Source organism: Flavobacterium glycogeni (assembly GCF_048286775.1).
Lineage (GTDB): Bacteria > Bacteroidota > Bacteroidia > Flavobacteriales > Flavobacteriaceae > Flavobacterium.
Window position 1 is genome coordinate 1 of sequence record NZ_JBLVPV010000002.1, and the last position, 115,343, is coordinate 115,343.

Sequence of the window (115,343 nt, forward strand, 5' to 3'; positions counted from 1 at the left end):
ATTAGATAACAAAAAATATCCTAGTTCAGTTTTTAAAGAATTGTACAGCCAAAGATGGGGAATAGAAACATTTTATGATCGATTAAAAAATAAATTAAAAGTTGAACATTTCTCAGGGTACTCCAATGAAAGTATTCAACAAGATTTCTATGCAGCACTGTTTGTGAGTAATATACAAACCTTAATTGTAAGTGAATTAGAAGATGATTTAGTTAAGGATAATCAACAAAAAAAATATGATTATAAAATCAACACCAATTTATCTTATGGTTTTCTTAAAAACAGAATACTAGATTTATTCCTTACTTCAAAATCAATAGAAAAATCTTTTGAAGACCTTAAGCAGTTGTATAAAGAAAACCTTATTCCAATAAGACCCAATAGATCTTTTGAAATAAATTCAGGAAAATATAGAAACAGAATAAAACCTAATGTAACTAAAAATCAAAAAGATAGCTTTTAAAAATTTCTTAACTTAATGACATTGAGCGCGAGCGTCCCGCTCGTGCCCACTATCAAAAATCAATTCAAATCTATTTCTAAAATCGTTTGGTCATTATCCCCATAATTTCTGGCACTACTATATTTCCAATCTATTGGATTAGTTACAAAACCAGATTCAACGGGATTGTAATGTATATAATTAAGTTTTTGTTCAAAAACCTTTAATGACCAGATTTCTATTGGATGATTATCCTGCTGCCAAAATTGTCTATGCGTTACATTACTATTCTTTTTCCCTGCTCGTTCCATCATCCAAAGTATCCATTCTCGTCGGCTTTCCTGAGTGTTTTCTTCGATTGTTTGAAGCATTTTTTTGGATGTAAATCCTTTGAAATCTCGCATCAACCCTGATGGATCGCCACTTCCTGAACGAAAGATTAAATGGACATGGCTTGGCATAATGCAATACCCATAAATTTCCATTGCCTTATTTTTTCTGCAAAAGTCCAATGATTCTATAATATTTCCAAAATACGCATCCCTTGTAAAAACATCAATCCAATTTACTGTGGCAAAGCTTACAAAATAAGCTCCTGTACTTTCTCCAAATTTATATTTTGTGCTCATAGATTTGCTTGTATTTATGTGCTCAATCCGCTCTAATTGTCAGCCCGAAAAACGAATTAAATTCCTTTTAAATCTTTCTTTAAAAGCAAAAAAAAAAATAACTTTTTTAGATTTAGCTTTTGTTTTTCCTACTCTTGTTTGTGGGCACGAGCGGGACGCTCGCGCTAGCGATGCACGCTAAAGCCAGCGGGGGACGCTCGCGCTAGCGGGGTTATACAAGAATAAATAATTATACCTTTTAACAAGTTTAATTTTTACTATTTTCGTTAATAATTAACAAATCGAATATGTCAGAATTTATTTCAAATATTGTTCAATATAGCCCTATTTTGGTTATTGTTTTTATTTTTTGTTACTATTTTATTGCTTCATGCATTGATAAGATGAAACAAAGCGGATTATATAGAAAGTCCGAATTTCAATTTGATTTAAAAGTAAGAAATGCTTTTAAACTGATTGTTTTTGTCCCTATAACATTTATAAGTTGTGTGCTACTTGAATTTACTGTTAGAATGTTAAGTATATTCCTAGGAGGTAATGTAGATAATCTTTATCCCAAGTATGATTCTGAAGCTATTAGATTTTTTTGTAACGGTACAAGATTAATTGTAATAATTTTTTCTGCTTTAGCTTTTATTTCAACAAAATATAAAGGAATTGGATTTTTATTTGGTTTTGTATATTTCATTGTTTCTCTTTTTTTGCCAAGTGAAATATATTTAGGAGGATTTACAATTATAATATATAAAGGATTTACTTCATTTATTGGAGGAGTATTTGGAATTTTAGTTGCTGGATTTATTATTAAATATGAGAACGAATTCTATAATTATAGATATAAATAGACCTTTGTAAATAAACCTGATTGGAAATCCGCAATCGGGTTTATTTTTCGATTGAATATTTAATAATTGGAAGAGTTGCTATTTTATATTCATGAGGAAATCTTTTTTTTCCATCAGCGTCTGAAAAAAATCTTAAATCATTATCTTCAAAATAAGAATAATATCGATTGCCGAAAATATCATCGTATTGAGCGACAATAATATTTATTTGATCATTCCAATTGAGTTCTCCAGCTGAATCCCGACCTAAACTGTAGCATTTATCTGAGAAATTAAAAGTATTCTTATTACTATCATAGCCATATCTAACAAAAATATTCAACGCGGTTCCAGCACCAACATTTTTTATTGCGAAATTTGAAGAATTATTTGGTTTGAAAAATGATAATATTGGCTTTTGAAGATCTTTAGTATGTTGACCTTCTTTTTCATTATAACGTTGTAATTCACGAGTTAGAATAATAAAGATAACCAAATTACATAACGAAATTGCAGCTGAAATGTAGCTTCCAAATTCTCCCCAATTTGAAGATTTATCAGAAATATTTTGATTTTTAAAATAATATATATAAATAAAAAGTGGGATTCCAAGTGTAGCAATTATTGCAATTAGTATAGAAGGAATTGATTTTTTCATGTATAACGTCTCGTTAGTAAAACTTGTAGCCAATTTGTTTATATGTGTAACAATCGTCACACATTGTTTTTTTCAAATATATAAATAAATTATTACAAATTTTCAAAGCAACTTTATATTGTTAAATACCTCGCGCCGCGTGAAGGATGGCAGTGAAAATCCTTTTATGAAGCGAAGCGCAATAAAAGATTGTAACGTACAGCCTGACCCGCAGTTTTTACGGAGGGACACGCCCAAATTATTTTCCTTTTCCGGCCTGTGATTTTGTCAAATAACTGCCTAAAATTCAATCCCGAAGGTTCGGGACTAAAAACTTGTTTGGGTTGCAAAAATTTTATAATTTTGCAACCCAATTTTATTATGTAAATTAAAGAAGAAGATGGATATCAAAAGAGTAGCAATAGACGCTGTGAATGAAACAATTGTAATGACTGTTGTTCACATGGATTACAAAGGACAAGTTGCAAAAAGAATAAACGAAAAAATGCCTTTGGCAACTGTTAAGGGATTTAGAAAAGGGGCGGTGCCTAAAGATCTTGTTGAAAAACAATACGGTAAAGCGATCAAACAAGAAGAAGTTCAGAAAGTGGTGGATTTGGCTTTGGAGCGTTTCGTGCAATCGGAAAGGTTAAACCTTCTTGGAACGCCACTTGCTAAAGTAAACGAAGATTTTTCTTGGGATGCTGAAGAATTGGTTTTTGAATATGAAATTGGGTTAGTGCCAAACTTCACTTTAGACTTAGATGCTAAAAACGACATTGTAAAATATGTGGTTACTGCTGATGCTAAATTGATCGATGGTCAAGTGGAAAGAATCCAAAAACAATTTGGAACTGCAATTCCTCAAGAAGTTGTTGCTGCAGATTCAGATGTAACAGGAACATTCACTAACGAAGAAAAAGGAATTAATAACGCTACCACTATTGCTTTGGATCTTTTCAAAGACAAAGCGACTTGGGATAAATTCATTGGTAAAAAAGTAGGTGATGTAGTGACTGTAAATACGAAAGGTTTATTTGAAGACGATCATCAATTGATGGACGTGATGAAAGTAAGTCATGATGACGTTCACGGTTTAGATGTTGATGTAAACTTCACAATTGAAGCGATTAACACTGCGGAATTAGCGGAATTGAACCAAGAATTGTTTGATAAATTGTTTGGAGCTGGAACTGTTTCTTCACTAGAAGAATTGAAAGCAAAAATCAAAGAAGATGCTGAAAATCAATTTGCACAACAAGCAGACCAAAAATTATTAGGTGATGTTACGGAGTTTTTAATCGAAAGCACAAAATTCGATTTACCTTCTGAATTCTTGAAAAAATGGTTGCAAACTGTTGGTGAGAAAAAATTGTCTCCTGAAGAAGCTGAAGTTGAATATGCACGTTCTGAAAAAGGATTGCGTTTTCAATTGATCGAAGGTAGAGCAATGGCTCAATCTGATATCAAAATCACTTTTGAAGACTTGAAAACATTCACTACAAAAAATATCCGTCAACAAATGGCGCAGTTCGGGCAAACAAATCCTACTGACGAAGAAGTTCAAGGAATTGTTGCTAGAGTTTTGTCAAACCAAGACGAAGTAAAAAGACTTTCGGACCAAGTTGTTGCGGAAAAATTATTGGAATTGTTCAAAGAGAAAGCAAATCCTACAACTAAAGAAGTAACTTACGACGAATTTATTGCCGCTTCATACGGAGAATAATTTCTAAAAAAATAAGTATATTTGAGCGTCAAAAGAATGATTTTTTTGGCGCTCTTTTATTTGAATTAATATCAGGAGCCAATCCAGCTATACGTTACAAGTTTTTTCTTCCGTTTAAGTTTTTTAAATTCCTGCAAGAGCTTCTTTCAGTCGCTTTGCAAGAATAAAAAACTAAAAAACGGAATTCAAAAAGCTTTTCACTGCAAACGAAGTTCACTGAACTCCGCTGAAAATAGTGAATACGTGAAGTAATCTGGGCTAAAAAATAAGACATATTGACATCATTTATAAAGAGGTATGACCTTTGCATTAAATGGAATCACAAGATATAACGTAAAACTTAGAACAAGAAAATATGAACTACGGTAAAGAATTCAAAAAATTTGCTACAAAGGACCACGGAGTAAACTCCATGTATTACGATAAAATCGTAGGTGCAATGACTCCTAAAAACATGACTCCGTATATCATCGAAGAACGTCAGTTGAATATTTCACAATTAGACGTTTTTTCCAGGCTGATGATGGACAGAATTATATTCTTGGGAACAGGAATTGACGATCAAATCGCAAACATCGTTCAGGCACAATTATTGTTCCTTGAAAGCGCCGATGCTTCAAAGGATATTCAGATTTATTTGAATTCACCAGGAGGAAGCGTTTACGCAGGATTGGGAATTTATGACACGATGCAATACATCAAACCGGATGTAGCAACTATTTGTACCGGAATGGCAGCTTCTATGGGAGCGGTGTTGTTATGTGCAGGAGCACCTGGAAAGCGTTCGGCTTTGCCACATTCAAGAGTAATGATTCACCAACCATCAGGCGGAGCTCAAGGAGTTGCAACAGATATGGAAATCAACTTACGCGAAATGTTGAAACTGAAAGATGAGTTATACAAAATTATCTCTCACCACTCCGGACAAACTTTCGATAAGGTACATACTGATAGTGAGCGTGATTATTGGATGATTGCCGAAGAAGCAAAAGCATACGGAATGATTGATGAAGTTTTAATAAGAGGATAAATTATTAGTCGAAAGTCAAAAGTTCAAAAGTCAAAAGCATTGCTCAGACTTTACGACTTTTGACTTTATGACATTAGACTAAAAGAATGGCAAAAGTAGTATTAGAGTGTTCGTTTTGTGGAAGAAAGAAACCAGAAACCAATTTATTGATTGCTGGTATCAATGCACATATTTGTGATAAATGTATCGAACAGGCACACGGAATTGTTTTAGAAGAATTAAAATCTGGCGGAAGTTCAAAACTGGTTGGAGATTTGATTTTGAAGAAACCAAAAGAAATCAGAGCGTTCTTGGATCAATATGTTATTGGTCAGGACCAAACTAAAAAAGTAATGTCGGTTGCGGTTTACAATCACTACAAACGTTTGATGCAACAGCAATTAGACGATGAGGTTGAGATTGAAAAAAGTAACATCATCATGGTGGGACAAACAGGAACAGGAAAAACATTGGTGGCTAAAACCATTGCAAAAATGTTGGACGTGCCTTTGGCTATTGTTGATGCAACAGTATTAACGGAAGCAGGTTATGTGGGAGAAGATGTCGAAAGTATTTTGACTCGTCTATTGCAAGCTGCTGATTATGATGTTGCCAAAGCAGAACGCGGAATTGTATTCATTGACGAAATAGATAAAATTGCACGTAAAAGTGATAATCCGTCTATTACACGTGACGTTTCCGGTGAAGGTGTACAACAGGCTTTATTGAAATTATTGGAAGGAACGGTTGTGAATGTGCCGCCAAAAGGAGGACGCAAGCACCCAGACCAAAAATTTGTAGAGGTAAATACACAAAACATTTTGTTTATTGCCGGTGGCGCTTTTGATGGAATTGAAAAAATAATTTCAAAACGATTGAACCGTCAAGCCGTTGGTTATTCTACATCAAAAAATGTAGATAACATTGACAAAGACAATTTGTTGCAATACATTATCCCGAAAGACATCAAAGATTTTGGATTGATTCCGGAGATTATTGGTCGTTTGCCAGTTTTGACACACATGGATCCTTTAGATAGAGAAACCTTGCGAGCCATTTTGACACAACCTAAAAATGCGTTAATCAAGCAATACGAAAAATTGTTTTTGATGGATGAAGTAACCTTTACCATCACAGATGAAGCATTGGATTTTATTGTTGATAAAGCGTTAGAATATAAATTAGGAGCTCGTGGATTGCGTTCTTTATGCGAAGCAATCTTAACCGATGCGATGTATGAATTGCCAAGTTCTGATGATAAAATATTAGAAATTGACGTAGATTACGCCAAAGAAACGTTGAATAAAAATTTATTGAAACGCTTGGAGATTGCTTCATAATTTGAATTCTCGAAGAAATTAATTTTTAATCTTTTCTAAAAATAGTAAACCTGTTCATTCAATTGAGCAGGTTTTTTTTATGGATTATTTCCAGCTTTTTTTTAAATTATATTTTTTAGTATTTATATATGGCTGATTTTAAATAATTTGTAAATTTATAGTCAAAAATTTAAAAAAGAAACTTGAAATGATAACGGTACAAAGTACTATAAAGGCTTCAGTTGAAAAAGTCTGGGAATTATGGACTGCTCCGCAACATGTCATGAAGTGGAACAATGCCTCTGAAGATTGGCATACTCCTTTTGCGGAAAATGACTTGAAGGTTGGAGGAAAGTTCAAATACACCATGGCTTCAAAAGACGGTAAAATGAGTTTTGATTTTGAAGGGATTTATACAGATGTAAGGAATCATTCTTTAATAGAATACGAAATGGCAGATGGGAGAAAGGTGAAAATCACTTTTGAAAGTCAAAAAAATGGCATCGTACTTACAGAACAATTTGACCCCGAAACAGAAAATACCGAAGCATTGCAACAACAAGGCTGGCAGGCAATTTTGGATAACTTTAAAAAATATGTTGAAAACTCAACCCTTTAAAAACAAACAAAATGACAAAGCAAATATGGCTTAATTTACCGGTAAAAGAGGTGGCGAGATCAAAAGAGTTTTTCGCTAAAATAGGTTTTTCTTTTAATGAACAATACGCTACTCCGCAATCAACATGTCTGTCAGTTGGAACTACTAATTTTGCGGTCATGCTTTTTGAGGAATCGATATTTGAAGGGTTTGTTCAAAATAAAATTACAGATACGCAATCAAGTTCTGAAGTATTAATTTCAATTGATGCAGAAAGTAGAGAAGAAGTGGATGAATTTGCAAAGAAAGTAGAAGAAGCCGGAGGTTTAGTTTTTGCTAAACCTGCCGAAATTCAAGGGTGGATGTACGGTTGTGGTTTCGCAGACTTAGACGGACATTGTTGGAATATGTTATATATGGATTTTAGTAAAGTACCAAAACAGTAGTTTTTAATTTAATCAAAAAAGCGCAAGATGACAACACTGGAATTTAAAATTGAGATCAATGCTCCAAAAGAAAAAGTTTGGGACGTTTTATGGAATGAAGAAACATACAAACAATGGACGTCCGTTTTTTGCGAAGGAACTTATGCGGTAAGCGATTGGAAAGAAGGCAGTAAAATTCATTTTTTATCTCCAAATGGGGATGGAATGAACAGCATTATTTACAAGAAAACACCAAATGAATATATCGCTTTCAAACACATAAGCGAATTGAAGAATTTTGTAGAAATGCCTATTGATCCTAAAACACAAGAATGGACAGGTGCTATGGAAACCTATCGATTAACCGAAAATAATGGTCTGACTGTTTTAGAGGTTAAAATGGATTCAGTCGAAAAGTATGTCGATTATTTCAGAACTACATTTCCAAAAGGGTTAGATATGCTAAAGAAACTTTCAGAAGAAAAATAAAATATTAATTTAAAATTACAATCATGGCGTCAATTAATCCGTACTTAGTTTTTAATGGAAACTGCGAAGAAGCATTTCTATTTTATCAATCTGTATTTGGTGGAGCATTCTCTTATATTGGCAGATTCAAAGACATACCGCCAAATACCGAAGGATGCGAATCTGGTTCTGAAGAAGATAGTGAAAAAATCATGCACGTTAGTTTACCAATCGGCAAAGGAACAATCTTGATGGGAAGCGACAACAATTCGTCAAGTAAAGAGGTGGTATTTGGTCAAAATATTTCTGTTTCAATCAACACCGAAAGCAAAGAAGAAGCCGATAAATTGTTTAACGGACTTTCGGCTGGAGGAACGGTAACGATGCCAATGAATCAGACTTTTTGGGGTGCTTATTTTGGAATGTTTACTGATAAATTTGGGATCAATTGGATGGTAAATTTTGATGAAAACGAGAAAAAATAATAATCATTAAAACAAATCCTAGTTTGCTCGTGGATTGCGTTTTTCTCAAAAATATAAACCTGTTCATTGATTTGAGCAGGTTTTTTTATGGTTAATTTAAACTATTTGTTATTGTTTAAAAAAAGGAACATTATTTTTTTTTATCAACGCCAGATTGCCGATTTTTGTCCATTCTAAATCAAACAATTATAACATGCAAGTAGAAGATAAAGAGGTTATTTTATTAAAAGTTTCTGGTCAGGATAAACCTGGGGTAACTGCTGGTTTAACATCCATTTTGGCGACTTATGATGCCATTGTTTTAGATATTGGACAAGCAGATATTCATGATACTCTTTCTTTAGGCATTTTATTTGAAATAAAAGCGGGTTCTTCTTCTGGGCCTGTTTTAAAAGATTTATTGTTTAAGGCGTATGAATTGGGGGTTAAAGTTAAGTTTATTCCGATTTCTATAGACGATTACGAAATTTGGGTAAAAGCGCAACGCAAACAGCGCTATATCATAAATGTTTTGGGAGAAACATTAACGGCAGTACAATTAGCGGCTGTGACTAGAATATTATCGAACCAAAATTTAAATATTGACGCTATCAAAAGATTAACGGGTAGGGTTTCTATTATTGAAAAAGAAGAATTTCCTCGTTCTTGCGTACAATTATCTGTAACGGGTAATATTGTCGATAAAACGTTGATGACGGCCAGTTTTATGGAAATTTCCAGAAGCTTAGATGTGGATATTTCTTTTCAAGAAGACAATATGTATCGAAGAAACAGACGTTTGGTATGTTTTGATATGGATTCTACCTTAATTCAAACGGAAGTAATTGATGAATTAGCGGAATTAGCGGGTGTGGGTGAGCAAGTAAGAGCCATTACTGAATCGGCTATGAATGGCGAAATTGATTTTAGCGAAAGCTTCAAACAACGCATGGCTTTGTTGGAAGGTTTGAGTGAAGATGTGCTGCAAACAGTTGCTGAAAATCTGCCCATAACAAAAGGAGCACACCGCTTGATGAAGGCTTTGAAATATTACGGCTATAAAACCGCTATTTTATCAGGAGGATTCACCTACTTTGGTCATTATTTACAAAAGGAATTAGGGATTGATTATGTTCATGCCAATGAATTGGAGATTATAGACGGTAAATTGACAGGCAACTATTTAGGCGAAATTGTTGATGGTCAAAAGAAAGCAGAATATCTAAAAGCTATTGCAGAAAAAGAAGGCATACACATCAACCAAACCATTGCTGTGGGGGATGGTGCCAATGATTTGCCAATGTTGAATTTGGCAGGTTTAGGAATTGCTTTTCATGCTAAACCAACGGTAAAGGAAAATGCAGCTACTTCAATCTCCAGCCTGGGTCTCGACGGTGTTTTATACCTCTTAGGCTACCACGACAGGCATATTGATATGATGGAGGAGGAGTAAATAGTGCAATAAATAATAATAATAATAATAATAATAATAATAATAAAATAGGCTGTCCCTAAATTACTTTTCGGACAACCTATTTTTTATTTTATACTTTAGCGGTAAACACTTTCTCAGGTTTTTCCAGTGTTTGTTTTTCGGGAGATTTACAAATTCCTCTTGCGCCACAACTCATCCGGTGCGGTCCGCAGGAATTTAGAAAAAATAATGCCATCAGGATGTAAAATATATTTTTCATCTTTAGTCTACTGTATTATCTCAAACTGCATGCTTTTCAGTTGTTCCAAATAATCTCTTTGATTAGAAAGTCTTGGGATTTTGTTTTGTCCACCCAATTTGTCTTTGTCTTTTAACCAATCATAAAACAAGTTTTTCCGGGCTACATTTATTACTAACGGGTTTAACGTCATGTTGTTGTAGCGCTTTGCTTCATAATCTGAATTTAAAGATTGTATGGATTCATCCAATGCTTTCTGGAATTGAGATAGATCAGCCGGATTGTCTTTAAATTCGATCATCCATTCATGGGCACCTTTTTCTTTACCATCCATAAATATAGGCGCAACGGTGTAATCGACTACTTCCATTTGGGTCATTTTACAGGCTTTGGCAATAGCCTGATCGGTATTTTCGACCATCAATTCTTCGCCAAAAACATTAATGTGATGCTTGGTTCTTCCCGTAACCCGAATTCGGTACGGATTCAATGACGTAAAACGAACGGTATCGCCAATCAAATAGCGCCACAAACCGGAATTGGTTGTAATCACCAAAGCATAATTTTTGAAAAGTTCTACATCTGCCAATCGAATCGTTTTTTGGTCCGGTGTCCCAAAAGTATCCATTGGAATAAATTCGTAGAAAATTCCGTAATCCAGCATCAACAATAAATCACTGGAATGATTTAAATCCTGAATGGCAAAAAAGCCTTCGGAAGCATTGTATATTTCGTAATATTTAAACTCTTTTTTCGGGAGTATTTTTTTGTACTGTTCTCGGTAGGGTTCGAAATTTACACCTCCGTGAAAGTAGACTTCCAAATTAGGCCAAAGTTCAAATAAATTTCCTTTTCCGGTTTCTTCCAGCATTTTATTCATTAAAACTAACATCCAAGAAGGAACTCCGGCAAAACTGGTTACATTTTCATTTTTTGTTTCGTGTATAATCGCAGCAATTTTGGTTTCCCATTCGCTCATAAGAGAAATTTTGTTGCTTGGCGTACTGCTGAATTCAGCCCAAATAGGCATATTTTCGATTAATATGGCAGATAAATCTCCAAAGAACGTATTGTTGTCTTCATAGATTTGGGAACTTCCGCCAAGACGCAGACTTTTTCCAAGAAAGAGTTCTGAATCTTCGTTGTTATTTAAATACAAACACAACAAATCCTTACTTCCTTTATAATGACAATCTTCCAGTGCTTCATTGCTCACTGGAATAAATTTACTTTTGGCGTTTGTTGTGCCGCTTGATTTGGCAAACCATTTTATAGGTGTTTCCCAAAAAACATTTTGTTCTCCTTTGCGGGTTCTTTCAATCAGTGGCTGTAATTCTTCGTAGGTTGAAATAGGAATTCTTTCGGCAAAAGCCGCATAGGAATGTATCGAAGCATAATCATATTCTTTGCCTAAAGCAGTATTTTTGGATGACTGAATTAAATTCATAAGCAATTCTTCCTGAACCTCATTTGGATATTTTAGGAAAAGTTCGATCTGATGGATTCTTTGTTTTAGAACCCAGGAGGCAAACGAATTGATTATGGTTAAAGGCATGGAGATTTGGGATTTTAGATTTATGTCCCGATAGCTATCGGGAGCTAATTTTAGATTTGAAAATAGGTTTACAAATACTAACTTTGCAATAATACCAAAAATAGTGTTTTTTTATAAAAAACAATTCTATTTGTATCAAATATTCTAACTCAAAAGAGTAGTCTTGCTAGCTGCAATCTACTCCCGATACTTATCGGGACTAAAATCTAAAACCCATGACTTACGAAGGTGTACTTTCTAAAATGCAAACTGAATTTGGAGATCCCATTCAATATTACTTGGTTTTCGAAAATAGTTTTTTGAATGTGAATCAATTGCTAAACAAAAGCCTTGAAATTAATTTCGTAGGGTATCAATGTTTGAATTGTAGAAAGAAGAAAAAAATATTCCGTCAAGGATTTTGTTACGATTGTTTCTATTCGAGTCCAGCTGTTGGGGATTGGATCATGAAACCGGAGTTAAGTACTGCCCATCTTGGAATTCAGGATAGAGATTTGGCTTATGAAGAAAAAGTACAATTGCAACCGCATATTGTGTATTTGGCTTTGTCGAGTGAAGTAAAAGTAGGGGTAACCAGAAAAACACAAGTGCCAACACGATGGATTGATCAAGGCGCAACGCAAGCCATTTCTATTGTGGAAGTTCCTAATCGTTACTTGGCCGGAATTACAGAAGTTGCCCTGAAAAATCATTATGCCGATAAAACCAATTGGCGAAAAATGTTAACCAACAATGTAGAACAAATTGACTTAATTGCAGAAAGATTGAAAGTGGAGGATTTAATTCCTGCCGAAGCTAAGGAGTATTTTTATTCTCAAAAAAATGATTTGTACGAGATGCATTATCCGGTTTTACACTATCCAAATAAAGTAAACAGTTTGAGTTTAGATAAAACACCTCAGTTTCAAGGAAAGCTAATGGGTATAAAAGGACAGTATTTATTGTTTGAGGATGGAACTGTTTTTAATATTCGAGGTTCTGAGGGCTATGTGGTAAGGGTTGAGGTGTAAAAATTTGTGTGCAGAAATGTTTAACTTCTTAGAGTAGACTCTCTCTCAATTATATGTGTGGGGAGTTCAATAGTTTGATGCGTAACCGGAAGGTGTTCTTTAATTTGAGCTATTTCATTTATCAAAATTGAAGCGGCGCGTTGACCAATATCATAACCAGGCTGGTCAATAGTTGTCAGTTTTGGAGAAATCACGGTTGACATAAACCAATTGCTGAAACCAAAAACAGCAATTTGTTCCGGGATTTTGATTTGTATTTCGTTAAGGTATTTTATAATTCCGATAGCAACCAAATCAGTGACAGCAAAAACGGCATCGACATCATTATGGTCGTTAACCAGTTTTTGGGCATTGGCATAACCATCTTCAAAATCGGCGTTGTGATCACATAAATAAACCAGCGAAGGATCATAAGGAATATTGTGGTCTTCCAGTGCTTTTTTATATCCTAAAAAACGATCAATTGAATTTTGAGGCGTATAAGAACCTCTAAAATGGGCAATTTTTTTATATCCTTTTTCTATTAAATAAGTAACGGCATCATAAGCTGCTTTTCGGTCATTAATCACCACTTTGGAGCAATTTACCAGTTTAGCAATTTTATCAAACAATACTACGGGAGTGTTCTTTCTTATTGCTTCATTTATATGGGAGAAATCGTCTGTCTCATTTGATAGCGAAATCAAAATGCCATCAACTCTTTTTTGTAACAGCAATGCAATTTGCTTTTTCTCTAGCTCATATTTTTCATTTGATTGCAAAATGATAACGAGATATCCTCTGTTTTCGGCTTCGTCTAAAATACCGTTCAAAACACTCGAAAAAAAATGATGTACCATAGTAGGAATAATAACCCCAATGGTTTTGGTTTCGTTTGTCCTAAGGTTTACAGCATTTACATTGGGTTTGTAATTCATAGAAGTTACCATTTCGAGAACTTTTGCTCGAGTGGTTGCACTAACATCAGTATATCCTTTTAATGCTTTTGAGACCGTAGTGACAGAAATTCCTAAGGCTGCTGCAATATCAATAAGTCTGGTATCATTCATAATAATAAATGTAATAAAACTAATTGATAATTACTTAAATTTATTCGTCGAAAACGTTTTCGGCAAAATCGAAAACGTTTTCGGCAAAAATTCGCCATTGACCTAATTAAATTGGCTATAGTTTTACCCCCACAATTAACTAACCAAATAACAAATATCATGAAACAGTTAAATTATCACCCAGTTGCATTATTTTTAATGCTGCTGGTATTTATTCTTCCAGCGATGGCTTTTTCACAGGGAAAAAGCACTATTTCTGGAAAAGTATTCGACGAAAACGGACAAACGATTCCAGGTGCAAATGTTGTTATTCTAGAAACTTCAAAAGCGGTGAGTACAGGCTTTGATGGTGGATATGAATTTTTAAATCTTTCTGCGGGAAGTTATACTATTCGTGTGTCAAACATTGGATACAAATCAACTCAAAAGAATGTTTCTGTTAAGGAAGACGAAAGCATAACGCTAGATTTACATATAGAATCTGAGTCACAAAGTTTGAAAGAAGTGGTTGTCACGGGTTCATCAAATCCAAGATCAAAATTAGAATCAAGTATTGCTATTACCACTATGGGAGCAAAAGCGATCGAGGACAGAGCTCCAATTAGTACAGCGGCTATTCTTCAAACTATTCCTGGCTTTGTTGTTGAAACATCGGGTGGAGAAGTGGGGAACAACCTTTTTGCAAGAGGAATTCCATCGGCTGGTGCGTATGAATATGTACAAATTCAGGAAGATGGTTTGGCCGTTTTTGAAGACGGTGCTTTGCAGTTTGCCAATGCTGATAATTGGTATAGACTTGATGAAACCGTTAGTAAAATGGAAGCCGTTCGAGGTGGCTCAGCATCTATTTTCGCATCGAATGCTCCAGGGGGAATTATCAATTTTATTTCAAAAACGGGACAAAATGATTTTCAAGGAAGAGCGAAACTTACCGTTGGGGATTATGGTTTATTCAGAACAGATCTTAATTTAAGCGGAGCATTGGTTCAAGATAAATTGTTCTTTAATGTTGGTGGATTTTACAGAGCAGATGATGGAATCAGAAAAACTGGTTTTACAGCAAACAAAGGCGGACAAGTAAAAATGAATTTGACTTATAAGTTTGATGATGGAGGTTATTTGAGATTAAACTATAAGAAACTAGATGACAGAAATACATTCTATTTGCCAATTCCATTAAAAAGCAACAATGGAAAAGTCGAAGGAATAGATGGATTTGATCCCAATTACGGCACTTTGACTTCTGCAAATTTCTCGCATTTAAGTGTGCCACAATACGGTGGAGGAACCTTTAATGCTGATTTAGAAGATGGTGTTCACCCCGTTGTTGATGCTATTGGAGCGGAACTCAAAAAGAAAATCTCGGAAAAAGTTACCTTGAAAAATGCATTTAGAAACACTAAAATAGATTTGAATTACAATGCTATTTTCAGCACCGGTGGGCCTTGGTCACAAACAGCTTACGCAACAGATGTGCAAGGATTAGCTTCTGCAGATACTGGAAACTTGAGTTATACTTATGTAGACAACAATGCGGCATTAAATGCAAATTCATTGATTATGAGAGCGGATCATTGGTACATTCACAAACAAATGGAGAATTTTGCTAATAATTTGTCTTTTGGTTTCGATTTAAAACCTGTTAATCTTACCGTTGGCTACTATTATTCAAATTGGAAATCAAATCAATACTGGAACTGGAGTAACTATTTGGTAGATGTTACCGACAATCCAAGATTGGTAAATGTAAATAATACGGCAACTGGGATATCCCATACTTGGAATGGTATCGAAAGAATTACTTGGCTCGAAAGAGATGCACAAACCAAAGGGAAATTAAATGATGTTTATGTAGATGCCGAAATTCAGGCAACGGATAAATTGACATTTAATGTGGGTTTAAGATATGATAAAAACCAATATTCAGGATATAGGGACAATGCTCGTTTCTTTGCCGAAAATCTAGGTGTTTTAGATAATAATACTGCCGATGACGCCGTAACTACAATTCAAGGAAATCCTTATACGTATTGGAAATATGATGTAAGTGAGATCTCTTATACCGGAGCAGGAAATTATAAGTTTAATGATAATATGGCGTCTTATTTAAGATACAGCCACGGTTTTAGATCGCCAATTGAGGAATCCTTTTATGACAATGCAAGTGATTTGAGCAAGCTAGAAAATACTTTTGTCAATCAATTGGAATTGGGTTACAAATACGCAAATTCGTTTCTTTCTGTGAATGCCAATTTGTTTCACATGAATTTAAAGAATGTAGCTTTTACAGACATATTAGCTGACGGATCGTCTGAAAATAAATTTGCCGATGTAAATAATTTAGGACTAGAAGTTGAAACGAATGTAAAATATAAAATGGCGAGATTGAACTTTAACTTTACGGTTCAAAATCCAGAATATGATAATTTTACAGGTACAAATGCTGATGGAAGTACTTTTGATTACAACGGAAATGCTGCCCGTAGAATCCCTAAATTCTTCTGTGCCGTAAGACCGGAAGTTGATATTACGAAGAGATTAACCGCCTATGTTCAATATTCTTATTTTGACAAAAAATACACCAACCAAGATAATAAGCAAGTTTTGCCCGCTTTTAAAGAAGTTGGTGCGGGTCTAAATTACAAAGTAAATAATTTACGATTTGCCCTTGATGGTTCTAACTTGTTTAATGAAATTGGTTTAACCGAAGGGAATCCTAGACAGACAACATCATCTGCTAGCGATGTGTTTTTGGCAAGACCTATTTTAGGACGTGCTTTCAGATTCTCTGTAGCAATTAACTTTTAGTTTTTATATTAGTTAGCTCAGTCAAATGCTGTTATAAAAATAGCATTTGGTTTTTGTTACATTCGTCAGTAAATCAAAGATTATCATGAAAAAAATAGGAATAACAACAGCGCTATATCTCAATTACTTTGTATTTGCCATTTTGCTGAACAGCGTTGGAATTGTGATTTTAAAAGCGCAAAAAAATTATGGTGTAAATGAATTACAGGCCAGTATTCTGGAGGCTTTTAAGGATTTGCCCATTGCAATTGTTTCATTTTTAATCGCTTCTTTTTTACCGAGAATTGGTTATAAAAAAGCGATGCTTATTGGGTTGGGATTGGTAACTTTTGCCTGTATTGCCATGTTCTATGGTAACTCCTTTGATTATGCAAAACTGCTTTTTGCAACCGTTGGTGTATCTTTTGCATTGATAAAAGTGTCAGTCTATTCGCTAATTGGCACAATAACCGAAAATCAAAGGGAACACAATGCATTAATGAGCAGTGTCGAAGGAGTTTTTATGATAGGAATTGCATTGGCTTATTTTTTATTCCCGGCTTTCAATGATGATGTTAATCCAGATTCTTGGCTTAATGTATATTGGCTTTTGGCTTTGTTATCATTACTCTCGTTTGCCTTTTTGTTTTTTACAAAAATAGAAAAGCCAACAGAAATTTCAGGTGTGAATTTAGCAGATGATTTTTCACAAATGTTCAAATTAATGGCGAAATTATTGGTGGTTGTCTTTGTAGTCAGTGCCTTTTTATTTGTAATGATTGAGCAAGGAATCATGTCTTGGTTGCCAACATTCAATGATAAAGTGCTCCATTTATCCGAGAATAATAGTATAATGATGGCAAGTATTTTAGCGATTTCATTAGCAATAGGAAGGATTTTAGCTGGCGAAATCACCAAAAGAATAAACTGGATCTGGGTACTGAGTTTTTGTATTATATGTGCGATGTTGATCGTGATTTTCGTACTGCCAAAAACTGTTGGACTTGAAGTGAAAACAATCGATTCACTTTTTGATATACCATTAATTGGGTTTGCATTTCCACTTGTAGGATTGTTTATTGCGCCAATTTATCCGTTGCTCAATTCGGTTATATTGAGTTCTTTGCCAAAAAAACTGCATAGCTCAATGACTGGTTTAATTGTTGTTTTTTCAGCACTTGGAGGGACATTAGGCTCCAGAATCATTGGTTGGCTGTTCCAGAATCAAGGACCGGAAAATGCATTTTATTACACCTTAATTCCAATGTCATTACTATTGATTTCTTTTTTTATTTTAAAAAAAATAACTACTAAAAATGAAATTTAAACTAAACATAAATCAAACGCTTCAACGTTTATTAACTCAGGAAGATACGGATGGTGATAAAAAAATCACGATTGATGATCAAGGTCCAAAAGAGTTTTTATTGGAAGATGAAAACGGAAATTCGTCACAGATAGAAGGAACCTATCATCTTTCAAATTTATTGCAGGAATTGGCTTTGTCTAAAAAAAACAAAACTGAATTTGCCGAAATAGACATTTCTGAAATAATTGAAAGCCCTGTAAACAGAATTTCTAGAAAAATAAAAAAATTATATTGGCAAGGTCTCACCAGAACCATTGACGAGCAAGGAGTCCTGAAGATTATAGAAGACGAAAAAACAGAAAATCCAATTTCGTATTTATATGTTCCTGCAAAGGATATTCAAGCTTTTCAATACTTTAAGAATCTGGAAAAATCTATTGCAAAATTGAAAGTCGTTCAGTTGCCTGAAAATATTTCATCAGAATATGAGCTCACTTTAAACAAAAAACCAGGAATATTAGCTTTGGCGTTGCACCAAGAAGATAATCAAATAAAGGGGGTTCCGTTTGTTGTTCCAGGCGGACGATTCAATGAGATGTATGGTTGGGATAGTTATTTTATTGCAATGGGACTTTTATTAGATGATAAATCGGAACTCGCAATTGCAATTGCCGAAAATTTTAAATACCAGATTGACCATTACGGCAAAATTCTTAATGCGAATCGAAGTTATTATTTGACCCGAACACAACCACCGTTATACACCTCTTTGATTGTTGCTATCGTGAAAAAATCAAAGTCAGAAGTATCTTGGATTGCAAAACATCTTAACACCGCCATCAAAGAATATCAAACCGTTTGGATGGAAGAAGGAAAAAGGCTTACGCAAAATGGACTAAACCGATACAAGGCGGAAGGAATTGGCCTTCCGTTTGAAGTTGAGGTAGGGCATTTTGATGATGTTCTTGAAAAATACGCTTTGCTGTACAATTTGCCTTTACGTGATTTTGAAAAAAAATACCTCGAAAGAGAAATTGTTGACGCCAATCTTGATGCTTATTTTGTTCACGATCGTAGCATGCGAGAAAGCGGACATGACACCACCAATCGTTTGGTCAATGTTTGTGCCGATTTGAATACAATAGATTTGAATAGTTTGCTTTATAAGTACGAAACGGATATTGCCTTCTTGATTGAAAATGAGTTTGACAATCATTTTCAGTATGATAAAAACATAGTTTATTCCGGGGAATATTGGAATAAAAAAGCTGCTTTCAGAAAAGAAAAAATCAATGAATTGTGTTGGGATAAGAATAAAGGAATCTACTTTGATTATAATTTTATAACAGAAGAAGCACATCAATTTGAAGCAGCTACGACTTTTTATACGCTTTGGGCAAAATTATGCAGTGCGGAGCAAGCTGAAATTTTAGTGAAGACAGCATTGCCGAAATTCAAATTAAAAGGTGGAATTGCAGGAAGTACCAAAGAAGCGATTGCCGATATTGATGTCGATTCGCCGCAGCGCCAATGGGATTACCCTTTTGGATGGGCGCCGCATCAAATAATTTTATGGGAAGGATTATTAAATTATAATTATGTAGAGGAAGCTCAAGAAATGGTTTACCGCTGGTTGTGGCTCATTACAAGAAACGCCGTAGATTTTAACGGTACTATTCCTGAAAAATTTAATTTAGAAACGAGTTCTCATAAAATTTTAGCCGAATATGGTAATGTAGGCACAGCATTCGATTATATTACGGAAGAAGGTTTTGGTTGGATGAATGCCTCGTATCAATTTGGATTGAGCATTCTAAGAACAAACCTAAAACAAGAATTAGAAAAACTAACCGATCCAGAGGATTTGTTTTCGTAACGAACAAAAAACATATTTTCCATTAGATGATGGAACGGTTTTTAATATCCTTGGTTCCGAAGGATATGTGGCAGAAATCAACGTATAAAAATTCCATAAAAAAGCAGGAATCTCAATTTTAGAGATTCCTGCTTTTTTTATGATGAAAAACTATTGCTTTATATCAAATTATTGTTGTTGTACTTTAGGCTCTTCTGTTTTTTTCTTTTTATTAAACAATCCATTTAATAAATCTTTAGCCTTAGTTTTTACCTCTTCCTTAGTTGCGGGAGTTGCTGGAGTCGCCGTTTTTGTAGTATCTCCTGGTTTCTTGTTTTTATTAATGAAATCAGTCAAAGCAGAAGTTCCTTGTTTCACCAATCTGTCTTTTTGTTGGTTTACTAGTTGAGTGGTCAATTTAGTTACCGCACTGTTGATGTCAGTTGTTATTTTTGGATTCGTGAAATTCCCAACTAATATCGCATTTATCGGAATGCTTTGCAGTTTTGCAGCGTCAGCAGGAGATAATTTTGCTATTAACGCATTCGCTTCTGAACCCAAATATTTTGCGGGAACATCAAATTTTAGATTGTAATTCATGCTTTGGTCAAAACCATGCATTCCTCCAATGGTCGCTTTGATGTCTTTGTACTTGATATCAAATGGTTTTACATTTACTTTTCCATCTTTGAAAGTAACCGCAGCTTTCAAATCATTCAAATTGATTTTACTCACATCAATGAATTTCAAGTTAGAACCTAAAGCAGTCAGCAAAGTAGAATTACTCGAATTTACTGTCGTTGAAAGCAATTGACCTAATAAATCTCCGGTTAGCGTTTTCAAGTCAGGAGTTAGTTCTGTTGCATCAAGATTTCCGTTCAATTTGATGGTTGAATTTAATTTCCCGTTGATGATTCCGGCAATGGGCGCAATTTTTTTCAACATATCCAGTTGGGTGAAAGACTGTGCAATATCGACTTGATTTAATTTTAAATCCATATTAAAAACTGGCATTTTTCCTTTTGTGGAAACAGCTCCGTTTATACCAATTGTTCCACCGAAAATAGATGTTTTTACATTTTCTAAAGTGACTTTTTCGTCTTTCACGATTAGTTTTCCCGATACATCTTTCAGAGTCAAATTATCATATAAAACCGTAGTCGCTTTTGCGGTAAGCGTACAATTTAAGAAAGCAGGAATCTTCATTGCCTCTGCTTTTTTATCCCGAACCGTCGGGGTCGTTTTAGTCGCGGTTTTAGTGGTTTCGCCGGTTGTCATAAAATCATCAACGGCTAATTGTTTAGAATTCATGTTGAAGTTTCCTTTCAATTCTTGGTTTCTAAATATAAACCCGTAAAAATTCTCTAAAACTCCCGTTACACTTATATCGCTTTTTCCTGTAGTTGCATTCAGTTGTTTCAAATTGACTTGGCTGGGATTAAACTGGACTAAGGCAGTACTAATGTTCATTGTTTTGCCGTTTTCATCAACGTAGTTGAAACCGGACAAACTCATTGTTCCCGCGTTATTTATATTTTGATACTGACTTTTCTCTACAGATTGCATGTCAAATTTTGTAGTTACATCGGCCTTTAAAATCCCTGACAATGGCTTATCCAGTTTTATAGGATACGCTTTGGAAAGATTGGCTAAATTGATAGTTCCTTTTAAAGCGGCATCAACTATCGCATTTTGTGTTATGTTTTTGATGTTGGCTTTGGCATTAAAAGCGTCTTGATCTATTTTGAAAGAGAGCTTGTCCAAGTTGACATAAGTATCATTTAAAATCCCTGTTTCGTTTATAATTTTAGTGTCAATAACGATATTTTGAACCGATTTTGGTAAATTAGGATATTGAAACGAAGCGTTATTTGAAGCAATTTCAATATTGAATTTTGGCACCGTTGTATCAGAATACAAGCCTTTGGCAAAACCCACCACAGTAAAATCTCCAGTTGTTTTCACGTTGTCTAAACTTGCCGCATACGCTGCAGGAATAATTCCCAAGAAATTTTTGAAGGATGAAGTTGGGGTTTTAAATTTCAAATCATATTGTTGACCCGCTTCCACCATTTGAATAAATCCATCAAATTCCAGTGGTAATTGATTAATTAATGCTTTGTTTTCTTTGAAGGTGTATTTGCTTTTATCTAAATCGATTCCTAAAACGGCATCCAGAGTCAAGGCAACATTTTTCATGTAATTGACTTTGTCCATATCAAGTGACACTTTTGCAGTTGACTTGGTAACCAAATCTAATTTTTGAGCTGCAAAATCTCCAGTTCCTTCGTGGTTTAAACTGTCGATTACCATTTTTATTTTTGAACTTTCGTCAAAATAGCGGAACTTGAAATTCTCAATTTTATAATCTTGTATTTTTAATGACATTGGACTGCTTTTTCCATCGTCTTTGGTTTTTTCATCTTTCAAAGCAATGTCATAATTCCCGATTCCGTCTTTATTGAAAATGATATTGATTAATCCATTTTTAGAAGTGATTCCGTCAATAGATATTGCTTCATTTTTACCTTTAAAAAGTTCTTTGATAGACATTTTTAAATTCAATTCGCCTAGTGAAATCAAGGTGTCACCTTCAAAAGGAGCTTTGTTTATAATGACTAATTTTTCCAGCGTTACATTCGCATTTGGAAAATTTTTGAATAAGCTTAAATCCACTTCTGTAAAAGAGACTCTGGCATCTACTTTGGCATTGATAGCTTCAGAAATTTTGGCTTTTATTTGATCTTTAAATAGATAAGGCGCAGCAAATAAAGTTACCACGAGCAGGATAATCAGAATTCCAATGATTTTTAAAACTTTCTTTACCATAATTTAATTTCTTTAGATTCTATACGTGGAGCAAAAACAGCGCCTTGTATTCTTTACAAAAATAGTATTTTTAGGACAGAGTAATTTTTTTGGTGTTTTTTATAAACAATAATTTAACTTTATAGTATAAAAAAATCCGTTTAAGCAATTGATTAAACGGATTTTTCAGTGAGTTATAAAGTTCTTAATGAATATTAATTTCAAAAGGCATTAGGGCTTGAACTCCTTTTTGCGCTTGTAATTTTTTTATTTGTTGCATAATTCTATAGTTTTCTTCTCCTATTTCTTCTTTTATAAAGTCTTCTTTAGATTTTGCAAAAGGAAGATTAGCTAAAAGATCATTGAAGTTTTTATCGTATTCCGGATAATTTTGGGTGCTGTAGCTTTTTATTTTTGCCAAAGAAGCAGCTTTTGCAATAGCGTCATCTAAACCTCCAATTTTATCCACAAGTCCAATTTTCAATGCTTCTGAACCAGTCCAAACTCTTCCTTGTGCAATAGCATCAACTTGTGCAAATGTCATTTTTCGACCTTGTGCTACGTGTGTGACAAAAGTTTTGTAAATATGTTCAACTCCTTCTAACGTAACGGCTTTGAATTTTTCATCGATTGGAACAAAAGGACTATAATTTGCTGAGTTTTGATGCGTTTTAACTTGCTCTGTATAGATTCCTATTTTAGTGGCTAATGGAGTGAAATTAGGTAATATTCCAAAAACGCCAATAGAACCGGTGATTGTATTTTCTTCGGCAAAAATGGTATTGGCATTACAAGCAATATAATACCCGCCTGAAGCCGCATAATTCCCCATAGAAACGACTACTGGTTTTACTTTTTTAGTCAATTCAATCTCTCTCCAAATCAAATCTGATGTCAAAGCGCTTCCGCCAGGACTGTCGATGCGAAGTACAATTGCCTTTACATTTTTGTTTTTTCGAGCCTCTTGTAACGAGCGGCGCATAGAACCTTCTCCGATGACATTGACATCACCTTCGCCACCCCTGATTTCTCCTTGGGCATAAATAATGGCTATTTCATCTTTACTGTCGAAAGTTTGTGAAGTAGTGGCTACTTTTTGAGCATAATCACAAATAGACACTTTATTGTATTCTTCGTCATTGGGTACTTTAAGTGCTTTTCGGATGGCGTTGTGATACACGTCTTCATATGCAATAATGTCAACTAATTTCTGGGATTTTGCCATTTCTGGAGTTCGAGCAAGAAGTCCATTGGCAATTTCATTCAATTTAGCTACAGATATATTTCTGCTTTTAGAGATGTCAGTGGTAATAGAATTCCAAACAGAATTCAATAATGCCGTAATCTGTTCTCTATTGGCATCACTCATTTTATTCTCAAGAAAAGGTTCAACGGCACTTTTGTATTTTCCATGACGGATTACTTCCATTTTTATTCCTGATTTTTCTTGAAAATCTTTAAAGAACATGATTTCAGAAGATAATCCCTTGAAATCCATATCTCCCACAGGATTTAAGTAAATTGGGCTGGCAACAGAATTCAGATAATATTCTTTTTGTGAATACGAATTGGCATAAGCCATGACGAATTTACCTGATTTTTTAAAGCTTTCCAGAGCATCTCTTAATGCCTTACTTTGCGCCATACCTAATGACGAAGTATTGTTTAGGATAGAAATACCTTTAATGTCGGCATCCGTTTTTGCTTCTTCAATGGCATTGATAATGTCTGATAAACCTACTTTTTTGTTTTCTGAAAAAATAGTTACCCAAGGGTCTTTGTATTTTCCGGCATAGTCGTTTCTGATGTCTTCCAAATTCAATTCGATAACAGAATTATTTTTTACCGTAACGCCTTCAGATTCACCACCAAAAATGGCTCCAATGAGGATTATCCCAAAAAAGAACAACATGAAAAAAACAAAAATACCTATAATGGTCGCCAATACATTTCCTAAAAATCTCATAATTATATTTTTTTAATATGTCGTAAAAAACATTGAAATGTTACAAATAATTGTTTGTAATTTCTAAGTTTAATTATCAACACAGGATACAAATATATTGCTAATTCTAAAATTCTTTTAGTTAATTTGCACCTAATTATGAAATCACAGCATCAGGTCATTTTATCTATAGGCAGTAATCAAGGCAATCGTTTGGAAAATATCGAACGTTGCTTAGAATTGATACATCAAGAAATTGGGACTGTAATCAAAGTCTCCAAATTATATGAGACTCCAGCTTGGGGTTTTGAAAGTGATGCTTTTTATAATTGTGCTTTGGTTTTGCACACCTTTAACTCAGCTCACAAAATTCTGACTCAGGTTTTGAAAATCGAAAAGCGATTGGGTCGTTTGCGGAATAAAACACAAGAATATCAATCGCGCACGATTGATATTGATTTGATTGCTTTCGATTCAGAAATTATTGCTACCGAAAAACTTCAAATTCCGCATCCTTTGATGCAAAACAGGAATTTTGTTTTGTTGCCTATCCAAGATTTGAATTTAGATTGGGAACATCCCATTCTTCAAAAAAATATTGCGGAATTATTGGCATTGTCGCCAGATGAAAGTGTTTGTACAGTGGTTCAGAATTTAGTAAATCCTTTGCAGAATATCTCTTTAGAGCAGTTTAATTATGTCGCTTTCGAAGGGAATATCGGAGCGGGAAAAACCACTTTGGCTACGAAAATTTCTGAGGATTTTAATGCGAAAACGGTTCTGGAACGTTTTGCCGATAATCCTTTTTTGCCCAAATTTTATAAAGATCAAAACCGATATGCGTTTCCGCTCGAAATGTCATTTCTTGCTGATAGATACCAGCAATTATCCGATGATTTGGCGCAATTTGATTTATTTAAAGACTTTCTGGTTGCCGATTATCATATTTTTAAATCTTTGATCTTTGCCAAAATAACACTGGCCGAAGATGAATATCGTTTGTATCGCAATCTATTTGATATCATTTACAGAGAAATGCCAAAACCGGATTTGTACATTTATTTGTATCAAAATTCAGAGCGATTATTGCAAAATATTAAGAAACGCGGCAGAAGCTACGAACAAAAAATCCCGGCCGAATATTTGGATAAAATCAATAGCGGTTACTTGGATTATATTAAATCACAAACTGATTTGAATGTTCTGATTATTGATGTTTCTAATAGGGATTTCGTAAAAAATCAAGAAGATTATCTGTATGTTTTGGATGAAATTAAGAAGAAAATAGGATTTTTAGAATGTTAGATTTTTTATTCTGGAAAAATTAGAGAAAGTGGGTAAGAAATGTAGTGTACTGCTTACCTTATTTTTTCGTTTTCTCATAATCTAAGAAGTCTAAAGATCTAACAATCCAAAAATCTAATATTTAAATTGTTTAAATAAATCCCAAACCACAATCCCTGCGCTTACTGAAATATTTAAAGAATGTTTGGTTCCTAATTGTGGAATTTCGATGCAACCATCACACAAGGCAACCGCTTCCTGAGAAACGCCATGTACTTCGTTTCCAAATACCAAAGCATATTTTCTGCCCTTTTCAACTTTAAAATCTTGGAGAAAAACAGCACTTTCTACTTGTTCTATGGCAAGTGTGGTGGTGTTTTCTTTTTTTAATTTTTCAATAACGTCAAGAACATTTTCATTATGTTCCCAAGTAACAGTTTCAGTAGCTCCTAGTGCTGTTTTGTGAATTTCTTTGTTTGGAGGAATGGCAGTGATACCACACAAATATATTTTTTCAATCAAAAATGCGTCGGCTGTTCTAAATACGGAACCAATATTATGCAAACTGCGGATATCATCTAATACTAAAATCAGGGGTGTTTTTTCAGATTGTTTAAATGCTTCGATAGATTTTCGATCCAGTTCGCTGTTTTCTAGCTTTCTCATGTTTGTGTAAATTATTCAAAAAAAAAGCTTCCGAAGTTAATGGAAGCTTTTTTGTGTATTTAGTTAAAATTTAGCTTTTTGAAGGTTCAGCGGCTAAAACATTTCCTTTTATAGTAAGTGTTTTGTTAGGAACAACAGCATTAGTGGTCAATGTTATTGTTTTAGTAAAAGACTGACCTGCTCTTGAAGTGTCATATTTTACTCCAATAACTCCTTTTGCTCCCGGAGCAATTGGTTCTTTAGGATAAGTAGGAACGGTGCAACCACAAGATCCTTGAGCGTTAGTAATGATTAAAGGTTTGTTACCGTTATTTGTGAAAACAAATTCGCGTTTACCATCAGAGTTGTATGCAACAGTACCGTAGTCAATAGTTTCAGTTACAAAAACCATTCCTGCACCATTTACTTTTGCAATAGTAGCTTTAGTATTAGTAACTTTTAATTTTTTTGAAGTTTCTTGTGCATTAGAAGTAACTGCTCCTAAGACAACTAGCATAGCTAGAGTAATTATTTTTTTCATATCTATTTCGATTTAAAAGTATTTACAAATCTAAAGAAAAAATAGAAATTATGACTTAAATCTTTCTTAAAATAGTTTAATTTTTTGAACTCCTTATTTATTTGCTTTAAAATCTATAAATTCGCTGATATTTTTCATTTTTTAATACAAATACAATTGGCATCTAAAGATAAAGTAGTTAAGGAAACTCCGTTAATGAAGCAGTATAATGAGATAAAAAGAAAGTATCCGGATGCTTGCTTGTTGTTTCGCGTAGGGGATTTTTATGAGACATTTGGAGAAGACGCAGTTCGTGCTTCAAAAATATTAGGAATTGTCTTAACTAAGCGTGGAGCGGGCTCTGAGACTGAAACAGCGCTGGCTGGTTTTCCGCATCATTCCTTGAATACCTATTTACCAAAATTAGTCAAAGCGGGACTTCGTGTGGCAATTTGTGACCAGCTCGAGGATCCAAAAATGACCAAAACCATTGTGAAACGAGGTGTTACTGAATTGGTGACTCCTGGAGTTTCTATGAACGATGAGGTTTTGCAATCGAAGACCAATAATTTTTTGGCGTCCATTTTCTTTGCCAATAAATCAATAGGAATTTCCTTTTTGGATGTTTCTACAGGTGAGTTTTTAACGGCGCAAGGCAATGCAGAATATATTGACAAACTGTTGCAGAATTTTAATCCAAGTGAAGTTCTGATTCCCAAAAATAATAAAAATGATTTCCGGGAAATTTTCGGAGAGGATTACCATAGTTTTTACTTGGAAGATTGGATTTACAAAGAAGACTACGCATTCGAAACCTTAACCAAGCATTTTCAAACGGTTTCTTTGAAAGGATTTGGAATCGAAGAATTGAAAGAAGGAATTATTGCTTCGGGAGCCATTTTGTATTATTTATCCGAAACACAGCATAATAAAGTACAACATATAACGGCGATTCAGCGTATAGCCGAAGATGCTTACGTCTGGATGGACCGATTCACCATTCGCAATCTGGAGTTGTATCATAGTTATAATCCAAACGCGGTGACGCTACTGGATGTTATTGACAAAACGCTTTCGCCAATGGGTGGACGATTATTAAAACGTTGGTTGGCATTGCCATTAAAGGATAGTACTAAAATAAAAAGCCGTCATCAGGTGGTTTCGTATTTGAAAGAGGATCAAAATGTTTTGAAAAATATTCAGAATCAAATCAAGCAAATTTCTGATTTGGAACGTTTGATTTCGAAAATTGCAGCCGGAAAAGTTTCGCCTCGCGAAGTGGTTTATCTGAAAGAATCCTTGGATGCTATTATTCCAATAAAAACCTTGGCTTTAGAAAGTCCGCAAGAAGCAGTAAAAGTAATCGGTGACAGTTTGCACAGTTGCGAATTGTTGCGTGAAAAAATAAAAACCGTTTTAAATCAAGATGCGCCTGTGGCTATTGCCAAAGGAAATGCTATTGCCAAAGGAATCAATGCGGAATTAGATGATTTGCGGGCAATATCAACTTCCGGAAAGGAATTCTTGGAAGGAATTGAAAAACGGGAATCACAATTGACGGGGATTTCATCCTTGAAAATATCGTTTAATAATGTTTTTGGATATTACATCGAAGTTAGGAATATGCACAAGGATAAAGTTCCTGTGGAGTGGATTCGAAAACAAACTTTGGTTAATGCGGAGCGCTATATTACGGAGGAATTAAAAGAATACGAAACTAAAATACTCGGTGCCGAAGAGAAAATCCACAAAATAGAAGTAGAATTATTCGAGCAATTAGTGAGTTGGATTGCTACGTATATCAAGCCGGTTCAAATGAATGCTAATTTGGTGGCGCAACTGGATTGTTTGTGTTCTTTTACACAGTTGGCTATCGAAAATAAATACATCTGCCCTGAACTAGACGAAACATTCGAACTGGAAATCAAAAACGGAAGACATCCTGTTATCGAAAAACAATTGCCGGTCGGGATGCCTTATATTGCTAATGATGTTTTTTTGGATAGAGAAACGCAGCAATTGATTATGATTACGGGTCCGAATATGTCCGGAAAGTCAGCTATTTTGCGTCAAACCGCTTTGATTGTACTGTTGTGTCAAATGGGAAGTTTTGTGCCTGCAGACAGCGTGAGAATGGGAATTGTAGATAAAATATTCACCAGAGTAGGAGCGAGTGATAATATTTCGATGGGAGAATCTACTTTTATGGTCGAAATGAATGAAACAGCTTCTATCCTGAATAATATTTCCGATAGGAGTTTAGTGCTTTTAGATGAAATAGGAAGAGGAACAAGTACCTATGACGGGATTTCCATCGCATGGGCAATTGCAGAATTCTTGCACGAACATCCTTCAAAACCGAAGACATTGTTCGCAACCCATTATCATGAATTGAATGAAATGAGCGAATCATTGCCTAGAATTCAGAATTACAATGTGGCTGTCAAAGAATTGAAAGATACGGTGCTTTTTATTCGAAAATTAGTAAAAGGAGGAAGTGCACATAGTTTTGGAATACATGTGGCGAAGATGGCGGGAATGCCTCAAATTGTGATTTTGAAAGCGCAGAAACTTTTAAAGAAATTAGAAAAGAATCATTCCAGCGATGCGCTGAATGGAATTAAAGCTGCAAAAGACGAAATGCAAATGAGTTTCTTTAATCTGGATGATCCTTTATTGGAGGAAATCAAAGAAGAGATTTTGAATCTGGATATAAATACCATTACGCCTATGGAAGCGCTGATGAAACTCAATGAAATTAAAAGAATGTTGACCAGAAAATAATTTATTTTGTTTTAAAGTTTACGGTATCAGAACATTAACTTTAATCTGTGATTTTTTTATAAAAAAGGCTTGTATAATTCAATAAATGTCCTAAATTTGCATCCGCAATACAGAACAAGTATCGCGGTTCTTTCTAAGAATTGAAAATGCGAAAATAGCTCAGTTGGTAGAGCGCGACCTTGCCAAGGTCGAGGTCGCGGGTTCGAGCCCCGTTTTTCGCTCCAACACCACATAATGCTCGGATGGTGAAATTGGTAGACACGCTGGACTTAAAATCCAGTGAACAGCAATGTTCGTGCGGGTTCAAGTCCCGCTCTGAGTACTAAAAAAGCTTCAAACTATGTTTGGAGCTTTTTTTATTTATAGGAGTTTGTAGCTGAGAACAAAGAGATTTTTACAGAAGTGAATTCTAAGCTCCATGTTTAGAATCTGAAATCTAAAATCCGCAATCTAAAATCTGAAATTTCATGGGGGCTTTTGTAATTAGTAAAAGATATAACGACGAGTATAAATTTGTTTTCACTTCCAGAAAGGGGAAAGTTGTTTTTACAAGTTTAAGTTATGAACTCAAGTTTGAGTGCGAAGAAGATATTGAAAAGTTTAAAACAGCAATTGAAACCGCTGATTTTTTAAAGTTTAAGTCTTCCGGTGGGAAGTTCTATTTTAAATTGATGTTAGGAGGGAATCATTTTGCAACAAGTAGAAAATATACCACTTCGTTGCGTTTGCAAAAAGGAATCGATGAAATTGTGCGGTATGGATCAAATTCAGAGGTGTTGGATTTCTCTGGAAATGATTTTATTTTTTCGGATTAAAGGTTTTTGAATTAATTCGTAAATAAAAAAGAGAGTCGTGTAAATTAAATTTACACGACTCTCTTTTTTATTTGTACATCTCCTTCTTAAATGATTGGAAATGTCACAAATTAAAAAAGCCATCTCGCATAGCGGATGGCTTTAAAATTTTTTAGAATTTGAGTTCTAATTATTTTTTTGCAGCTTCAGTAGCAGTTGCAGCAGCTTCAGTAGCAGCAGCAGCAGCAGAGTCAACAACAACAGCAGCAGAATCAACTACAGCAGCAGCAGAATCAACTACAGCAGCAGCAGAATCAATTACAGTAGCAGCGTCCTCAGCAGGAGCGTCAGCTTTTTTACATGATACAACAGTCAATACAGCAACAGCAGCTAAACTTAAAAATACTTTTTTCATCTTAATTTAATATAAAAGGTTAATTATTAATTCGTGGCAAAGATATAAATTTTTTAATATGTAAAATATTTTTTTATTTTTTTTTTAAAAAATAATATTTTTTGTCAACGCCGAAACAAATTACAATTATTATGCCAATTAAGTCAAATAATTAATAAATGCTATATATCGTTGTTGAGTCCTTGGTTTTTACTTTAAGTTTTTCTTTTTTAAAGGTTTGCTTTTCTTTGGGTGAACCAGTTTTAGCTCACTTATCAAGTTTTTTGCACCCGCATATTTATCCATAATAAAAAGGACGTAGCGTATGTCAACCATAATGTTTCTACAAATACTCGGGTCATAATAGATATCACTCATGGTTCCTTCCCAAACCCTGTCAAAATTAAGTCCTATCAGGTTTCCGTTTGCGTCTATCGCCGGGCTTCCTGAATTACCTCCAGTAGTGTGATTTGTGCCAATAAAGTTAACAGGCATTTTGCCGTTTTCTCCATAGGATCCGTAATCTTTGGTTTTATATAGATCTATCAATTTGGATGGAACATCAAATTCATAATCTCCAGGGATGTATTTCTCCATTATCCCATCTAAATAGGTTATTGGTGTGTAAAGTGTAGCATCTTTAGGTTCGTATCCTTTTACTTTTCCATAAGTAATTCTTAATGTGCTATTGGCATCCGGAAAAATTCTGCTGTCTTTATTCAATTCCAATTGCGCTTTCATATACGTGCGTTGAAGTGCAGTAATCTTTAAATTGATTTCGTCATATTTTGGCGAAACTTCTTTCGAATATTTATCAGCCAATTCTTTTACCAGCAGGAAACCTGGGTCATTGTTTAAATTCGTTAAAACGGTTTGCGTATCGCCGGTTAATAATTCTTTCAGACCTGTATAATTTTTAAGTTTGGATTTGCTGTAAATTTCCGAAGCCAAATTTTTGGCATTTACATTCACTAAGCTTTGGGGTAAAAATTGTTTTGGAGATTTGGTAGCATACAATTCAATCAATTGCTCAAAAACTTTTTCATCAACAGTTGCATTAAAATCTTTGTAGAAAGCTTCCTGGCCAGTTAGTAAATTGTTTTTTCGGTCTGTAAAAGATTGCTCTCCTTTGGTTTTGTAAACTTGTTCCAGCTGATACAATTTGTAACCAACGCTTAGTAATTCCGTGTTGAGCTGTACAACTTCCGCAAAATAATCTCTGGCAGAGGCATATGGTGCTATTTCTGCGTAGTTTTTTTCAAAATCAGTCAAAAGTGTTCCGTATTCTTTTTCTTTACCCGCTTTTGTTATTTTCTGCTGAAAGACTTTTTCAGATTCTCTTTTAATAGCAACGGCATTTGATTTTTTTAATCCTTGGGTTTCGCCAATCCATTTTTTCCAATAATTAGCAATCTTGGCGTATTTAGAGGCATACTGAATTTTAATAGCATTGTCTTTTCTCATGAAACCATCAGCCACTTTCAGGGCTTTGTCTCTAATTTCGATTTTTGCAGGATTTAGTTCGTTTACAATTTGTTCAATAGCAACAGAAGGTAAATATTCATTTGTTTTTCCTGGATAACCAAAAACCAATGTAAAATCATCCTCGGCTACACCATCAAGTGAAATCGGCAGAAAGTGTTTAGGAGTGTAAGGAACATTGTCTTTCGAATACGCAGCCGGACGATTGTTTTTGTCAGCATAAATTCTAAACAATGAAAAATCTCCCGTATGACGCGGCCAAACCCAGTTATCAGTATCAGAACCAAATTTCCCTATTGAGGAAGGCGGAGCGCCAACCAAACGGACATCTGTAAAAGTTTCTGTTACAAAAAGCATGTATTGATTGCCTTCATAAAACGTACGGATTTTATTTTCCTGCCAATTTTCCTTTGGTAAAGAATTAGTAAGTGCCGTAATGTTTTCTTGAATTTTCTTTTGTTTTTCGGATTCACTGGTGAGAGAAGCAGTTCCTTCTAAAACCGATGTGGTTACATCTTCGATTTTTACAATAAAAGCGACGGTTAAGTTTTTATTAGGCAATTCGTCCTCCATTTTGTAAGCCCAAAATCCATCAGTCAGATAATCATGGTCTACTGTAGAGTGCGATTGAATTTGTGAAAATCCGCAATGGTGATTTGTTAAAATTAATCCTTTTGGAGAAATAACTTCCGAGGTACAACCACCATTAAAGTGTGGAACGGCATCTTTTAAACTCGATTGATTCACATCGTAAATCTCTTTGACAGACATTTTCATGCCTAAGTTTTTCATTTCTGTTTCATTCATTCCTTTCAAAAGCGAAGGAATCCACATACCGCCCTGCTGTGCTTGCGTCTGAATGACAAATAGTAATAAGAATAGTTTTAAAAATTTCATGGTATTAATTTAAATTGATTTTTTATTTAACAATATATTTCATTAATTTCCGATGGTGGAATATAAAATCGCTGGCAAGATACAATTTTTGAGCGTTTTCATTGTGATTTTCAACTTCTAGGTAGATTACTTTCAGGTTTAATTGCTGTGCTTTGGCTTGAATAAAAGCCACCGCCTTTTTGCCAATTCCTTTACCGCGAGCCGAATCGGAAAGATACAATTCGTCTAAAATGGCAATCCTGCCTCGGTATTCAAAGCTAAAACAGAATGTTAGGATTACATAACCGACCACGGTGTCATTAGTATAGATTAGCCAAGCTAAACCAAACTCAGGATTGTCGGTAAATTGCTGGAATAATGCTTTTGATTTTTCGATATCAATAGGGTAGCCGTCAATAGCGTAAAAATCGGACATCATGGCGGTAATGAGATTAATACTGTTTTTTTCTAGCTGTTTAAAGTGTATCATTTTTCTTTTTTTTATAGCGGTAAAGGTAAGTAATCCTGTTTTTGTTTGTAATAAAAAGCCGTAATAACCGCTCGTCATTTCAAAATTACCGTTCGTCATTTTTTGTAAGAATAAAAGATGGAGTCAGCATATATTTGCCTCATCAAAACAAACAAAAAACAAACTAACAAACAAAAAATAAAAACATGAAAAAAGAAAGTCTTAAAACAGGAAAATTAGTAGCGAATGCATTATTGGGTTTTATGGCAGGTTTTGCAGGGTACTATGGAGTTAAATTTTTAATCAGTTAAAATTGAAATAAAATTTAATCAAACAAATCATCAAACAAATCATCAAACAAATCATCAATCAAAATAAATTAATCAAATCATGAAAAAATTAAATTTTAGGAGAGTAGTTAAAAATGTAATACTAGTATTAGCATGTATCGTCTTTGGAATTTTTATATGTGGGGTAATAGAAGGTATAAAAGAGGTTCTATAATAATTAATAAATTAAGCCAAACAAATCATCAATCAAATCAATCAAATCATCAATTAATAATAATCAAATCATGAAAAGAAAACAAACATCAATACTGGCATTCAGTATTTTATTAACAGCAAATGTTTTTGCTCAGAGCAAGCCGTCAAAAGCACCATCGGTTCCGGTAACGGAAGATTATTTCGGAACCAAAATAGAAGATAAATATCGTAATCTTGAAGATCTCAAAAATGAGCAAACGCTTTCTTGGATGAAAGGGCAAGCGGATTACACGAATGCGGTTCTTAACGCAATTCCGGGGAAACAAAAACTAATCGACAAATTGGTGGAATTTGATGGGAGAGCATCATCTAAAATTGGCGCTGTACAGATATTAGAGGATGATACTTATTTTTATTTAAAACAAACGCCTCAAGACCAAACGGGTAAACTGTATACGAGAAAAGGTCTCACGGGTGTGGAAAAATTGCTTTTCGATCCTCGAAAATATGGCGATGGTTCAGAATTAAAATATTCCATTTCCTCTTTTTCAACCAATAAAAAAGGAAATTTATTAGCGCTGTGCATGGCGCCAAACGGGAAAGAAATGAACGAAATGGTTATCATAAATGTAGCTACTTCAGAAATTTTATCTGATAAAATAGACAAACTACGAGTGGGCGGTGCTTCTTGGTTAAAGGACGACAATTCTTTTGTTTACACCCAATCCTCTACAAATGATGTTCTTGACATGGCGGGACAAATGAATTTGACAACAAAAATTCATGCTATTGGAACAGCGGTTGCGACTGATAAAACACTTTTCACTAAAGAAATGTATCCGAAGCTAAATATTCTAGATGGGGAGATGGCTATTTTGGGATATGATAATGAAAGTGATATGTTGTTTTTGTTTCCTTCTTCTGTAAATGCTAATTTGAAGATGTATGCAGCAAAGGGTTCTGGAATTAATCAAGGTAAGCTTAATTGGGAATTATGGTGTGACAGAAAAGATCAAGTAAAAGGTTTTGGTGTCAATAAAAATGATTTGTATTTCCTCACCTCATTAAATGCGCCTAATTTTAAAGTGCTGAAAACCAATTTTCAGAAACCTAATTTTGCTACTGCAAAAGAAGTGATTTCGGAAAATAAAGAGATGAAGCTAGATGCTTTTACTGTAACAAAAGATGGGTTATTTTATACACGAAGCAAAAACGGAATAGAAAGTAAGTTGTTTTTTACGGACTTTGGCGGGAAAAATCAGAGAGAAATAATAACTCCCAAAAAAGCGGCAACAATTGTCACTACTGGTAAAGGGTATAAGTTTTCGGATCTTTGGGTGGGTATAGCAGGATGGACGATGGCGGGAGAACGTTACAAATATGATGTGAAAACCAACACATTTAAGCGAGAAGAATTGGCCTCAATAGTAGCCTATCCTGAATTTGAGAATTTGGAAGTACAGGAATTAATGGTAAAATCCCATGATGGTGTAGAGGTGCCTCTATCGCTCATTTATAAAAAAGGATTAAAAAAGGATAAAAACACGCCAGTCTTATTTTATGGATATGGTGCCTATGGATCATCTACAACACCCGGATTTAGAGCAAGCTTTTTACTTTGGGTTGAAAAAGGAGGGATATTAGCAGTAGCACACGTACGTGGTGGTGGAGAATTGGGTGAAAAATGGCATTTGGCCGGACAAAAAAATACCAAACCGAATACTTGGAAAGATGTTATTGCTTGTACGGAATACATGATTAATGAAGGTTATACCAACCCTACCAAAACCGCAATTTATAGCCGAAGTGCTGGAGGAATATTCGTAGGCAGAGCCATCACTGAAAGACCCGATTTGTATGCAGTAGCCATTCCTGGAGTGGGCGCCATGAATACTTTAAGGGCAGAAAATATGCCAAGCGGACCTGGAAACACCCCAGAATTTGGAACCGTTAAAATAGAGGAGGAATGCAAGGGGTTAATTGAAATGGATGCTTATTTACACTTGAAAGAAGGAGTTAAATATCCTGCAACATTAGCAACAGCGGGTTTTAATGACCCGAGAGTGATTGTTTGGCAACCTGCAAAATTTGCAGCAAAATTGCAAGATGTAAACACATCTAATAAACCTACGTTATTAAAAATTGATTACGAAGCAGGGCATGGCTCGGGAAATACGAAACAAAAATCTTTTGAAGATATTGCAGATATTTTGAGTTTTGCACTTTGGCAAGTAGGACATCCAGATTTTCAACCCAAAAACTAATTTTAAAAACTTTAACTTTGGCGAAGCATGCGCGCTTCGCCAAAGTTTTTAAATATTTATTCTAATTTTAAATTCGAAAAAATGGTGGATATTGTTGTATTATTGGTTTTTAAAATTGTTAAATGGATAATCTGTTTAACGGTTTAAAACACCTACAATTTAATAATCATAATGCGAATTATGGTATTTCCTTATGGCAATGCTATATTACAGTATAAAATAATCTTTACTTACTTATGAAACTATTTACTAATTATAAATATCATATTTTCAATTTATTAGGATGGATAGTTTACATGATTAGTACTTTAGCTCTGGGTAAGCTTTCTTATGGATTTGATGATAAAGCTATGAGTTCCTCTAAGATAATGAATTATTATTATTATTCATTAATTGAAAGTGTTTTGAGTGGTTCGTTAGGATACTTACTTTCATTTGTAATTCTTTATTTTGTAGAAAAATATTTTGAAATTGGTAATATCAAAAGAAAAGATTGGGTGTTACTCTTTCTTGTTTTTATCATTGTCCAAGGGTTATACTTTTCGCTACTTTGGCCGATGCTGGATTTTCCAGCACGCTATTATTTCGGCAAAGAAATGATTCTTACCTTTTTAATGAAATTGTCTAATTCACCTTTTTTTGCAGTTCCATTTTTGGTTTGGCTTTCCGTAATATTAGCAATAAAAGGGTATGAGTATTTGAATGTTGTTAAACTGAATCGATTAGAGCTAGAATCCACCCTTAAAGAATCGCAACTCAATGCTTTGAAAGGGCAAATTAATCCGCATTTTATGTTTAATAGCTTAAACAATATTCGCGGTTTGATTCTGGAAAATCCAGCTAAATCAAGGGAAATGATCACGCGATTGTCCGAGATGTTGCGGTATTCTTTGACCAAAAGCGAAATTAATACCATTGCTTTGGAGGAGGAAATTGAAATGGTGGAAAATTTTATCGCCATTTCCAAAATTCAGTTGGAAGACCGACTGCAATTTGTTGTTGAAATAGAAGAAGATACGCTACGGCTACAAATTCCGCCCATGATTATTCAAATGTTGGTGGAAAATGCGGTGAAACACGGTATTGCACAACTGAAAGAAGGTGGGGTGATACGCTTGAAAATCAAAAAAGAAAACACCAATTTATACATTGAGGTAAACAATACGGGGCAATTGTCTCAAGAAAAAAGCACGACTCAAGTGGGGCTCAAAAACATTCAGAGAAGGTTGCGTTTGCTTTATGGGGAAACCGCAACTTTTGCATTAAGCGAACTTGAAAACGAAGTGATTGCCAAAATAATAATTCCCATTTCTTAGAAACAGATGAAAAAAATAAAAGCCGTCATAGTAGAAGATTCCCGTTTGGCTCGAAATGAGCTAAAGGAATTAATTAAAAATCACCCGGAAATTGAAATCATTGGTGAAGCCGAAAATGTGGATTTGGGCTTCGAACTCATCAACGCCACCCAGCCCGACTTGCTTTTTCTGGACATCAACATGCCTGAAAAGGATGGTTTCGCCTTGCTTGAAATGCTCGACAATGTGCCTATTACGGTTTTTACGACCGCTTTCGATGAATATGCGATTAAGTCTTTTGAGTATAATGCTTTGGATTATCTGATGAAGCCTATCAATCCCAAAAGATTTGCCCTGGCTATCGATAAAGTGCAAAGTAATTTGGTAGAGAAAACCGAAAAGAATAGTAAAAAGCTAACGATGAGTAGTCAGATTTTCATCAGAGATGGCGAAAAATGCTGGCTGGTAAAAATCTCGGACATTTATCTGTTTGAAGTGGATGGCAATTACACCAAAGTGTTTTTTCAAAACGAAAAAGCAATCATCAACAAATCCTTGAACCAAATTGAGGAAAAGCTTCCCGAAGAATTTTTCTTTAGAGCCAACAGAAATCAAATTATGAATGTTGAATATGTCTCTAAAATCGACCCTTGGTTTAGCGGCAATCTTTTGGCGCATCTCCCCAAAGACCTGAAAGTGGAAATTTCCAGAAGACAGGCCAGTAATTTTAAGGAAAAATTGAGTTTATAGGCTGCAATCATGGCAGGAGACTGAAAAAGTAGACACAGATTCCACAAATTTTCACAAATTAATCTGTGAGAATTTGTGGAATCTGTGTCTTTTTTCTAAGGTTTTAATTCGTGTAAATTCGTGAATCCCGATAGCTATCGGGACGTGTTTGATTTTTTTTGTTTTTCGGTGTTAATTCGTGTTTAGATTCGACTCGTAATCATTTTGGTCGCCCCCTTATTCATTTGCACAAAAGTGCTGCAAATGTGCCCTTTTTCGTGTCGAATGTCCTCGTTCTGAATCAAATTCTCGAAAGCTTCATTCAATTCCTTTTGATTTGAAACGGAGACGCAGCCTTCCATATTGACCAAAGTCGTTGCTTCGGCAAAATGCGAAAAGTTGGAGCCAATAATAATCGGAACGCCAAAAGTGGCGGGTTCCAAAATGTTATGAACGCCCGGGTTGCCAAAACCGCCACCCACATAGGCAATGTCGGCATAACTGTAAATTTTGGTCAGAATGCCAACGGTGTCAATGATGAAAACGTCATAATCGTGTAGAGATGCGATTGATCGCGACTGCACCTCGGAAAATAAAACGGTTTTTTTCGAAATGCTGTTTTTCAGCTGCTGGATTTGTTCGTCTTTGATATTGTGAGGCGCAATGATAAATTTCAACTTGTGATTGGTCGAATTGATAAAATCGACGAGTAAACTCTCGTCTTTTGGCCATGAACTTCCCACGACAATAGTCAAGGTGTCATTTTTGAAATTGGTAATGAAATCCAACGAATTGTCTTTTTCCAAAATGGCAGCCACCCGGTCAAAACGGGTATCGCCCGAAACGACCACATTGCTCTTGCCGATTTGCAACAGCAAATTTTTGGAACTTTCGTTCTGCACGAAAAAATAGGTGAAAGTGTCCAGTGCTTTTCTGTAAAACCCTCCATGCCATTTAAAGAACATTTGACTTTTCCTGAAAATCCCAGAAATCAAATAGGTCGGGGTGTTTTGTTCTTTGAGTTCTCTCAAATAATTCGGCCAAAATTCATATTTGATGAAAAACGCCATTTCGGGATGGACTAGTTTTATGAATTCCTGCGCATTGTTTTTGGTGTCCAAGGGCAAATATACGGTTGCATCGGCAACGGCGTTGTTTTTCCTGACTTCGTAACCAGATGGCGAGAAGAAAGTCAAAACGATTTTATGGGAAGGGAATTTTTCCTTGATTTTTTCAATCACGGGCAAACCTTGTTCATATTCGCCAAGTGAAGCGGCATGAAACCAAATTGTCTTGTCGGAAGGTTTTATTTTTTGTTCCAAGGTTGCGAAAACCGTTTTTCGTCCGTCAACAAAGAGTTTCATTTTTGGGCTGAAAAGAGCTACGATTTTTAATAAAAAACCAGCAATTTGAACAATTAGATTATAGAGAAAAAGCATCATTGAAATTTTGGGGCTAAAATACGTTTTCTTTATGTTTATTTCTTCCGCAGCAATATTTAAATTTTGGTTGTCAGGAACCCATTTTTTATTTCATCGGAATAATATCTTTTTTTAATGTGGGTTTCATTGGTTTAAACTCATAAATAACTATTTTTGTTCTTCGTTTTAAGAAAGTGTCTGCTGTTTCTTGAAACCTTAAAATAACGTCACCCTGAGCTCAGTCGAAGGGCGAACTTTAAACAAAAATTTCAATGAAAAAAATCCAAATGGTTGACTTGAAAAGTCAATATGATAAAATTGCAACCGCAGTAAATACCTCTATTCAGGAAGTTCTGGACACAAATACTTACATTAATGGACCTCAAGTTCATCAATTTCAAAAATCATTGGAAGAGTATCTGGACGTAAAACACGTAATTCCTTGCGCTAATGGAACCGATGCCTTGCAAATTGCGATGATGGGATTGGATTTAAAGCCTGGAGATGAAGTAATCACTGCCGATTTTACTTTTGCAGCGACAGTGGAAGTAATTGCTTTACTGCAATTGACACCGGTTTTGGTAGATGTAGATATGCATAATATGAATATTTCTATCGAAGGAATTAAAGGCGCCATTACGCCAAAAACCAAAGCAATTGTTCCGGTACATTTATTTGGTCGTGCTGCTAATATGGAAGCGATTATGGCTTTGGCCAAGGAGCATAATCTATATGTTATAGAAGACAATGCACAAGCGATTGGAGCTAATTGCAAGTTTTCTGATGGAACAAAAAAGAAAGCAGGGACAATTGGTCATGTGGGATCTACTTCATTTTTTCCTTCTAAAAATTTAGGATGTTATGGAGATGGTGGAGCGATTTTTACCAATGATGATGTTTTGGCGCATAAACTTCGCGGGATTGTAAATCACGGAATGTACGAGCGTTACCACCATGATGTAGTAGGGGTAAATTCACGATTAGATAGTATTCAAGCAGCAGTTTTGAATGCTAAATTAGCGTTGCTGGACCAATATAACAAAGCGCGTAGAGCAGCAGCGGCAAAATATAATGCTGCTTTTTCGGGTCATTCTAATATTACAATTCCAGAGTTTGATTTAAATGGAGACGATCACGTTTTTCATCAATATACTTTGCGAATCATTAATGCCAATAGAGATGGATTGATGCAGCATTTACTTGATAAAGGTATTCCGTGTGCCATTTATTACCCAATTCCATTGCATTCGCAAAAAGCATATTTGGATTCTAGATATAAAGAGGAGGACTTTCCGGTAACCAATCAATTGGTAAAAGAGGTGATTTCATTACCGATGCATACGGAACTTGATGATGAACAAATTAAATTCATAACCGACAGTGTTTTAGAGTTTTTGAAATAATATAGAGACGCGATTTATCGCGTCTTTTTTATGTGGTATAAATATAAAGGAGATGCGACAAATTGCGTCTGCATAAAAAAAAAATAATCATGAAAATATTAGTTACAGGAGGTTTAGGTTTTATTGGTTCGCATACTGTTGTTGAATTACAAAATGAGGGTTTTGAAGTATTAGTTGTGGATAATTTATCGAATACATCATTGAATGTGTTAGATGGAATTCAGAGTATTACCGGAAAAATTCCCGCTTTCGAAAAGTTGGATTTACGCGAAAAGGATAGCGTTCAGGATTTTTTCAAAAGGCATCATGATATTTCAGGTGTGATTCATTTTGCAGCTTCAAAAGCGGTGGGTGAAAGTGTCGAAAATCCTTTGTTGTATTATGAAAATAATATCAATGCATTGGTGTATATTTTGCAGGAATTACAGCAAAAACCGGAAGCAAATTTTATTTTCAGCTCGTCTTGTACCGTTTATGGTCAAGCTGAAACAATGCCAATTACCGAAAACGCACCAGTACAACAGCCAATTTCTCCTTACGGGAATACCAAAAAAATTGGAGAAGAAATCATCATCGATGTGGCTAAGGTAACCAATGTCAATGCGATTTTATTGCGTTATTTTAATCCAATTGGAGCGCATCCTTCTACTGAAATTGGAGAATTGCCTATTGGAGTTCCTCAAAATTTAGTGCCATTTATTACACAAACGGGTTTTGGATTGCGTAAAGAACTAGCCGTTTATGGAGATGATTACCCAACTCCAGACGGAACTGCGGTACGCGATTATATTCACGTAGTCGATTTGGCGAAAGCACATGTAATCGCTTTGCAGCGCTTATTGAATAAAAAAAATACCGCCAAAGTAGAAACATTCAATTTAGGTACAGGAACAGGAAGCTCCGTTTTAGAAGTCATCAATACTTTCGAAAAAGTAAGCGGTAAAAAATTACCATATAAAATTGTTGGTCGCAGAGAAGGCGATATTACTTCGGCTTACGCCAATACGGATAAAGCCAATACTGTTCTGGGATGGAAAGCACAATCGACGCTTGAAGAAGCAATGGCAAGCGCCTGGAAATGGGAACAGAAAATTAGAAAATAAAAAAAGGGCTGTCGTAGACAGCCCTTTTTTTTGAATTATTTTTTTGCCGCTTCTTTCAATTTTTCAGCGGCTTGATTCATTTTATCAGCCCCTTTTTTAAGAACTTCTCCTGCTTTAACCTTGGTAGAATCAGCTGCAGCATCAACTTTTACAGCTGCTGTATCTATAGCTTCTTCCATTTCATTACCAACGGCTTCTGTAGCCTCTTTTACTTCGTCTTTTGTTTCTTTTTTGCAAGAAGTCATTAAAGTTGCAATACATGCTAATCCTAAAAGTGCTTTTTTCATTTTTTTCATTTTAAAAAATTAAAATTGATTTTAACTCGTTTTATAAAGATAAAAAAAATCCTCACAAACAAGAGTTTGTGAGGATACTATTTTAAAGCAGTAATTGAATACTAATTATGCATTTGCAGTAACCGCTTCTTTATCAATTTTGCCAATCAATCCGGCCAATACTTTTCCAGGACCTACTTCAGTAAATAAAGTAGCTCCGTCTTTTATCATTTGTTGTACCGATTGCGTCCATTTTACAGGAGCTGTCAATTGAATGATTAGGTTTTTCTTAATTTCGTCAGCATCAGAAACTGCACTTGCCGTTACATTTTGATATACCGGACAAATAGGAGTAGAGAACGTAGTTGCCTCAATAGCGGCAGCCAGTTCTTCACGAGCCGGCTCCATCATTGGAGAGTGAAAAGCACCACCAACTGGCAATAATAAAGCGCGTTTTGCACCCGCAGCTTTCATTGCTTCACAGGCTTTTTCTACTGCAGTAGTTTCTCCTGAAATCACTAATTGTCCCGGGCAGTTATAATTTGCAGCCACTACGATTCCGTCAATAGAAGCGCAAACTTCTTCTACGATATTGTCTGCCAATCCTAAAACGGCTGCCATAGTAGATGGTTTTATTTCGCAGGCTTTTTGCATTGCCAAAGCTCTTTGTGAAACTAATTTTAATCCGTCTTCAAAAGACAAAGTGCCATTTGCTACTAAAGCAGAGAATTCACCTAAGGAATGTCCCGCAACCATTTCTGGTTTAAAATCCTCACCTAACGTTTTTGCCAAAATCACGGAATGCAAGAAAACGGCCGGTTGTGTAACTTTGGTTTCTTTCAATTCCTCAGCTGTACCTTCAAACATGATGTCTGTGATGCGGAAACCTAAGATCTCATTTGCTTTTTCGAATAATTCTTTTGCAAGAGCAGAATTTTCATATAAGTCTTTACCCATTCCTGTAAATTGTGCGCCTTGACCTGGAAATACGTATGCTTTCATGTGTTTATTTTAAAGATTGAAAAAAATTAAAGATTGAAAAATTAGTTTCAATCGGAATGCAAAAATACTATTTTTTGCGGTATTGTAAATAAGGTTCCTGTTTTCTTTAAAATTGACACTTTTTTTAGTGTAACATTTAGAAGTATTAAAGACTAATATTGAAATATATCAAAGACTGGATACCATGAAAAAAATCTTCTCAATTGTTTTTTTATTTCTTTTGGGTTTTTTACTTTTTTATATCAACCTGCCGGTAATTAATTATGGATTTACGGGTTTTACTATTATTGTGTTGTTATTAGTTATTCTTGGGGTTTTATTTTCTCTTGGGCTCACAGTTTCGCAGCAAACCAAACAAGTCAAGATTGTTTCCAGGCCAAACAAGGTTTTGTATGTTTTGGCAGGAGTACTTTTAGTGTATTGTATTGCGCTTCCTTTTCTGACCAGCCTAAAAATGTTTAGAAGTGATTCGTATCAAAAACTAATAGGCGAGGTTAAAAACGGACAAAAAATAACAAATCATATTGCCCCAATTTCTATTGATAAAATCCGTGTGGTCGATGAGGAGTTAGCGCATCTTCTGGGAGAGAAAATTTTAGGTTCCCAACCCGCCTTGGGAAGTCAAGTAGAATTAGGTGATTTTTGTATCCAAAAAGTGAATAACAACTTGTACTGGGTTGCGCCATTATTGCATTCGGGTTTTTTAAAATGGTTTAACAACCAAGAAGGAACTGCGGGATATGTTATGGTTTCTGCAACCAATGAACGCGATGTAAAACTAGTTCAGAATGTGGCAGGGAAAGACATTAAGATTAAGTACCAGCAAGGTGCTTATTTTCAAAGTGACATTCACAGACACGTTTATTTTAATGGAAATGCTACTGTTGGTCTGGCTGATTTTAGTTTTGAGATTGATGATGCGGGAAATCCGTTTTGGATTGTCACTAAATATGTGAAAAAAATTGGTTTCTCAGGAAAAGAAGCTACGGGCGTTATTGTGGTTGATGCGCAATCTGGAGCTATAAAAGAATATTCAATTGCTGAAACACCAAAATGGGTAGATCGAATTCAGCCTTTGGATTTTATAGAAGATCAATTGAATGATTGGGGTGAATATGTTCACGGGTATTGGAATTTTTCTAATGCGGATAAACTCCAAATCACTGAAGGATTAACATTGGTTTACGGAAAAGACAATAAATCCTATTGGTATACCGGATTGACTTCGGTTGGGAAAGAAGAATCTGCTGTAGGTTTTGTATTGGTGGATACAAGAACCAAAGAAACGACCTTTTATAAACAAGGTGGCGCAACAGAATTTGCTGCTCAAAGCTCCGCACAAGGGAAAGTTCAGGAGAAAGGGTATAAGGCATCTTTGCCTATTCCGTATAATATTAATAACATTCCCACGTATGTGATGACGCTTAAAGATGATGGTGGATTGGTTAAAATGTTTGCGATGGTTGCCATTTCAGATTATACGATTGTTGGCGTGGGTAATACGATGCGAGAAACCTTGACTTCGTTTAAAAACGTCTATAATATGGCGGATAATAAAATAAATCCGAATAGTGTTTCTAATAAAAAATCGCTGAAATCAGTTGTAACCCGAATCCAAAATGATGTAAAAAACGGGAATAGCTTTTATTATTTCAAGGTGAAAGATTATCCTAATATTTTCGTAGGTTCCTCTCAAATATCCAATCAATTACCGGTGACAATGGTGGGTGACAGTATAAAAATTTCTTTTGATGTAGACTTGGAAGAAGTCATTGATATTTCAAGTTTTGAGAATAGTAATCTGAAAACGAGTATGAAATCGAAGTAATTAAAAAGGGCTTAAAGAATTTTCTTTAAGCCCTTTTTTTTATTTTTTTGGCAGTAATTTGAATGAGGTGACTTTGAATTTATTGTCAACTACTTTGCCAACTACTTCCGCTTTTCTTATGGCAGAACAAAAACCATCATTGGCATGCGCATCACCATGAGAGTCGATAGAACTACCGTCAACGAAATATGATTTTCCATCAATGCGAACGGCTAATTCACAACCGTGTCCTTCCATCCCAAATTGGCATTGTCCGCATGAAGCTTCGACAATTTGAGGCTTTGGTTCTTCTTTTTTATCCTGAGCACTTGCAAGTGTGGCAGAGAATAAAATAGCTAAGTATAGTATCTTTTTCATAAAGGATTAAATTTTACTTTAGCTAAGATACTGGTTTTTTTTATATCGAATAATTTTTAAACATATAAATCCACAATAATCTGGAAAAGCGAATGTTGAAAGAAGACATTGCAATAATGACAACAGCAATGATTGGAATGATTCTCAAATCAAAAGTTTCCTTGAAGAAAAATTGGGCGATAAAATAGGTTGCAATGCCTTGTGCCACTGTCAAACCGTAATTGACATACATAGCACCAAAGAAATAGCCAGGTTCCTTCTCGAATTTAAACTGACAATGAGAACAATATTCATTCATTTTAGGAAATCCGATATTGAGAAAAATGTTTTTTTCTTTGAAAACTTTTCCTTCAAGGCAATGAGGACAGTCATTATTCAGGATGTGAGCAATAGCGTGTGACATTTTTATTATTTTTATCAAAGGTATTTCTTATCCACGTTATGGATGTTTTCTATATTCGCTAATTATAGCACAATAAAGACATTGAAGAGCCATGAAAAAGTATCCTATTTATAACATTCAGCGGTTTAACTGTAATTCAGTGAGTAGTGATTTGTACATTAATACCTTTAAAAATCACTTGATCAATCATAGTTTTATTGAAGAACCACACCGACACAATTCGTATGTTTTGGTCTTTTTTACCAAAGGCTCTGGAATACACGAAATCGATTTTGATGTGTTTACGATTCAGCCGGGAAGTATGTTTTTCTTGCAACCCGGACAAATGCACCACTGGGATTTATCCGATGATGTAGAAGGCTTTGTGATTTTCTATTCGCAGGAAATGTATAATCTTTATTTTGGTCAAAAAACTATTGGCGACTATCCGTTTTATTCTTCGGTGGACAATAAGCCTGAAATGGTTTTTGATGTAACCGAATCGAAAGCGATTCTCCCTTATTTTGAGAGTTTAATTTTAGAAACTCAGACAAATCAGCTGTTGAAGCAAGATAAAATCATGAATCTATTGGATATCATACACATTGAAATTGCCAGAAAATATAGTGAAACACATTTCCATGAAACGCATTCGTATAATGTGAAAATTAAAAATTTGGAATTGCTTTTAGAGCAAAATTTTAAGGCAGAAAAAGCACCTTCTTTCTATGCCTCACAACTTAACATTACGCTAAAACATTTGAACAGGATTTGCAATGAAATCCTGCAAAAAACCACGACCGAAGTAATCACAGACAGAATTATCCTCGAAGCCAAACGCATGCTGATGGATAAAAAGTTTACCGTCAATGAAATTGCAACGGAATTAGGCTATGATGATTATTCTTATTTCACACGATTGTTTAAAAAGCATAGTGGAATGACCCCGACGAACTTTCGTATTACTAAAAAGTGAGTTTGGAATGTGTCTGATGAATATTTAAATGGAGTAAAAAGTTAGCCACGAATTTCACTAATTCTCGCTAATTTCATTAAAATTATAATGAATTAATTCGTGGGATATTCGTGGAATTCGAGGCAAAAACATACAATTCATCTTGTTGTAAAAATGTAATTACGAATGCACGGTAATCAACCTTGCTGCATTTTTCGCTTTTTCTACCACTTCTTCAATAGGAGTTTCTAGAATGTCATTGACCAATGCTACACCCATTCTTCGGTACGGTCTTGAACTTGGTTTGCCAAAGATTCTGAAATCAGTTTTCGGTAAAGCCGCAATTTTTTCGATGCCGGAATAGGTTGGATTTGTTGTCCCGATAGCTATCGGGACTGCTGAAGCTAAAATTACGGCACTCGCTCCCGCTTTTTCTAATGTGATTTCGAAAATGGGTAAGCTTAAAATAGCTCTTAAATGCAATTCGAATTCATTAAAATTTTGTGTTCCGGCTAGAGTTACCATTCCAGTATCATGCGGACGAGGCGATAATTCCGAGAAATAAACGCCATCATCAGCTAAGAAAAATTCTACTCCAAAAAGTCCTGCGCCACCCAAAGCTTCGGTTACTTTTTCGGCCATGTCTTGCGCTTCGTATAAATCCTTATCGGAAATTCTGGCGGGTTGCCAGCTTTCCTGATAATCGCCACGTTCTTGGCGGTGGCCAATTGGCGCACAAAAAAGGGTTGGATTATTATTTTGAACAACAGTCAATAAAGTAATCTCTGAATTGAATTTGACAAAGGCTTCTACAATCACTTCCACGACATCGCCACGGGAACCTTCAACGGCATAATTCCACGCTTTTTCGATATCGGCTTCGGTTTTTATCGTCGATTGTCCTTTTCCGGATGAAGACATTAAGGGTTTCACGACACACGGCATTCCAACTGCTTCAACACCTTTTTGCAATTCCTCGGCAGTGGTGGCGTAGCGATAATTCGCAGTTTTTAAACCTAATTCTTTAGTCGCCAAATCCCGAATCGCTTTTCTATTCATGGTGAAGTTTGCCGCTTTCGCAGAAGGAACTACAGTTATTCTTTGCTTTTCGTAGTCATAAAAACGTTCGGTTCTGATGGCTTCGATTTCTGGAACAATGAAATCAGGTTTGTGTTTGGCAACGATGCTGTCTAAAGCGTCACCATCCAGCATATTGATAACTTCAAAATCATGGGCGACTTGCATGGCAGGAGCATTTTCGTAATTGTCAACCGCAATTACGATTTGCCCGATGCGTTGTGCGGCGATTGTAAATTCTTTTCCTAATTCGCCTGAGCCGAGAAGCAGTATTTTCATTTTTTTGAAGTTGAAGGATTTGATGTTTAAGGTTTAAAGTTGCTCACTTTTGTGGACAAGGTTAAAACCAAAAACAAAAATAGTGTTTTTTTTGAAGTAACCCCTTTAGAGTTTAAAACTCTAAAGGGGTTTGTTGTCGATGGAACTACAGTGTGGTTTTATCGCTTGTTTAGAAATGTAACCGATCTAGATTAACATTAACGAAATACTCTAATCTCATTTTTATATGTAAATAGTAGAACGTAATCGCAGATTTATATTCTGTATGCTGTTTTTGAGCAACGGAACCTGAAAAATAAAAAACTGTAACATATTTGAAAAACCTGAGACATATTGAAATAAAATAAAAAGCTGTATTTTAACATTTTAAAATAAAATATTATGAATAGTCGGAGAGATTGGTTAAAACAAACAAGTTTAGCATTTGTAAGTTTAGGAATTGTTCCATTGGAAAGTTTTGCTATTCCAAAAACAGAAAATTCTATTAACGAAGAAACTAATTTAAACCCGATTTATTTACGGTCAAATGAGAATCCATATGGTCCTTCGGCATTAGCAAGAGATGCAATGACGAAAAACATAAATAGCAGCAATCGTTATAATTGGGATTTAACATCGGAATTAATTTCAAAAATTGCTGAAAAGAATAATCTCGTTGCCGAAAATATAATATTGGGTGCTGGCTCAACAGAAATTTTAGATTTAGTTGTCCGATATTGTGCCATAAATAAAGGAAGTTTTATTTTAGCTGATCCAACTTTTAATTATTGGACAGAAACAGCAGAAAAATTAGGGTTTAAAAAAATCACAGTTCCATTAACAGAGGATAAACATCATGATTTATCAGCAATGTTGAAAGCAATTGAACCCGACACAAGAATGATTTATATTTGTAATCCAAACAATCCAACAGGGACAATTTGTGAAAGAGAAGCACTTGTGAATTTTATAAATGAAGCAACTAAAAAAGTAATCGTTTTAGTTGATGAAGCGTATATTGATTTTACGAACCAAAAATCACTTGTAAATTTAGTAAAAGAAAACAAAAACTTAATTATTGCTAAAACTTTTTCAAAAATGTATGGGTTGGCAGGAGCAAGAATTGGATACGGAATTGCAAATTCAGGGACTATTGAAAAAATTAGTCAGCTACAATCCTGGAGTAACGGAAGTGTAAGTGTAGCATCCGTTTCGGGTGCATTAGCGTCAATTAAAGACGATAAATTCGCATCGGAAACCTATTTACTAAACGAAAAAGCAAGAAAATATACAATAGAACAACTTGAACGGTTAAAGATACGATGCATTCCTTCTCATTCAAATTTTGTCTATTTTTCATTGGCTAATTATAATAAAGATTTTTTTGAGCGATTAGAAAAGAACAATATAATAGGTACAAAAATCTACGAAGAAAATGGAAAATGGTCAAGAATTACAATTGGAACTATGAAAGAAATGCAACAATTCATTAAAGCATTGGAGTAAATAAAAAAACGGCTTTTGCGTGAGTGATAGTAGTGGAAAGCCCACAGCAAGACGTAATGAAATGGAGTTTTGCGAGGACTTGCAGCGAATAGCACGACCCGGAGTTTTTACGGAGGGGCACGCCCATAAAAAAATAGTTTAAAGTATAAAGCGGTAAAACTTTAAACTTTAAACTATTTTAAACTTGAAATAAATTCTATATTATGCAGGAACCTCAGTTAATGCCACCGCTTCTTTTATTCTGCGTAATGCTTCTCTCAATAATTCTTCGCTTGTGGCATAAGAAAAACGGATACAATCCGGGTTACCAAAAGCGTCACCGGTTACGGTTGCTACATTGGCTTCTCCCAAAAGGTACATAGAGAAATCATTGGCATCTTTGATGAACGTTCCTTTCAATGTTTTTCCGAAGAAAGAAGAAACGTCTGGGAATACGTAAAAAGCACCTTCTGGTACGTTGATTTTTACTCCTGGAATGTCTTTCAATAATCCAACCACTAAATCTCTACGGCTTTGGAAAGCGTCAACCATGTGTTTCAATACGCTTGGATCAGCATCTACAGCGGTAATAGTCGCGCGTTGTGCAATACTGTTGGCACCGCTTGTTACTTGACCTTGGATTTTGATACAGGCTTTTGCAATGAATTCTGGTGCGCCAATATATCCGATTCTCCATCCTGTCATAGCGAAAGCTTTTGCTACTCCATTTACGGTAATTGTTCTTTCTAACATTCCCGGGATGGATGCGATGCTGCAAAAAGTCCCTGAGAAATTGATGTGCTCGTAAATTTCGTCAGCAACAATATATATGTTTGGATATTTCTCCAAAACTTTGGCTAAAGCCGTTAATTCTTCTCTGTTGTATACAGATCCACTTGGATTACAAGGAGAACTGAACCACATCATTTTTGTTTTTGGTGTGATTGCAGCTTCTAACTGTTCTGGTGTGATTTTGAAATCGGTATCTACAGAAGTTGGAACTTCTACAGGAACTCCACCTGATAATTTTACGATTTCGAAATAAGAAACCCAGTAAGGAGCGGGTAAAATTACTTCGTCACCGTCGTTTAGCATTACTTGAGCAATATTGTATAACGATTGTTTTGCTCCAGTTGAAACCACAATTTGAGACGGTTTGTAGTCTAAATTATTGTCTCTTTTGAATTTTCTACAGATAGCTTCTTTTAATTCTAAATATCCTTCTACTGGAGAATAGGTGCTGTAATTTTCGTCAATCGCTTTTTTAGCCGCTTCTTTGATGAAGTCCGGCGTATTGAAATCAGGTTCACCTAAGCTTAAACTGATGATGTCTTTTCCTTGTGATTTTAATTCTCTGGCCAAAGCTGCCATTGCTAATGTTTGAGATGTAGATAAATTGTTTATTCTATCTGATAATGGATTCATTTTTTAATAGGTTGTAGTTAGTTTATTAATTAGGTAGAGATGCACTGCAGTGCATCTTTACAGCGTGCATCTCTACACGTTGTGTCTTTGTATGATTATGTAAGTTCTGGTTTCATTCCCAAATCTTTCAAATGCTTGAAATGTGCAATAACGGCACTTCGCATCGTTTTATATTCATAATACGGCAAGTTGCATTCCTGCGCAGTTTCTTTTACAATTTTTGCAATTTTGCCATAATGTACGTGACTGATATTTGGGAAAATATGGTGCTCAATTTGGTGATTCAATCCGCCGGTGTACCAGTTTATGATTTTGTTTTTTGGAGCAAAATTTGTTGTGGTAAACAATTGGTGAATAGCCCAAGTATTATCCATTTCCCCTAATTCATTTGGAGATGGATTGGTCGTTTCTTCAACTACGTGTGCCAATTGGAACACAACACTTAGAATTAAACCAGCAGTGTAATGCATAACGAAGAAACCAATTAATACTTTCCACCATGTGATGCCAATAACGATTGGTAATACGATCCAGATAGAAACATAAATTACTTTCGTGATAATTAAAGTCGTCCAAAGTATTTTCGGGCTTTTCGCTTCACCGTAAGATAATTTTCTTTTCAAGTAGCTTCTCATCTGTTTGAAATCAGTTGTAATAGCCCAGTTGAACGTTAGTAATCCATATAGAAAAACGGAATAATATTGTTGAAAACGGTGAAAATTATACCATTTAGCATCTTTTGTAAAACGGATAACACGTCCGGCATCTAGATCTTCATCATGTCCGGGGATGTTTGTATAGGTATGGTGTAGCACATTGTGTTGCACTTGCCAGTTGTATACATTTCCCGCCAGAACATAAATAGTTCCACCCATGAATTTATTGACCCAATTTTTATTGGAATAAGAACCATGATTTCCATCGTGCATCACATTCATTCCTACTCCAGCCATTCCAATTCCCATAACTATTGTTAACAGAAGATGTGCCCAAAATGGCATACCAAGCGTTAGAATTAAAAAATAAGGCGCAAGAAAAACAGAAAACAGAATTATGGTTTTCAAATATAGTTTCCAGTTGCCTGTCTTTTGGATGTTGTTTTCTTTGAAGTAATTGTTAACCCGTGAGTTAAGTGTTCTGAAAAATTTTAGATTATCTTGCTTAGCAAATGTCGGAGCATTATTGTTCATATGTATTTAATAAAGTTCAAAGGTAATTATTATAAATTTTTGGATATACAAAATTGACATAAATATTTTAACTCTAAAGTATTACTTTTGTTAAAAAATTACAAGATGGACGAGATTCTTAAGTATTTTCCTAATTTAACTGATATTCAGAAAGAACAGTTCGAAAAATTGGATTTTTTATACCATGATTGGAATGAAAAAATCAATGTTATTTCGAGAAAAGATATTGATGCTTTGTATACCAAACATATTTTGCATTCGTTGGGAATAGCCAAAATTATAAAATTTGAACCGGGAACTTATGTTCTGGATGTTGGAACTGGCGGAGGATTTCCTGGAATTCCATTAGCAATTCTTTTTCCGGAAACGCGTTTTTATTTGATTGATGTTATTGCCAAGAAAATAAAAGTGGTTCAGGCTGTTGCCGAAGGATTGGAATTGAAAAATGTAAAAGCCGAGCAAATGCGTGCTGAAAATGTAAAAGGAGATTTCGATTTTATCGTGAGTCGCGCCGTGACGAATATGTCTGATTTTGTTTCGTGGATAAAAGACAAAATCAAGAAACAAAACAAACACGAATTAAAAAACGGAATTCTCTATCTAAAAGGAGGCGATTTGACCGAAGAACTAAAGGATTTTCCAAAAGCCACTGAATACAATTTAGCTGATTTTTTCGAAGATGAATTCTTTGAGACTAAGAAAGTGGTACATGTGCCGTTGAAGTTTACGGTTTAAGGCATGTAATATTACGCTTAGAATTGTATTGGCGGCATTAAATTTCGCCTGTATATTTATATTGATTTTTTGGTTCAATTGATAAACAGGAAAATAATTACTTTTAAAAAATAAAGCTTTAATGACAAATAAATTAAGACTGTTTTGCTGGTTACTATTACTATTTGTAGCGGCAAACGGAAACGCACAAAAATCGGATTTAGGGAATTGGTTTATTTATTCCGGTAATCAAAAAATAAATAATAGATGGAATTGGCATAATGAAGTACAATATCGAAACTTTAATTTTGCAGGAGATCTGGAACAATTACTGGTGAGAACCGGTTTAGGGTATAATTTATCCGAAAACAATAATAATGTATTGCTGGGATATGCATACATTCACTCAGAACCTTATATTGTGGGAACGGATGATAAATTGCAAACGAATGAACACAGAATTTTTGAGCAATTTATTACAAAACAACAATTTGGGCGAATTAATATTCAGCATAGGTATCGTTTTGAACAACGATTTGTTCAAGATGATTTTAAAATGCGTTTGCGTTATTCGCTCTCATTAAATATTCCAATCAATAAAAAAATGATGGAGCAAAATGCTGTTTACGCTTCCATGTACAATGAAATTTTTGTCAATACTGAACAGAATCATTACGATCGTGATCGTATTTATGGAGGTATTGGATATTGTGTGAATAAATATGTTAGAGTTGAGGCAGGTGTCATGTCACAGCTTTTGCCGACTAATAATAGAACGCAATTTCAAATTATGATTTTTAATAATCTGCCTTTTTGATTTTCTAAATAAACGGAAATAGAATTTTTGTATGGCGAATTTAAATCGGATTATATTTTTAATTTATAGTGTTTTTATAAAACAAAACCCCACAAGACTTCAAAGCAATTTGAGATCTTGTGTTTTTTTTATTTATGATCTCTCAAATAATTCAACCAAGTTTCTTTGTAACTACTTCCGATTGGGATTTCTACCGAGTTAATTTCCACTTCGTTTTTGGAGTAAGCGGTTAGTTTCTTTGTTTGAATAATAAAGGAACGATGAATTCGTACAAAATTAGAATTTAATAGTTTTTCGAAAGCGGAAATGTTCTGCTTAAGATGGTGTGATTTTCCGTTTTCGAGATGAATGGTAATGTAATCTTTGAGACTTTCGATATAAAAAATTTCTTCAAAAATAATTTTGATATTCCTATTTCCGCTTGACACAAAAATATGATTCTCGTTATCCGTTTTTTCAAGAGTTTTCGGAGTTTGCAATTGCTTGAATTTTTCTATTGAGACAAAAAACCGATCAAAAGTGATGGGTTTCAAGAGGTAATCAATCACATTAAGTTCATAACCTTCTAGCGCATATTCTCGGTACGCAGTTGTGAAAATTACTTTTGGCGGATTCTTTAGTTTTTTTAAGAAATCATTTCCTTTGAGTAATGGCATTTCGATATCCAAAAACAGCAGATCTATCGTATTGGATTCTAAGAAAGTGTATGCTTTCAAGGCATTTTCAAAAGAAGCAACCAATTCAAAATTATCGAAATGGGATAAATGTGACGCAATTAATTCTCTTGCCAAGGGTTCGTCGTCAACGATGATGCATTTGTATTTCATGTTAAATTTTAAACCGTTAGCGTTAGTTTTACTAAAAACTTTTTTTGATTTTCCACAATTTCCAAATGATGGTTTTTGGGATATAATAAATCCAGTTGTTTTCGGACGTTTTCGAGTCCGATTTGTGATTTGTCTGATCTTCTTGCAGTTTCGTTTTGAGGTTTTGTATTTTCGATACTAAAAATAATTTGCTGTTTTTTGGTTTGCAAATTCATGCGAATTACTGCTTTTTCGGTTTCATTGATTACCCCGTGTTTAAAAGCGTTTTCTACAAAAGTTAACAGAATCAGTGGTGAAATTTTACTATTTTCCTGAATGTCTTTGGTGAATAAAATGTTCAATCTGTTTTCACCATACCGTAGTTTTTCCAATGAAATATAATTTTCTAGTAGACCAATTTCTTTTTCTATTGATACAAAATCATCATTGCAACGATACAAGACGAAGTCTAATATTTCTGATAATTTGGCAATTACTTCTGGTGCTTTATCGTCTTTTTTGAGTGTCAAAGCGTATAGATTATTCAAAGTGTTAAACAAAAAATGCGGATTCAATTGGTTTTTCAACACTTTGAGCTCCATTGATTTTTTCTCTTCTTCGATCTTAGCAAGACGCTGTTGGTTTTTGTAAAAACGAATTAATCCCATAATTGCTGCTGGAAAAAACAACCAGTTTACTTTAGTAAATAGATACCTAAAATTGGTTAGCCTTTGAGGTATTGTGTCTTTACATTCATCCCAACCGGCATAATATTTAGGATATTTAAGTTCAAGGTGTAAAGATCTGAGGGCAACATCCATTGCATAAACGATATACAACCAAGTTACAAAAATGACAAAAAAAAGGAAGTGTTTCTTTTGGATTAGAAATTTAGGAATCAGAACGTAAATCAAAACATAGGCTCCAATGGCTTGAATAATAGTTTCCGAAAGAAAGATATAAACGAGATCCCCGTAATCTTTATATTCAAAACTTTTTGTGACAAGGTACATCATCAAAAAGCTCGTCCAAAATAAGCAATGGCTTAAAATTCTTTTTGTATCTATTTGTTGGAATGTATTCATGTTGTGTTTTAAGAATGGCAAGTTACTAAATTATCAAAGCTTACTTCATTCTATGAGACAAACAACGGTTTTTAGCTTCTGAAAATGGTATTCCAGCCCACGAATGTATTACTATTCCAAAATGTATTCTTCGTACGCTAAAACTGACTTTTTAATTGCAGGCTAAAATAGTGACGATGGGACTGTGCTATTTTAGCCAAAGAAAAACTAAACTATCTACACATGAAAGTAATTTCCTTTTTTATTGCCCTACAAACTTTTGACACTCCAAAAGATGAATGGATTGACTATATGCACATTGTAAAAACTAACGGAGAATGGAAAATCATTAATATTCTTTGGCAGAATAATAATTTCTCGGCACATCAAAACGGTTAAAATTCTCCATCTATACAAGTTTAAAAATAATAAATAACATTTAAGTAAAAACCTCATTTAAAAACAAAGAACATGAACAAACACATTATCAACTTGACATTACGACTTTTATTAGGACTGAATCTTTTATTCGTTGCTATTGCACATTTAAATTTGTGGAAATTCTATACCGAAGATCCGGCAAAAATAACCTCTTGGATAACCAAAGCTACGGTTTTGGGTAATGCAATTGCAATAGGCTTTTTAGTAGTTTCTATATTTTTAGTAGTGGGTTATAAGACAATCTGGGCAACAATAGGAGCGTTAATTTTGTTGCTAATAAATCATTTGTCGTTATTATTCATTAAACCTTTTGCCAACCCATTTTACAATACCTTCCATCATACGGTACCATTTATGGCTTTTGGAATAGTACTTTTATATGTATTATTGAGTGAAAGCAAATTCTCATTAGATGCAGTCGCAAGGAATAAAGAAGCTTCCTTGAGTGCAGGAACTAAAGATGAGATTGTGTTTTTTGTGGCACGAATTTTCGTTGGCGGAATCTTTCTTTCCCAAGGGATTTTCAATGTTTTCGGGAAACTATCCTTATTAGAATTTGCAGACCTGGTTTATGTACAACCGCTCAAAGCGTCATTCATTCCTAATTTTTTATTGTTATTTATGGGTGTTTTAAATCCTTTGATACAATTGATAACAGGCGCATTACTTGTTTCAGGACTTAAGATTAAATGGGCTATTTATCTGATGACTTTCTTTATGATAAGCATCGCCTTCGGCCGCTTACTTTCGGATCCCTTTACGACTTCGGGCGATGATAGTATGTATATTTTAAATAATTTGGCATTTGCTATTCTTTTGCTTTGGTTAGAAAACGGGAAAGAAAAGTATTGTCTTGACACACTTTTAAGGAAATAAAAACTGTGACCAATAGTTTTTTTTCATCCTGCTCTTCGCAAACAAGAAAATGGAAGAATGACAATCACAAAGAATAAACATGCCTTACAAGAACATTTTTAGTCACGAATTATCATTAATCTCTTTTATTAATTGCGAATCAAATTACATTAATTATGCAATTCGCTCAATCATAATTATTTGTCAGTTTGCTTCGCTCGTGTCAGGGTTAAAAACCGAAATAACGCATTTACTTTGGGCGATTACATAAGCCCCTTAAAAATCAATAAGCATCTATATATGAAACTAAAATACATTATTGCCCTATTAATACTTTCCAATACAACACTTTTTGCCCAGTTTAAAATTACAGGGAAAGCAACTACTAAAGAGAATAATCCTGTCGCTTTTGCTGAAGTTCTTCTAATTTCCCAAGACGCTAAAACAAGTAAAAGCGAACTTACAAACGATAAGGGAAACTTTGTTTTAGAAGCGAAACAAGGAGAATATACATTGGAAATTAGACAAGTAAGCGAACTCTTGTTTACAAAAAATATAACGTTAACGGCCGCTTTAGATTTGGGTGTCATAACAATTGATAGCGCAATTCAGTTAGAATCGGTTGTAGTTGGAGGGAAAAAGAAACTGATCGAAAGAAAAATAGATCGTTTGGTTTTTAATGTCGAAAATTCGATTAATGCCACAGGAGGTGATGCTTTGGAAGCACTTAGAATTACACCAGGAGTAAAAGTGCAGAATGACAATATAACTATTATCGGTAAAAGCAATCTATCTGTTATGATCGATGATAAAATTATCCAACTTTCGGAAGAGGACTTGGCTAATTATTTGAAATCAATTCCATCCGATAATATTAAAAGTATTGAGGTAATTACAACGCCACCCGCCAAATATGAAGCTGATGGCAAAAGTGGTTTGGTGAATATCAAATTAAAAAAAGCAAAAAAAGATTCTTGGAACGCCTTGGTAGGATCTACTTATCTTCAAAGATTTTACAGTCAGGGTGCTGTAATGGGCAATTTTAATTACAATAAAAACAAATTAGGGATTACTTCGTCTTTCAATTATTTGACAGGCAAAAGATATAATATTCAAGATGATTATACTTATTTTCCGTCGGAAACATGGCACACCAATTCCTCGTATAAAGGGAAGAATACCAGAATATATGGCAAACTTGGTGTTGATTATCAAATAACTTCAAAATGGACTCTGGGAGGTCAAATTTTATTTAATAGTTCTAAACCTTTATACACAGATAGCCCTTTTACATCCATTTATGATAATGCCACTGGTAAAACCACTAGCTATTTAAAGTCGAATGGAGGAGTAGCGGCGCTAAAATCTGCTATTAGTTCGTTAAACTTTTACAATGAATTCAAAATAGATTCTCTGGGAAAAAAAATTACTTTAAATCTGGATTATTTTAATTATGACACAAAACAGAGTAGGACTTATAATGGCATTTCGGTTGTTGAAAACCCTTATTCACAACAATATTTTGCGGGAATGAATAACAATAAGCAAGGCATAACCAATTTATCGGGGAAATTGGATATTGATTACCCTATAAAATGGGTAACCTTGAGTTTTGGAGGTAAAGTTTCAAATTCAAATTCAAATAATAACATTTCGGCCTTCAATAGCGGCCTAGTCGATACACCAGTTTTAGAATTGCCTTTAGCGCAAAGCGAATTTGAATATACCGAAAACATACAAGCGGTTTATTTTTCGGGGAATAAAAAAATAAATGACCACTGGGATTCCCAATTTGGATTAAGAATGGAAACTACCCAAACCAAGATTTTTGCCGGAAGCTTAAACCAACCAATTAATAAGGATTATATTAAATTTTTTCCAACCGCTTATTTGACTTACAATGCAAATGATAATTCGACTTTTAGCTTTAGTTATAGCAAAAGAATTGAAAGGCCACAATTTAGTGATTTGAATCCTAATGTTCATTTTTGGAACCCTTTTCAATCTTTTACAGGCAATCCGTTTCTACAACCTGCATTTATAGACAATACAGAGTTAACCTATACTTATAAAAAATTGGAAAGTAAGCTCTATTTTAGCTATGAGGACAATTTAATTTCGGGGGTTTCAATAGCTGATCCTGATTCAAATAACATTCTGCGTACAAGCAAGAATCATATAGATACACAGCGTTACGGAATTTCGGAGAATTATGTTTTTGATAGATTCAAATGGTGGACGAGCAATAATGCGGTCGATTTCAATTATGCCATTTCTAAATCAAGTTTAACTTTTACACAAAGAGAGCAAAAAGGATTCAATTCTAGGCTATCCACCAATAATGATTTTAATCTTAATACCAATAAAACAGTGCTTTTTAATGTAAGTTATTGGTATAGTTTCCCAGGCATAGACGGTATTTTTCACAATAGAGAAATGAGTTCCTTTTCTCTGGCATTTCAATATCTTTTATGGAATAAAGATTTAAAAATTTCTTTAAGAGGGACTGATATATTTAAAACTGAAAAAATAAATAGTAGTTCTACCGTTAATGGGGTTTATCAAGAAGGGGAATATTACTATGACAATCAATCTTTTCAGCTTTCTGTTTCTTATAAATTTGGCAATAAAAAGAGTGACACCAAACAAAGAGTAACGGGGAATGAAGAAGAAAGAAGCAGGACGGGGAATTAATAGTTTATACGGAACCATTAATTCAAATTTAATTTATATTTGTTAAAAAAAAACAATAACATGAAAAATAGTATCTTTTTTTTTATTTGCTTAATGGGGTTTACAGTAAGCAGCGCGCAACATCAGTTAGTTATAAAATGGGAAACAGAACCCAATTTAAAAGTGCCTGAATCAGTATTATTGGATGATAAAAATAAGATCCTATATGTCTCCAATATCGATGGAGCTCCATGGGCTAAAGATGGTAAAGGCTCAATAGGTAAAATAGGACTTGATGGGAAAATCATAGTGACAGACTGGATTACGGGTTTAAATGCTCCCAAAGGAATGGGCTTGTATAAAAACAAATTATATGTGGCAGATGTTGACAAAGTGATTGTGATAGACCTGTCAAAAGCGGTAATCATCCAAAATATTCCCATAATTGGTGCCATAGCTTTGAACGATATCACCATTGATAAAAAAGGGGTGGTTTATGTTTCGGATTCTAAAACAAAAAAAATACACCAACTTATAGACGGAAAAGTTTCTTTACTGCTTGAAAATCTGAAATGGCCAAACGGTTTATTGATGCATAAAAAAGATTTTTATGTGTTGGATAATGGAAGCCTGTACCAAATGGATAAATCCAAAAAACTAACGCTGATTGCCGATGGCATGGAAGGCGGAACAGATGGTGTTGTAAATGTAGAAGTTGCGGATTTTATTGTTTCTTGTTGGGATGGAGTTATTTGGTATGTGAAAGGTGATGGTTCTAAAGAGTTGTTATTAGACACTAAGGAACAAAAAATCAACACAGCGGATATTGCTTACGATGCAAAAAACAAAATAGTATATGTGCCTACTTTTTGGAAAAATTCTGTAATCGCTTATCAATTGAGTTTCAAAACCCCTGGTAATCCTGCAAAATTGTAGCTTTAAATTGGGGCCAATTGTTTAGTGGGTTTGACCAATGAAACAAAATAATTGGCAACTGGACAATCCTTGTGAAACCATTATTTACAAAGGCAAATTGCTTGTGGTAAACTATGATACTTTTAAAGGCCCGAAGAATACAGAAATAGATAATTTTCATACGATTTCTAGTTTCAAGTTGTAAATTTGAAATTAAAGCTAAAATCTAAGAAAAAGACTAACTTTGATTTTTACAAAATTAACAGACCGTGTGCATTTAAGGTCTTGAATCCGCAGACCTGAACAAGAATACATTTAAAAAGGACATCACAATGAAAACATTTTTGAATTTTATAATTATTTTTCTGGCTGTATTAAATTCCTCAGCACAGCAGACAAACACTACCAAATTAGAAGATTTAAAAAGCACTTATGACATACAAGACAGTGTGATGATTAAAACACGAGACGGTACCTTTATATCGGCAATGGTAGTGCAAAAAAAAGGAATCACTGCTCCAAAACCCGTACTGCTTCAATATACAATTTATGTAAGAGACAAAGGAAGAGACGTTAAAACATTAAAAGAAGCAGCAGACAAGGATTATGTAGGCGTTATTGCATATACTAGAGGTAAGCGATTTAGTCCAAACGAAATATTTCCTTATGAGAATGATGCCAACGATGCTTATGATGTCATTGACTGGATTAGCAAGCAAAAATGGTGCAACGGAAGCGTAGGGATGTTTGGCGGTAGTTACAATGGATTTACACAATGGGCGGCCTGTAAAAAAATGCATCCTGCACTTAAAACAATTGTGCCATATGTAGCAGCGGGGCCTGGTATGGGCTGGCCATCAGAAAATAACGTTTTTGTAAATCCCAATTACGAATGGTCGTTTTATGTTGGGAACAACAAATATTTAGACACCATTGCAGGGAACGACAGGCAACGTTTTAGGAAAATGCAAAACAAATGGTGGGAAACAGGTGCGGCCTATAAAAAAATGGACAGTATTGACGGTACGCCTAATAAGTTGTTTCAGCGATGGATAAGCCATCCTTCATTTGACGAATATTGGCAGAAAATGGCACCTTACGGAAAAGAATTTGCACAAATAAACATTCCTGTTTTATCTATTGATGGCTATTATAACGACTCGCAAAACTCAGGTTTATATTATGTGAGAGAGCATTATAAATATAACCCTAAAGCGAATCATTACCTTATTATTGGACCCTATAATCATTTGGGCGCTCAACGGGAAGGCGATGCTGTGTTGAACGGCTATAAAGTGGATTCGAATGCATTAATCAACACCAAAAAAATAACATACCAATGGTTTGATTTTATTTTAAAAAATGGACCGAAACCAGAAATACTGAAAGACAAAATTAACTATCAGGTAATGGGTGCAAATGAGTGGCGAAGTGCTCCTTCGCTTGACAAAATGGCCAATGGCTTCTTGAAGATGTATTTGACCGATAATAAATCAGGAAATTTTTATGCTTTAAATGATAAAAAGCCAATTCAGAAAAATTTTTTGTATCAAGAAGTTAATTTTGCAGACAGAGAAACGCAGAATAATGATTACTACCCAGATCCCATTATTAGAAAAGAAATTGACACCAGCAATGGATTTATTTTCATAAGTGAGCCGTTGAAAGAACCGATAGTAATTAATGGTTCCTTTTTAGGGGAAATAAAAGCGAGTATCAACAAAAAAGATATGGATATTGGTGTTACCTTATATGAAGTAATGCCAAATGGAGAATATTTTCATTTGTCTTATTTTATAGGCCGTGCCAGTTATGCCAAAGACATTACCAAAAGAAATTTATTGAAACCAAATGAAATCGAATCAATCCCTTTTTCAAATACGCATTTGGTCAGTAAGCAATTAAGTAAAGGTAGCCGTTTGCTTGTAGCAATCAATGTCAATAAGAACCCATTTTCTCAATTAAATTACGGAACAGGAAAAGAGGTGAGCAATGAAACCATTCAAGATGCCAAAGAACCATTAAAAGTAAAATGGTATAATGACAGTTTTGTAAAAATTCCAATTTGGAAAAAGTAGACAGATAAAAAATGTCAGTTTTGCAAGTTTATAATTTAAGATAAAATTTAAAGATTTTTTGTATTTTTAAAGTCAGTGATCAATCGAAATTTGGTATACCAGAATTATAACAACAATAATAAAATTAACGAATCAATTATGACAAAGACAAAACTGATGCTTCTTTTATTTCTAATCAGTACTCTAACTTTTGGGCAAACCAAAACTGATGACGATTCAATTAAAGCTGTTATTGAAAACGCTTATATAGGCGGAATACATAATGGCGGATCAATTGAGGAAATAAGAAAAGGTTTTCATCCGACATTTAAAATGCTAAGTTTGGAGAATAATGACATTTCGCCACTTTCATTAGAGGATTGGATACTAAGAATAGAAAACGGACGAAAACAAAATACTGGAAACCCAATAACAAAGGCAGAATGTGAATATTTAAGCATTACTACCTCAGGAAATGCTGCGACAGTGGTTCTGAACTTATTTAAAAACAAAAAGAAAATTTTTACGGACCATATAATACTCTATAAATTTTCCGAAGGTTGGAGAATTGTTTCAAAAGCATATTATAGAATGCCTCGATAACAAAGAATTAATAAATCACTAATCGTCAAATAAATCCTAACTAAAATCTATTTATGAAATCGACATAATTCAATCCTGAAGCTTCGGGACGCAAACAATAATGAAGAATGACGATACTATATTCCTATAAAAAACAAATATTATCTACATATGAAATTAATTTCCATTTTTATTGTATTCCTAGTTGTTGGCACTTTGAAAGTTCAAGGTCAGACAGCCCAGGACACGCTTGATATCAAGAGAGTGGCGCTTGCTTATATTGAGTCTCAACATAATCCAAATCCCAAGCAAATGGAAGATGCTTTACATCCTCGAATAGTAAAGAGGTCGGTCTTCAAAAGCAAAAAGACAAAAAAAGATTATATTTCTGAATTTTCAGCCGAAAACTTGGTTATTCTTGCAGAAACCTATAATGCCAATGGTGATAAGTTTCCGAAAAACCCAAAGAAAGAAATTAAATTACTTGATGTGTCTCCATTGACAGCATCTGTTAAGCTAATTGCTGACGAATGGTTTGACTATATGCACTTAGCGAAGACTAATGGAGAGTGGAAAATTATTAACGTTCTTTGGCAGTATAATAATGTATCAGAACATCAATAGCATTAAAAAACAAACCCCGCAAGGCTTCAAAGTTATTTGAATTCTTGTGGGGTTTTAAATCATAAATCACAAATCGTTTATCTGCAATCTTAAATCTTTATTATCCTAAAAATGGATATCTGTAGTTCTCTGGAGTAACAAATGTTTCTTTGATAGTTCTTGGAGAAACCCAACGCAATAAGTTCAATACAGAACCTGCTTTGTCATTAGTTCCTGAACCTCTTGCTCCACCAAATGGTTGTTGTCCTACAACTGCTCCTGTTGGTTTATCGTTGATGTAGAAATTACCTGCGGCATTTTCTAAAACTTTCATGGCGTATTCAATCGCATAACGGTCTTGGCTCAAGACAGCTCCTGTCAATGCGTACTCAGAAGTTGAATCCACTAATACAAGTGTTTCTTCCCATTTAGCATCTTCGTATACGTAAATAGTCAATACTGGTCCGAATAATTCGGTTTCCATTGTGCTGTATTTTGGATTTGTAGTTACGATAACGGTAGGTTCTATAAAATAACCAACAGACTTGTCGTAATTTCCTCCTGCAATAATTTCAGCATCAGCATCTTTTTTAGCTTGATCAATAAAACCGGCTAATTTGTCAAATGAACCTTCTGAAATTACAGAAGAAACGAAATTATTTGTGTCTTCTGGAGATCCCATTTTCATGGAAGCTAAATCAGCTACTAATAATTTTTTTACTTCTGGCCATATTGATTGTGGTACATACGCTCTTGAAGCAGCTGAACATTTTTGTCCTTGGTATTCGAAAGCTCCTCTGGAAAGTGCCGTAGCAACTTGAGCAGGAATAGCGGATGAATGTGCCACAACAAAATCTTTACCTCCAGTTTCTCCTACGATTCTTGGATATGTTTTGTAGTTGCTGATGTTTTGTCCAATTTTTCCCCAAATGTCATTGAAAACACGAGTTGAACCTGTAAAATGGATTCCTGCGAAATCACGACTTCCTAATAACGTTTCAGAAATCATGGCAGAGTCTCCATAAACTACATTGATTACACCATCCGGTAATCCTGCTTGTTTGAATACTTCTACGATTACATTAGCAGAATAAATTTGTGTAGCGCTTGGTTTCCAAACAACAACATTCCCCATCAATGCTGGAGCGGCTGGTAAATTACCGGCAATGGCTGTAAAGTTAAACGGAGTGATTGCATAAATAAATCCTTCAAGTGGTCTGTGCTCTAATCTGTTCCAAACACCTTCTGATGAAGTTGGTTGTTCGGCATAAATTTGAGTCATGAATTGTACGTTATAACGTAAAAAGTCTATAAATTCACATGCTGCATCAATTTCAGCTTGATGTACTGTTTTTGCCTGAGCAATCATAGTTGCTGCATTTATTTTTGCACGGTAAGGTCCGGCAAGCAATTCAGCAGCTTTTAAAAATATTGACGCTCTGTGTTCCCAAGCTAAATTAGCCCATTTCTTTTTAGCTTCCAAAGCAGTCGAAATGGCTTTTTCTATATGTTCTTTATTTGCTTCGTGATACTGTCCCACAACATGTTTGTGGTCGAAAGGGGGATTTATTGATTTCGTGTTTCCTGTACGGATTTCTTCTCCTCCAATGTACAAAGGAACATCTATTGTTTCACTGTACATTTTCTTGAAAGTGGCTAGAACTTCTTCTCTTTCCGGACTTCCTGGAGCGTATGACTTAACGGTTTCGTTAAACGCTTTTGGGACGTTGTAAATTCCTTTTGGCATATTAATAGATTTTAATTAGAATCAAAAATTGAGCTGTAAAGGTAACAATAATTCATCAATCAGAGAATCTGATTGAAAGTTAAAATTCTAATAAAACAGTTGAAGTTTAATTCAAAGCAAACGGAGCACATAACCTGAAAGTAGGTACAATGACTTTGAAGTTCTTTGTAGAGGTGAAGTTAATCATATTGAAATATCCTTTCATCGCGCCATAAGGGGAAGAAAGCAAACAGCCAGAACTGTACGTGTGAAATTCACCAGGTTTTAAAACTGGTTTTTTTCCAATAACACCTTCTCCGTCAACTGTTTCTATGGTGTTTAAAGAATCAAAAATTTCCCAATGACGAGAAATCAATTGAACAGAATCCTTACTGTGGTTTTCAATTGTGATTACATAACTAAAGGCAAAGTGAATCTTATAGTTTTTGAAGTAAGTTCCTTCAAAACTAGTCAAAACTGAAATTTTTATACCTCTTGTTATTTGAGAAACCATATTAAATGGGATGAATATGTGTTTATTATTGACAAATTTACAAAAAATTGATCTCGTTTTGTCAAATTTTTGAAAAGTTTTTTTAGTTGGTGATATTTAATGAATTTGCTATTCCTTTCCCGACAACTCTGTCGTATCGATCCGTATTCTCTCTGTAATAAACTAGTATTGTGTAATCATTTTCCGTTTGATAAAAATTCCCGTCAATTGCATTTTCATAGTCAACAACTCCTTTGTCGTCAGCAACAATGTATTGATAGTTTGTAAATCCCTGTTTGACTAAAATAGCTTTTTCATAAACTCCTTTTTGGGAATTATAATCCATTTTGTATTCGGGAGTCAGATTGTAATTATTGAATATTCCGCCGACATAAATATTTTTTTTCAGTCTAAATGTGGGAGCAGAAAGGCTGAAATAAACCCATGCATAATCCGCTTCGATTTCTGGATTTGTGGCATTTATGTTATTAACAACAAAATCGCCATTAACATCTTGGGTAAACGAGTAAGGGAAATTTGTTCTTGCAGCATTGGTGTATAAATAAGAACCGTAAATAGCGGTGTTAGAATCTATACGTGATACATTATTACTTGCGGATCGTATGTCTTTGTTTTCAAAAAACAAAAACTCATTTCCTGCCCAAAACTGTGTTTCAGGATCATATTTGTAAATCAGGTCATTCCCAATGGTGTATTGTGGAACCACATTTTTTAGGGCAGTGTTAAATTGTCCGTTTTGAAGCAGAACGACTTTAACGTTTTTCATAGGATTTTGAAATGTAATTACGCTTGATTTTATAGAGAACTCTAAATTGTGTTTCAGTTCTATGTTACTTACTGTTCGTGCTCTTTTCACCTGCGTTGGAACCGTAACAAGATCTTCACATAAAATGAATTTTCTGGAAAACACGACTTCTTTATTTTCATCTAAAACTTTAATGATATAATTTCCGCTGATTCGCAACTGCTGTGTAAACTGATTGGGAATTGATAATTTGTAATGCGAATAGATTTGTAATGTATTGAATGAATTCGTGTAATCTTGAATTCTTTGATTGTCAAAGCCTTGTAAATATTCGTTTTTTGGAATTCCGGTAGGAATCCAGTTGTAATCGCAATGGATTATTTCGTAATAATAATTGGCTTCATTGCCAAAAAGGTCATCAAACTGTAATTGGAATCCTTCTCCTAATTTAAAAATTGGAATCATATTTCGATCACTTTGTAAAAAAGAAATCGTTTTGATGTTGTAGGGCGGAGCAACTTCTCTTTCTACTTGTGCAGCAACAGGATTTACTGAAAATACAAAAAGAAAAAAGGTGACTATTTTGAAAAAAGATTTTATCATTTTGTAGCGCTTAAGATTTTGTAAATATAAGGAATACTCTTCGTTTTTATCCAATAATGTAATTTTAGACAGCAAATATGTTTTGTATGTAATTTCTGTTAATTAAAATACAATATTTTTAAATGTTAAGAGTTATCTTATTATTTTTGCTTCAAATATATCTAACCCTATGAAAAAAATCAACAATTTAGTATTCGGAATCATGCTGTTTCCATTGGCTGCTTTTGCACAGCAAATGGATTATTCAAAAGCAATTCCATTCGATCCAAGTGTAAAAACAGGGAAGCTTGAAAACGGCTTAACCTATTACATCAAGAAAAATGCCAAACCAGAAAAAAAAGTAGACCTTAGGCTGGTGGTGAATGCGGGTTCTATCCTTGAGGAGGATGATCAACAAGGATTGGCTCACTTTATGGAACACATGTGTTTTAATGGAACCAAACGTTTTCCTAAAAATCAATTAGTCGATTATCTGCAAAGTATTGGTGTAAAGTTTGGGCAACATTTGAATGCGTATACCAGTTTTGATGAAACGGTTTACTTTTTACCAATTCCATCTGACAGTCCTGAAAAATTAGAAAAAGGATTTCAAATTATAGAGGATTGGGCTTTTAATACGGTTTTGACACCGGAAGAAATTGATAAAGAAAGAGGCGTAGTTTTAGAAGAATACAGATTGGGTTTAGGTGCTCAAAAAAGAATGTTGGGGCGCTACATTTCTAAAATGATGCATGAATCACATTATGCGAAGCGTTTGCCAATTGGTCAAAAAGAAATTTTAGAAAAATTCAAACACCAATCGTTAATTAATTTCTACAAGGATTGGTATCGTCCAAATTTGATGAGCGTAATTGTTGTTGGTGATATTGACGTAGCAGAAATGGAGAAAAAAATCATTTCTCATTTTTCAAGTTATAAAAATCCAGCGAAAGAAAAACCTAGAAAATTTTATGATGTTCCTAATCACAAGGAAACTTTTGTAGCTGTTGAAAGTGATAAAGAAGCTTCAAATGCTCAAGTTCAGTTGGTTTATAAAGATTATGGAGCTCCAAAACCAATCGTGAATATTGGAGATTTTAAAAATTACATTGTTGAGGGATTATTCTCTACGCTTTTAAATACGAGATTGGATGAACTGACCAATTCAGCCACACCTCCATTTACCTATGGATATTCTTATTATGGCGGCACTTGGGCCAGAAATAAAAAAGCATATCAGTCTGTGGCTATGTCTCAAGAAGATAAGCAATTAAGTGCTTTGAAAGTATTGGTAACTGAAAATGAAAGAGCTAAGAAATTTGGATTTACTCAAGGTGAGTTAGATCGTTCAAAATCAGAATTTCTGGCTTCTATTGAAAAGGCATACAACGACAGAGATAAAACGAATTCAGTGAATTTTGTTGGAGAATACCAAGCTAATTTCTTGGAAAAAGAGCCAGTTCCCGGAATCGAATGGACGTATCAAACGATGAAACAATTGATGCCTTTGATTGATTTGAAAGATGTTAACGGTTTGATTAAAGATTATGTAAAAGAAGACAATCGTGTCATTATTCTTACTGGTCCTGAAAAAGAAGGGTTGAAAAAAGTTACAGAACAAGAAGTTCTGGATGCATTGAAAATCAATACAGATGATATTAAGCCTTATGAAGATGCTGCTGTTGCTACAAGTTTATTAAGAAACGAAGTTAAACCTGGTACTATTGTTAAGCGTGAAAGCAATGCTGAAATTGGAACAAAAACGTTAGTGTTATCTAATGGCGTTAAGGTGACCTATAAGAATACTGATTTCAAAAATGATGAGGTTCTTTTTGAGGCAGTGAGTCTTGGAGGATCTAATTTATATTCTAATGAGGATATGAAAAAAGTTCAATTCGCAAATGGAGCTTTGGCGGAAGCCGGATTCTCAGGACTAAAATTGAATGATATCAATAAATTCATGACGGGTAAAATAGCTAGAGTAAATCCATATATAGGTGGAACTACTGAAGGTTTAAGAGGAAATGCTACTCCTAAGGATTTAGAATATCTTTTCCAAATGACGTATGCTTATTTTACTGATTTGAACTATGATCCTGAAGCTTTTGAAGGCTTTAAACAAAAACAGTCTAGTTTCTTTAAGAATATGGCTTCGCAACCACAAAACTATTTTCAACAAGAGTTTTATACTTATTTAAACAAAGAAAATCCAAGATTCAACGGAGTTATGCCAACGGATAAATCTTGGGCTGAAACAGATTACAAGTTAGCGTACAATAAGTACAAAGAGCGTTTTGCCAATGCAGCTGATTTTGAGTTTTATTTCGTTGGAAATATTGATGATAAAACTATGGAAGCGTATGCTATTAAATATTTAGCGTCTTTGCCTGCTACTGATAAGAAAGAGAAAACAGTAGATTTAGGATATAGATTGCTAAAAGGAGATTTGAAAAAAGTGGTTAATAAAGGAGCTGATCCTAAAAGTAACGTAACTATTATGTATTATGGAGATGCAAAATATTCTGCTAAAGATGCAATGACTATTCAAGCACTTGGAGAAGTTTTGACCATAAAATTAATCGAACAATTACGTGAAAACGAAAGTGGAGTTTACGGTGTATCTGCTAGAGGAAGCATGAATAAAGTTCCAAATGGATCGTACAGTTTTACCATCAGTTTCCCATGCGGACCTGATAATGCCGAAAAATTGACAGCTTCTGCTTTGAAAGAACTTCAAAACATTATTGATAATGGGCCAGATGAAAAAGATGTGGCTAAATTTAAAGAAGGTGAATTAGCTGATTTCAGAAAAGATAGCAAAGAAAATAAATACTGGTTGTCTAATTTCACCAGATCTTATATCAATGGAAATAGTGCTGAAGAAGTCTTGAAATTTGAAGAATCTGTAAACGCAGTAACGGCGAAGGATATTCAGGATATTGCAAAAAAATATCTTACAAAAGATAAAGTAATTGGAATGTTGATGCCGGAAAAAAAATAAACCAACTCATTTATAAACTAAAAACCTGCTAAAATTAACTTTAGCAGGTTTTTTTTATGGTGTAAATTATTTAAAACAAACCGGAATAATTTCCCCTTTGGCCAAACAATATTTTTCTACTAATTCGGGTGCAATTTTATTAGTGTAATCTTCTTCAATTACTTTAAAACCAATACTTCTCAATTTATCAAAATAATCACGACCATAAATACGAACATGATCGTACTGTCCGAAGATTTTGGCGCGTTCTTTTTGATCCGTAATGGTATCATCAGCAAAAGTTGTTGCTCTGGATAAATCCTGTGGAATTTGTAAGATAGCCATTCCGCCCGGTTTTAAAACCCGATATAATTCCTGCATGGCTTTCGTGTCATCCGGAATATGTTCCAGAACGTGATTGCAAAGAATGACATCATATTGATTGTCTTCAAAAGGCAAATTACAAATATCAGCCTTTACATCCGCTAATGGCGAAAATAAATCGGTTGTGGTGTACTCCAGATTTTTCTGATTTCGAAACAATTTATAAAAGGCTTGTTCTGGTGCAAAATGCAATACTTTCTTTTTTGCTGCCGATGTAAAAAAATCAGTTTCTTCATTCAAATACAACCATAATAAACGATGTCTTTCCAGGGAAAGTGTACTTGGTGAAAGCACATTATTTCGTTGTGTTCCATATCCATAAGGCAGAAACATTTTGAAGCTTTTCCCATCAATTGGATCAGTGAATGTAGTTCCTTTTAGTGCTAATGCTAGAACTGGTCGTGCCACATAACTTAAACGGATAAGTATAGGACGCGGAATAGTATTGAGTATAAGTTTAAATAGTTTTTTCATTACAGCACTAAAGGTGTTTGTCTAAACTCATCTTCTTCATTACTCACAATTCCCAGAGCTTTATAAACATAAGCAAAAGTGGATAAAATCTCTGGTTTTCCATCGATAATAGCTACGTCATGCTCAAAATGGGCACTTGGTTTTCCGTCAGCAGTCGTTATTGTCCAACCGTCTTTGTGTTGTTTTATGTTTCGGGTTCCCAAATTAATCATGGGTTCAATAGCCACAACCATTCCCTCTACAAAAAGTTTTCCTCTCCCTTTTTTACCATAATTAGGCATTTCGGGATCTTCGTGCATTTTTTGCCCTAAACCATGTCCTACCAATTCACGAACCACACCATAACCATGTGCTTCAGTATATCGTTGAATTGCATTTCCCACGTCTTCCACGCGATTTCCAACTCTTAATTCGCGGATACCTGCGTACAAAGATTCTTTGGTTACCTGCAATAATTTTTTAGTTTCCGGAGCGACTTCGCCAATTTCAAAAGAATACGCATGATCGCCATGGTATCCGTTTTTGTATGCGCCACAATCTACAGAGATTACATCACCGCTTTTTAAAGGCGTATTATTTGGAATACCATGAACCACTTGAGCGTTTGGACTCATGCAAAGTGAATTTGGGAAACCATATAATCCAAGAAAACTGGGTACGGCTCCATGATCACGAATGAATGCTTCGGCTAATTTGTCCAGATATAAAGTGGTGACTCCTTCTTTGATTTCAGAAGCAATCATTCCTAATGTTTTTGATACGATCAACGCACTTTCGCGCATTAATTCTATTTCTTCACGTGATTTTACAATAATCATAATTCTTGTTTTTCAGTTTGCAAAAGTACAATTTTATAAGAACTTTTAAAATCAAATGAGGTATAATAAAAAAGCCGTCCCAATTGGAACAGCTTTCATTATGAATTATTTGAGTTGTAGTCCTGTCGTAATTTTTATAATAAGGAATGACAAGTCATCACAGCAGGTTTTTCAACTCCCATTAATTCCAAGATAGTTGGAGCGATATCACCAAGAACTCCATCATGAATGGTTCTTAGATCTTTGTCTACTAATATAATTGGAACTGGATTTGTTGTGTGGGCCGTATTAGGGCTTCCATCAGGATTAATCATCGTTTCGCAATTTCCGTGATCTGCAATTACAATCGTAGTATAATTATGGGCTAATGCTGCTGTGATTACTTTTTCGACACATTTGTCAACCGCTTCACAAGCTTTTATCGCAGCACTCATAATTCCGGTATGACCTACCATATCGCCATTGGCAAAATTAAGACATACAAAATCCACTTCTTCTTTCTCCAATTCAGGAACCAGAGCATCTGTCAATTCAAAGGCACTCATTTCCGGTTGTAAATCATAAGTGGCTACTTTTGGAGAGTTTTTCAAGATACGACTTTCACCAGCAAAAGGTAATTCTCTGCCGCCGGAAAAGAAGAAAGTCACGTGAGGATATTTCTCTGTTTCGGCAATACGAATTTGCTTTTTATGTGCTTTTTCTAAAATTTCACCAAGGGTTTCAGTAATGTTATCTTTGTTATAAACGACTTTTACATTTTGGTAGGTTTCGTCATAATTGGTAAGCGTGACATAATACAAATTCAATTTGTGCATGTTTTGCTCATGACAATCCATTTGAGTCAATACTTCCGTTAATTCTCTTCCTCTGTCCGTTCTGAAATTAAAGAAAATAACAACATCATCTTCTTCAATTGTGGCTAATGGTTTGTCATATTCATCGACCATAACCGTTGGATGAATAAATTCATCAGTTACATTAACTTCATAACTTTCTTCGATGGAAGCTACTGCATTTGTTGAATGTGTTCCAATTCCGTTTACCAATAAATCGTAAGCGAGTTTCACTCTTTCCCAGCGTCTGTCACGATCCATTGCATAATAACGTCCCACAACCGAAGCCAGTTTTACGGTAGTATTAGCAATATAATCTTGTAAATCCTGAATGTAATGTTTACCGGATTTTGGATCCACGTCACGACCGTCTGTGAAAGCGTGAACGAAAACTTTTTGTAATCCGTGTTGTTGTGTAGCGTCAATCAAGCCACGTAAATGAGAAGTATGAGAGTGTACACCACCATCTGAAACCAGACCTAAAAAATGTACTTTTTTATTGTTTATTCTGGCATAGGTAAAGGCATTAACTAAAACTTGCTCTTTTGCTAAAGTGTCATGTGCAACGGCAAGGTTAATTTTGGCTAAATCCTGATATACAATTCTACCGGCGCCAAGATTCATGTGTCCTACTTCGCTGTTTCCCATTTGTCCTTCTGGTAAACCTACATTTAAACCATCAGTTCGAAGTTGAGCGCTTGGATAATTTCTATAAAGACTGTTTATAAAGGGAATATTGGCATTATCGATAGCTGATACTTTCGGGTCAGGAGATTTTCCCCAACCGTCCAAAATCATAAGAATTACTTTTTTGTTCATTATACTATATTTTAAACAAAGATAAAGTATTTCTAAAAATGTTCGAATGAATGGAAATCACTATTATACATTCGGAGGCTAACAATAACAAATAATGATTATTTTGTTGTGGAACGTTGTCTTTTTTAAAATTAATGCATTTAGAATTTATTCTTAACTTGATTGTAATCTATAAAGTAACGCACACTTATCGAGAAAACATGACTCAATGCATCGTTATTCAGTAGATTAGTGACATTGTCCGTAAACTCTTTATTGATGTTTCTTTCGAAGGCACCAGCATTATTTCGATATAAAACAGAAACTTGACTTCCGGGCGCAAACCACCAAGAATAAGACAAATCAGCATTCCAAGAGTAAAAACTCGAGTTTTTATTGGCAGTATATCCTGCAAAATCAGCAAGTCTTCCGTTTTGTTGTAATGATAACGTGTTTTTATTTTCGGCATACGACCAATATTGGCGCAACGAAATATTAAACGTCATTTGACTGTTCAGTGAATACTTTCCCGAAAGTGTATTCGAATAGGTAATTACATTTCTATTGGCGAAAATTATAGTGTTTGGCGTAGCCGAATTCATGTCGTCATTAATGCTGTCTACATACCCTTTATTGTTGTTTTGTCTGAAAAAATTGAAGTTGTAATTCATCGATAATTTGTCATTAAAACGATATCTTGGACCAACAGAAAAGCCATAGGAATTTCTTCCTGATTCATCAAAAAAAGCATAAGAAGGATTTATATCAATGGCAAACCTATTGTTGTAATTGGTCGAAATATATAAAAACCCTCCAAGTTTAGTAGGTCTTATTACATATCTGTCGGCCGTTCTTGGTTCATAATAATCATATGTTTCCAATGCATTGGCATCAATCCCGATTCCGAAAAAGTGATTTTTTTTGTTTTTAGAGTTGATCTCAAAATTCACATTACTGGATTGAATTTTACCGGTTTCTTTTTGAAATTGTGAATAGACATTAAGATAAGCATTAAAACTGTTGAAATATTTAGTTGGATTAAGGATTCTATAACTGGTATTGCCATATAAACTGTAATAATTAGTTTCAAAATTGATTCCTAAATCATTATTGTCGAAATCTTTAGTGGCTATGTTAGCACCAAAACCATATCGGTATTTCCCGCTGGTTTCAGAGAAATTTAATTGGGAATTAATCCCTTTTTTATCTTCAATAGCATTGATATAACTGTATTTGAAATCTCCTGAAAGGCTGTAAGTATTTTTCTTGGTGTTCAAATCCCAAACTAATGCCGTAACATTTCCATCCCTAAAACTTCCGTTTCGAGTTACATTCGTATTTACAAACGCAATTGAGGAATTTTTGCGAAAGCGCTGGTCCAGTACTAAAACATTGTAATTTGCTAGTGGTTCAACTATTTCTTTTCGGACTTCTTGTGTGTCGTTATTTCGAATAGTTGCTGAAGTTTTTTCGGTCACTGCATTCAATATTCCTATTCCCAACCCATTCTTGGTTCTTCCGGATATTTTTAAAGCATTGATAAGATTTACACTTGCCGGATTGTCTATGATTTCTTCATTAGCAGCAGCGGTAGGATAATGGATTGGGTTTCCTCCAATTCGTCTCGAATAAACCAAATTTCCTTTGCTGAACAAATCGGTTCCCTCTGTGAAAAAAGGTCTGTTTTCGTTAAATTGTTGTTCGAATGGTCCTAAATTCAGAATTTGATCATCGTATTTTGTTTGTCCAAAATCAGGAATAAGAATCATATCCAGCGTAAAAGCATCGTTTATTCCATACTTTAAATCCAATCCGCCTTTGAGTGTTCCGTATGTTTTTTGTTGCGCATTCGCATTGACATAAAAGGAAGAATAGGGCAAAAGGAAGAGTCGGGTAGGTGGTTTTATGTTTTCAATTCCTTCGAGAACTCCAGTCTGTTGGGTGAAAGTCCCTAGTTTCGAATCAATAAAATTCCAAGTGTATTTATGACGATCCCGTCTGATTTCCCTGAAAAAATTAAGCCCCCAAGTTTGTTTGTTTTCATTGGAAAAACGTAGTGCAGCGTATGGAATTCTCATTTCTACAACCCAGCCTTTATCAGTAATTACGGCTTTGCTTTTCCAAACGGCATCCCAGGAATAATCCTCGCCATTGGTGTCAGTGGTAATGCAATCTGCCTGTCCATCTGCAGCATTGACAAAAAATTGAAAATCCTGTTGTCCATCATTAAAACCATTTATAAAAACGCCAAAAAGATCAGAAGTACCAAAATTATCCCGTTGGGTAATTTCTCTTAAAATTTTATCGGGATTTTCATCATACATAATGGCTCCAATATATATGGCGTCATTATCGTATAAAACTTTTACTTCTGTTTTCTTGTTTTCTGGAATCGTTTTGCCGTTGTCTGGATCAAACATGATAAAATCATTGGCTATTGAAGCGGTCTGCCATGTGTTTTCGTCTAATTTTCCGTCAATTTCAATTTTTTCCGAAATGAATTTCGTTTGTAAGATTTTTTTTTGGCTGTAGCCAAAAGCATATAGTAATAGAAAACAAAGCAATAAATGATTTTTCATGAAACTGTTGATTGATTGATGCAAAAATTAGAAAAACCAAAACAGCTTCAAAAGGAGAAATCACCAATCCACTGAATAGTTTGAATGAATAGACTCCCTTTTCAATCGAATGTTACAGTTTGATTTGAAAAAATTAAAATTTATTTTTCACTGTATTGTAATCAATAAAATAGCGAATGCTTATAGAAAGTACATTGGTAAGATCGCTGTTAAAAATATTTTTAAGATTTTTTGATAGATCTTTTTCAACCACGTCAGCTCTTTCTAAGCCATAATTACGATACAAAATAGAGATTTCGCTTCCTGGAGCAAACCACCAAGAATACGATAAATCAAAGTTCCAAGAATTGAAATTCCTGTCCTTGTTTTGTGCGTAAGTACTGTTTGGAGTTAAATAACCGTTGTTTTGTAAGGTGAAGAATTCATGATTTTTTGAGTATGACCAATAATAACGCGCCGTTAAGTTAATAGTCATTTTATTGTTCAACGAATATTTTCCGGTAAGATCATTTTGAAGTATTTCTCGATTACGTTCGGCAAAAATTATCCCAGTTTCATTAGAATCAACCCAGCCTCGATAATTACTTTGGTTGATGTAATCCATTGCGAATGCGATAGAAAGTCTATCGTTGAATCGGTATTTTGGACCTAAATAAAGACCGTAATTGCCTCTGTCATCCTCATTGTATTTTGTGAATGAAGGTTGAATAATTATCGAAAAAGCATTGTTTTCATTTGATGTGAAATTTATAGCAGTAAAAACTTTTTCAGGAATAAAGACATATCTTCCATATTCACGAGGTTCATAAAAATCGAAAGTTTTAAAAGGTGTGGCTTCTAAGACAAATTCGAAATAATTATTCTTTAATGTTGTTGCTTTTATTTCAGTCCCAATAGCGCCAGTTTGCAGTTTTCCGGTGGTGTTTTCGATTTCCAAATTGACAAATTGGTTCACTTTGAATGTGTTGAAGACCTTTGTTGGGTTAACGATTCTGTAACTACCACTGGCATAGGCGTTATGGTAATTAGTGTAGAAAATTATTCCTAAATCATTTACATCATAATTTTTGGAGATGTATTTTCCAGAAAGCAGGTATCGGTATTTTCCACTGGTTTTTCTGAAATTCAATTCTGCTTTATAGCCATCGTAATCTTCAATGGTATTGATAGTACTGTATTTAAAATCTCCGTATAAGTTATACGTATTTTTTTTTGTGTTTAAATCGAATAGTAATCCAGAAACATTCGCATCTCTAAAACTTCCATTTCTGGTGGTATTTGCATTAACAAATGTAACGGATGAGTTTTGGTTGAAACGCTGATCTAAAACTAACATGTTATAATTGGCTAGTGGTTCAATGACCTCTTTTCTAACTTCGCCAGTGTCATTGTTTAAAATAGTAGCTTTTGTCTTTTCAGTCACGGCATTCAGAAATCCAATACCCAACCCTTTTTCAGTACGACCAGATATTTTCACTGCATTCAGTAAATCTACCGTACTTGGATAATTGGTAATTTCTTCATTTTCAGCAGTTGCAGGCTCAGTGCTTGGAGCGCCGCCAATTCTTCGGGAATAGAATAGATTTCCTTTGCTGAACAAATCAGTTCCTTCGGTAAAAAAGGGTCTATTTTCTTCCAACTGTTGTTCGAAAGGCTCTAAATTCAAAATAGCATTGTCAAATTTTGTTTGCCCAAAATCAGGCACCAAAATAGCATCTAATGTAAAGGAATCGTTTATGCCGTATTTTATATCCAACCCGGCTTTTAAAGTAGTGTCAGAACCAATATCACTTTGTTGATAGTAAGCAGATGAATAGGGAATCAGGAAAAGGCGGGTAGGCGTTTCTATGCTTTCAATTCCTTCAAGAATTCCCGCTTGCGGAATTACAGCGCCAATTTTAGTATCAATCCTATTCCAAGTATATTTTTGTACATCGCGCTTGATTTCACGCATGAAGTTTAAACCCCAAGTTTGTTTATCGGCTTTTGAAAATCGTAAAGCGGCATAAGGAATTTTCATCTCCACAACCCAACCAAATTCAGTGAGTGTTACTTCGCTGTCCCAGATGGTATCCCAAGTAAAATCTTCAGAATCTTCAATTGCTAAACAATCCATTTGGACTCCCGCGGCACTTACAAAAAACCGAAAATCTTGTTGGCCATCATTGAAACCATTGATAGAAACGGAAAAATGATCAGAAACTCCAAAAACATCTCGATTTGTTATTTCTTTCTGAATTTTTTCCGGTTCATTGTCATAAAGCAATGCCGATATGTAAATGGCATTGTTGTTATACAGTACTTTTACTTCTGTTTTTTTATCATTGCTTATAGGTTTTCCATTATCAGGTTCAAACATTATAAAATCGGAAGCAACTGAAGCTGCTTCCCAAACTTTCTCGTTTATCTTCCCATCAATTGTTATGTTTTCTGTGATGGATTTTGCTTGAAGCGTTTTTTTTTGGCTATAAACAGTGTAACTAAAGAATATTAAAAAAAAAATAGCTGTAGAATGTAATTTTGACATAAATTGGGATTGATTCTAAACAAAAATAACAAAATTAACATAGAAATTGTGTTATTTATGATTTTTCACTCAATATTTCATCAAGTTTTTCGTTCTAAAGGAACTAAAATTATGTTAAAAATGTTTTGATCGATATTTTTTGACGTACGTTTGCAATCCCGAATTAATTTATAACTTAAAGATAATCAATGATTTATAGTCTATTCCCTACTATTTTGTTTATGCTGTTTTCTTTCTCTACGAGCAAAACAAGCTTTCCTGAGCCAAATGATGTTAAACCAGTAGTTTATGCCAAAACGGTAGAATCTAGTGTTGACACTAAAATTGAAATAGCATACAGCAATTTACATTCTGATAAATTTGCTTTGCCTAAATTAGAAAGCTTCGCTGAAGCTTTAAAAGGGTATTATTCATTGAAAGAAAAAGGATTAATTAAGAAAGATATTTTAACCTTAATTGATTTTAGCTTGTCTTCGAATACCAAAAGACTTTGGGTAATTGATCTAGTTACCGGAAATGTGTTGTTTCATTCTCTTGTTGCGCATGGAAGAAATACAGGAAATGAATTTGCTTCTAATTTTTCAAATTCAGCTGAATCGTATAAAAGCAGTTTGGGTTTTTATGCCACAGGTGAAATTTATAATGGCAAACATGGAATGTCACTTAAATTAGATGGTTTAGAAAAAGGAGTTAATGACAATGCAAGAGCAAGAGGTGTGGTGATGCATGCAGCTGATTATGTTTCTAATTCATTTATAAAAAACAATCACAGGCTGGGAAGAAGTCAAGGCTGCCCTGCTGTGCCGGTAGAATTGTCTAAAGAAATTATCAGTACAATAAAAAACAAATCATGTTTCTTTATTTACCATCCATCAAGAGTTTCTAAATTTGGAGCAGAATCAATTTCTTAATTTAGTGTATAAATCAGCATCTAGATTGTAAATATCATCTCTAAAAATCAGTTTGTTGTTTTCGCTCCAAGCGGTCCAATATAATAAGTGGAAAGAAACTTCTTTTTTGATTTTTACAAATTTTGTTTTTTCGTTTTGTAGGATTTCTGTAATTTTATCCAGATTCCAATTGACAGTATCGTCCAGTAAATATTCGGTTAATTCTAATGGATCATCTACTCTGACGCAACCCGAACTCAACGAACGATCTATTTTGTCAAAATAGTCCCTGTGATTGGTATCGTGTAAATAAACAGAAAAGCGGTTCGGGAAAATAATTTTAACCATTCCCAACGAATTAAAAGTTCCCGGACTTTGAACATAACGATAGGTTTTGGCCTGTGACAATTGCCATTCGTAAGGACTTACTATTATTCCATTATTGTCATATACTTTAATGTTTGATTCGGTCAAATAGTTTTGATCTTTTAAAATCGCCGGAATCACATCTTCTCTCAATATAGTTGGAGGAACTGTCCAGGTTGGATTAAAAACCACTTGAGTTAATTTGGAACTAAGAATTGGTGTTTTTCTTTTAGCTCTTCCCACAATTACTCTGTGCGTTCTCAGCGTGTCTCTATCTTTGACTAACGTCAATCTGTAGTCCGGAATATTAATGATCACATATTCTTTTCCCATTTCTTTTGGATACCATTTCCAACGCTCAAGATTTACGATAATTTGTTGCATTCGTTGTTTTTTGGAAAAATTGAGTGAAGCTATTGTTCCTGTTCCAATTATTCCATCCACCGCTAAGCCATGACGTTTTTGAAATTTTTCTATGGCAAGTATCGTTTCTTCGTCGTAAATAGATGTTAAGCTATCTTTATATTGTAGCTCTTTCCAGTAAGTCAATCTTTTTTTAATGTCAATTATCGAAGGATTGGTGTCGTTTGGAGAAATTATTTGCGAGATTTTTAATGCTTTAAAATTATCTTTAGGAAAAGTATTAATCAATCTCAGTGCTTTTTTTAATCTTTTGTAAGCAATATGATTGGGTTTCAATTGCTCTATTTTATCTGCTAAGGAGTCACTGTCCAGTAAATGTGTCAAGGTCTCATTTATGTCAATGTGGTTTTCTTTTAAATCCCAGTTTTTGTAGAGTTTTCTGGGATTCAGTGTTCCGTTAGTCAAATGTAAAATGTATTTTTGAAAACTCGAGGTCAGTAAAATGTCATATTTAGCTAAATCAGAATCGTTTAGTGTTGCTGATTTTTTTTCAAAATCACTTAAAGTTTTTACTTTGTAATCTTCTGGATTTAGTCCTTCCTCGTCAGATTTAAGGAGTTCCTCCAGAATTATTTTTCTGTTTTCCTCAGATTGCCAAATTGTTCTGTAATTAGTAGATTTATAAAAAGCGGAAAGTGTTTTGTTGTTAAAAGAAGTTAGTAGGGTAGAGTCAATTCTAATAGATTTATCTTCGGGTAGAACAGGAGGATTTGAAATTTCTTTTTTCAATATCACCTCGCTTTTTAGTTCTGCCTTTTTGCAACTAGTAGTTACACAGAGTAGTAGTATTAGAAATAACGCGTTCATCATTCATTTTTTTTAAACATGACAATGTGTTCTCCGACTCCTTTTATTTCAAAAGGCAATCCTTTGACTTGGTATCCCATTTTTTCATAAAAGCCAACAGCTTCTTTTCGGGCATTGAACCAAATTAAATTTGAATTTTGATTCATGCAATATTTCTCAGAATTGAGAATGAGTTGTTCACCAAAACCTTTTTTTTGATGCTCTTTTAAAACTGCCATTCCTCGAATTTGAAACTGCTTTTCTGCAGCAAATAAGTCGTTTTTTTCTTCGAATAATGAAATGACACCTGCCAGATTTTCGTTTTCATACAATCCAAAATGAAAGGTGGTTTCTAAAATGTCTCCATCAAAATGACAACTTTCAATTGGTTTTTCAGCCCGAAGTACGGGATGTCTTACTGGAAATGTTTCTAAAGCGGTAATTTTTTTGATATTTTGCATCATTATTTTTAAATGTTTTTTAAGTGTAATAAAGGTATAATAATTTCATAATAAATTCTTTATGATTTTTATATGCTTTATAAAAAAAGGTTCTGGGGGTAAGTTTGAGACTTTTTAAGAAAAAAACTTGCATTGAAGCAAACTTATTAATTATATTTGCACCGTTGTTAATGCGAAAGTAGCTCAGTTGGTAGAGCTCCAGCCTTCCAAGCTGGTTGTCGCGAGTTCGAGCCTCGTCTTTCGCTCTAAATTTCAAATTTTAGTTTGAAATTTTATTTTACTGTTATAATGCGAAAGTAGCTCAGTTGGTAGAGCTCCAGCCTTCCAAGCTGGTTGTCGCGAGTTCGAGCCTCGTCTTTCGCTCTTCAAAGTCGAAACGTAATTGTTTCGGCTTTTTTTGTATCATTTATTTTAGGATTACTTTATAAAACTTAAATCACTTCCAGCCTCTAATTCTTCGGGTGCTTGATTTTGTCTAAACAGTCGTGCTGTCAAATCACCTTTCAAAGTAATTGTATCGCCTTTTACGTCCAGCCAGCTGCCTTCTCTTAATCCTAAAACGGGTACAGAATTATAAGCGTGGAACTCTTTTATTCTGGTTTCACGAGTTTCTCCCATGTGTTTGGAATTAGTATCGGGATCTAAGTAATGCGGATTTAAATTGAAAGGAATTAATCCCAGAGTTTTAAAACTTGGAGGATAAACAATCGGCATGTCGTTTGTCGTTTGCATCGTCAATCCGCAAATGTTGCTTCCTGCACTTGTTCCTAAATACGGAGTTCCATTTTTTACAACATCAGAGAGTATTTCTATGCTGTTGTTTTTGTATAATTGTGACACTAAAACAAATGTGCTTCCTCCGCCGGTAAAAATTCCTTCTGCATTTTTTATAGCCAGTGCGGCATCTTCAAGCTCATGTATTCCGATTACTTTTTTATTTATTTTGGCGAAAGCCAAGCTTACCATTGCAGTATATTCTTCATGAGAAATCCCGCCGGGTCTAGCGTAAGGGATAAAAAGAATGGTGTTGCAATTTTGAAAATGCAATTGCAATTCAGGTAATAAATAGTCTAGGTAATTCTGGTTGGCAAGAGTAGAAGTACTTGCGATTAGTATGTTTTTCATTTTTGGTGCATAATTTGTGCTAAAGGTATTAAATCAGTCTTTTTGATTTCATATTTTTAATTAACATTTTTTTACCAACTCATTAGTAATTAATTTGGAGCGCATTAAGATACTTTTACGAGGTGTCAATAACGGATTAAAAAGGGATGATTAGAATTGTGTACTTATATTTAGCTTTTGTAGCAACGAATGTTGTAGCACAAGAAACTTCTCGAATAAAATTGAAAGGAAAAGTGACTTCTGACGTTTCTGTTTTAGAAGGGATTTATGTGATAAATTTAAAAAGTGAGCAAGCATTAGTTACTGATAAAGAGGGGAATTTTTCTATTATGGCTAAAGTTGGGGACACATTACTGTTCACTGAAGGGCAGTTTAAAGAGGTTAGAATTGGCTTGACCCAAAAGGATTTTGAACAAGAAATAATTGAGGTAAAAATGATGCCCATAGTAAATCAATTACGAGAAGTTATTGTAAGAAACGGTATGAATGCGGTTTCAATGGGGATAATTCCAAAGGGACAAAAAATATACACTCCGGCAGAACGAAAGTTATATACTGCCAGTAATCTTAATGCCACTGCTAATGCGGGCACTATGATGGGCGGTTCAATCTCGGCTGATCCATTATTAAATTGGATTTCAGGAAGAACTAAAATGCTTAAAAAAGAAGTTGAAGTCGAAAAGAAAGAATCGTATTTGAGGCAATTAGAGAATATGTTTACCGTCGATTATTTTGTGAGTAAATTAAAAATACCATCTGAATATGTCAAAGGATTTGAATATTATATTGTAGAAAACGAAAGGTTTGTGACCGTTTTAAAATCTAAAAATGTGACAATGAGTACTTTCTTGATTGGAGAATTAGCCACTAAATACAAAGAGATAATCGCCAGTGAAAATTAAAAGTACCCTACAGTTTATTGTCTTTTTGTTCGTGCAAGTTGCCTTTGGTCAAATGGACAACGGAAAGGAACTTCGAGGAAAAATTATCGCTGATTCTGTTGCGGTTGATTGCATTACGATTGAGAATGTAACAACGGATAAAACTGCTTTTTCGGATGTGAATGGTTTCTTTACTATAGCTGTAAAAGAAGGCGATGTTTTGGTATTTACTGCAGTTCATTTAGAAGGTCTCCGCAGGAAAATTAACAAGCAGGATCTGCAGGACGTTATTACAGTAATGATGCTTCCCAAAAGTATTATTTTGAATGAAGTAATAGTGAATGAATCTTCCATTACTGCAGAGAGTTTAGGAATTATACCTTACGGTCAAAAAAAATATACGCCAGCAGAGAGAAAATTATACACCGCAACCTCTGGTGGAGGTATCGATGGATTGCTGAATGCAATTTCAGGTCGTAAAGCTATGCTTAAAAAAGAGATTGTAATTGAGAAAAAAGAACAATTATTAGCTAGAATCGAAGTTCTTTTTGAAGATGAATATTACATCGAAACCTTGAAAATTCCCACAGATTACATTAAAGATTTTCAATATTACTGTATTGATGATACTGGTTTTGCGAATGCATTACGATCTAAAAACAAGACAATGGTCATGTTTCTAATTGTAAAACTTGCCGAAAATTATAATAAAATTATTGCGGGTGAAAATAAATAGAATTCTATCGGTAGTTTTATTTTTAATATACCAAATGTCTTTTGGTCAAACTGTTGGTGAAAAGATACTTCATGGTAAAATTAGAGCCGATTCGGCTTATATAAGTGGAATAAATGTCTTAAATTTAGTAAATGAAAAAACAACCGTTACAAATAGGGATGGAGAATTTTTTATTTTGGCAAAAGCCAATGATGTGCTGGTTTTTACAGCGGTGAATCTGGAGATTCACAGGAAGTTAATCGAGGAAGAGGATTTGATTTTGGAGGTGTTAAACATAAAAATGATTTCGAAAGTAACGGAGTTGAAAGAAGTGGTAGTTAATCAACATCCGGAAATCAATGCACGGGATTTAGGAATAATTCCTAAAAACCAAAAGTCCTACACTGCTGCTGAGAGAGGAAAGTATTCCCAGCCAAAAGGACCTTTGGATGCGCTTAAAATAATGATTACAGGGAAAAATCCAGCACTTGATAAAGCATTGAAGGTGGAAAGAAGTAGAGCATTATTGAATAAATTAGAAACACTTTTTTCCGATGAGTATTATAATGAAACTTTAAAAATTCCTAGTGATTACATCAAAGGATTTCAATACTATTGTATTGAAGACAATAATTTTGTTGCAGCATTGAAATCTAAAAATAAGTGGAGGGTAATGTTTTTAATGTTTAAAATGTCTAATATTTATACAAAAACAATCCAAGATGAAAACTAAAATAAGAATTCTTTGTTTGCTTTTCTTTTGCCAATTTTCTTTTGGTCAAAATGAAAACAGAAAGTCATTGCACGGTCAGTTTATAAATGAATCCGCTTTGGTGGACAACGGATATGTTTTTAATTTGAATTCAAAAACGAGAACCTTTATAAGTGACCAAGGGTTTTTTGATATTTTGGCGAAAGCCAAAGATACATTGCTGGTCTCAAGCGCTTCTTTTAAGTCTAAAAAAATTGTGATTCAGGAGAAAGATTTTTCAAAACCGTTGTTTGTAGTCAATTTAGAAACGCAAACTACGCTGTTGAAGGAAGTTATTGTGAAGCGCAAAGCGGAGATAAAACCAATAACTGGTGGTTCACAGGGTATTGTCGACATGCAATTTTTTGATGATGCGAAATCTTCACCTGTGAATAGAACGATGCCTTCGGACGGAACCATAGAAAATGGAATGGATTTTGTTAGGATATTCAAGATGGTTTCTAAAGTATTCAAGAATGATTCGGCAAAAAGAACCGATTTGAATCCTGATGTGGATTTTTCTGATGTGGTTTCTAAAGGGATTGATGCTTATTTCTTTACAAATACATTAGGGTTGAAAAACGATGAAATTGGGCTTTTTCTGGATTATTGCGAGAATGATCCAAAATCGAAAAGCCTTTTGAAACAAGAAGATGAATTTTTACTAATTGATTTTTTAATCACCAAGAACGAAGAGTTTAAAAGAATTGCTACTTTTGGAAAATGAAAAAAACAGTCTTAATTACTTTTTTTGGGTTATTATTTTTAACGTTGACTTCTTTTAGTGTGCATAAATTTTATGTGGCATTATACCAAGTAAATTACGCTCCCCAAAAGAAAATGCTTCAAATCACCGCCCGTATTTTTGTTGATGATTTGAATAATGCCGTTGGGAAAAAGTATGCTAAAAAAATCAATTTGGGTTCTGAAAAAGAAACAGCCGAAGATTTGGTTTTATTGAAAAAATATTTCAGCGAAAAATTCTCCATAAAAATAAATGGACAATCGAAATCCATGACTCTTTTAAGCAAAGAAATGGATGGGGATGTACTCATCTGTTACTTAAGTATAAAGGAAATTCCTAAAATTAATTCACTCGAAATTTACAACACAGTTATCATAGAAGGAAATTCAGAACAGCAAAATATTATGCATTTTAATGTGGCTGGAATAAAAAATACATTACTATTTACAGAATCCACGTCCAAGGGAATGTTAAAATATGAATAAATTTAAAAACATCTGTTTTAAATTATTATTTTCACGCACTGAATAACCAGATTTTTACCTATGAAAAAATTTACATTATTATTACTTCTTCCGGCAATTTTGTTTGCTCAAGAAAAAACGGCACCTGTTACGCCAAAACAACCAGGAAAGTACGATACCAATAAGTTTAGCCAAATGTATGATTTGTTAGCAACGCCTAACATGTTTCGTACTGCTTCTGGAGCTCCGGGTCCTGCTTATTATCAACAACAGGCTGACTACAAGATAAATGTAGAGCTTGATGACAAAAAATCTAAACTAACGGGGTCGGAAACGGTTACTTATTATAACAATTCTCAAGACACTTTAGAATATTTATGGGTTCAGTTAGATCAAAATCAAGCTGCGAAAACTTCGCAAACGCCATTGGCGGAAAGCCAAAGAATGGAGCAGGTTTTTCCTGCTGGAAACTTCGCAAACAAGTTTTTAAAACCAGAATTAGAGCGTGGATTCAACATTGAGTTCGTGAAAGATGTAAAAGGAAATCCTTTGTCATATTCGATCAATCAAACCATGATGCGTATTAATTTAGTAACTCCAATGAAACCTGGTGAAAAATTTACTTTTTCTATCAATTGGTGGTATAATATTAATAATTACAGACAAGATGGTGGTCGTTCAGGTTATGAATTATTCGAAAAAGAAGGTAATAAATTATATGTAATTGCCCAATTCTATCCTAGAATGGCAGTTTATAATGATGTTGAAGGATGGCAGAATATGCAATTTTGGGGAACGGGAGAATTTACGTTGCCTTTTGGAAATTTTGATGTAAATATCACTGTGCCGGCAGATCACGTTATGGAAGCTACCGGTGAATTGATGAATAGAAGCGAAGTCTTTACTGCAGAGCAAGTAAAAAGATACGAACTGGCTCAAAAATCATTTGATAAACCAGTTGTAATTGTTACTCAAGCGGAAGCGGAAGCAAGTGAAAAAGGTTTTTCAGAAAAGAAAAAAACATGGAAATTCAGTGCTAAAAACGTAAGGGATTTTGGTATTGCTACTTCAAGAAAGTTTATTCTGGATGCAATGGCAGTTAAATTAAATGAGAAAACGGTAATGGCAGTTTCAGTCTATCCTAAAGAAGCAAATCCGCTTTGGGGAGAAACTTCTACAAGAACTGTGGCACATACTTTAAAAAGTTATTCATCTCACACATTTGATTATCCTTATCCAAAAGCAGTTTCTGTATCAGCGGAAGATCAAGGAATGGAATACCCAATGATTTGCTGGAATTATGGTCGTCCTGACGAAAAAGGAGTGACAAGTGAACGTACTAAAAACGGAATGATTGGCGTAATAATACATGAAGTAGGGCACAATTTTTTCCCTATGATTGTAAATTCTGACGAACGTCAATGGTCTTGGATGGACGAAGGTCTTAATACATTTATGGAGTATATGGCCGAACAAGAAATGGGGACAAATTTCCCTTCAAGTCGTGGACCGGCAAGTAAAATTGTTCCGTACATGAGCGGAGATCAAAAATTCTTGGAACCTATTATGTCTAACTCTGAAACGATCGTTCAATTTGGTGCTAATGCTTATGGTAAGCCGGCAACAGGTTTGAATATTCTTAGAGAAACAATTATGGGAAGAGAATTATTTGACCATGCTTTCAAAGTATATGCAAACAGATGGAAATTCAAGCATCCTACACCAGAAGACTTTTTTAGAACTATGGAAGATGCATCAGCAGTTGATTTAGATTGGTTTTTCAGAGGATGGTTTTACTCTACTGATTTTGTTGATATCGGAGTGAAAGAAGTAAAACAATATTATGTGTCTGAGACTGCAACTGCAGCATTAAAAGACGCTGTAGTAAGAAGAGGGCGTTTTGGTCAAGAAAAAGGACCTTTCGTTTATTTAGTTCCTGGAACAAGTGAAGAATTGTCATCAAAAGATAAGAAAGCATTAGCAATTGAAGATGTAAATTTACTATCTGAGTATATAAACCAAAATTTTTCTGCAGATGAAAAATCAAAATTGAAATCTCCTAAGTATTTCTATGAAGTAGAGTTTAACAAACCAGGAGGAATGTTAATGCCAATTATCGTTGAATTGACATACGAAGATGATACGAAAGAAACCTTCAAATATCCAGCTCAAATTTGGAGAAAAAACAATGATACGGCTAAGAAAGTTTACGCAACTGAAAAAGCAATCAAGAAGATTCAGATAGATCCAAAATTAGAAACTGCTGATATTGACGTAACCAATAACGCTTGGCCTAAAGAAGAAGTGAAGTCTAAATTTGATTAAATAAAGACAGGAAATGAAAAAAGACTCTGAAAAGAGTCTTTTTTTTATGAAAAAATTAAAAGTCAAAGATTCAAAATTAGGTATCTTTGCAACAATAAAAAATAAGAAATATGTTTGGCATAGGAGGAGGCGAATTAATTTTTATCATGTTTATAGTGCTCATGCTTTTTGGGTCGGATAAAGTACCGGAAATAGCCCGTACGATGGGTAAAGCAATGGCACAATTAAAACATGCTACGAATGACATAAAAAGTGAGATTCAAAAAGGAGCGGAAGCTAATGGATTAGATACACAAACATTAACCGATTTAAGAGGAAATATTACATCGGAAATCAATAAAGCGAAGGAAAATCTATTGGGAGATACGTCTCAAATTAGCGATATAACCGGAAATATCACCTCAGAAATCAATAAAGCCAAAGACAGTTTACTGGGCGAAACAACCACTCAAATCGATAAAACTAAAGAAATTATAGAAGATGTTACAGGACCTATAAAACGTCAGATGTAATGTTAGAAAAATTATTGTCTTTAGATACGGAATTGTTTGTTTATTTGAATGGGTTAGGGTCTAGTGATTATGATGGACTTTGGTTATTTATTACCAGACAAAGCAACTGGACTCCTCTTTTTTTACTCCTTTTATATGTTATTTATAAAAAATTAGGAGTTAAACAAACCTTGTATTTATTGCTGTTTGTAGCAGCTTTAATCACAATTACAGATCAAACAACAAACTTGTTCAAGAACGGATTTCAAAGATTACGCCCTTGTAATAATTCTGAAATCAATTCCTTTATACGCATAGTTCAAGAACGTAAATCATTCAGTTTTTTCTCAGGACACGCCGCAAATTCTATGGCAGTTGTAACATTTTTGTATTTTAATTTTAAGGACAAAATCAAATTTTTTGGCTTCCTGTTCTTATGGCCGCTCATCTTCGCTTTCAGTAGAATCTATCTGGGATTGCATTATCCATTGGATATTCTTACAGGCTATTTCTTCGGATTTACTTTTGGATTTTTGATGTTCAAAGGCTACAAAATAGCACAACAAAAGTATTTTCCTATGTCATTGCAAGGAGGAACGACGTAGTAAACAGGAGTTTTTTTCCGCTTCCCGATAGCTATCGGGAAGCTGTATCTTTTCCTTGTCCTTCTTCCTTCTCAGTCAGAATTACAAGAAAAAGGATGTCGCTTTTATCAGGGCTAGGGCATTTGTTTTCAATAGAAATATCCTAAACTAAAGAACCCGACTTACCGTTAATCCATCACGAATGGGCAACAAAACCGTTTCTACTCTGGGATCATTCTTTAATAACTGATTGTATTCCAGTAATACTTTTGTGCTCAAATCATTGGGTTGTAACGGTTCCAGAACTTTCCCGCTCCACAACACATTGTCCGATAAAATAATCCCGCCTTTATTCATTTTTGGAACAATCAATTCAAAATAGTTGAGGTAGTTTTCTTTATCGGCATCGATAAAAACCAAATCAAATTTTATATCCAGCGTTGGAATGATGTCAATTGCTTCTCCTAAATGTTGTACAATTTGCTTTCCCCAAGGTGATTTGTCAAAATGTTTGCGTTGAAAATCAATCAACTCTTCTTTGATGTCAATCGTGTGCAATTGTCCGGTTTCCTGCATGCCTTCGCACAAGCACAACGCCGAATAACCCGTATAAGTGCCAATTTCCAGAATATTTACCGGCCGAATCAGTTTAGACAACATACTTAAAACCCGACCTTGAAAATGCCCGCTCAACATTCGCGGCAGCAGAATTTTTTGATACGTTTCTTTATTCAAAGCCGCCAGTAAAGCCGGTTCTTTTTCTGAATGTTGCTCGATATAATCTTCTAATTCTTGGGAAATGAAATGCATTATTTTAATTTAAAATTACTTAAATCTTGGTAGTTGTTCCAAAATCGTAACAAGTAGATGGTTTCGTTTTGAATGGAATAATAGATGGTAATTTGCTTTATAATTACCATTTTGTAAACATTGATATAATCGGATTTTGTAAAAACCACGTTCTCTCTTGCTAATAAATTAAGAGAATAATCGACTTCATAAATGAAATTTAAGGCTTCTTTTTCAGACCAATGTTCTTCCAGATATTCAATATTTTGCCAATGATCATTTTTGGAAGCTAAAGTCCATTCAATTTTCATTCTTGAAATATTTTGGATACCTTTTTTTGGTTTCTTCCATTACTAATTCGTGCGAAATAGTTTGCTTGTTCGCCACTTGAATAAGTGCTTCGTCTATCGCTTTTTTTTCTGGTAATGCCATCGAATTTAGGGTAGTATTATCAGATGTATCTTCATTCAAATAATTATCAAAAACCGAAGAAACGATACGTAATAAACGTTCGTCGGCATTTTCTATTTGCATTTGAATTTTCTGTTTTAATTCTGGAAGTCCCATGTCTGTTCATTTTACAGAAACAAAGTTACAAAATATAATTTTGAGGGTTAGAAAAATTCAATATAATTCAAAATTGTAATTAACTTTGCACAATGATGGAGAAAAAAGACATACGATCCTTATCAAAAGAACTATTGCGAGATTTTTTCGTCGCAAATGGCGATAAAGCCTTTCGTGGGAATCAAGTCTATGAATGGTTGTGGAGCAAAGGCGCGCATAGTTTTGAGGATATGACTAATGTTTCTAAGGGAACACGTACGATGCTGGAAACGCATTTTGTTATCAATCACATCAAAGTGGATACGATGCAGCGCAGTGAAGACGGAACCGTGAAAAATGCTGTTCGTTTGCATGATGGTTTGGTGGTGGAGTCGGTTTTGATACCTACTAATACAAGAACTACAGCTTGTGTTTCGAGTCAAGTGGGTTGTAGTTTAGATTGCAGCTTTTGCGCTACAGCGCGATTAAAAAGAATGCGAAATCTGGAACCGGCTGAAATCTATGATCAGGTAATTGCCATCGATAAAGAAAGCCGTTTGTATTACAATCATCCGTTATCAAATATTGTTTTCATGGGAATGGGAGAGCCGCTTATGAATTACAACAATGTGTTGAAGGCAATTGAAATGATTACGTCTCCGGAAGGTTTAGGAATGTCGCCTAAACGTATTATGGTTTCGACTTCGGGAGTTCCTAAAATGATTAAGAAATTAGCAGATGATGACGTGAAATTCAAATTAGCAGTTTCGCTACACTCGGCAATCGATGAAATTCGTTCTAGAATTATGCCGTTTAGTGCTAATTTTCCTTTGGCAGATTTGCGCGAATCATTGGAATATTGGTACCGAAAAACTAAAAGTAAGATCTCCTACGAATATGTCGTTTGGAAAGATATCAATGATAATAAAGCTTCAATAGATGCTTTGGTGAAGTTCTGTAAATATGTTCCTTGCAAAGTGAATTTGATTGAATACAATCCAATCGATGATGGTGAGTTTCAACAAGCTTCCGAAGAATCAATTAATGCGTATATAAAAGCACTGGAAGCTAGTGGAATTGTGGTAAAAGTACGAAGAAGCCGCGGAAAAGACATTGATGCTGCTTGCGGGCAACTGGCCAATAAAGAAGCATAAAAAAAGGAGTTCAGTTTTGAACTCCTTTTTAATTTTGAACCTCTTTGTTGAGGTTGCTAAAGTCTTTTAATGACCTAGATGAATTTCAGTTGCTGTACCTCCATCTATGGATAGCGTGGCTAGATTGTCGCAAGCTCCCGTTCCATAGTCAATTGTTGCAGAGTGTGTGTTTTTTGTAAGTTTTAACATTCCTGACACCGGAAAAGGTAAAGGAGGTTGTGATAAACTACAAACGGCTTTATGAACCAATGGTGTTGCTGCTTCTATTAAAGAGGTAAAAACAGATCCATTTGGATGTGTTGTCGTAAATGTTCCGTAAGTAGAATACACATCATCCGTTGGGCTTGTACGGGTAGAAAATCCAGCAGTCATTTCTCTTATTCGGTCTCCATTACGGATGTAAACTCCAGCCGTTGTGGTGAGTTTCATTTCAGTCATGGTGAAAGTAGTTTTCGGGTGTAATGTAGAGGGTACTGCAGTTGCACTTCCAAGCATTTCTCTTTTCCATGTGGATGTTCCTTCTAGTTTACGGTCATTTACATAAAATCCATCAAAAGTGACAGTCATGTATTTCGGGAAAGTGGTTCCGGTAGTGCGGGTCAATATAATTTTTCCTTTTAGGGAATGTCCTCTAAATAAACAAGCTGAAGTTGCAGTTCCAAAAGTAATGGTCAATTTTCTAACTTCAGCTGTTGAGCCTAAATCGCTAACAATTGCACATTCAGGTTTTATTGAATAGTAATCTCCAATAGTTTTGCCGGTTGTAGATCCTTCTTTTGCTTCGTATTGATCATCAGCAATAAGGGATACATCGTCTATGACATCATCCATATCCTGATTAGCGCCAACATCGTTACTGGTTACACTTGTTTCTGTTGTAGCAGGTTCTGAGTCTTTTGAACAACTTGTAAATGCAAGAATGCTCAAAATCATTCCAAATAATAAAATCTTTTTTTTCATAATTAATAGGTTTTAGGTTTTTATTTTAATAAAAAAATCATAAAAAGGTATAATTGGGGCTCAATTAAGTTATAAAAATACAAAAAAATCAATTCGAAAAACTGGCAGTCTATAATTTTTGGTCTGTGTCTAAGTAATTTTTAGTTTGATAAAAGTGCAATAATGAAATCAATTTGTAAATTCCGACTGTAGTTGTTATCGGTTTAGCAAATTAAACGGAATTGAATTCCATAATTGATCGCAATAGAAATCGCACAAAATAAATATACTTACAGGAAATAGACTATGTTTTTTATTTAAAATAGTATATTTGAAACCTAAATGAATGTAACTTCACAAATAAAACAGCCTATTTTCAACGAAATGGAACTTTTTGAAAAAAAGTTCTATGAATCGATGACTTCAAAAGTGGCTTTGTTAAATAGAATCACGTATTACATCGTCAACAGAAAGGGAAAGCAAATGCGTCCGATGTTCGTTTTTCTGACTGCCAAAATGGTTTCGGGAGATGTTGTAAATGAAAGAACGTATCGTGGAGCTTGTGTTATCGAACTGATTCATACCGCGACATTAGTTCATGATGATGTAGTGGATGATAGCAATCGTAGAAGAGGTTTTTTCTCCATCAATGCGCTTTGGAAAAATAAAATTGCGGTACTTGTAGGTGATTATTTATTGTCCAAAGGATTGTTGCTTTCTATTGATAATGGAGATTTTGATTTGCTTCGAATTATTTCTGTCGCTGTACGCGAAATGAGTGAAGGCGAATTACTTCAAATTGAAAAAGCACGAAGACTCGACATCACAGAAGATATTTACTATGAAATCATTCGAAAAAAGACAGCGACACTTATTGCTGCCTGTTGTGCTCTTGGTGCAAGATCTGTTATAGAAGATGAAGTTCAGGTAGAAAACATGCGTAAATTTGGAGAACTCATTGGGATGGCTTTCCAAATAAAAGATGATTTATTCGATTATACCGAAGATGCCATTGGTAAACCTACCGGAATTGACATCAAAGAACAAAAAATGACTCTGCCTCTCATTCACGTCTTGAATACGTGTACTTCAAAAGAGAAAACATGGCTTATCAATTCCATTAAAAACCATAATAAAGATAAAAAACGCGTCAAAGAAGTTATTGCTTTTGTGAAAAACAGTAACGGATTGCTTTATGCAGAACAAAAAATGGTAGAATTTCAGCAAGAAGCCCTTTTGCTTTTAGATAATTATCCTGATTCTGAGTTCAAAGATGCGCTGATTTTGATGGTAAATTATGTGATTGAAAGAAAAAAATAATTTTTTTTTAGAATAATTTTCCCACGTTAACTATTGATTTTATTGACTCTTTTTGGTTTTCAATTTGTAAAATCAAAAAAATATTTATGTAAGATGCAACCTTTTTGCAATCCAACTCGTCTATGCTAATAGAAGTCTGATTCAATATCAAAAATCAATTGCAATAGCAATGAAAAATATTGAAATTGAAATTGAATTTTGAAATTGCCATTGCCATTGATTTTTGAAATTGCCATTGAAATTATTTATGAAAGTAATCAACTTACATCAGGAGGAAAATGAATTAATCCAGTTAGCTGTCGAAAACAATCGGCAGGCGCAACAGCAGATTTATACCCAGTTTTCACCAAAAATGTTAAGCGTTTGCCGCCAATATATAAAAGACATTCATCAGGCCGAAGATATTATGATTACTGCTTTTATGAAAGTGTTTACGAATCTGAAGAGTTTTCAGCACAAAGGAAGTTTTGAAGGTTGGATTAGAAGAATCATGGTCAACGAATGTATTTCTTTTATCCGAGTTGAAAAAAAGCTAAAATATAGTGAAGATGAAACCTATTTTGAAGAAAGTTTCAATAACATCGAAAGCCAATTTTCAATAGCCGACATTCAGTTTTTGATAGACAGTTTGCCGGATGGCTATAAAATGGTTTTTAATTTATATGCTATCGAGGGTTATAAGCATCAGGAAATTGCCAGTATGTTAGGGATTAATGAAGGAACATCTAAGTCGCAATTGTCTCATGCCAGAAAAATGCTGCAAGGACAGATTAGTAAATTAAAAAATTACAGTTATGGAACCGAATAAATTAGAAACACAGTTCAAAGAGCAATTGAATTCTCGGGAGATCAAACCATCAGAAATGGCTTGGAGCAAATTGGATGCGATGCTTACGGTTGCTGAAAAACCAAAAGCTAAATTTCCTTGGTTGTTTATAGCTGCCAGTTTTGTCGGATTTCTATTGATAGGAACAGTTTATTTCAGTCAAAAAGGAAATACAATTGAAAATCAGGAAAATGAGGTTGTTATTCAGAATTCAGTTACTCCAAAAACGACTGTAGTTCCTGACATTAGTATAAAACTAAAAACGGAGGATGAAAAAGGCTTGGTTGCTAATGCTGTTCCAAAATCAACTTCGGGAACTAACAAAACTCCAGTTTTAAAAGAAAAACCGATAGTCGTTAATAATAATTCAAATCAAAATCAAGTAGCAGAAGTTTCAATCAGTAATCAAAAAACAGAACAAAAATTAATCAAATCACAAATCAGCGGTGTTACAGTTGACGAACTGTTAGCAGTTGCTGGAAATCCTTCGAAAAAAGAAAATCAATCGAATCAAAAACTAGTTGTACATGTAAATGCCAATAACTTGCTTTCAGAAGTGGATGGAGAATTAGAACTTTCCTTTCGAGAAAAAGTAATCAATAAAGTAAGCAAGAATTACCAAACGGTAAAAGTTGCGTTGACCAATCGTAACTTAGAATAAAAATCATCAATCACCTTTAAAATCAAATCACCATGAGAAATTTTACAATTTACTTAGTAGTACTGTTATGTCTTTTTGCAAGTAAAATGCTTGGACAGGAAACATTTGAACAGCGAGCAAAAACTATTGCTTCAAAAATTGAAACCATTACAAAAGAAGAAAAAGCGGCCCTGAAAATAGAAGTCGAGGCGGTTAATAATCAATTAATCAACGGTACGATCACAAGAGAAGAAGCGGAGCGTAAAAAGAAATTATTGGCCGAAGCCAAAGCAATCAATATTGAATCAAGAGTGGCTTTGGAACAAGAAGCATTGAAAAACTTAGTTCAGGAAAAAGTGGACGGGAAAATTAAGGAGCAAGATGCTTTGAAAAAACGCAAATTTGAATTGAATTGGGATTGGGAAAAAGATTCAAAAAGGAATGATTCTATTCGTTCAACAAAAGGAGAGCAAAGAACAACAAGTCAGGTGGTTTTTGCAGCAGGATTAATTAATGTGGTGACTAATAATAGTATCGAAAAATCAGATTTTATGTATTTGGGTTCTCATTTCTACGAATTAGGCGTTTCTTACAATAGCAGAATTGTAAAAAACAATAATTTACTTCATGCTAAATACGGCTTATCAGTAATATATAATAATCTTCGTCCTACTGATAATCGTAGTTTTGTAGTCAATGGTGACCAAACTAATTTGGTGGTTAATCCTATAGATTTAAAAGATTCTCGATTCAGAAATGTATATTTAGTGGTGCCAGCTCATTTAGAATTTGACTTTTCAGGTAAAAAGATGAAAGCGGATAAGTCATTTTTTAGAACTCATCAAAGTGTCCGTTTTGGAATAGGAGGTTATGCAGGAATCAATTTGAAATCAAAGCAAATTATCAAGTATGATGACAATGATTTAAAAGCTACGGAAAAAACCAAAGGGGATTTTAATACCAGTAATTTTATCTATGGTTTGAGTTCTTATATAGGCTACAAGTCCACGAGTTTATATGTGAAATATGATTTGAATCCTTTGTTTAAAGACAATGCAGTGAAACAAAATAACGTTTCCTTAGGAGTGCGTTTCGATTTTAATTAAAGTTTAGTTGAGTTAGTTTTTGTACTTTTTTAAGAACCCTTTCAGAGTTTCAAACGCTGAAAGGGTTTATATCTTTAAAAACTTTGTAACTTTGACCTTTTGCAACTTTGACCCTATAATAATTTGATTTCAAAAGCCACTATAGATACTGTTTTCGAAACTTCTCGTGTAGAGGAAGTCATTGGTGATTTCGTACAATTAAAACGTGCGGGAAGCAACTTCAAAGGGCTAAGCCCGTTTTCTGAAGAGCGTTCTCCATCATTTATGGTTTCGCCAGCTAAGGGAATTTGGAAAGATTTTAGTTCTGGAAAAGGAGGGAATTCTGTCGCTTTCTTGATGGAACACGAAAAATTCACGTATCCGGAAGCCATTCGCTATTTAGCCAAAAAATACAATATCGAAATTGAAGAAACCGAGCAGACGGATGAAGAGAAATCCAATACTGATGTTCGAGAAAGTATGTATTTGGTTTCGGAATTTGCAAAAACCTATTTCCATAATACACTTTTAAATTCGGAAGAAGGAAAAGCAATTGGCTATTCTTATTTTAAAGAACGCGGTTTTACCAATGAAACCATAAAGAAATTTGGTTTGGGTTATTCCCCGGAAGCTTGGGATGCTTTTACCAAAGAAGCATTAGGGAAAGGATATAAATTAGAATTTCTGGAAAGTACGGGTTTAACAATTGCAAGAGAAGACAGGCCATTTGACCGTTTCAAAAGTCGTGTGATGTTCCCAATACAAAGTATGTCAGGAAGAGTACTCGGTTTTGGAGGAAGGATTCTTACCAATGATAAAAAGGCGGCAAAATACCTGAACTCACCAGAGAGTGAAATTTATCATAAAAGCAAAGTTTTGTATGGTATTTTTCAAGCCAAACAATCCATTGCAAAATTAAATAATTGTTATTTGGTCGAAGGATATACAGATGTAATTCAGTTCAACCAATCCGGAATTGAAAATGTTGTTGCTTCCTCAGGGACAGCTTTGACGCCAGATCAAATCCGATTGGTAAATAGATTGACAAAGAATATTACGGTTCTTTTTGATGGAGATGCTGCCGGTTTACGCGCTTCAATTCGAGGAATCGATTTGATTCTTGAAGAGGGAATGAATGTGAAGGTATGTACATTTCCTGATGGAGAAGATCCAGATAGTTTTGCCAAGAAAACGTCTTATGATGATTTAGTTTTATACCTCGAAAATAATGCGAAAGATTTCATTCAGTTTAAAGCATCGCTTTTGATGAATGAAGCCAAGAATGATCCTATAAAAAAAGCGGATTTAATTCGAGATATGGTAGTCAGTATTTCTAAAATTCCAGATAGGATTCAACGCGAAATTTATATTCAGGAATGTTCCAGAATTATGGATATTTCGGAACAAGTGCTTGTCAGTACCTTAGCGCAATTAGTTCAAAAAGATGTTGTTGAAGTTGGGAAAAAACAAAAAAAAGAGCAATTGCAGAATGCTTTTGACTATGTTAAAAATGAAGATACAGTTGAGGCGGATAAAGTGGATTCTCTGTATCGATTTGAACGTAAAATAATTGAAATCCTATTGCTTTATGGTAATAAAACAGAAAGATTTGAAGAAGTTCTATTAAAGTCAAATAGTGATGGAGAAATTATAGACGTTACTGAAGTTAAAGAATTAAAAGTTTTTCAGAAAATATATTTGAGTTTGCAAGATGATGAAGTAGAATTTGCAAGTCCTATATTTAGAGAGATTTATAAAAATTTAATAGATTATTATTTGCAAAATGAGGATTCTGGGCTTGAAAAATATATAAATCATTTTCAGTCAGGTATTCCAGATGAGGTAACTAATATTATAATGGAGGATGAGAAAAATGTATTGCATAATTGGGTAGGTCAAAATATTTTTCCTAAAACCAAAGATGAAATGTTAAATCAGGATGTTTCAGATACATTGCTTACTTTAAGATGGTTTTTACTGAGTGAAATTATAGAAGAGTTAAAAAATTCAGTCTCTAATGAACCAGATTCGGATAATATGGAGTCGCTATCTTTAGTGATGAATTATATCGAGTTGAGAGGAAAATTTTCAAAAAAATTAGGAAGAGTTGTGGTACGCTATCATTAAAGGAGCATGATTTTTTCACTCCACAATAATTAAAAAAGCTCTGTGTCATCTGAAGCAAATTCAGATAATACAGAGCTTTTGTTTATGGTGATGGATTACAATGTATTAATCCATTCTTTTTTAAGAAAAATAGAGCGTTCTGTTGTGGTATTCTTAAACGATCTCTAAAGTTTTTGCTTTGTTTACCAAGTCTACTAAATTGGTAACATTTAGTTTTGTTAGTAATCGTAATTTGTACGTACTAATTGTTTTTTCATTGAGTTTCAGAATTTCAGCAATCTCATGATTTTTCTTCCCATCACTTAGATAACGTAAAACTTCTACTTCTCGATTGGAAAGCTTACGATATAAGCGCTCGCTCTTACTTTGTTTTGCAATTAATGCTAGATTTTTCTTTACAGTCTCATTCATGATTATCTTGCCTTGGTGGACTTTGATAATCGATTGGCCTAAAGTTTCTAACTTTTCTTTTTTGTGGATAAACCCAGAAACTCCCGCTTTAATAGCATTGGGTGCATAAATTTGTTCTGAAAGACCACTGAAGATAATAATTTTAGTTTTTGGAAAATTTTTCAAGATTGCTTTAACCTCAAAAATACTGGAAAGACCTTCCAGCTCCAAATCTAAAATTAATACATCAATTTCTTTAGTTAAAAGTATATCCCGTACCATCAAGAAATTACCTACATTGGCAACTATTGATATCTCTGCATTATCTTTAAAGTAAGATTTTACTCCAAAATGCACAACAGGATAATTATCGGCTATACATACTTTAATCATGATTTTAAATTTTTAGAATTAATTGTTATTGGAACTGTAAAATTAATAAATAAATTCTGTAATTAATTGTAAATCAATATAAAATGTGACTTCTTTATTTTTTTGGGATAAAACACACAGGAATTGCTGTCATTTTATGTTGATTGATCGTATTTAATCTCTTATAAATTTCGAAAACAACTTTTTCTCTTCCTGAAAAAGCATTCGAAGATTGTCCGGCTTCATCTTGGGTCATTGCCCATTCCAGCTCATCATAACTGGCTCCTAATTGATCTTCATCTGTTCTTTCGTCACCAAATAATCCATCAGTAGGGGATGCATTTAAAATAGAAGCCGGTACTTTTAAGTAACTGCCTAAAAGAAAGACTTCAGACTTCATCAAATCAGCAATAGGACTCAAATCCACTCCGCCATCACCATATTTTGTATAGAAACCCACTCCAAAATCTTCTACTTTGTTTCCAGTTCCTGCCACTAATAAGCAATGAATGCCGGCAAAGTAATAAAGTGTTGTCATTCTTAACCGTGCTCGGGTATTGGCAAGTGATAAATGAACTTTATCGGAATCTGAAATATCGGGTACAGCTTTCTTGAAAGTTTCAAAAACGGAGCTTAAATCAGCTTCAATACTGGATACATTAGGAAATCTTTTTTTTAATTGTTCGATATGTTCCCGTCCACGGGTTACGTGACTTTGTGCCTGATGGATGGGCATTTCAACGCATAAAACTTTTAATCCTGTTTGTGCACATAATGTTGAGGTAACTGCCGAATCTACTCCTCCGGAAACCCCAATTACAAAACCATTCACTTTTGCATTTTCGGCATATTTTTTTAACCAATTTACAATATGGGTATTCACTTTTTCAACCTGTAATGTACTTTTTTTAGTCATAATAGTTTACATTTTAAAAATCAGGAATGTATATTTGCAAAATCAATTTATTGCGCATTCGTTTCCTTAGATTCTTTGGACACAAATTTAATTAATATATATGAAAAAATATCTGTTTCTTGTAGTCTTTTGTCTCTTTATTTTATCCTGTGACAAGAAAAATAAAGTTGAAAGTGCCGTGACAGCAATTCCTTTAGAAGTAAAAGTGGAACGCTTTGACAAAATATTTTTTGAAACTCCACCGCAGGATTTAGAAAAAGTAAAAAAAGAATTTCCGTTTTTTTTTCCTCCGGGAAATGATAATAGTGTTTGGTTGCATAAAATGCAGGATCCGATGTGGAGAGAATTGTACACGGAAGTTCAAAAAAAGTATGCTGATTTTCAACCTGTAAAAATAGAACTGGAGTCACTTTTTAAACACATCAAATATTATTTTCCTAAGACAAAAACACCCAAAGTAATCACTATAATCTCTGAAATGGACTATAAGAATAAAGCCATTTATGCGGATAGTTTGGTTGTTATTTCACTTGAATTGTATTTAGGAAAGGATCATAAGTTTTATCAGTTTCCAAATTATTTGAAACAAAATTTTGAGGAAAGACAAATCGGTCCAGATGTAGTTTCAAGTTTTTCAGAACGTCAAATTCCGCCTGTTTTGGACAAAAACTTACTTAGTCAAATGATTTATTATGGAAAGCAATTGTATTTAAAAGACTTACTTTTGCCGGATTATACCGATGCCGAAAAAATGGGTTATACTCCAGAACAGATAACATGGTGTCAAGAAAATGAAAGTTATATGTGGCGTTATTTTATTGAAAAAGAAATGCTTTACAGTAATGATCAAAAGTTAATTTCCCGGTTTATAAATCCGGCACCATTTTCTAAATTTTATTTAGAAATTGATAATGAATCACCAGGGCAGGTTGGTGCCTGGATAGGATGGCAAATGGTACGCTCTTATATGAAAAATAATGAAGTGCCTTTGGTAGATTTATTAAAAACCAATGCAAAAGAAATATTTGTGAAATCAAAATACAAACCCAAGAAGTAATGTCGAATAAAAATACATCAGAAATTAAGTTTCTAATTGAATTAGATGAAAACCGTGTTCCGGAAAAATTAATGTGGTCTGCCAAAGACGGTGGAGTAGAACAAGAAGAGGCAAAAGCAATTATGTTGTCTATCTGGGACAGCAAGGCAAAAGAAAGTATGCGAATTGATTTATGGACTAAAGATATGCCGGTTGATGAAATGAAAATTTTCTTTCACCAGACTTTAGTGGCGATGTCCGAAACATTCAAACGCGCTACAGATGACGAGAAAATGGCAGATACCATGAAAGATTTCTGCGATTATTTTGCCGAAAAACTGGAGTTGACGAAATGATTATAAAAAAAAGAGCTGTTTGTCTAAATGGCTCTTTTTTTGTTTGTGATGGATTTCTTTTTTAAATCTTTTAATATTTTTTTTAAGGAAACAATCATTAATCTATTTGAACTTTTGTGAAAAGAAATGTTGTCAATTAATTTATCTGACTTTTTAGTTTCCCATACTGATTTTTGTTTTGTTGCACTGGCTGTTCCAATCGCTCTTTGTGAATAGATAATTTCTTGTGAATTTAAATCGTATATTTCTAAACTCACTTCGCTTTGATTAGAGCCTTTTGAATTTTCATCTTCATATAAGCCGATAGTGCCTATTTCGTCTTTATTTTTCTTAGAAGAGATATTGATAAAATAATCAAAACCAGTTCCGATTTTTAGTTCTTTAAGTTTTTGTTTATTTGGGTTTAATGGTATTTGATAAGGTATTAATAAGCCGCTGACGTTTTCTCTGTAAAAATAACGATCATTTAAATTATCTTTAAAGAAAATAGTAGCTTCATTGGTTAGTTTTTCGACATTATAACCAGGGCAGTCTATTTGGTTAAGCAGCCATTTTCCATTTGTGAAATCAACACCTGTTTTATAATCGATATTAGTTAAAAGGTAAGTGCTGGTTTTGCAAGAAGCAAAAAAAACTACAATTATGGCTAAATTAAGAATTGAGACAATATTTTTTTTTGTCATGTTTTTTTTGCTGCTTAAAAATGTTTCTAAAACTGACTGTTGTTTTTGAAAACTTCTTGATTCACTTCGTCAATATAAGAAAGTAATTCTTCTTTTCCGGTAGATTCTGTTGCGGAAGTAACAAAATAATGAGGCATTTCGGCCCAATTGTTAGCAAACATTTTCTTCTTGTATGCCGCAATATGAGAATCGATTTTTACTTTACTGATTTTATCTGCTTTGGTGAAAACTATACAAAAAGGAATCTCACTTTCGCCCATATAGGACATGAATTCAATATCTATGGTTTGCGCTTCATGACGAATGTCAATCAAAACAAAAGCACAAACTAATTGCTCTCTTGTTTCAAAATAATCAGTAATAAATTCTTGAAAAATAGATTTTGTTTTTTTAGAAACTTTAGCATAACCGTAACCTGGTAAATCGACAAGAAACCAATTGTTGTTAATCAAAAAATGATTAATCAATTGTGTTTTTCCCGGTCTTCCTGATGTTTTAGCTAATTTTTTTTGATTCGTTAGCATGTTAATCAAAGAGGATTTCCCAACATTTGATCGGCCAATAAAAGCATATTCCGGCAAAAAGTCTTTGGGACATTTGGCCACATCAGAGTTGCTGATAACAAATTCGGCGGTATTAATTTTCATTTTTTCTAGGTGTAAAATTCTCCTTGTTAGGATTAATGCAATGATAAATGGGTATGGGTTAACCAGTCTTCTAACAAACGATTAAATTCATCAGGATGCTCCATCATGGCAGCATGACCGCATTTATCTATCCAATATAAGGTTGAATTAGGTAATAATTTATTAAATTCTTCTGCAACATCCGGAGGTGTAACTTTGTCGTTTTTTCCCCAAATGATACAAGTTTGAACATGCATTTTTGGCAAATCTTTTGCCATATTATGACGAATGGCACTTTTGGCAATTGTCAGTGTTTTTATCAATTTTATTCTGTCGTTTACAGATTCGTAAACTTCATCAATAAGTTCTTTGGTGGCTACTTTTGGATCATAAAATACATCTTCAGCTTTTTTCTTGATGTATTCATAATCACCTCTTTTAGGATAACTGTCACCCATTGCGCTTTCGTAAAGTCCAGAACTTCCGGTTATTACAAGCCCGGCTACTTTTTCAGGATACATTTTAGTGTGGTACAAAGCAATATGACCACCTAATGAATTTCCTAAAAGAATTACCCTGTCTAACCCTTTGAATGTGATGAAATCTTTAACGTATTTTGCAAAACTTTTTACATTCGTTTTTAAAATGTTTTGAGTGTATATCGGTAAATCTGGGATTATTATTTTATATCCTTTTGTAGAGAAGTAACTTGCAACAGCGTCAAAGTTGCTAAGTCCACCCATAAGTCCGTGTAAAATGACAATTGGAGTTCCTTCGCCAGCTTCATAATAGCTGTATCTACCTTCTTTTTTATAGTGTTTTTCCATTTTTTTTGAATGCGGATTTTCAATTTTGACAAATATAGGATTTAATAAATAAAAATGAATTTTTACAACAATTTTTAATTGTAAAATTATACATGTTGCTATAAAAACAGGCTTCTCTTTTTGATGTATTTGAGCTTCAGATTTTATTTATTTTGAACCTGTTCTTACCATTTTAAATTGAAATTTCATTGTTTTTCACCTCCTTTTTTTTATAATATTACCTTTCTTACAAATAAAATAAAAAGATGCTAACGTTCTGACTGTCCAAAAATTAAGGGTTTTTGTTCGAAAGGGGTTAAACTTATTAACAAAGTGGGATATAGTGGTAAATTGTGGTAATATTTTTTATATTTTTGCTCAACATCATTTAAAACTTTTTGCTTGGATACAATTATAGGAACATATGAATGTAAAGTCGATGCTAAAGGAAGGTTGCTGTTGCCAGCGCCTTTAAAAAAGCAATTGGCTACTTCACTTCAAAACGGTTTTGTTTTGAAGCGTTCCGTTTTTCAACCTTGTTTGGAATTATATCCTATGCAGGAGTGGAATTTGATGATGCAAAAAATCAATAAACTGAATCGATTTGTAAAGAAAAACAATGATTTTATCCGCAGGTTTACTGCTGGGGTTAAAGTTGTTGAAATTGATGCTTTAGGTAGATTATTGGTTCCTAAAGATTTAGTGATGTTTGCGAGTATTGCTAAAGAGGTGGTATTCTCGTCAGCAGTGAATATTGTTGAGATTTGGGATAAAGATTTATACGAAAAATCAATAAATGGTGAAGATGTTGATTTTGCAGATTTGGCAGAAGAAGTAATGGGGAATTTAAATGACGACGACAATGGAATATCATAATCCGGTTTTGCTTCAAGCATCAGTAGATGGTTTAAATATTAAGCCAGATGGCATTTATGTAGATGTGACTTTTGGTGGTGGTGGACATTCAAAAGAAATTTTGAAAAGACTCGGGCCAAACGGAAAGTTGTTTGCTTTCGATCAGGATGAAGATGCTTTGGCGAATGCCCTGCCTGATGAAAGATTTACGCTTATTAATGAGAATTTCCGTTTTATAAAACGGTTTTTGCGTTTTTATGGGGTGAAAAGTATTGATGGAATCTTAGCAGATTTAGGGGTTTCGTCACATCAATTTGATGTTCCGGAAAGAGGTTTTTCTACTCGCTTTGATGCAGGATTAGATATGAGAATGAGTCAGAAAAATGATTTGAATGCCTATCGGGTTGTCAATGAATATGATGATGCGAATTTAAGAAGGGTGTTTTTGGATTATGGTGAATTGAAAAATGCACCTGCTTTGGCAAGAACAATTATAGAAGCCAGAGAGGAGCAGCCAATCAAAACAACCGATGAATTGAAAGAGGTTTTGGCGAGATATTTACCGGAAAGAGTTAGGAATAAAATATTGGCTCAAATCTATCAGGCTATCCGAATTGAAGTGAATCAGGAAATGGATGTTTTGAAAGAGTTTTTGGAACAATCCTTAGAAATATTGAATCCGGGTGGAAGATTAAGTGTGATATCGTATCACTCATTAGAAGATCGATTGGTGAAAAGATTTATGAAAAACGGAATGTTTGAAGGGGAGCCTGAACGTGACTTTTTTGGTAATTTTTCAGTACCATTTAAAACTGTTGGGAAATTAATTGTTCCCGATAATGCTGAAATAAAAGAAAATAATAGAGCAAGAAGTGCCAAATTAAGAATAGCAGAGAAGCTGGAGGTTAAAGGTTAGGAGTGTGTTTAACGTATAACTCATAACCAATAACTCAAACCCATAAAGAAAGACGAAATGAAAAACGGAGTTTACAGCCTATTGAAAGCACGGTTTCTTATAAATGATGATGCGGTAAAAAACTGGCGGTTTATTGTTTTTGTAATTCTCTTGGCGATTGTTATGATTGCTAATACTCAACGATTTGAACAAAAAGTATTTCAGATTGCCGAGTTGACAAACCAAGTTAAAGAGTTGCGTTCGGAATTTGTGGACAGACGCTCAGAATTAATGAAATTAAAAATGGAATCGACTGTTTCTGAAAAAATGATAGAAAAAGAAATTTTCCCGTCAACAGTTCCTCCAATAAAAATAAAGGTTAAAAAAGAAGAAGAAAAAAGCTTTTTCAAAAAAATATGGCAGTAGAAGATAAATACATATCGTACAGAATTTATCTGGTTGCATTCGCTATCTTTTTGATGGCCATTGCGATTGCTGTAAAGTTGACAAATATTCAGTGGGTAGAAGGGGATTATTATAGAAAATTAGCCAAGGAAAGAACCGTTAAGAATTTTGTGATTCCAGCTAATAAAGGAAATATTTATTCTGCCGATGGGAGCCTTTTGGCTACTTCTATTCCTAATTATGAAATACGTTTTGACGCTGTAGCTCCAAAGGCCGAAGCATTTGAAAAAAATGTTAAGTCATTGTCAGATTCGTTGGCATCAGTTTTAGGAAAACCATCTAATTTTTTTGAAAACGAATTAAGAAAAGCCAGAGCTAATAAAAACAGGTATTATTTAGTTGCTCGTAAATTAAGTTATACCCAGTATTCTAAAATAAAAAGTTTTCCGTTGTTCAATTTGGGAGCTTACAAGGGCGGAATTATAATTGAACAAGAAACAGTAAGAGAACATCCAATAGGGAAAATTGCCGAGCGTACTGTTGGTTACGAGAGAACTTCGCATGGCGGAGCACTTGATGGAAAAGGAATTGAATGGGCTTTTAGAAAATACTTGAATGGTAAAGACGGTAAAATTTTAAAACAAAAAATCGCAAAAGGGCAGTGGAAACCCATTCGCGATATCAATGAAGTTGACCCTCAGGACGGCTATGACGTAATATCAACAATAGATGTTTATGTTCAGGATATAGCACATCACGCGTTATTGAAACAGTTGGAATTGTATGAGGCGGATCATGGTTGTGTGGTGGTTATGGAAACGAAAACGGGCCATGTAAAGGCAATTTCTAATTTAGGAAGAGCGAACGACGGAACCTATTATGAAACCACAAACTATGCAGTTGCTGAATCACACGAGCCGGGTTCTACTTATAAATTAGCGGATTTAATGGCACTTCTTGAAGATAAAAAAGCGGATACCAGTACTGTTTATGACAGTAAAGGTGGAGTTGTGGTTTATTCAGGAAAAAAAGTAAACGATTCACATACAGGAGGCTACGGAAAAATTTCTCTGGCAAGAGGTTTTGAACTTTCGTCTAATACGGTTTTGGTTCAGGCAGTTTATAATGCGTATAAAAATGAGCCTTCAAAATTTGTAAATCATCTTAATAATTTCGGATTAAATAAAACTTTAGGACTTTCGATTAAAGGGGAAGGAGTGCCCTATATTCCGCAGCCAAGTGATAAAAATTGGTCAAATATTTCACTGCCCTGGATGGCCTTTGGATATGGGGTTCATATTACGCCATTGCAAACATTAGCTTTTTATAACGCGGTTGCCAATGATGGTGAAATGGTAAAGCCTCAGTTTGTTTCTGAAATTAAAGAATGGAACAGAACCATCAAAAAATATGAGAAAGAAGTTTTGAATCCAAGAATTTGCTCTCCAGAAACGATTTTGAAATTACAAGCAGTTCTGGCAAATGTTGTAAAAAAGGGAACGGGTTCAAAACTCTATTCGAAAGATTTTTCTATGGCAGGGAAAACAGGTACAGCTCAAGTTAATTATGGAAAAAGTGGTAGAGCCGGGATGTATTATGCTTCTTCATTTGTAGGATATTTTCCAGTGGATAAACCTATGTATTCTTGCATAGTTGTGGTTCATAGACCTAATACAGCGCTTAATAATTTTTATGGTGCAGACGTGGCAGGTCCCGTTTTTAAAAGGATTGCGCAAAAGATTTTTACAGATGCACCTTCAACAAATGAAATTAAAAATCTAGATAGAAAAATACAAAAACAGGAGAGTAATTATGATTCTTATTTTGTTAAATCAGAAAAGAAGTTGCAATTAATTCCTAATGTGAAAGGAATGTCTGGAATGGATGCGGTTGCTTTATTAGAGAATTTAGGCGTAAAAGTTAGGGCTATTGGAGTTGGTAAGGTGAAAAAACAATCGCTTGCTGCGGGTCAGAATATTGTAAAAAATACAACTATACTATTGGAATTATCATGAGTATATTAAAAGATATATTATACAAAGTAGCTATCGAAGCCGTAAAAGGCTCGACGGATATTACTATTAATAAAATGGATTTCGATTCTAGAAAAATCGAGTCCAATGATGTTTTTATTGCTATTCGTGGCTCCATTTCGGATGGTCACGATTTTATAGAAAAAGCAATTGAGCAAGGCGCCGTAGCAGTTATATGCGATACGTTTCCAGAAAATATTGCCAAAGGAATTACTTATGTTCAGGTAAAAGATACGAATTCAGCCCTCGCATTTATGGCTGCAAATTATTTTGGAGATCCGTCTCAAAACTTGAAATTGGTTGGAATCACGGGAACAAATGGTAAAACTACCATTGCTTCTTTGTTGTACCAATTGTTTAAAAAAGCAGGTTTTAAAGTTGGATTACTTTCTACAGTAAAAATTTTAGTTGACGATGTTGAATACAAAGCGACTCACACGACTCCAGATTCGATTACGATAAATCAGTATTTGAATGAAATGGTCGAAAACGGGGTTGAATACTGTTTTATGGAAGTGAGTTCTCATGGAATTCATCAAAAAAGAACTGAAGCGTTGCATTTTGTTGGCGGTATTTTTACCAATTTGTCTCACGATCATTTGGATTATCATCCAACTTTTGCAGAATACAGGGATGTAAAAAAATCGTTCTTCGATAATTTGCCAAAAACAGCCTTTGCATTGTCCAATATTGATGATAAAAATGGGCAGGTGATGTTGCAGAATACTGCGGCAAAAAAATTGACCTATGCCTTAAAATCGTATGCCGATTATAAAGCGCAAATCTTGGAAAATCAATTGTCGGGTTTGTTGTTAAAAATAAACGGGAATGAAGTTTGGGTGAAGCTGATAGGAACATTTAATGCCTATAATTTATTGGCTATTTATGGAACTGCGATTGAACTTGGAATGGAAAGTTTGGAAGTACTTCGGTTATTGTCAGATTTAGAAAGTGTTTCGGGACGTTTTCAATTTATTGTTTCCGCTTCAAATATTACGGCGATTGTGGATTATGCCCATACGCCGGATGCATTAGAAAATGTACTGAAAACAATCAATGACATTCGCACAAAAAACGAACAATTAATTACCGTTGTAGGTTGCGGAGGAAATAGAGATACAACCAAGCGACCAATTATGGCTGGCATTGCATCTGATTTGAGCGACAAAGCAATTTTCACTTCGGATAATCCAAGAAACGAAGATCCGGAAGTTATTATTGCTGAAATGGAGCTAGGCGTTGCCCCTCAGAATTATAAAAAGACATTGACCATAACCGATAGAAAACAAGCTATAAAAACGGCATGTCAATTGGCTCAGCCCAATGATATTATTTTAATTGCTGGGAAAGGGCATGAAACGTATCAGGAAATAAATGGCATCCGTAATGATTTTGACGACATGAAAATAGTTAAAGAAATATTAGACCAACTCCATAAATAGAAAAATATGCTGTATTACTTATTTGAATATTTAGACAAAATATTAGATGTTCCTGGAACTGGTGTTTTTCAGTACATCACTTTTAGATCAGCTTTAGCATTGATGCTTTCTTTGCTGTTGTCTACAATTTATGGGAAAAGAATAATCCGTTTTCTGCAAAGACAGCAAGTGGGAGAAACCGTTCGTGAACTTGGTTTAGCGGGTCAAAACGAAAAAGCGGGTACGCCAACAATGGGAGGGTTAATTATCATATTTGCCACTCTGGTTCCAGTTGTACTTTTTGCAAAATTGCATAATATTTACATCGTTTTATTGATTGTCACCACACTTTGGATGGGGACAATTGGTTTTATAGATGATTATATTAAAATTTTCAAGAAAGATAAAGAAGGTTTAAAAGGAATATTCAAAGTTGTAGGACAAGTAGGGCTTGGTTTAATAGTAGGAACTGTTCTTTATTTTAGTCCTGGTGTAACGGTTCGTACAGATACGTCAACATCAGATATTTTTAAAGTACCAACAGAAACGGTGATTTTGCCTGCGCCAGTTGAAGAAAAATCTACTGCTACGACAATTCCTTTCTTTAAAAATAATGAATTTGATTATGCTGAATTATTAGCATGGACTGGCGAAGGATATGAAAAATGGGCTTGGTTAATTTTTATTCCAGTTGTTATATTCATTATAACGGCAGTTTCTAACGGTGCTAATTTAACAGATGGTATTGATGGACTTGCCGCAGGGACTTCTGCTGTTTCAGTTTTGGCATTAGGAATATTTACGTTCGTTTCAGGGAATATAATTTTCTCCAATTATTTGAATATTATGTATATCCCTAATTCGGGGGAAATGACTGTTTTTATAGCCGCATTTGTGGGATCATTGATCGGATTTCTTTGGTACAACTCGTATCCGGCATCTGTTTTTATGGGCGATACAGGAAGTTTGACTATTGGTGGAATTATTGCTGTTTTGGCAATTGCCGTTCGAAAAGAAATGCTGATTCCTTTATTATGCGGAATTTTTCTTGTCGAAAATTTATCTGTGGTTTTACAAGTAAGTTATTTCAAGTATACCAAGAAGCGCTTTGGCGAAGGCCGACGAATCTTTCTAATGTCCCCTTTGCATCATCATTATCAGAAAAAAGGCTATCACGAAAGTAAAATTGTAACACGATTCTGGATTGTTGCCATAATGCTGGCCATATTGTCAATTGTCACTTTAAAATTAAGATAATATGAGGCTAGTGATCTTAGGCGGTGGAGAAAGTGGTATCGGTACTGCTATTCTGGGTAAGAAAAAAGGATATGAAGTTTTTGTATCTGATTTCGGAAAGATAAAAGGGAATTACAAAGAGGTTCTTATTATTAATGGAATAGTTTGGGAAGAGGAAAAGCATACCGAAGATTTGATTTTGAATGCTGATGTGGTCATGAAAAGCCCAGGAATTCCAGATAAATCTCCAATAGTAAAAAAGCTTATTGAAAAAGGGATTCCAGTATTATCCGAAATTGAGTTTGCTGCCCCTTTTACAGATGCAACCATAATAGGGATTACCGGTAGTAATGGAAAGACAACTACGACAATGCTTACGCATCATTTGCTAAAATCAGCAGGATTAAATGTAGGATTGGGAGGGAATATTGGAAAGAGTTTTGCTTGGCAAATAGCGGATAATAAATACGATTCTTATGTGCTGGAGTTGAGTAGCTTTCAATTGGACGGAATCATAAATTTTAAGCCACATATTGCCATTATTACGAATATTAGTCCGGATCATTTAGACCGATACGATTACAAATATGAAAATTACATTGATTCGAAGTTTAGGATAACGATGAATCAAACCGAGGAAGATTACCTCATTTATGATGCCGATGATGAAGCCATAGCAGAATGGTTTAAAACACATACAACAAAAGCCAAATTAATTCCTTTTTCATTGACAAAAACTTTCAGCGAAGGAGCTTATATAAAAAACAACAAAATGGAAATTTTAATCAATCAGGAAGAGTTTACAATGGACACAGAACATATTGCCTTAGAAGGAAAACATAACATGAAAAACGCAATGGCAGCAACTTCTGTGGCAAAATTGATGCAGATTAGAAAATCTACAATACGTGAAAGTTTATCTAATTTTCAGGGAGTGGAACACCGTCTTGAAAAAGTATTGAAAATTCAAAACGTACAGTACATAAATGATTCAAAAGCAACCAATGTAAACGCTACTTTTTTTGCATTAGACAGCATGAATACGCCTACAGTTTGGATTGTGGGAGGTGTTGATAAAGGAAATGATTACAATGAATTGATGTCATTAGTTCGTGAAAAAGTAAAAGCTATTATTTGTCTTGGTGTAGATAATAAAAAAATTATTGATGTTTTTGGAAATGTAGTTGATATGATGATTGAAGTGGATAACATGAATGATGCTGTGAGAATGGCGCAACGATTATCGGAAAAAGGAGATACAGTTTTATTGTCACCAGCTTGTGCCAGTTTTGATTTATTCGAAAGTTACGAAGACAGAGGGAATCAGTTCAAACAAGCAGTTAAAAATTTATAAATTCAGATTATCAGATAGTTAGATTGTTAGACTTCTTAGATTATTAAATTGTTAGAAAATTATAAATAATCTCTAATAATTTAATAATCCAAGATCAAGTCAAAGTCTAAAAATCTAAGAAGTCTAAAAATCAAAAAATGAAACAACTAGTCAACAATTTAAAGGGAGATAAAGGGATTTGGTCATTCGTGGCCTTATTGGCCTTGTTTTCATTTATGCCTGTTTTTAGCGCTAGTAGTAATTTGGCCTATATCGGTCAAGGAAACGGAAATACATTAGGCTATTTAGTTAAGCATATCGTGCATATTTGTATTGGTTTCACCATTATTTTTATGGTGCATAAAGTGCCTTATCACTATTTCAAGGCTGTTTCTAAAGGAGCGCTGTATATTGTTTGGGTATTATTGGCATACACATTAATCAAAGGAACCGTTATTGCTGGCGCCAATGCCAGTCGATGGATTCAAGTGCCATTTATTGGGATTACGTTTCAAACGTCAACATTGGCAGCAATGGTTTTGTTTATTTTTGTAGCCCGCTATCTGTCTAAAACCAGAGAAGTTCCTATTTCTTTTAAGTCCTCTATTTGGGAGCTTTGGGTGCCGGTATTCATTACGTTAATGTTTATTCTTCCAGCCAATTTTTCTACGACGGCATTAATTTTCTCTATGGTGCTGATGTTGGTTTTCATTGGGAAATATCCGTTGCGTTATATCGGAATTGTTGTAGGTTCTGGGATTGTGTTTCTGGCATTTTTTATTTTGATTGCCAAAGCGTTTCCAGATGCTTTTCCTAACCGTGTCGATACTTGGATCAGTCGTATTGATAATTTTACCAGTGATAAACCGGATGAGGATGATTATCAAATAGAAAAAGCTAAAATAGCCATTGCTTCCGGAAAAATATACGGATTAGGCCCAGGAAAAAGTGTTCAAAAGAACTTTTTGCCTCAATCCTCCTCCGATTTTATTTTTGCCATAATCGTTGAAGAATATGGGCTTTTAGGCGGTTTAGGAGTATTGACGTTGTATTTATTATTGTTGTTTCGTTTTGTAATAGCGTCGCACAAAGCCAATACATTATTCGGAAAATTAGTAGTTGTGGGGTTAGGTTTCCCCATGATATTTCAGGCAATGGTTAATATGGCTGTCGCGGTTGAGTTATTACCCGTTACGGGACAAACATTACCCTTAATCAGTAGTGGAGGAAGTTCAATCTGGATGACTTGTTTTGCACTTGGAATCATCATTAGTGTTACGAAAAAAGAAGAAGAAATTGCGCAGGAATTGAAAGATGCTGCCAAAAGAGAAGAAGCACTTCAAAAATTAATTGACAGGGAATTAGTAGAGGAAGAGGTCTTAGCAGAAAATTATTCGATAGAAGATAAAGCTAAAAATCCTATGCATGCGGTTCTGAATAAATAAGTCGTTTTAGAAAATTAGAAATTAATAAAAATGAAACAGTATAAATTCATATTAAGTGGCGGCGGAACGGGAGGACATATCTATCCGGCAATTGCTATTGCAAATGAATTAAAATCTCGTTTTCCTGATGCTGAATTTCTTTTTGTAGGAGCCAAAGACAAAATGGAAATGCAAAAAGTACCTCAAGCAGGTTACAATATTAAAGGACTTTGGATCTCAGGTTTGCAACGTAGACTGACATTTGATAATGCTCTTTTTCCAGTGAAGTTGCTTTCAAGTTTATTAAAATCAAGAACAATAATCAAACAGTTCAAACCAGATGTGGTTATTGGGACAGGTGGTTTTGCTAGTGGCCCGTTATTACAAGTAGCCGCTATTGCAGGAATTCCAACAGTGATTCAAGAACAAAATTCCTTTCCGGGAATTACCAATAAGTTGTTGAGTAAAAAAGCAAACAAAATTTGTGTTGCTTATGAAAATCTGGAACGCTTTTTTCCAAAAGAGAAAATGATTTTGACTGGAAATCCTGTGCGTCAGGATTTAATTGATATCGAAAGTAAAAGAGAAGAAGCCATTCAATATTTTAATTTAGATCCAAATAAAAAAACATTGTTGGTTCTTGGAGGAAGTCTTGGAGCAAGAAGAGTAAACCAATTAATCGAAAAAGAGTTAGCCAATATGCTTTCTCAAAATGTTCAGGTGATTTGGCAATGCGGAAAGTTGTATTTAGTAGATTATAAAAAATACAATTCAGCAAATGTTCAGGTAGTCGCTTTTATTGAAAGAATGGATTTAGTTTATGCGGCAGCAGATATTGTCATTTCTCGCGCTGGTGCGTCATCTGTTTCAGAATTATGTATTGTGGGGAAACCAGTGATTTTTATTCCGTCACCTAATGTAG

The 115,343-nt window shown here is 34.4% G+C and carries 103 protein-coding genes and 4 tRNA genes (1 of these 107 running past the window's edge); 65 read left to right on the forward strand and 42 right to left on the reverse strand.

Annotated features, from left to right (window positions below; translation table 11 throughout):
* Positions 1-463 (forward strand): transposase (locus ACNQGX_RS01485; protein ID WP_417973388.1); only part of this gene is annotated, 463 nt, incomplete at its 5' end.
* Positions 464-522: 59 nt separating this feature from the next.
* Here the strand turns inward: ACNQGX_RS01485 and ACNQGX_RS01490 are convergent.
* Positions 523-1,071 carry an REP-associated tyrosine transposase gene (locus ACNQGX_RS01490; RefSeq protein WP_417973390.1) on the reverse strand — a complete coding sequence of 183 codons (549 nt, stop codon included), beginning with the start codon at positions 1,069-1,071 and terminating at the stop codon, positions 523-525.
* A gap of 287 nt (positions 1,072-1,358) precedes the next feature.
* Between ACNQGX_RS01490 and ACNQGX_RS01495 the strand changes: the two genes are divergently transcribed.
* The gene (locus ACNQGX_RS01495; protein ID WP_417973392.1) at positions 1,359-1,916 is read left to right on the forward strand and encodes a hypothetical protein; all 558 of its coding nucleotides are present in this window, start codon (positions 1,359-1,361) and stop codon (positions 1,914-1,916) included.
* 40 nt (positions 1,917-1,956) lie between these two features.
* On the opposite strand, the gene ACNQGX_RS01500 is transcribed toward ACNQGX_RS01495, so the two are convergent.
* Positions 1,957-2,553 carry a hypothetical protein gene (locus tag ACNQGX_RS01500; protein ID WP_417973394.1) on the reverse strand — a complete coding sequence of 199 codons (597 nt, stop codon included), beginning with the start codon at positions 2,551-2,553 and terminating at the stop codon, positions 1,957-1,959.
* Positions 2,554-2,932: 379 nt separating this feature from the next.
* Between ACNQGX_RS01500 and ACNQGX_RS01505 the strand changes: the two genes are divergently transcribed.
* The 8 genes from ACNQGX_RS01505 (at position 2,933) to serB (ending at position 9,994) form a co-directional block, all read left to right on the forward strand.
* Positions 2,933-4,258 (forward strand): trigger factor, encoded by a 1,326-nt coding sequence (locus tag ACNQGX_RS01505; RefSeq protein WP_417973396.1) that lies wholly within the window; start codon positions 2,933-2,935, stop codon positions 4,256-4,258.
* Positions 4,259-4,613: 355 nt separating this feature from the next.
* The gene (gene clpP, locus ACNQGX_RS01510; protein WP_417973398.1) at positions 4,614-5,288 is read left to right on the forward strand and encodes an ATP-dependent Clp endopeptidase proteolytic subunit ClpP; all 675 of its coding nucleotides are present in this window, start codon (positions 4,614-4,616) and stop codon (positions 5,286-5,288) included.
* A gap of 86 nt (positions 5,289-5,374) precedes the next feature.
* Positions 5,375-6,607, forward strand: a complete 1,233-nt coding sequence (clpX, locus tag ACNQGX_RS01515) for an ATP-dependent Clp protease ATP-binding subunit ClpX (RefSeq protein ID WP_417973400.1) — start codon at positions 5,375-5,377, stop codon at positions 6,605-6,607.
* Between the two features lie 187 nt (positions 6,608-6,794).
* The gene (locus ACNQGX_RS01520) at positions 6,795-7,205 is read left to right on the forward strand and encodes an SRPBCC family protein (RefSeq protein ID WP_417973402.1); all 411 of its coding nucleotides are present in this window, start codon (positions 6,795-6,797) and stop codon (positions 7,203-7,205) included.
* An 11-nt stretch (positions 7,206-7,216) separates the two neighbouring features.
* On the forward strand, positions 7,217-7,630 hold the full coding sequence (locus tag ACNQGX_RS01525; RefSeq protein WP_417973404.1) for a VOC family protein: 414 nt from the start codon (positions 7,217-7,219) through the stop codon (positions 7,628-7,630).
* Positions 7,631-7,657: 27 nt separating this feature from the next.
* The gene (locus ACNQGX_RS01530) at positions 7,658-8,098 is read left to right on the forward strand and encodes an SRPBCC family protein (protein ID WP_417973406.1); all 441 of its coding nucleotides are present in this window, start codon (positions 7,658-7,660) and stop codon (positions 8,096-8,098) included.
* 23 nt (positions 8,099-8,121) lie between these two features.
* Positions 8,122-8,562 (forward strand): VOC family protein, encoded by a 441-nt coding sequence (locus ACNQGX_RS01535; RefSeq protein ID WP_417973408.1) that lies wholly within the window; start codon positions 8,122-8,124, stop codon positions 8,560-8,562.
* 193 nt (positions 8,563-8,755) lie between these two features.
* Positions 8,756-9,994, forward strand: coding sequence for a phosphoserine phosphatase SerB (serB, locus tag ACNQGX_RS01540; protein ID WP_417973410.1), 1,239 nt, complete (start codon positions 8,756-8,758; stop codon positions 9,992-9,994).
* Between the two features lie 91 nt (positions 9,995-10,085).
* On the opposite strand, the gene ACNQGX_RS01545 is transcribed toward serB, so the two are convergent.
* Together ACNQGX_RS01545 and ACNQGX_RS01550 are read right to left on the reverse strand one after the other, a co-directional pair.
* Complete coding sequence (locus ACNQGX_RS01545) at positions 10,086-10,235, reverse strand: hypothetical protein (RefSeq protein WP_165929393.1); 150 nt, start codon at positions 10,233-10,235, stop codon at positions 10,086-10,088.
* Positions 10,236-10,242: 7 nt separating this feature from the next.
* Positions 10,243-11,769 carry a GH3 auxin-responsive promoter family protein gene (locus tag ACNQGX_RS01550; protein ID WP_417973412.1) on the reverse strand — a complete coding sequence of 509 codons (1,527 nt, stop codon included), beginning with the start codon at positions 11,767-11,769 and terminating at the stop codon, positions 10,243-10,245.
* A 215-nt stretch (positions 11,770-11,984) separates the two neighbouring features.
* Between ACNQGX_RS01550 and ACNQGX_RS01555 the strand changes: the two genes are divergently transcribed.
* Entirely contained in the window at positions 11,985-12,779 is a 795-nt protein-coding gene (locus ACNQGX_RS01555) for a DUF2797 domain-containing protein (RefSeq protein ID WP_417973414.1), read from the forward strand.
* 20 nt (positions 12,780-12,799) lie between these two features.
* On the opposite strand, the gene ACNQGX_RS01560 is transcribed toward ACNQGX_RS01555, so the two are convergent.
* Positions 12,800-13,828 (reverse strand): LacI family DNA-binding transcriptional regulator, encoded by a 1,029-nt coding sequence (locus ACNQGX_RS01560; protein ID WP_417973416.1) that lies wholly within the window; start codon positions 13,826-13,828, stop codon positions 12,800-12,802.
* Between the two features lie 159 nt (positions 13,829-13,987).
* Between ACNQGX_RS01560 and ACNQGX_RS01565 the strand changes: the two genes are divergently transcribed.
* From ACNQGX_RS01565 to ACNQGX_RS01575, 3 genes are all read left to right on the forward strand, one after another.
* Entirely contained in the window at positions 13,988-16,636 is a 2,649-nt protein-coding gene (locus ACNQGX_RS01565) for a TonB-dependent receptor (protein ID WP_417973419.1), read from the forward strand.
* Positions 16,637-16,721: 85 nt separating this feature from the next.
* The gene (locus ACNQGX_RS01570; protein ID WP_417973421.1) at positions 16,722-17,942 is read left to right on the forward strand and encodes an MFS transporter; all 1,221 of its coding nucleotides are present in this window, start codon (positions 16,722-16,724) and stop codon (positions 17,940-17,942) included.
* Entirely contained in the window at positions 17,932-19,800 is a 1,869-nt protein-coding gene (locus ACNQGX_RS01575; protein WP_417973422.1) for a trehalase family glycosidase, read from the forward strand. The genes ACNQGX_RS01570 and ACNQGX_RS01575 overlap by 11 nt, the downstream gene beginning before the upstream one ends.
* Positions 19,801-19,968: 168 nt before the next feature.
* Here ACNQGX_RS01575 and ACNQGX_RS01580 read toward each other — a convergent pair whose 3' ends face one another.
* Positions 19,969-22,608 carry an AsmA-like C-terminal region-containing protein gene (locus ACNQGX_RS01580; protein WP_417973423.1) on the reverse strand — a complete coding sequence of 880 codons (2,640 nt, stop codon included), beginning with the start codon at positions 22,606-22,608 and terminating at the stop codon, positions 19,969-19,971.
* Positions 22,609-22,792: 184 nt separating this feature from the next.
* Positions 22,793-24,553, reverse strand: coding sequence for a signal peptide peptidase SppA (sppA, locus tag ACNQGX_RS01585; protein WP_417973425.1), 1,761 nt, complete (start codon positions 24,551-24,553; stop codon positions 22,793-22,795).
* 138 nt (positions 24,554-24,691) lie between these two features.
* Here sppA and folK point away from each other — a divergent pair, with 138 nt between their 5' ends.
* Complete coding sequence (gene folK, locus ACNQGX_RS01590) at positions 24,692-25,837, forward strand: 2-amino-4-hydroxy-6-hydroxymethyldihydropteridine diphosphokinase (RefSeq protein ID WP_417973427.1); 1,146 nt, start codon at positions 24,692-24,694, stop codon at positions 25,835-25,837.
* Between the two features lie 114 nt (positions 25,838-25,951).
* On the opposite strand, the gene ACNQGX_RS01595 is transcribed toward folK, so the two are convergent.
* Both ACNQGX_RS01595 and ACNQGX_RS01600 read right to left on the reverse strand, forming a co-directional pair.
* On the reverse strand, positions 25,952-26,482 hold the full coding sequence (locus ACNQGX_RS01595) for an RNA methyltransferase (RefSeq protein ID WP_417973429.1): 531 nt from the start codon (positions 26,480-26,482) through the stop codon (positions 25,952-25,954).
* 70 nt (positions 26,483-26,552) lie between these two features.
* The gene (locus ACNQGX_RS01600; RefSeq protein WP_417973431.1) at positions 26,553-27,002 is read right to left on the reverse strand and encodes a DUF1573 domain-containing protein; all 450 of its coding nucleotides are present in this window, start codon (positions 27,000-27,002) and stop codon (positions 26,553-26,555) included.
* Between the two features lie 156 nt (positions 27,003-27,158).
* Between ACNQGX_RS01600 and mutS the strand changes: the two genes are divergently transcribed.
* The 4 genes from mutS (at position 27,159) to ACNQGX_RS01620 (ending at position 30,580) form a co-directional block, all read left to right on the forward strand.
* The gene (mutS, locus tag ACNQGX_RS01605; RefSeq protein ID WP_417973433.1) at positions 27,159-29,765 is read left to right on the forward strand and encodes a DNA mismatch repair protein MutS; all 2,607 of its coding nucleotides are present in this window, start codon (positions 27,159-27,161) and stop codon (positions 29,763-29,765) included.
* Between the two features lie 148 nt (positions 29,766-29,913).
* A tRNA-Gly gene (locus ACNQGX_RS01610) sits at positions 29,914-29,989 on the forward strand.
* Between the two features lie 12 nt (positions 29,990-30,001).
* A tRNA-Leu gene (locus ACNQGX_RS01615) sits at positions 30,002-30,087 on the forward strand.
* 145 nt (positions 30,088-30,232) lie between these two features.
* Positions 30,233-30,580 (forward strand): YegP family protein, encoded by a 348-nt coding sequence (locus ACNQGX_RS01620; protein ID WP_417973435.1) that lies wholly within the window; start codon positions 30,233-30,235, stop codon positions 30,578-30,580.
* A gap of 169 nt (positions 30,581-30,749) precedes the next feature.
* Here ACNQGX_RS01620 and ACNQGX_RS01625 read toward each other — a convergent pair whose 3' ends face one another.
* From ACNQGX_RS01625 to ACNQGX_RS01635, 3 genes are all read right to left on the reverse strand, one after another.
* Positions 30,750-30,974, reverse strand: coding sequence for a PG1828 family lipoprotein (locus tag ACNQGX_RS01625; RefSeq protein ID WP_131991708.1), 225 nt, complete (start codon positions 30,972-30,974; stop codon positions 30,750-30,752).
* 189 nt (positions 30,975-31,163) lie between these two features.
* The gene (locus tag ACNQGX_RS01630) at positions 31,164-33,332 is read right to left on the reverse strand and encodes a S46 family peptidase (protein WP_417973437.1); all 2,169 of its coding nucleotides are present in this window, start codon (positions 33,330-33,332) and stop codon (positions 31,164-31,166) included.
* Positions 33,333-33,354: 22 nt separating this feature from the next.
* Positions 33,355-33,900, reverse strand: a complete 546-nt coding sequence (locus ACNQGX_RS01635; protein WP_417973439.1) for a GNAT family N-acetyltransferase — start codon at positions 33,898-33,900, stop codon at positions 33,355-33,357.
* A 454-nt stretch (positions 33,901-34,354) separates the two neighbouring features.
* Here ACNQGX_RS01635 and ACNQGX_RS01640 point away from each other — a divergent pair, with 454 nt between their 5' ends.
* The 3 genes from ACNQGX_RS01640 (at position 34,355) to ACNQGX_RS01650 (ending at position 38,574) form a co-directional block, all read left to right on the forward strand.
* Positions 34,355-36,529 carry a prolyl oligopeptidase family serine peptidase gene (locus ACNQGX_RS01640; protein ID WP_417973441.1) on the forward strand — a complete coding sequence of 725 codons (2,175 nt, stop codon included), beginning with the start codon at positions 34,355-34,357 and terminating at the stop codon, positions 36,527-36,529.
* A 236-nt stretch (positions 36,530-36,765) separates the two neighbouring features.
* Positions 36,766-37,845, forward strand: a complete 1,080-nt coding sequence (locus ACNQGX_RS01645; protein ID WP_417973443.1) for a sensor histidine kinase — start codon at positions 36,766-36,768, stop codon at positions 37,843-37,845.
* 6 nt (positions 37,846-37,851) lie between these two features.
* Positions 37,852-38,574, forward strand: a complete 723-nt coding sequence (locus tag ACNQGX_RS01650; RefSeq protein ID WP_417973445.1) for a LytR/AlgR family response regulator transcription factor — start codon at positions 37,852-37,854, stop codon at positions 38,572-38,574.
* A 182-nt stretch (positions 38,575-38,756) separates the two neighbouring features.
* Here ACNQGX_RS01650 and ACNQGX_RS01655 read toward each other — a convergent pair whose 3' ends face one another.
* Positions 38,757-39,992 (reverse strand): 3-deoxy-D-manno-octulosonic acid transferase, encoded by a 1,236-nt coding sequence (locus ACNQGX_RS01655; RefSeq protein WP_417973447.1) that lies wholly within the window; start codon positions 39,990-39,992, stop codon positions 38,757-38,759.
* A gap of 254 nt (positions 39,993-40,246) precedes the next feature.
* On the opposite strand from ACNQGX_RS01655, the gene ACNQGX_RS01660 reads away from it, so the two are divergent.
* On the forward strand, positions 40,247-41,377 hold the full coding sequence (locus tag ACNQGX_RS01660) for a DegT/DnrJ/EryC1/StrS family aminotransferase (protein WP_417973449.1): 1,131 nt from the start codon (positions 40,247-40,249) through the stop codon (positions 41,375-41,377).
* Positions 41,378-41,466: 89 nt separating this feature from the next.
* Positions 41,467-42,480 carry a UDP-glucose 4-epimerase GalE gene (gene galE / locus ACNQGX_RS01665; protein WP_417973451.1) on the forward strand — a complete coding sequence of 338 codons (1,014 nt, stop codon included), beginning with the start codon at positions 41,467-41,469 and terminating at the stop codon, positions 42,478-42,480.
* A 35-nt stretch (positions 42,481-42,515) separates the two neighbouring features.
* Here the strand turns inward: galE and ACNQGX_RS01670 are convergent, their stop codons facing one another.
* Both ACNQGX_RS01670 and fabD read right to left on the reverse strand, forming a co-directional pair.
* Positions 42,516-42,767, reverse strand: a complete 252-nt coding sequence (locus ACNQGX_RS01670) for a hypothetical protein (RefSeq protein WP_131915058.1) — start codon at positions 42,765-42,767, stop codon at positions 42,516-42,518.
* 114 nt (positions 42,768-42,881) lie between these two features.
* Positions 42,882-43,757, reverse strand: coding sequence for an ACP S-malonyltransferase (gene fabD, locus ACNQGX_RS01675; RefSeq protein WP_417973454.1), 876 nt, complete (start codon positions 43,755-43,757; stop codon positions 42,882-42,884).
* A gap of 184 nt (positions 43,758-43,941) precedes the next feature.
* Here fabD and ACNQGX_RS01680 point away from each other — a divergent pair, with 184 nt between their 5' ends.
* Positions 43,942-45,585, forward strand: a complete 1,644-nt coding sequence (locus ACNQGX_RS01680; protein WP_417973456.1) for a hypothetical protein — start codon at positions 43,942-43,944, stop codon at positions 45,583-45,585.
* 39 nt (positions 45,586-45,624) lie between these two features.
* Here the strand turns inward: ACNQGX_RS01680 and ACNQGX_RS01685 are convergent, their stop codons facing one another.
* Both ACNQGX_RS01685 and ACNQGX_RS01690 read right to left on the reverse strand, forming a co-directional pair.
* Positions 45,625-45,942 carry a DUF6370 family protein gene (locus ACNQGX_RS01685; RefSeq protein WP_417973458.1) on the reverse strand — a complete coding sequence of 106 codons (318 nt, stop codon included), beginning with the start codon at positions 45,940-45,942 and terminating at the stop codon, positions 45,625-45,627.
* Positions 45,943-45,982: 40 nt separating this feature from the next.
* On the reverse strand, positions 45,983-46,345 hold the full coding sequence (locus ACNQGX_RS01690; protein WP_131915062.1) for a DUF983 domain-containing protein: 363 nt from the start codon (positions 46,343-46,345) through the stop codon (positions 45,983-45,985).
* 91 nt (positions 46,346-46,436) lie between these two features.
* Between ACNQGX_RS01690 and ACNQGX_RS01695 the strand changes: the two genes are divergently transcribed.
* Positions 46,437-47,300 carry a helix-turn-helix domain-containing protein gene (locus ACNQGX_RS01695; protein WP_417973460.1) on the forward strand — a complete coding sequence of 288 codons (864 nt, stop codon included), beginning with the start codon at positions 46,437-46,439 and terminating at the stop codon, positions 47,298-47,300.
* 159 nt (positions 47,301-47,459) lie between these two features.
* On the opposite strand, the gene purT is transcribed toward ACNQGX_RS01695, so the two are convergent.
* Positions 47,460-48,635, reverse strand: a complete 1,176-nt coding sequence (gene purT / locus ACNQGX_RS01700) for a formate-dependent phosphoribosylglycinamide formyltransferase (RefSeq protein ID WP_417973462.1) — start codon at positions 48,633-48,635, stop codon at positions 47,460-47,462.
* Positions 48,636-49,016: 381 nt separating this feature from the next.
* Between purT and hisC the strand changes: the two genes are divergently transcribed.
* Positions 49,017-50,120, forward strand: coding sequence for a histidinol-phosphate transaminase (gene hisC / locus ACNQGX_RS01705; protein WP_417973464.1), 1,104 nt, complete (start codon positions 49,017-49,019; stop codon positions 50,118-50,120).
* 201 nt (positions 50,121-50,321) lie between these two features.
* Here the strand turns inward: hisC and ACNQGX_RS01710 are convergent, their stop codons facing one another.
* Together ACNQGX_RS01710 and ACNQGX_RS01715 are read right to left on the reverse strand one after the other, a co-directional pair.
* Positions 50,322-51,524 carry a pyridoxal phosphate-dependent aminotransferase gene (locus tag ACNQGX_RS01710; RefSeq protein ID WP_417973466.1) on the reverse strand — a complete coding sequence of 401 codons (1,203 nt, stop codon included), beginning with the start codon at positions 51,522-51,524 and terminating at the stop codon, positions 50,322-50,324.
* A gap of 95 nt (positions 51,525-51,619) precedes the next feature.
* Positions 51,620-52,714 carry a fatty acid desaturase family protein gene (locus ACNQGX_RS01715; RefSeq protein ID WP_417973468.1) on the reverse strand — a complete coding sequence of 365 codons (1,095 nt, stop codon included), beginning with the start codon at positions 52,712-52,714 and terminating at the stop codon, positions 51,620-51,622.
* A 105-nt stretch (positions 52,715-52,819) separates the two neighbouring features.
* Here ACNQGX_RS01715 and rsmG point away from each other — a divergent pair, with 105 nt between their 5' ends.
* Both rsmG and ACNQGX_RS01725 read left to right on the forward strand, forming a co-directional pair.
* Positions 52,820-53,449, forward strand: coding sequence for a 16S rRNA (guanine(527)-N(7))-methyltransferase RsmG (rsmG, locus tag ACNQGX_RS01720; RefSeq protein WP_417973470.1), 630 nt, complete (start codon positions 52,820-52,822; stop codon positions 53,447-53,449).
* Positions 53,450-53,570: 121 nt separating this feature from the next.
* On the forward strand, positions 53,571-54,245 hold the full coding sequence (locus ACNQGX_RS01725) for a DUF2490 domain-containing protein (RefSeq protein ID WP_417973472.1): 675 nt from the start codon (positions 53,571-53,573) through the stop codon (positions 54,243-54,245).
* A 128-nt stretch (positions 54,246-54,373) separates the two neighbouring features.
* Here the strand turns inward: ACNQGX_RS01725 and ACNQGX_RS01730 are convergent, their stop codons facing one another.
* On the reverse strand, positions 54,374-55,072 hold the full coding sequence (locus ACNQGX_RS01730; RefSeq protein WP_417973474.1) for a LytR/AlgR family response regulator transcription factor: 699 nt from the start codon (positions 55,070-55,072) through the stop codon (positions 54,374-54,376).
* A gap of 8 nt (positions 55,073-55,080) precedes the next feature.
* Entirely contained in the window at positions 55,081-56,136 is a 1,056-nt protein-coding gene (locus tag ACNQGX_RS01735; RefSeq protein WP_417973476.1) for a sensor histidine kinase, read from the reverse strand.
* Positions 56,137-56,358: 222 nt separating this feature from the next.
* Here ACNQGX_RS01735 and ACNQGX_RS01740 point away from each other — a divergent pair, with 222 nt between their 5' ends.
* From ACNQGX_RS01740 to ACNQGX_RS01770, 7 genes are all read left to right on the forward strand, one after another.
* Positions 56,359-56,514: a nuclear transport factor 2 family protein gene (locus ACNQGX_RS01740; protein WP_417973478.1), complete on the forward strand. Its 156-nt coding sequence runs from the start codon at positions 56,359-56,361 to the stop codon at positions 56,512-56,514.
* Between the two features lie 72 nt (positions 56,515-56,586).
* A complete protein-coding gene (locus ACNQGX_RS01745) occupies positions 56,587-57,432 on the forward strand; it encodes a hypothetical protein (RefSeq protein ID WP_417973480.1) in 846 nt (281 codons plus the stop codon).
* A 279-nt stretch (positions 57,433-57,711) separates the two neighbouring features.
* Positions 57,712-60,105, forward strand: coding sequence for a TonB-dependent receptor domain-containing protein (locus ACNQGX_RS01750; protein ID WP_417973482.1), 2,394 nt, complete (start codon positions 57,712-57,714; stop codon positions 60,103-60,105).
* Positions 60,106-60,165: 60 nt separating this feature from the next.
* Positions 60,166-61,020 (forward strand): SMP-30/gluconolactonase/LRE family protein, encoded by an 855-nt coding sequence (locus tag ACNQGX_RS01755; RefSeq protein ID WP_417973484.1) that lies wholly within the window; start codon positions 60,166-60,168, stop codon positions 61,018-61,020.
* A 311-nt stretch (positions 61,021-61,331) separates the two neighbouring features.
* On the forward strand, positions 61,332-63,077 hold the full coding sequence (locus ACNQGX_RS01760) for a CocE/NonD family hydrolase (RefSeq protein WP_417973486.1): 1,746 nt from the start codon (positions 61,332-61,334) through the stop codon (positions 63,075-63,077).
* A gap of 138 nt (positions 63,078-63,215) precedes the next feature.
* Positions 63,216-63,659, forward strand: coding sequence for a nuclear transport factor 2 family protein (locus tag ACNQGX_RS01765; RefSeq protein WP_417973488.1), 444 nt, complete (start codon positions 63,216-63,218; stop codon positions 63,657-63,659).
* Positions 63,660-63,809: 150 nt separating this feature from the next.
* Positions 63,810-64,262: a nuclear transport factor 2 family protein gene (locus ACNQGX_RS01770; RefSeq protein ID WP_417973490.1), complete on the forward strand. Its 453-nt coding sequence runs from the start codon at positions 63,810-63,812 to the stop codon at positions 64,260-64,262.
* A 100-nt stretch (positions 64,263-64,362) separates the two neighbouring features.
* Here the strand turns inward: ACNQGX_RS01770 and pruA are convergent, their stop codons facing one another.
* The 3 genes from pruA to ACNQGX_RS01785 form a co-directional block, all read right to left on the reverse strand.
* Complete coding sequence (gene pruA / locus ACNQGX_RS01775; RefSeq protein ID WP_417973492.1) at positions 64,363-65,988, reverse strand: L-glutamate gamma-semialdehyde dehydrogenase; 1,626 nt, start codon at positions 65,986-65,988, stop codon at positions 64,363-64,365.
* Positions 65,989-66,094: 106 nt separating this feature from the next.
* Complete coding sequence (gene apaG / locus ACNQGX_RS01780) at positions 66,095-66,481, reverse strand: Co2+/Mg2+ efflux protein ApaG (protein WP_417973494.1); 387 nt, start codon at positions 66,479-66,481, stop codon at positions 66,095-66,097.
* Positions 66,482-66,563: 82 nt separating this feature from the next.
* Complete coding sequence (locus ACNQGX_RS01785; RefSeq protein WP_417973497.1) at positions 66,564-67,829, reverse strand: type IX secretion system plug protein; 1,266 nt, start codon at positions 67,827-67,829, stop codon at positions 66,564-66,566.
* Between the two features lie 169 nt (positions 67,830-67,998).
* On the opposite strand from ACNQGX_RS01785, the gene ACNQGX_RS01790 reads away from it, so the two are divergent.
* Entirely contained in the window at positions 67,999-70,809 is a 2,811-nt protein-coding gene (locus ACNQGX_RS01790) for a M16 family metallopeptidase (protein WP_417973499.1), read from the forward strand.
* A 66-nt stretch (positions 70,810-70,875) separates the two neighbouring features.
* Here the strand turns inward: ACNQGX_RS01790 and ACNQGX_RS01795 are convergent, their stop codons facing one another.
* The 5 genes from ACNQGX_RS01795 to ACNQGX_RS01815 form a co-directional block, all read right to left on the reverse strand.
* Positions 70,876-71,646 (reverse strand): class I SAM-dependent methyltransferase, encoded by a 771-nt coding sequence (locus ACNQGX_RS01795; protein ID WP_417973501.1) that lies wholly within the window; start codon positions 71,644-71,646, stop codon positions 70,876-70,878.
* On the reverse strand, positions 71,646-72,464 hold the full coding sequence (map, locus tag ACNQGX_RS01800; RefSeq protein WP_417973503.1) for a type I methionyl aminopeptidase: 819 nt from the start codon (positions 72,462-72,464) through the stop codon (positions 71,646-71,648). Before map ends, ACNQGX_RS01795 begins: the two co-directional genes overlap by 1 nt.
* Positions 72,465-72,598: 134 nt before the next feature.
* Positions 72,599-74,116 carry a 2,3-bisphosphoglycerate-independent phosphoglycerate mutase gene (gene gpmI, locus ACNQGX_RS01805; RefSeq protein ID WP_417973505.1) on the reverse strand — a complete coding sequence of 506 codons (1,518 nt, stop codon included), beginning with the start codon at positions 74,114-74,116 and terminating at the stop codon, positions 72,599-72,601.
* Between the two features lie 140 nt (positions 74,117-74,256).
* Positions 74,257-76,674, reverse strand: a complete 2,418-nt coding sequence (locus ACNQGX_RS01810; protein WP_417973507.1) for a DUF5916 domain-containing protein — start codon at positions 76,672-76,674, stop codon at positions 74,257-74,259.
* Between the two features lie 133 nt (positions 76,675-76,807).
* A complete protein-coding gene (locus ACNQGX_RS01815) occupies positions 76,808-79,201 on the reverse strand; it encodes a DUF5916 domain-containing protein (RefSeq protein ID WP_417973509.1) in 2,394 nt (797 codons plus the stop codon).
* A 188-nt stretch (positions 79,202-79,389) separates the two neighbouring features.
* Here ACNQGX_RS01815 and ACNQGX_RS01820 point away from each other — a divergent pair, with 188 nt between their 5' ends.
* Positions 79,390-80,112 (forward strand): murein L,D-transpeptidase catalytic domain family protein, encoded by a 723-nt coding sequence (locus tag ACNQGX_RS01820; RefSeq protein WP_417973511.1) that lies wholly within the window; start codon positions 79,390-79,392, stop codon positions 80,110-80,112.
* On the opposite strand, the gene ACNQGX_RS01825 is transcribed toward ACNQGX_RS01820, so the two are convergent.
* Positions 80,101-81,615, reverse strand: a complete 1,515-nt coding sequence (locus ACNQGX_RS01825; protein WP_417973861.1) for a L,D-transpeptidase family protein — start codon at positions 81,613-81,615, stop codon at positions 80,101-80,103. The two genes, ACNQGX_RS01820 and ACNQGX_RS01825, sit on opposite strands and share 12 nt — an antisense overlap.
* A gap of 71 nt (positions 81,616-81,686) precedes the next feature.
* On the reverse strand, positions 81,687-82,127 hold the full coding sequence (locus ACNQGX_RS01830) for a GNAT family N-acetyltransferase (RefSeq protein ID WP_417973513.1): 441 nt from the start codon (positions 82,125-82,127) through the stop codon (positions 81,687-81,689).
* A gap of 172 nt (positions 82,128-82,299) precedes the next feature.
* Between ACNQGX_RS01830 and ACNQGX_RS01835 the strand changes: the two genes are divergently transcribed.
* Both ACNQGX_RS01835 and ACNQGX_RS01840 read left to right on the forward strand, forming a co-directional pair.
* Positions 82,300-82,372, forward strand: a tRNA-Gly gene (locus tag ACNQGX_RS01835).
* A 45-nt stretch (positions 82,373-82,417) separates the two neighbouring features.
* Positions 82,418-82,490, forward strand: a tRNA-Gly gene (locus tag ACNQGX_RS01840).
* 54 nt (positions 82,491-82,544) lie between these two features.
* On the opposite strand, the gene pepE is transcribed toward ACNQGX_RS01840, so the two are convergent.
* Positions 82,545-83,252, reverse strand: a complete 708-nt coding sequence (gene pepE, locus ACNQGX_RS01845) for a dipeptidase PepE (protein ID WP_417973515.1) — start codon at positions 83,250-83,252, stop codon at positions 82,545-82,547.
* A gap of 146 nt (positions 83,253-83,398) precedes the next feature.
* On the opposite strand from pepE, the gene ACNQGX_RS01850 reads away from it, so the two are divergent.
* The 8 genes from ACNQGX_RS01850 to ACNQGX_RS01885 all read left to right on the forward strand — a co-directional run bounded on the left by ACNQGX_RS01850 (position 83,399) and on the right by ACNQGX_RS01885 (position 90,229).
* Complete coding sequence (locus tag ACNQGX_RS01850) at positions 83,399-84,154, forward strand: hypothetical protein (protein WP_417973517.1); 756 nt, start codon at positions 83,399-83,401, stop codon at positions 84,152-84,154.
* Complete coding sequence (locus tag ACNQGX_RS01855) at positions 84,144-84,869, forward strand: hypothetical protein (protein WP_417973519.1); 726 nt, start codon at positions 84,144-84,146, stop codon at positions 84,867-84,869. The genes ACNQGX_RS01850 and ACNQGX_RS01855 overlap by 11 nt, the downstream gene beginning before the upstream one ends.
* On the forward strand, positions 84,856-85,581 hold the full coding sequence (locus ACNQGX_RS01860; RefSeq protein WP_417973521.1) for a hypothetical protein: 726 nt from the start codon (positions 84,856-84,858) through the stop codon (positions 85,579-85,581). Before ACNQGX_RS01855 ends, ACNQGX_RS01860 begins: the two co-directional genes overlap by 14 nt.
* The gene (locus tag ACNQGX_RS01865; RefSeq protein ID WP_417973523.1) at positions 85,571-86,326 is read left to right on the forward strand and encodes a hypothetical protein; all 756 of its coding nucleotides are present in this window, start codon (positions 85,571-85,573) and stop codon (positions 86,324-86,326) included. Before ACNQGX_RS01860 ends, ACNQGX_RS01865 begins: the two co-directional genes overlap by 11 nt.
* Entirely contained in the window at positions 86,323-86,829 is a 507-nt protein-coding gene (locus ACNQGX_RS01870) for a DUF6702 family protein (protein WP_417973525.1), read from the forward strand. Before ACNQGX_RS01865 ends, ACNQGX_RS01870 begins: the two co-directional genes overlap by 4 nt.
* A gap of 60 nt (positions 86,830-86,889) precedes the next feature.
* Positions 86,890-89,133 carry a M1 family metallopeptidase gene (locus ACNQGX_RS01875; RefSeq protein WP_417973527.1) on the forward strand — a complete coding sequence of 748 codons (2,244 nt, stop codon included), beginning with the start codon at positions 86,890-86,892 and terminating at the stop codon, positions 89,131-89,133.
* Between the two features lie 110 nt (positions 89,134-89,243).
* Complete coding sequence (locus ACNQGX_RS01880) at positions 89,244-89,645, forward strand: Sec-independent protein translocase subunit TatA/TatB (protein ID WP_417973529.1); 402 nt, start codon at positions 89,244-89,246, stop codon at positions 89,643-89,645.
* Positions 89,645-90,229 carry a phosphatase PAP2 family protein gene (locus tag ACNQGX_RS01885; protein ID WP_417973531.1) on the forward strand — a complete coding sequence of 195 codons (585 nt, stop codon included), beginning with the start codon at positions 89,645-89,647 and terminating at the stop codon, positions 90,227-90,229. The genes ACNQGX_RS01880 and ACNQGX_RS01885 overlap by 1 nt, the downstream gene beginning before the upstream one ends.
* 147 nt (positions 90,230-90,376) lie before the next feature.
* On the opposite strand, the gene ACNQGX_RS01890 is transcribed toward ACNQGX_RS01885, so the two are convergent.
* The 3 genes from ACNQGX_RS01890 to ACNQGX_RS01900 are packed head-to-tail and all read right to left on the reverse strand — an operon-like array spanning position 90,377 to position 91,564.
* Positions 90,377-91,018, reverse strand: coding sequence for an O-methyltransferase (locus ACNQGX_RS01890; protein WP_417973533.1), 642 nt, complete (start codon positions 91,016-91,018; stop codon positions 90,377-90,379).
* Positions 91,018-91,308, reverse strand: a complete 291-nt coding sequence (locus ACNQGX_RS01895; RefSeq protein ID WP_417973535.1) for a type II toxin-antitoxin system RelE/ParE family toxin — start codon at positions 91,306-91,308, stop codon at positions 91,018-91,020. The genes ACNQGX_RS01890 and ACNQGX_RS01895 overlap by 1 nt, the downstream gene beginning before the upstream one ends.
* Positions 91,298-91,564: a hypothetical protein gene (locus tag ACNQGX_RS01900; RefSeq protein ID WP_417973537.1), complete on the reverse strand. Its 267-nt coding sequence runs from the start codon at positions 91,562-91,564 to the stop codon at positions 91,298-91,300. Before ACNQGX_RS01900 ends, ACNQGX_RS01895 begins: the two co-directional genes overlap by 11 nt.
* A gap of 92 nt (positions 91,565-91,656) precedes the next feature.
* Between ACNQGX_RS01900 and rlmN the strand changes: the two genes are divergently transcribed.
* Positions 91,657-92,697, forward strand: coding sequence for a dual-specificity RNA methyltransferase RlmN (gene rlmN, locus ACNQGX_RS01905; protein ID WP_417973539.1), 1,041 nt, complete (start codon positions 91,657-91,659; stop codon positions 92,695-92,697).
* A 66-nt stretch (positions 92,698-92,763) separates the two neighbouring features.
* Here the strand turns inward: rlmN and ACNQGX_RS01910 are convergent, their stop codons facing one another.
* The gene (locus ACNQGX_RS01910; protein ID WP_417973541.1) at positions 92,764-93,657 is read right to left on the reverse strand and encodes a hypothetical protein; all 894 of its coding nucleotides are present in this window, start codon (positions 93,655-93,657) and stop codon (positions 92,764-92,766) included.
* Positions 93,658-93,978: 321 nt separating this feature from the next.
* Here ACNQGX_RS01910 and ACNQGX_RS01915 point away from each other — a divergent pair, with 321 nt between their 5' ends.
* The 5 genes from ACNQGX_RS01915 to dnaG all read left to right on the forward strand — a co-directional run bounded on the left by ACNQGX_RS01915 (position 93,979) and on the right by dnaG (position 99,634).
* A complete protein-coding gene (locus tag ACNQGX_RS01915; protein ID WP_417973543.1) occupies positions 93,979-94,956 on the forward strand; it encodes a polyprenyl synthetase family protein in 978 nt (325 codons plus the stop codon).
* Between the two features lie 247 nt (positions 94,957-95,203).
* Positions 95,204-95,764 (forward strand): RNA polymerase sigma factor, encoded by a 561-nt coding sequence (locus ACNQGX_RS01920; RefSeq protein ID WP_417973545.1) that lies wholly within the window; start codon positions 95,204-95,206, stop codon positions 95,762-95,764.
* Positions 95,751-96,443 carry a hypothetical protein gene (locus ACNQGX_RS01925; protein WP_417973547.1) on the forward strand — a complete coding sequence of 231 codons (693 nt, stop codon included), beginning with the start codon at positions 95,751-95,753 and terminating at the stop codon, positions 96,441-96,443. Before ACNQGX_RS01920 ends, ACNQGX_RS01925 begins: the two co-directional genes overlap by 14 nt.
* A 32-nt stretch (positions 96,444-96,475) precedes the next feature.
* Positions 96,476-97,528 carry a ZW10 interactor gene (locus ACNQGX_RS01930; RefSeq protein WP_417973549.1) on the forward strand — a complete coding sequence of 351 codons (1,053 nt, stop codon included), beginning with the start codon at positions 96,476-96,478 and terminating at the stop codon, positions 97,526-97,528.
* Positions 97,529-97,651: 123 nt separating this feature from the next.
* On the forward strand, positions 97,652-99,634 hold the full coding sequence (gene dnaG, locus ACNQGX_RS01935; RefSeq protein WP_417973551.1) for a DNA primase: 1,983 nt from the start codon (positions 97,652-97,654) through the stop codon (positions 99,632-99,634).
* Positions 99,635-99,787: 153 nt separating this feature from the next.
* On the opposite strand, the gene ACNQGX_RS01940 is transcribed toward dnaG, so the two are convergent.
* Together ACNQGX_RS01940 and nadE are read right to left on the reverse strand one after the other, a co-directional pair.
* Positions 99,788-100,417, reverse strand: a complete 630-nt coding sequence (locus ACNQGX_RS01940; protein WP_131915102.1) for a response regulator transcription factor — start codon at positions 100,415-100,417, stop codon at positions 99,788-99,790.
* 94 nt (positions 100,418-100,511) lie between these two features.
* Positions 100,512-101,312 (reverse strand): NAD(+) synthase, encoded by an 801-nt coding sequence (gene nadE, locus ACNQGX_RS01945; RefSeq protein ID WP_417973553.1) that lies wholly within the window; start codon positions 101,310-101,312, stop codon positions 100,512-100,514.
* A gap of 100 nt (positions 101,313-101,412) precedes the next feature.
* Here nadE and gldB point away from each other — a divergent pair, with 100 nt between their 5' ends.
* Entirely contained in the window at positions 101,413-102,369 is a 957-nt protein-coding gene (gene gldB / locus ACNQGX_RS01950; protein ID WP_417973555.1) for a gliding motility lipoprotein GldB, read from the forward strand.
* Positions 102,369-102,704 (forward strand): gliding motility protein GldC, encoded by a 336-nt coding sequence (gene gldC, locus ACNQGX_RS01955; RefSeq protein ID WP_091165314.1) that lies wholly within the window; start codon positions 102,369-102,371, stop codon positions 102,702-102,704. Before gldB ends, gldC begins: the two co-directional genes overlap by 1 nt.
* 23 nt (positions 102,705-102,727) lie before the next feature.
* On the opposite strand, the gene ACNQGX_RS01960 is transcribed toward gldC, so the two are convergent.
* Genes ACNQGX_RS01960 through ACNQGX_RS01970 form a run of 3 tightly spaced genes read right to left on the reverse strand, consistent with a single transcriptional unit; the run spans position 102,728 to position 104,840 of the window.
* Positions 102,728-103,387, reverse strand: coding sequence for a hypothetical protein (locus tag ACNQGX_RS01960; RefSeq protein ID WP_417973557.1), 660 nt, complete (start codon positions 103,385-103,387; stop codon positions 102,728-102,730).
* 26 nt (positions 103,388-103,413) lie between these two features.
* Positions 103,414-104,034 carry a ribosome biogenesis GTP-binding protein YihA/YsxC gene (yihA, locus tag ACNQGX_RS01965; RefSeq protein ID WP_131915106.1) on the reverse strand — a complete coding sequence of 207 codons (621 nt, stop codon included), beginning with the start codon at positions 104,032-104,034 and terminating at the stop codon, positions 103,414-103,416.
* A 32-nt stretch (positions 104,035-104,066) separates the two neighbouring features.
* The gene (locus ACNQGX_RS01970; RefSeq protein ID WP_417973559.1) at positions 104,067-104,840 is read right to left on the reverse strand and encodes an alpha/beta fold hydrolase; all 774 of its coding nucleotides are present in this window, start codon (positions 104,838-104,840) and stop codon (positions 104,067-104,069) included.
* 381 nt (positions 104,841-105,221) lie between these two features.
* Between ACNQGX_RS01970 and mraZ the strand changes: the two genes are divergently transcribed.
* The 9 genes from mraZ to murG all read left to right on the forward strand — a co-directional run.
* Complete coding sequence (mraZ, locus tag ACNQGX_RS01975) at positions 105,222-105,695, forward strand: division/cell wall cluster transcriptional repressor MraZ (RefSeq protein ID WP_417973561.1); 474 nt, start codon at positions 105,222-105,224, stop codon at positions 105,693-105,695.
* Positions 105,670-106,590, forward strand: a complete 921-nt coding sequence (gene rsmH, locus ACNQGX_RS01980; RefSeq protein WP_417973563.1) for a 16S rRNA (cytosine(1402)-N(4))-methyltransferase RsmH — start codon at positions 105,670-105,672, stop codon at positions 106,588-106,590. Before mraZ ends, rsmH begins: the two co-directional genes overlap by 26 nt.
* 57 nt (positions 106,591-106,647) lie before the next feature.
* Positions 106,648-106,995 carry an FtsL-like putative cell division protein gene (locus tag ACNQGX_RS01985; protein ID WP_131915110.1) on the forward strand — a complete coding sequence of 116 codons (348 nt, stop codon included), beginning with the start codon at positions 106,648-106,650 and terminating at the stop codon, positions 106,993-106,995.
* On the forward strand, positions 106,986-108,989 hold the full coding sequence (locus tag ACNQGX_RS01990) for a penicillin-binding protein (RefSeq protein WP_417973565.1): 2,004 nt from the start codon (positions 106,986-106,988) through the stop codon (positions 108,987-108,989). The genes ACNQGX_RS01985 and ACNQGX_RS01990 overlap by 10 nt, the downstream gene beginning before the upstream one ends.
* A complete protein-coding gene (locus ACNQGX_RS01995; protein WP_417973567.1) occupies positions 108,986-110,449 on the forward strand; it encodes a UDP-N-acetylmuramoyl-L-alanyl-D-glutamate--2,6-diaminopimelate ligase in 1,464 nt (487 codons plus the stop codon). The genes ACNQGX_RS01990 and ACNQGX_RS01995 overlap by 4 nt, the downstream gene beginning before the upstream one ends.
* A 6-nt stretch (positions 110,450-110,455) precedes the next feature.
* On the forward strand, positions 110,456-111,685 hold the full coding sequence (gene mraY / locus ACNQGX_RS02000) for a phospho-N-acetylmuramoyl-pentapeptide-transferase (RefSeq protein ID WP_417973569.1): 1,230 nt from the start codon (positions 110,456-110,458) through the stop codon (positions 111,683-111,685).
* 1 nt (position 111,686) lies between these two features.
* The gene (murD, locus tag ACNQGX_RS02005) at positions 111,687-113,018 is read left to right on the forward strand and encodes a UDP-N-acetylmuramoyl-L-alanine--D-glutamate ligase (protein ID WP_417973571.1); all 1,332 of its coding nucleotides are present in this window, start codon (positions 111,687-111,689) and stop codon (positions 113,016-113,018) included.
* 137 nt (positions 113,019-113,155) lie between these two features.
* On the forward strand, positions 113,156-114,442 hold the full coding sequence (locus ACNQGX_RS02010) for an FtsW/RodA/SpoVE family cell cycle protein (protein ID WP_417973573.1): 1,287 nt from the start codon (positions 113,156-113,158) through the stop codon (positions 114,440-114,442).
* 30 nt (positions 114,443-114,472) lie between these two features.
* Positions 114,473-115,343: the 5' portion of an undecaprenyldiphospho-muramoylpentapeptide beta-N-acetylglucosaminyltransferase gene (gene murG, locus ACNQGX_RS02015; protein ID WP_417973575.1), read on the forward strand. It continues 218 nt past the right edge of the window; 871 of the gene's 1,089 nt are visible here — the first part of the coding sequence; its start codon is at positions 114,473-114,475; its stop codon lies beyond the right edge, outside the window.

Coding starts and splice junctions, on each gene's coding strand:
- ACNQGX_RS01490 (WP_417973390.1), bottom strand. CDS start 1,071: ATGAGCACAAAATATAAATTTGGAGAAAGTACAGGAGCTTATTTTGTA.
- ACNQGX_RS01495 (WP_417973392.1), top strand. CDS start 1,359: ATGTCAGAATTTATTTCAAATATTGTTCAATATAGCCCTATTTTGGTT.
- ACNQGX_RS01500 (WP_417973394.1), bottom strand. CDS start 2,553: ATGAAAAAATCAATTCCTTCTATACTAATTGCAATAATTGCTACACTT.
- ACNQGX_RS01505 (WP_417973396.1), top strand. CDS start 2,933: ATGGATATCAAAAGAGTAGCAATAGACGCTGTGAATGAAACAATTGTA.
- clpP (WP_417973398.1), top strand. CDS start 4,614: ATGAACTACGGTAAAGAATTCAAAAAATTTGCTACAAAGGACCACGGA.
- clpX (WP_417973400.1), top strand. CDS start 5,375: ATGGCAAAAGTAGTATTAGAGTGTTCGTTTTGTGGAAGAAAGAAACCA.
- ACNQGX_RS01520 (WP_417973402.1), top strand. CDS start 6,795: ATGATAACGGTACAAAGTACTATAAAGGCTTCAGTTGAAAAAGTCTGG.
- ACNQGX_RS01525 (WP_417973404.1), top strand. CDS start 7,217: ATGACAAAGCAAATATGGCTTAATTTACCGGTAAAAGAGGTGGCGAGA.
- ACNQGX_RS01530 (WP_417973406.1), top strand. CDS start 7,658: ATGACAACACTGGAATTTAAAATTGAGATCAATGCTCCAAAAGAAAAA.
- ACNQGX_RS01535 (WP_417973408.1), top strand. CDS start 8,122: ATGGCGTCAATTAATCCGTACTTAGTTTTTAATGGAAACTGCGAAGAA.
- serB (WP_417973410.1), top strand. CDS start 8,756: ATGCAAGTAGAAGATAAAGAGGTTATTTTATTAAAAGTTTCTGGTCAG.
- ACNQGX_RS01545 (WP_165929393.1), bottom strand. CDS start 10,235: ATGAAAAATATATTTTACATCCTGATGGCATTATTTTTTCTAAATTCC.
- ACNQGX_RS01550 (WP_417973412.1), bottom strand. CDS start 11,769: ATGCCTTTAACCATAATCAATTCGTTTGCCTCCTGGGTTCTAAAACAA.
- ACNQGX_RS01555 (WP_417973414.1), top strand. CDS start 11,985: ATGACTTACGAAGGTGTACTTTCTAAAATGCAAACTGAATTTGGAGAT.
- ACNQGX_RS01560 (WP_417973416.1), bottom strand. CDS start 13,828: ATGAATGATACCAGACTTATTGATATTGCAGCAGCCTTAGGAATTTCT.
- ACNQGX_RS01565 (WP_417973419.1), top strand. CDS start 13,988: ATGAAACAGTTAAATTATCACCCAGTTGCATTATTTTTAATGCTGCTG.
- ACNQGX_RS01570 (WP_417973421.1), top strand. CDS start 16,722: ATGAAAAAAATAGGAATAACAACAGCGCTATATCTCAATTACTTTGTA.
- ACNQGX_RS01575 (WP_417973422.1), top strand. CDS start 17,932: ATGAAATTTAAACTAAACATAAATCAAACGCTTCAACGTTTATTAACT.
- ACNQGX_RS01580 (WP_417973423.1), bottom strand. CDS start 22,608: ATGGTAAAGAAAGTTTTAAAAATCATTGGAATTCTGATTATCCTGCTC.
- sppA (WP_417973425.1), bottom strand. CDS start 24,553: ATGAGATTTTTAGGAAATGTATTGGCGACCATTATAGGTATTTTTGTT.
- folK (WP_417973427.1), top strand. CDS start 24,692: ATGAAATCACAGCATCAGGTCATTTTATCTATAGGCAGTAATCAAGGC.
- ACNQGX_RS01595 (WP_417973429.1), bottom strand. CDS start 26,482: ATGAGAAAGCTAGAAAACAGCGAACTGGATCGAAAATCTATCGAAGCA.
- ACNQGX_RS01600 (WP_417973431.1), bottom strand. CDS start 27,002: ATGAAAAAAATAATTACTCTAGCTATGCTAGTTGTCTTAGGAGCAGTT.
- ACNQGX_RS01620 (WP_417973435.1), top strand. CDS start 30,233: ATGGGGGCTTTTGTAATTAGTAAAAGATATAACGACGAGTATAAATTT.
- ACNQGX_RS01625 (WP_131991708.1), bottom strand. CDS start 30,974: ATGAAAAAAGTATTTTTAAGTTTAGCTGCTGTTGCTGTATTGACTGTT.
- ACNQGX_RS01630 (WP_417973437.1), bottom strand. CDS start 33,332: ATGAAATTTTTAAAACTATTCTTATTACTATTTGTCATTCAGACGCAA.
- ACNQGX_RS01635 (WP_417973439.1), bottom strand. CDS start 33,900: ATGACGAACGGTAATTTTGAAATGACGAGCGGTTATTACGGCTTTTTA.
- ACNQGX_RS01640 (WP_417973441.1), top strand. CDS start 34,355: ATGAAAAGAAAACAAACATCAATACTGGCATTCAGTATTTTATTAACA.
- ACNQGX_RS01645 (WP_417973443.1), top strand. CDS start 36,766: ATGAAACTATTTACTAATTATAAATATCATATTTTCAATTTATTAGGA.
- ACNQGX_RS01650 (WP_417973445.1), top strand. CDS start 37,852: ATGAAAAAAATAAAAGCCGTCATAGTAGAAGATTCCCGTTTGGCTCGA.
- ACNQGX_RS01655 (WP_417973447.1), bottom strand. CDS start 39,992: ATGCTTTTTCTCTATAATCTAATTGTTCAAATTGCTGGTTTTTTATTA.
- ACNQGX_RS01660 (WP_417973449.1), top strand. CDS start 40,247: ATGAAAAAAATCCAAATGGTTGACTTGAAAAGTCAATATGATAAAATT.
- galE (WP_417973451.1), top strand. CDS start 41,467: ATGAAAATATTAGTTACAGGAGGTTTAGGTTTTATTGGTTCGCATACT.
- ACNQGX_RS01670 (WP_131915058.1), bottom strand. CDS start 42,767: ATGAAAAAAGCACTTTTAGGATTAGCATGTATTGCAACTTTAATGACT.
- fabD (WP_417973454.1), bottom strand. CDS start 43,757: ATGAAAGCATACGTATTTCCAGGTCAAGGCGCACAATTTACAGGAATG.
- ACNQGX_RS01680 (WP_417973456.1), top strand. CDS start 43,942: ATGAAAAAAATCTTCTCAATTGTTTTTTTATTTCTTTTGGGTTTTTTA.
- ACNQGX_RS01685 (WP_417973458.1), bottom strand. CDS start 45,942: ATGAAAAAGATACTATACTTAGCTATTTTATTCTCTGCCACACTTGCA.
- ACNQGX_RS01690 (WP_131915062.1), bottom strand. CDS start 46,345: ATGTCACACGCTATTGCTCACATCCTGAATAATGACTGTCCTCATTGC.
- ACNQGX_RS01695 (WP_417973460.1), top strand. CDS start 46,437: ATGAAAAAGTATCCTATTTATAACATTCAGCGGTTTAACTGTAATTCA.
- purT (WP_417973462.1), bottom strand. CDS start 48,635: ATGAAAATACTGCTTCTCGGCTCAGGCGAATTAGGAAAAGAATTTACA.
- hisC (WP_417973464.1), top strand. CDS start 49,017: ATGAATAGTCGGAGAGATTGGTTAAAACAAACAAGTTTAGCATTTGTA.
- ACNQGX_RS01710 (WP_417973466.1), bottom strand. CDS start 51,524: ATGAATCCATTATCAGATAGAATAAACAATTTATCTACATCTCAAACA.
- ACNQGX_RS01715 (WP_417973468.1), bottom strand. CDS start 52,714: ATGAACAATAATGCTCCGACATTTGCTAAGCAAGATAATCTAAAATTT.
- rsmG (WP_417973470.1), top strand. CDS start 52,820: ATGGACGAGATTCTTAAGTATTTTCCTAATTTAACTGATATTCAGAAA.
- ACNQGX_RS01725 (WP_417973472.1), top strand. CDS start 53,571: ATGACAAATAAATTAAGACTGTTTTGCTGGTTACTATTACTATTTGTA.
- ACNQGX_RS01730 (WP_417973474.1), bottom strand. CDS start 55,072: ATGAAATACAAATGCATCATCGTTGACGACGAACCCTTGGCAAGAGAA.
- ACNQGX_RS01735 (WP_417973476.1), bottom strand. CDS start 56,136: ATGAATACATTCCAACAAATAGATACAAAAAGAATTTTAAGCCATTGC.
- ACNQGX_RS01740 (WP_417973478.1), top strand. CDS start 56,359: ATGAAAGTAATTTCCTTTTTTATTGCCCTACAAACTTTTGACACTCCA.
- ACNQGX_RS01745 (WP_417973480.1), top strand. CDS start 56,587: ATGAACAAACACATTATCAACTTGACATTACGACTTTTATTAGGACTG.
- ACNQGX_RS01750 (WP_417973482.1), top strand. CDS start 57,712: ATGAAACTAAAATACATTATTGCCCTATTAATACTTTCCAATACAACA.
- ACNQGX_RS01755 (WP_417973484.1), top strand. CDS start 60,166: ATGAAAAATAGTATCTTTTTTTTTATTTGCTTAATGGGGTTTACAGTA.
- ACNQGX_RS01760 (WP_417973486.1), top strand. CDS start 61,332: ATGAAAACATTTTTGAATTTTATAATTATTTTTCTGGCTGTATTAAAT.
- ACNQGX_RS01765 (WP_417973488.1), top strand. CDS start 63,216: ATGACAAAGACAAAACTGATGCTTCTTTTATTTCTAATCAGTACTCTA.
- ACNQGX_RS01770 (WP_417973490.1), top strand. CDS start 63,810: ATGAAATTAATTTCCATTTTTATTGTATTCCTAGTTGTTGGCACTTTG.
- pruA (WP_417973492.1), bottom strand. CDS start 65,988: ATGCCAAAAGGAATTTACAACGTCCCAAAAGCGTTTAACGAAACCGTT.
- apaG (WP_417973494.1), bottom strand. CDS start 66,481: ATGGTTTCTCAAATAACAAGAGGTATAAAAATTTCAGTTTTGACTAGT.
- ACNQGX_RS01785 (WP_417973497.1), bottom strand. CDS start 67,829: ATGATAAAATCTTTTTTCAAAATAGTCACCTTTTTTCTTTTTGTATTT.
- ACNQGX_RS01790 (WP_417973499.1), top strand. CDS start 67,999: ATGAAAAAAATCAACAATTTAGTATTCGGAATCATGCTGTTTCCATTG.
- ACNQGX_RS01795 (WP_417973501.1), bottom strand. CDS start 71,646: ATGAAAAAACTATTTAAACTTATACTCAATACTATTCCGCGTCCTATA.
- map (WP_417973503.1), bottom strand. CDS start 72,464: ATGATTATTGTAAAATCACGTGAAGAAATAGAATTAATGCGCGAAAGT.
- gpmI (WP_417973505.1), bottom strand. CDS start 74,116: ATGAACAAAAAAGTAATTCTTATGATTTTGGACGGTTGGGGAAAATCT.
- ACNQGX_RS01810 (WP_417973507.1), bottom strand. CDS start 76,674: ATGAAAAATCATTTATTGCTTTGTTTTCTATTACTATATGCTTTTGGC.
- ACNQGX_RS01815 (WP_417973509.1), bottom strand. CDS start 79,201: ATGTCAAAATTACATTCTACAGCTATTTTTTTTTTAATATTCTTTAGT.
- ACNQGX_RS01820 (WP_417973511.1), top strand. CDS start 79,390: ATGATTTATAGTCTATTCCCTACTATTTTGTTTATGCTGTTTTCTTTC.
- ACNQGX_RS01830 (WP_417973513.1), bottom strand. CDS start 82,127: ATGCAAAATATCAAAAAAATTACCGCTTTAGAAACATTTCCAGTAAGA.
- pepE (WP_417973515.1), bottom strand. CDS start 83,252: ATGAAAAACATACTAATCGCAAGTACTTCTACTCTTGCCAACCAGAAT.
- ACNQGX_RS01850 (WP_417973517.1), top strand. CDS start 83,399: ATGATTAGAATTGTGTACTTATATTTAGCTTTTGTAGCAACGAATGTT.
- ACNQGX_RS01865 (WP_417973523.1), top strand. CDS start 85,571: ATGAAAACTAAAATAAGAATTCTTTGTTTGCTTTTCTTTTGCCAATTT.
- ACNQGX_RS01870 (WP_417973525.1), top strand. CDS start 86,323: ATGAAAAAAACAGTCTTAATTACTTTTTTTGGGTTATTATTTTTAACG.
- ACNQGX_RS01875 (WP_417973527.1), top strand. CDS start 86,890: ATGAAAAAATTTACATTATTATTACTTCTTCCGGCAATTTTGTTTGCT.
- ACNQGX_RS01880 (WP_417973529.1), top strand. CDS start 89,244: ATGTTTGGCATAGGAGGAGGCGAATTAATTTTTATCATGTTTATAGTG.
- ACNQGX_RS01885 (WP_417973531.1), top strand. CDS start 89,645: ATGTTAGAAAAATTATTGTCTTTAGATACGGAATTGTTTGTTTATTTG.
- ACNQGX_RS01890 (WP_417973533.1), bottom strand. CDS start 91,018: ATGCATTTCATTTCCCAAGAATTAGAAGATTATATCGAGCAACATTCA.
- ACNQGX_RS01895 (WP_417973535.1), bottom strand. CDS start 91,308: ATGAAAATTGAATGGACTTTAGCTTCCAAAAATGATCATTGGCAAAAT.
- ACNQGX_RS01900 (WP_417973537.1), bottom strand. CDS start 91,564: ATGGGACTTCCAGAATTAAAACAGAAAATTCAAATGCAAATAGAAAAT.
- rlmN (WP_417973539.1), top strand. CDS start 91,657: ATGATGGAGAAAAAAGACATACGATCCTTATCAAAAGAACTATTGCGA.
- ACNQGX_RS01910 (WP_417973541.1), bottom strand. CDS start 93,657: ATGAAAAAAAAGATTTTATTATTTGGAATGATTTTGAGCATTCTTGCA.
- ACNQGX_RS01915 (WP_417973543.1), top strand. CDS start 93,979: ATGAATGTAACTTCACAAATAAAACAGCCTATTTTCAACGAAATGGAA.
- ACNQGX_RS01920 (WP_417973545.1), top strand. CDS start 95,204: ATGAAAGTAATCAACTTACATCAGGAGGAAAATGAATTAATCCAGTTA.
- ACNQGX_RS01925 (WP_417973547.1), top strand. CDS start 95,751: ATGGAACCGAATAAATTAGAAACACAGTTCAAAGAGCAATTGAATTCT.
- ACNQGX_RS01930 (WP_417973549.1), top strand. CDS start 96,476: ATGAGAAATTTTACAATTTACTTAGTAGTACTGTTATGTCTTTTTGCA.
- ACNQGX_RS01940 (WP_131915102.1), bottom strand. CDS start 100,417: ATGATTAAAGTATGTATAGCCGATAATTATCCTGTTGTGCATTTTGGA.
- nadE (WP_417973553.1), bottom strand. CDS start 101,312: ATGACTAAAAAAAGTACATTACAGGTTGAAAAAGTGAATACCCATATT.
- gldB (WP_417973555.1), top strand. CDS start 101,413: ATGAAAAAATATCTGTTTCTTGTAGTCTTTTGTCTCTTTATTTTATCC.
- gldC (WP_091165314.1), top strand. CDS start 102,369: ATGTCGAATAAAAATACATCAGAAATTAAGTTTCTAATTGAATTAGAT.
- ACNQGX_RS01960 (WP_417973557.1), bottom strand. CDS start 103,387: ATGACAAAAAAAAATATTGTCTCAATTCTTAATTTAGCCATAATTGTA.
- yihA (WP_131915106.1), bottom strand. CDS start 104,034: ATGAAAATTAATACCGCCGAATTTGTTATCAGCAACTCTGATGTGGCC.
- ACNQGX_RS01970 (WP_417973559.1), bottom strand. CDS start 104,840: ATGGAAAAACACTATAAAAAAGAAGGTAGATACAGCTATTATGAAGCT.
- rsmH (WP_417973563.1), top strand. CDS start 105,670: ATGACGACGACAATGGAATATCATAATCCGGTTTTGCTTCAAGCATCA.
- ACNQGX_RS01985 (WP_131915110.1), top strand. CDS start 106,648: ATGAAAAACGGAGTTTACAGCCTATTGAAAGCACGGTTTCTTATAAAT.
- ACNQGX_RS01990 (WP_417973565.1), top strand. CDS start 106,986: ATGGCAGTAGAAGATAAATACATATCGTACAGAATTTATCTGGTTGCA.
- ACNQGX_RS01995 (WP_417973567.1), top strand. CDS start 108,986: ATGAGTATATTAAAAGATATATTATACAAAGTAGCTATCGAAGCCGTA.
- mraY (WP_417973569.1), top strand. CDS start 110,456: ATGCTGTATTACTTATTTGAATATTTAGACAAAATATTAGATGTTCCT.
- murD (WP_417973571.1), top strand. CDS start 111,687: ATGAGGCTAGTGATCTTAGGCGGTGGAGAAAGTGGTATCGGTACTGCT.
- ACNQGX_RS02010 (WP_417973573.1), top strand. CDS start 113,156: ATGAAACAACTAGTCAACAATTTAAAGGGAGATAAAGGGATTTGGTCA.